Source organism: Pseudomonas yamanorum (assembly GCF_013386765.1).
GTDB lineage: Bacteria > Pseudomonadota > Gammaproteobacteria > Pseudomonadales > Pseudomonadaceae > Aquipseudomonas > Aquipseudomonas yamanorum_A.
The window spans coordinates 22,750-137,499 of record NZ_JACARE010000038.1; the positions used below are offsets into that span (position 1 = coordinate 22,750).

Genomic DNA, 114,750 nt, shown 5'->3' on the forward strand with positions numbered 1-114,750 from the left:
CAAGCTCCCTCGCCACAACGGCCCGCCCCCACAGGGGATCTCCTCATAACAATAAATAATTCGCAGGTTCCCATGGACATCACCCGCCGCGACTTCCTCAACGGCGTCGCCATCACCATTGCCGCCGGCATGACGCCCCTGCAACTCCTCCAGGCCGCTCCCGATGGCCGCTACTACCCGCCCGCCCTCACCGGCTTGCGCGGCAGCCATGTCGGCTCATTCGAAATCGCCCACCAGATGGGCTGGGAAAAGAAGGCCTTCGACACCGATAAACTGCCCATTACCGAAGACTACGACCTGGTGGTGGTCGGCGGAGGCTTGAGCGGTTTGTCGGCGGCGTGGTTCTACCGTGAGAAGCACCCGCAGGCGAAGATCCTGATCCTGGAAAACCACGACGACTTCGGTGGCCACGCCAAGCGCAATGAATTCCAGGCCGGTGGCCGGATGATCATCGGTTACGGCGGCAGCGAAGCGTTTCAGTCGCCGAATCATCTTTACAGCAAAGAAGTAAACGGACTGTTGAAGAAACTCGGGGTAAACATCAAGCGCTTCGAGACCGCGTTCGACCGCCAGTTCTACCCGGGCCTGGGTTTGTCCCGCGGGGTGTTCTTCGACAAGGAAAACTTCGGCGAAGACAAACTGGTCACCGGCGACCCGACACCGATGGTCGCCGACGACATCGCCCCGGACCAACTGCACGCGCGCTCCATCAGCGACTTCATCAATGACTTCCCGTTGCCGCAGGCCGACCGCCAGGCGCTGATCGCCCTGCACGTCGCGCCCAAGGATTACCTGCCGGGCAAATCCGCCGAGGAAAAGGAAGAATATCTCGCCGCCACCAGCTACCGCGATTTCCTGCTCAAGGACGTGGGATTGTCGGAAGGTGCGGTGAAGTACTTCCAGAGTCGCACCAACGACTTCATGGCCTTGAGCATCGATGCCGTGGCGTCGGCCGATGCCTACAGCGTGGGTTTCCCGGGTTTTGGCGGGATGAATCTCGCGCCCATCAGCGAAGAAGCTGCAGCGGAAATGGAAGAGCCTTACATCTACCACTTCCCCGACGGCAACGCGTCGCTGGCACGCTTGCTGGTACGCAGCCTGATTCCGACCGTGGCGCCCGGACACACCATGGACGACATCGTGCTGGCACCGTTTGACTACGCCAAGCTCGATCAACCCAAGACACCGGTGCGGGTACGCCTCAACAGCACGGCGGTGAGTGTGCGTAACGTCGGTGACGGCGTGCACATCGGCTACAGCCGTGGCGGCCAACTCGCACAGGTGCGTGGCAAGCGCTGCATCCTGGCCTGCTACAACATGATGATCCCGTACCTGCTGCGGGACCTGCCGGCGCCACAGGCCCAGGCCCTGAGCCAGAACGTGAAGTACCCGCTGGTTTATACCAAAGTGGTGGTGCGCAACTGGACGTCGTTCCAGAAGCTGGGGGTGCATGAGATCTACGCGGCCACCCAGCCCTACAGCCGGATCAAGCTCGACTACCCGGTGAGCATGGGCGGTTACGAGCACCCGCGTGACCCGACGCAGCCGATCGGTTTGCACATGGTGTACGTGCCCACCAGCCCCAACAGCGGCATGAACGGCCGCGACCAGGCCCGCGCCGGGCGGGGCAAGCTGTACGGGCAGACGTTTGAACAACTGGAAGCGCAGTTGCGGGATCAACTGCAACGCATGCTCGGCCCGGGCGGTTTCAACCACCAGACCGACATTCTGGCAATCACTGTCAACCGTTGGTCACACGGCTATGCGACCTTCTCCAACAGCTTGTTTGACGATGCCGATGAAAGCGAAAAACTGAAGAACCTGGCGCGCAAGCCGGTGGGGCACGTGAGCATCGCCAACTCGGATGCGGCGTGGAGCGCGTATGCCCATGCGGCGATTGATGAGGCATATCGGGCGGTAGGTGAAGTGAGTTAAACCTGTGGGAGCTGGCTTGCCTGCGATGGGGGCACCTCGGTCTGTCAGACAGACCGGGGCGATGCCATCGCAGGCAAGCCAGCTCCCACATTTGATCTTCATTGATAAAGGGATTGCGTTCACTTCAGACCCTGACACGTCTTGTTTCATATGCAACGCCATCAACCCGCCATCAATCATTTTTCCTTCCGCACCGAACCGCTTAAGCTATTTGGCATCTGTTTAATGTCCGTTGCGTTTGGCCGAAGGCATGTCCGAACCGTTTTTCTTGATCCAGCACGTGCCAGGAACGGCGCGGGATTGTTCACGACAGGTTGTATTTATGCACCGTAGGAATTTGCTCAAAGCGTCCATGGCCATCGCGGCTTACACCGGTCTGTCGGCGAGTGGCCTGCTGGCCGCTCAAGCCTGGGCAGGCAATCGCGCTGCCGATGGCGAGGCTCAGGCTTTCGATTTCGAGGCCCTGAAGATCCAGGCCAAGCAACTGGCCAGCAATCGCTACCAGGACACCAAGCAGGTGCTGCCGCCGACCCTGGCGACCATGACCCCGCAGAATTTCAATGCCATCGGCTACGACGGCAAGCATTCGCTGTGGAAAGAGTTGAACGGCCAACTGGACGTGCAATTCTTCCACGTCGGCATGGGTTTCAAGACGCCCGTGCGCATGTACAGCGTCGACCCGAAAACCCGCCAGGCCCGCGAGGTGCACTTTCGCCCTTCGCTGTTCAACTATGAAAAAACCACGGTGGACACCAAGCAGCTGACCGGCGACCTGGGTTTCTCCGGCTTCAAGCTGTTCAAGGCCCCGGAACTGGACCGCCACGACGTGCTGTCCTTCCTCGGCGCCAGCTACTTCCGGGCGGTGGATTCCACCGGCCAGTACGGCCTTTCCGCACGCGGCCTGGCCATCGACACCTACGCGAAAAAGCGCGAGGAGTTCCCGGACTTCACCAAGTTCTGGTTCGAAACCCCGGACAAGGACAGCACCCGCTTCGTGGTCTATGCCCTGCTGGATTCGCCGAGCGCCACAGGTGCCTACCGCTTCGATATCGACTGCCAGGCCAACCAGGTGGTGATGGCCATTGACGCCCATATCAACGCGCGTACCGCTATCGAACAGCTGGGCATCGCCCCGATGACCAGTATGTTCAGTTGCGGCACCGTTGAGCGGCGGATGTGCGACACCATCCACCCGCAAATCCACGACTCGGATCGCCTGGCCATGTGGCGCGGCAATGGCGAGTGGATCTGCCGCCCGCTGAACAACCCGGCCACCCTGCAATTCAACGCCTTTGCCGACACCGACCCGAAAGGCTTCGGCCTGGTGCAGACCGACCATGAGTTCGCCAGCTACCAGGACACCGTGGACTGGTACAGCAAGCGTCCAAGCCTGTGGGTAGAACCGACAACTGCGTGGGGCGAAGGCTCGATCGACCTGCTGGAAATTCCTACAACCGGCGAGACCCTGGACAACATCGTGGCCTTCTGGACCCCGAAAAAGCCCGTGGCGGCCGGCGAGTCCCTGAACTACGGCTACAAGCTCTACTGGAGCGCCCTGCCGCCGGTCAGCACGCCGCTGGCACAGGTCAACGCGACCCGTTCAGGCATGGGCGGCTTTACCGAAGGCTGGGCACCGGGCGAGCATTACCCCGAGGTGTGGGCGCGGCGTTTTGCCGTGGACTTCAACGGCGGCGGGCTGGATCGGTTGCCTGAAGGCACCGGGATCGAACCGGTGGTGACCTGCTCCCATGGTGAGGTCAAAGACTTCAGCGTGTTGGTGCTGGATGCCATCAAGGGCTATCGGATTCTGTTTGACTGGTACCCCACCAGCGACAGTGTCGAGCCGGTTGAACTGCGACTGTTCATCCGCACCCAGGACCGCACCTTGAGTGAAACCTGGCTGTACCAGTACTTCCCACCCGCGCCAGACAAGCGTAAGTACATCTGATAGCGAACGTTCCCACGCTTGCGTGGGAACGCCCCTTCGGCGCGCTCAGAACCGCGAAATACTCTTCATCGCCCCAATCAAGTACCGCATCGCCACCTGATCACTCTCGGTGAGGGCGCGGTACTGCTCCAGCAATTGCTCCTCGTCCGAACTCAAGCGCCTGCCTCGCAACGACAGCCTGCGGGCCAGAAAGGACGATAAAACCCCCGCTACACCATAAGACTTGGCCATGGACTGTCTCCTCGTGTCAGTCAACTGCTCCTGGTTGCCCATAACCTTGTCCCGCGATGTGCGATGCCAGCGACGGCCCCACAGACTGACTTCCTGGGCCAGAAATCAGACTTACTGTAAGCGTAGAAACTATCTTGCCGGGCGTGAGAGTTTTTTAGAGTAATCACTCAAAAAACTGCTTACAGGGCAATGACCTACAGCCCTATCCCACATTATTTTGCGACGCCTCATAGCGAATGACGCTGAACCCCTCTTCTACACGGGGCGCTTCGAAATAGCCGGTGATGAGGTCAAATTGGGCATCACTGGTTTCAAATGCGTGGGTGCCGGCGGCATTGCGCGCACGCAGACGTGCCTTGCAGACCGCGTCCGGCACATCCAGGTAATGCAATTGGTGGTCAACGCCTGCGCCTTCGAACAAGGAGCGCATCCAGCGGCGACTGGCCAAGGTGTTGGCGGGAAAATCCAGCACCACCGAAACACCGGCTTTGAGCAAGGAAATGATATGCGCCGTCAACGCATCACGCAGGAGGCCAGTGCAGCGCACATAGTCGCCAAGGGCCTGGATCTGCCCGGGATAGAGCCGAGCCAGCCACTCATCCTCGCTGATCAATACCGCCTGGGGTCCCTGGGACAATTGCTGGGTCAGGGTCGATTTGCCGGATGCGATTTTGCCGCAGATCAGGTGCAACATAGGTTTCTCCGGTGTGAGGCCAATAAAAAACCCGCCGGATCAACGGCGGGTTTTCATGTTTACCACGATTGCCGTACAGATCAATCCCGCAGATCCGACTCATGAATCGGCTGGTCCCTGTGGGTCGCCCGCTGGTATTGCGCCGGCCAGATCGCCTTGCGCCCACCGAGGTCATCGTCGGCATGCAGTGGCCAGTAAGGATCACGCAACAGTTCACGGGCGAGGAAAATGATATCGGCCTGGCAGGTGCGCAGGATGTGCTCGGCCTGAGCCGGCTCGGTAATCATGCCCACGGTGCCGGTGGCGATCCCTGACTCTTTGCGCACACGCTCGGCGAAGCGGGTCTGGTAACCGGGGCCGGTAGGAATTTCCGCATTGGCGGCGGTGCCACCGGAAGAGACGTCGATGAGGTCCACGCCCAGGTCTTTCAGGCGACGCGCCAGTTCCACGGTTTCATCCGGGTTCCAGCCGTCTTCGACCCAATCGGTGGCCGACACCCGCACAAACAGCGGCAGCTCCTGCGGCCAGGCTTCACGCACCGCCGTGGTCACTTGCAGCACCAGGCGGATACGGTTTTCGAACGAGCCGCCGTACTGGTCTTGGCGTTGGTTGCTCAGGGGCGAGAGAAACTGATGCAACAGGTAGCCATGGGCGGCATGGATTTCCGCCACTTTGAAACCGGCAGTCAGCGCTCGCTTGGCGGCCGCGACAAAGTCAGCGATCACTTGCTGGATCTGCCCTTCGTCCAGTTGTTTGGGTGAGGTGTGCTGCGGGTCGAAGGCAATGGGCGATGGACCCACCGGCACCCAGCCGCCGTCTTCCGGCTTGACGCTGCCGTGCTTGCCGATCCACGGCCGGTGCGTACTGGCCTTGCGCCCGGCGTGGGCCAGTTGAATGCCCGCCACCGCGCCCTGGGCGTTGATAAAACGGGTGATGCGTTGCAGGGGTTCGATCTGTTCGTCGTTCCACAGCCCAAGGTCCTGGGCGGTGATGCGGCCATCGGCGGTCACGGCGGTGGCTTCGGTGAAGATCAGCCCGGCGCCGCCGACGGCACGGCTGCCGAGGTGCACCAGGTGCCAGTCATTGGCCAGGCCATCGACGCTGGAATACTGGCACATCGGCGACACGGCGATGCGGTTGAGCAGGGTCAGTTGGCGCAGGGTATAGGGTTCAAGCAGCAGACTCATGGGGCACCTCTTTTATGCAGTGGGCAGGCTCCAGGGTTCTGTTTGAACGGTCGACGAAAAACCCGTCCCCGGCGGGCTGAAATAAGACAAGGTCACAAGACCGATCACACAGTGCTTAGAGACTAGTCGACAACAGAGGATTGCACAGGGTTCAGCGCGGCTCGATGTGGGCAATCATCAATTGCACGGTTTCCTGGCCACGGAACTCGTTCACGTCGAGCTTGTAGGCCAGTTCCACCCAGCGAATGGTGGGGTTGGGCCAGATTTCACGGTCGATACCAAACGCGATGCCATCCAGTTTCACCGAACCGCATTCACTCTTGAGCACCACTTTCAGGTGACGCTCGCCGACCACCCGCTGCTCCACCAACTGGAACACCCCGTGGAACAACGGCTCGGGGAAATGCTGGCCCCACGGCCCGGCGTTGCGCAGGGCGCGGGCCAGTTCCAGGTGAAATTCTTCAACCGCCAGGGTGCCGTCGGACAGCAGCCGGCCCGTCAGGTCTTCTTCACGCAGTTGCCGGCGCACTTCGGCGTCAAAGGCTTCGGCGAACAGTGGGAAATTGGCCTCGGGCAACGTAAGACCTGCCGCCATGGCGTGACCGCCGTACTTGGCGATCAGTGTCGGATGCTGGCTGGCCACCACGGCCAGCGCGTCACGGATATGGAAGCCCGGCACAGAACGCCCGGAGCCCTTGAGCAGGCCGTCACCGGCATCGGCAAAGGCAATGGTCGGGCGGAAGTAGCGCTCTTTCATCCGCGAGGCGAGGATGCCGATGACGCCCTGGTGCCATTCCGGATCGAACAGGCACAAGCCATACGGCATCGACTCCACCGGCAAGTCCTTGAGCTGGGCCAGGGCCTCGCGCTGCATGCCTTGCTCGATGGATTTACGGTCCTGGTTCATGCCGTCCAGTTGCGCGGCCATTTCCCGGGCAGCGGCGAAATCCGTGGTGAGCAGGCATTCGATGCCCAGGCTCATGTCATCCAGGCGACCCGCGGCGTTCAGGCGTGGGCCGAGGATAAACCCGAGGTCGGTGGAGGTGATGCGGGCGTGATCGCGCTTGGCCACTTCGAGGATCGCCTTGATCCCGGGCCGTGCGCGACCGGCGCGAATGCGTTCCAGGCCCTGGTAGACGAGGATGCGGTTGTTGGCGTCCAGCGGGACCACGTCGGCCACGCTGCCCAGGGCAACCAGATCCAGCAGTTCGCCGATGTTCGGCTGCGGCTTGTTCTCGTACCAGCCCAGGCTGCGCAAACGCGCGCGCAGGGCCATCAGTACGTAGAAGATCACGCCGACACCGGCCAGGGCCTTGCTGGGAAATTCACAGCCCGGCTGGTTCGGGTTGACGATGGCGTCGGCCGCCGGCAATTCATCGCCCGGCAAGTGGTGGTCGGTGACCAGCACCTTGAGCCCCGCCGCTTTCGCCGCCGCCACGCCTTCGACGCTGGAGATGCCGTTGTCCACGGTGATCAGCAGCTGTGGCTGGCGCTGCAGGGCCACGGCGACGATTTCCGGGGTCAGGCCGTAGCCGTATTCGAAGCGGTTGGGCACCAGGTAGTCGACATGCGCGGCACCCAGCAGGCGCAGGCCCAGGGTGCCCACGGTGCTCGCGGTGGCGCCGTCGGCGTCGAAGTCCCCCACGATCAGGATCCGCTGGCGCTGCTCCAGGGCCGTCACCAGCAGGTCCACGGCGGCATCGATACCCTTGAGCTGCTGATACGGGATCAGCCGCGCCAGGCTTTTATCCAGCTCGGCTTCCGATTGCACCCCGCGTGCGGCGTAGAGACGGGTCAACAACGGTGGCAATTCACCGAGGAATGGCAGGACGGCGGGCAACGGGCGAGGATCGATACGCATGGGGTGACGGAAGCTTCTCTTTAATACAGCGTTGAAAATTAATGCTGAAAACAGCGGTGGTCCCTTGTGGGAGCTGTCGAGCCCCGGCGAGGCTGCGATAGGGTCACCTCGGTGTACCTGTCAGACCGCAGCGCCTGCATCGCAGCCTCGCTAAAGCTCGACAGCTCCCACACTCGACCAGCGTCCAATCAGTTATCGACGTTTCAGTCGCGCTCGCCGACCAGCCATTCCAGCTGGACTTCGTGCTGGCCACGGTCGTCGGTCACGAAGATAGTGCCCTCGCTGATCATCACGTCCCACTTGATCACCCGCGGCATGTCCTTGGCCAGGACTTCCAGGATTTCCTGGGGGACAGCGGCGATGCTCACGTTTTTCAGGTTTTTCGCCACCGGCACCACTTTGCCTTCCCAGACGCGCAAGCTGCCATAGGCCAGCAACGTGGTGCGTTCGGTACGGCGCGAACACCAGGTCAGGCGGTCGGCATCCGGCTGGCCGACTTCGATCCAGTGCAGGACGCGATCATCCAGGCTTTTTTCCCACAATGCCGGCTCGTCTACATCTGACAGGCCACGACCAAAAGACAACTGCTCGTTGTAGAAAAGGGCGTAGGCCAGCAAACGCACGGTCATGCGCTCTTCGGTTTCCGAAGGATGGCGGGCAATGGTCTGCTTGACGCTCTCGTACACCGAACGATCGAGGTCGGTGAGGTTGAGTTCAAACTTGTAGGTCGTGGACGGCTGGGCCATGAACGGACTTCTAGAGACAGGGAAAGGCGGCAAGTCTAACCGATGGCGAGGTGATTCAACGAATCCTGCGCTGCATCATCCTTATCACTGCGCCACTCGCCTATGTTAAAAGGCATCACATCCCCGTACCGCGCTTGAAGGATCCTCATGTCGTTTACCGCCAAACCGCTTGCCGGCCTGAAAGTCATCGAACTCGGCACCCTGATTGCCGGCCCGTTCGCGTCCCGCATCTGCGCCGAGTTCGGCGCCGAGGTGATCAAGGTCGAATCCCCCGACGGCGGCGACCCGTTGCGCAAGTGGCGCAAGCTGTATGAAGGCACTTCGTTGTGGTGGTTTGTGCAGGCGCGCAACAAGAAATCCCTAACCCTGAACCTGAAACACCCGGACGGCCTGGCGATCCTCAAGCAGTTGCTGGCGGATGCCGACATCCTGATCGAGAATTTTCGCCCTGGTGTGCTGGAAAAGCTCGGCCTGAGCTGGGAAACCTTGCACGCCCTGAACCCGAAACTGGTGATGGTGCGCCTCTCGGGCTTCGGTCAGACCGGGCCGATGAAGGATCAACCCGGGTTTGGCGCGGTGGGTGAGTCCATGGGCGGCCTGCGCTATATCACTGGTTTCGAGGATCGCCCGCCAGTGCGCACCGGGATCTCCATCGGCGATTCAATCGCGGCGTTGTGGGCGGTGATTGGGGCGCTGATGGCCCTGCGGCATCGCGAGGTCAACGGTGGCCTGGGACAGGTAGTGGATGTGGCGCTTTATGAGGCGATCTTCGCGATGATGGAGAGCATGATCCCGGAGTTCGACGTCTTCGGCTTTATCCGCGAGCGCACCGGCAACATCATGCCGGGCATTACGCCCTCCTCGATCCACACCAGCCAGGACGGCAAGCATGTACAGATCGGCGCCAATGGTGACGCGATCTTCAAGCGGTTCATGTCGGCCATTGGCCGGGAGGACCTGGCCAATGACCCTGCCCTGGCCAGCAACGATGGCCGCGACAGCCGTCGCGATGAGTTGTACGGGGTGATTGATCGCTGGGTCAATTCGCTGCCGCTGGAGCAAGTGGTCGAGCAACTGAACAAGGCCGAAGTACCCGCCAGCCGCATCTACAGTGCTGAAGACATGCTGGGCGACCCGCAGTTTCTCGCCCGCGAGATGTTCCTCAAGGCGCAGCTCCCCGGCGGCAAGGACTTCAAGATGCCGGGCATCGTGCCCAAACTTTCAGACACCCCGGGCAGCTGTGAATGGATCGGCCCCCAGTTGGGCGAGCACAACGCCGTGGTGCTCAACGAATTGGGCTACGACGCTGCGGCCATTACGCGCCTGCGCGAGGATGGCGCAATCTGATGGCCCGGCGCTTCATCATTCGACTCTGCCTCCTGGGCTCGCTGCTCGGGGGGTGGCCGCTGTCGAGCCAGGCCCAGGAAACCCTGATTTGGCTGTTGCGTGACCTGCCGCCAGTGACGATTTTCGAAGGCCCGCAAAAAGGCCAGGGCGTGCTCGACCAACTGCTGCCGATACTCGCCGACCATATGCCGGAATATAAGCACCAGATTCTCCACGTGAACCGTGCGCGGGGCATGCAAATGCTCCGCGACCCCGGCACGCTGACGTGCGACCCGTCCCTGCTGTGGACGGCAGAGCGCGCGAAAACCATCGTTTTTTCCACCCAGGCCTTTGCGTCAGCGAGCAATGGGGTAACGATCCGCCAGAGTCAGCGGGCTCTGCTGGCGCCGTTTGTAGTGGATGGCCTGTTTGACCTGGAGGCGTTTTTGAATGCCCGGGATGCCCGCCTTGGCATCATCGCCGAACGCAGCTATGGCCCCATCATCGATGAAGCGCTGAAGCACGCCAGCACTCACAAGCTGGCACCGCACTACGGCAATGACGCCCTCGGCAGCCTGCTGCAAATGCAACGCAAAGGACGACTGGAAGCGGTACTGGGTTACGGGACAGAAGTTCGCTATCAGGCGCTGCAACAGGGCATTGATCCCCAGGACCTGATCTTCTACCCCATCAAAGGCACCGCGCCCTATCAACTGACCCGCATTGCGTGCACCGACAACGCAGCGGGCCGCAAGGCCATCGAGCGGATCAATCATGTGCTGCACGAGATACCACAGGAGCAACTGCGACAGTCCTACGCCTCCTGGCTCGACCCGGTCATGCGTGAGCAGTACCTGAAAGACAACCCGACGTTTTTCCAGGATGCCCCTCTCCCCTGACAAATCGCGGGCAAAAAGAAACCCCGAGCAGTGGGGAGACAACTCGGGGTTAATAAGGGCCTAAAAAGACCAGTAACAACGAGCCACAAGCACCGGAGCACAATGCTTGATCTCGCTGTTACAAAATCTGACTCGCCTTGCCGTAGGAAGGTTCCCAACAAAAATAAATCTTCATGCGCAGGCAATCGGCCGAGTCAGGGCCGCGTTACGCAGAGCCGCCATGACCGAGGGCTCCAGGCGTCCTTCGGCAATCATCAGGTCGCGGTGCAGACAGTCCACCACATCCACTAACGCACGCTTGTCGGTCAATTGCGCCTGGTCGACTTCACGCTCGACCACGATGGCACCCGCAGGATTCTTTACGGTTACCAGGCATTCGCCCTGCACACCCGAGGTGGTCAGCGTGACCTGGTAAGGGCTCAGTGCTTCACCGAGCAATAGGCTGATACTTTCCATCTCGATCACCACTCAATAGTTCGGGAACAATCGTGTAAACGGGAGCTGCATCTATCCTAAGTGACTATTTGCGTCGTAGGAAAGTTCGCTTTTTCGTCTTTCAAGGGTTGCCGGGGATGACGAGACCAGCATGCGCTTGCAACATGACAACCAGAAAACGGCGGCACATAACTGCTTACTCAATGGGTCGCTGTTTTGGCGCTGCTGCGAGAGGTGAATCCTATACTCGATGAGCGCTGACCACTTTGCCCTGCAGGCAAAAGTGCATGTCGAAGGGCCCTTATTGCGAAGGATAAAGACGATGTTGGAACAGAACGAACAACAGGCAACGATAGAGAAAATGCACGCTGATGTATCACGCATCTATGCTGAAATATCACGGATCTACGCCGAACAACGCAAGCTGAACGCGGAAACCCATAAGATAACCCGTGAAAACTTCTGGTACCCCATGGGCGTCGCAATGGCTGTTGTCGCGACAATTTCCTCGATCACAGCAATGGCAATCAAACTGTTCCTATAACCGCCAGGCCTTCAAGAAACGAAAAACGCCGCTGACCCAAGGATAGGAAAGCGGCGTTTTTGTGTGCGCCGAAGCGCAGCGCGTTCTTTACAACGGCTTGCCACGATTCCCGTGCTGGCTGACAAACGCCTGCACAGCTTTCAGGTCATTGGCCAACACCGTGCAACGCTCTTCACGCTCAAACAGGTCGGTGAGGTGCGGCGGCAATTCCAGCGCCTTGCCAACACCGGCCTTCTCCACCGCTTCCGGGAACTTGACCGGGTGCGCGGTGCCGAGAATCACCATCGGGATGTCCAGGCTGCGACGGCATTCGCGCGCGGCCTTGACGCCAATGGCGGTGTGCGGGTCCAGCAGCTCGCCGGTTTGGGCGTAGACTTCGGCGATGGTCTCGCAGGTTTCTGCGTCGTCCACGGCCAGGGAATCAAACAGCTTGCGGGTTTCGGTCCAGCGCTCTTGCTCGACGCTGAAGCCGCCACCTTGCTTGAAACTGTCCATCAGGCCGGCCAGTGCCGCGCCATTGCGACCGTGCATGTCGAACAGCAGGCGTTCGAAGTTCGACGACACCATGATGTCCATCGACGGCGACAGTGTGGCGTGCAGGGTTTCCTTGACGTACTGGTTGCCGCTCATGAAGCGGTGCAGGATGTCGTTGCGGTTGGTGGCGACGATCAACTGGTTGATCGGCAGGCCCATGTTGCGCGCCAGGTAACCGGCGAAGATGTCGCCGAAGTTGCCGGTTGGTACCGAGAACGACACCGAACGCGCCGGGCCGCCCAGCTGCAGGGCTGCGTGGAAGTAGTAGACGATCTGGGCCATGATCCGCGCCCAGTTGATCGAGTTAACCGCTACCAGGCGCGTGCCCTTGAGGAAGCTCTGGTCGGCGAAGCTGGCCTTGACCATTTCCTGGCAGTCATCGAAGTTGCCTTCGATGGCGATGTTGTGGATGTTCTCGCCGAAGATGGTGGTCATCTGCCGGCGCTGCACTTCCGACACACGCTTGTGCGGGTGCAGGATGAAGATGTCGACGTTTTCGCAGTGCTTGCAACCTTCGATCGCCGCCGAGCCGGTATCACCGGAGGTGGCGCCGATGATCACCACGCGCTCGCCGCGCTTTTCCAGCACGTAATCGAGCAGGCGACCCAGCAGTTGCAAGGCGAAATCCTTGAACGCCAGGGTCGGGCCGTGGAACAGTTCCAGCACCCATTCGTTACCGTTCAGCTGGCGCAACGGCGCGATGGCGCTGTGGGAAAACACCCCGTAGGTTTCTTCCAGGATCTTCTTGAAGTCGGCATCCGGAATGCTGCCGGCAACGAACGGGCGCATGACCCGGAATGCCAGCTCGTGATACGGCAGGCCGGCCCAGGACGCGATTTCTTCCTGGGTGAAGCGTGGCAGGTTTTCCGGCACGTACAGGCCGCCGTCAGTGGCCAGACCGGCCAGCAAAACGTCTTCGAAATTCAGGGCCGGTGCCTGGCCGCGGGTGCTGATATAACGCATGACTGGCTCCTCTAGAGCATGCTTGAACAAGGGCCGCCGAACGTGTGGGGCCCTTGCCGCAAAACGATTAGTTCAGGTGTTCGACGCGAATCCGCACCACCGGCCCAACCACACCCTGCAACGCTTCAAGCGCGGCAATGGCATCGTTGATGTGCTGTTCCAGCACGCGGTGGGTCAGCAGGATCATGGGCACCAGGCCGTCTTGTTCTTCGACTTCCTTCTGCATGATCGATTCAATGTTGATGCCGCGCTCCGACAGGATGCTGGCCACCTGGGCCAACACGCCCGGATGATCCTTGGCCTGGATGCGCAGGTAGTAGGCGCTTTCGCAGGCTTCGATCGGCAGGATCGGGTGGGCCGACAGCGAGTCCGGCTGGAAGGCCAGGTGCGGTACGCGGTTTTCCGGGTCGCTGGTCATGGCGCGAACCACGTCCACCAGGTCGGCGATCACTGACGAAGCCGTAGGCTCCATGCCGGCGCCGGCGCCGTAGAACAGGGTCGAACCGGCAGCATCACCGTTGACCATCACGGCGTTCATCACGCCATTGACGTTGGCGATCAGGCGGTCAGCCGGGATCAGTGTCGGGTGCACACGCAACTCGATGCCGGCCGGGGTGCTGCGCGCCACACCGAGGTGCTTGATGCGGTAGCCCAGGGCTTCAGCGTAGTTCACGTCGGCGGTGGTCAGTTTGGTGATGCCTTCGGTGTAGGCCTTGTCGAACTGCAGCGGGATGCCAAAGGCGATGGACGCCAGGATGGTCAGCTTGTGGGCCGCGTCGATGCCTTCCACGTCGAAGGTCGGATCGGCTTCGGCGTAACCCAGTGCCTGGGCTTCGGCCAGCACGTCTTCGAAGGTACGACCCTTCTCGCGCATTTCGGTGAGGATGAAGTTACCGGTGCCGTTGATGATGCCGGCCACCCAGTTGATACGGTTGGCGGACAGGCCTTCACGGATCGCCTTGATCACCGGGATGCCACCGGCCACGGCCGCTTCGAACGCCACAATCACACCCTTCTCGCGGGCCTTGGCGAAAATTTCGTTACCGTGCACGGCGATCAGCGCCTTGTTGGCGGTGACCACATGCTTGCCGTTTTCGATGGCTTTGAGCACCAGCTCGCGGGCCACGGTGTAGCCGCCAACCAGTTCGATGACGATATCGATTTCAGGGTTGGTGGCGACTTCGAAGACATCGTTGGTAATCGCAATACCGGTCGTTTGGAACTGAGGCTTTGGCGTACGCGTGGCAATTTGTGCCACTTCAATCCCACGCCCTGCACGGCGGGAAATTTCTTCAGCGTTACGCTGAAGTACGTTGAAGGTGCCGCCACCGACGGTCCCTAACCCACAGATGCCTACTTTGACCGGTTTCACTGAAGAACTCCCCATGAAACGGCCGACTCAAGGTCGGCCGTGAAAACAGCCGCACAACTGCGGCTCTCTATTAATGACCCGCCGAATGGTCGGCCAGTCATGATCGTCAAGGCTCGACGATAGTGCTTACTTTGCGTTCAGTGCCAGTTTGGCAACTTGCGGCGCAGGCTGGTAGCCCGGAATCACCTGACCATCAGCCAAAACGATGGCCGGCGTACCGTTCACGCCAATCGACTGGCCGAGGGCGAACTGCTTGGAAACCGGGTTGGCGCACTTGTCCGCCTTGATTTCCTTGCCATCGACCATCTTGTCCATGGCGGCTTTCTTGTCGGCCGAACACCAGACGGCCTGCAACTGCTCGTCACCCGGCGAACCCAGGCCCTGGCGCGGGAACGCTACGTAGCGCACCTCAACACCGAGCTTGTTCAGCTCAGGCACTTCGGCATGCAGCTTGTGGCAGTACGGGCAGGTGGTGTCGGTGAAGACGGTGATGTGGGTCTTGGTTTCGCCGATGGCCGGGTACACCACGGTTTCAGCCACCGGGATGCCGTTGATCAGCTTGGACACGCCCAGGCGCTCGGCTTTCTCGGTGAGGTTCACCGGCTTGCCATCTTTCAACTGGAACAGGTAGCCCTGGACGATGTACTGGCCATCTGCGCTGGCGTACAGCACGCGGCTGCCCTTGAGTTTGACTTCATAAAGGCCGGCCATCGGGCTGGCATTGATGCTTTCTATCGGGGTGTCGAGCTGGAGGGCTTCCAGGCTCTTGCGGATAGTCTTCTCGGCGGCGTCGTCGGCGACGGCAAAGGTTGAGACCAACGCAATGGCTGCGATGGCAAAAATCTGGGTCAAGCGCATGGGAACTCCTGAAGGCAGATGCAGGGACGGGAGCAGGAACACCGATCTTCAAACACGGGTTTGGGCCGTCCCCTTTGCGAACCGGCAAAGCCTACCACAGTTGGGCCGCAGGGCAGCCAGTCGCGGGGAAATTGGGCTTTTTCCGATGGGTTTTTCATCCACGGGGATGGTGCTTGGCGTGCATGTCCTGCAAACGTGCGCGCGCGACGTGGGTGTAGATCTGGGTGGTAGACAAGTCGCTGTGCCCCAGCAGCATTTGAACCACGCGCAAATCCGCACCGTGGTTGAGCAAATGCGTGGCGAAGGCATGGCGCAGGGTGTGGGGCGACAGCGACTTGCCGATGCCGGCAACCTTGGCCTGGTGCTTGATGCGATGCCAGAAGGTCTGGCGGGTCATCTGCTCGCCACGCTGGCTGGGAAACAGCACATCGCTGGGGCGACCGTTGAGCAACTCGCTGCGGGCGTCACGCATGTAGCGCTCGATCCACACAATCGCCTCCTCCCCCATGGGCACCAGGCGCTCCTTGCTGCCCTTGCCCATCACCCGCAACACGCCCTGGCGCAGGTTGACCTGCTCCAGGGTCAGGCTGATCAGCTCGGTGACGCGCAGGCCGCAGGCATACAGCACTTCCAGCATGGCGCGGTCGCGCTGGCCGATGGCTTCGCTCAGGTCGGGTGCTGCCAACAGAGCTTCGACGTCGGCTTCCGACAGGGATTTGGGCAATGGCCGGCCCAGCTGCGGCATGTCGATTTGCAGGGTTGGGTCGATGGCAATCAGCTTTTCCCGCAGCAGGTAGCGATAAAAGCCACGTACACCCGAGAGAAACCGGGCAGTGGAGCGAGGTTTGTAGTTCTGCTCCAGGCGCCAGGACAAATGATCGAGAATCAGCTCACGACCGGCGTTGAGCAGCTCCAGGTTTTTCTCCTGCAGCCAGCCATTGAACAACGCCAGGTCGCTGCGGTAGGCCTGACGGGTGTTGTCCGACAGGCCTTTTTCCAGCCAGAGGGCATCGAGGAAGCGGTCTATCTGGGGGTGATCGATGGCGGGCATGGGGGCTCAAGCTGGGAAGGTGGCGATGTCGGGTAGATCCTATCGCAGCACAGGCATCTACACATCAATGAAGGCGGGCAAATAATCTGTGGCGAGGGAGCTTGCTCCCGCTGGGGCGCGAAGCGGCCCTGATTGACCATTGAAGTCCAACAGAAAGACTTCTATTGCAGGTTTCAGGACTGCTGCGCAGCCCAACGGGAGCAAGCTCCCTCGCCACAAAAGCGACTCGATTCAGGATCAGTCGGCAAACCCTGGATGGCCTTTTCTCGGACAGGTCGGCACGGCGCTGGATTTCTTCGAGGCGGGTGGTCATGAACAGGTACCAGGGAAATAGACAAATTTCAGGCAACAAAAAAGCAGCCCGTAGGCTGCTTTTTTCTGCATCGGGAAGCTGGACTTAAGCCAGTTTTTCCTTGATGCGAGCTGCTTTACCGGACAGGTCACGCAGGTAGTACAGCTTGGCTTTACGTACGTCACCGCGACGTTTAACGGCCATGCTGTCGATTTGCGGGCTGTAGGTCTGGAAAGTACGCTCTACGCCAACACCGTTGGAGATTTTACGAACAGTGAAAGCACTGTTCACACCACGGTTACGCTTGGCAATTACCACGCCTTCGAACGCTTGCAGACGCGAACGGTCGCCTTCCTTCACTTTCACCTGAACGACAATGGTGTCGCCCGGGGCAAAGGTAGGGATCTCTTTGGTCATCTGCTCTGCTTCGAGTGCAAGGATGATTTTGTTAGTCATGCTGTGCTCCTAAGGTAAGTCGTCGGACCTACCATCGATACGTTGTTAACTATCGTCCCGCGCGAGGATGTATTCCTCGAGCAGCTTCTTCTCTTCTCCAGAAAGCGAGCGGCTTTCCAGAAGATCGGCGCGTCGTTCATAGGTCCGCCCGAGGGACTGCTGTAAACGCCAACGCCGGATGTGTGCGTGATTGCCACTTAGCAATACGTCGGGAACACGCTGATCCGCATACACCTCCGGTCGGGTGTAGTGCGGGCAATCCAGCAAACCATCCGTGAAGGAATCTTCCTCCGCGGAGTCCGCATGCCCTAAAGCTCCAGGCAGCAGTCGTGTAACCGCATCTATCAGGACCATCGCCGGCAGCTCGCCGCCAGACAGGACATAGTCCCCAATCGACCACTCTTCATCGACATGAGCATCAATAAAACGCTCGTCAATGCCTTCATAGCGACCGGCAATCAGGATTAATGCTTCCAGATTCGCCAACTCGCGTACCGCCGACTGATTCAGCTGACGGCCTTGAGGGGACAGGTAAATTACCTTCGCCTTCTCCCCGGCTGCTGCCTTGGCCTGAACCAACGCGTCTTCCAGGGGCTTGATCTTCATCACCATGCCCGGGCCACCGCCAAATGGGCGATCGTCCACAGTGTGATGTCGATCCGTCGTGTAGTCTCGCGGGTTCCAACAGGTGAGCTGCAAGAGCCCCTGTTTCACCGCCCGACTGGTGATGCCGTACTCGCTGATGGCGGAAAACATCTCGGGAAACAAACTGATCACTTCAACGCGCAGGTTAGCCACGCTAGAAGTCCGCGTCCCATTCCACCTTCATCTCGCCCGCTGCCAGGTCGACGGCCAACACGCATTGCTCGGTATAGGGCAACAGGCGTTCGCGATCATCCAGGCTGCCAGCGCAAGGCTTGACCACCATTACATCATTGGCGCCGGTTTCCAGAAGATGATCGATTTTCCCGAGCAATTGCCCGAGTTGATCAATAACCTTCAGACCTTCCAGCTGGTACCAGTAGTACTCGCCGTCGGTCAATTCAGGGAACAGGTTGCGCGGCACGCAGATCTCATAACCGGCCAGAAGACGAGCTTCTTCACGATCATCAAGACCCTTGAGCTTTGCGACCAGGAACTTGTCGCTCCCGCGTCCACTGACCAGCTCTACCTGTTTCACACTACCTTCGCGCTTGAGCGTCCAGGTCTTGTACTGCAACAGGTTTTCAGTCGGATCAGTAAAGGAATACACCTTCACTTCGCCGCGAACGCCATGAACAGAGTAAATCTTGCCGATAACGATCAAATCATCAGCAACCGCTGGCGTCGCGTTCATATTGCTCAGGCCGCAGCCTTAGATGCATCCTTCAACAACTGAGCAACGCGCTCAGAAGGTTGTGCACCAACGCTCAGCCAGTAGGCTACGCGCTCTTGGTTCACGGACAGACGGACTTCTTGACCACGAGCGATCGGGTTGAAGAAGCCTACTTGTTCCTTGTGAGAGCCGTCACGTGGGTTGCGGCTGTCAGTTACGGTCAAGTGGTAAAACGGGCGCTTTTTGGAGCCGCCAAGGGCAAGACGGATTGTTAGCATGTGAACATCGTTCCTGTAGTCGGTGCTGCAAATCTAAATGCACAGCGGGCATAGGTGCCCGAAAGGCCGCATATTCTAAGGAATATCCGGACTTTTGCAAATGTCTTTTTCTGGCGCCTATCAGCGTGCCATTCAGATCTGCTATAGAGCCGTCGGTTAAAACGGCAAGTCAGCTCCCGCCAATGGCGGGTTTGCTGGAGATCCCGCATCCCTGCGGGTCGGAGCAGGAGCAAAGCTCCCGCTCGAATTCTTTACATTTTCGGCATGCCGCCGCCGGGCAACATACCGCCCATGCCGCGCATCATCTTGGCCATTCCGCCTTTTGCGGAGAATTTCTTCATCATCTTCTGCATCTGCTTGTGCTGCTTGATCAAGCGACCGATGTCCTGCACCTGGGTGCCGGAACCCATGGCGATCCGACGCTTGCGCGAACCACTGATCAGCTCAGGGTCGCGGCGCTCGGCCGGGGTCATGGAATTGATGATGGCTTCCATCTGCTTGAATTGCTTCTCTGCCGCGCCCTGGGCATTGCCCATTTGCGCCAGGTTCACGCCGCCCATGTTCGGCAGCTTGTCCATCAGGCCGCCAAGGCCGCCCATGTTCTTCATCTGTTGCAGCTGGTCGCGGAAGTCTTCGAGGTCGAAGCCCTTGCCCTTCTTCAGCTTTTTGGCCAGCTTGTCGGCCTTGTCCTTGTCGAGGGTCGCTTCCGCTTGCTCGATCAGGCTGAGCACGTCGCCCATGCCGAGGATACGCGAGGCGATCCGCTCAGGGTGGAACGGCTCGAGCGCTTCGCTCTTCTCGCCCATACCGATGAACTTGATCGGCTTGCCGGTAATCGCACGCACCGACAGCGCGGCACCGCCACGGGCGTCGCCGTCGACCTTGGTCAGGATCACACCGGTCAGCGGCAGCGCATCACCAAAGGCCTTGGCGGTGTTGGCCGCATCCTGGCCGGTCATGGCGTCGACCACGAACAGGGTTTCTACCGGGTTGATCGCGGCATGCAGCGCCTTGATCTCGCCCATCATCTCTTCATCGATGTGCAGGCGACCGGCGGTATCGACGATGACCACGTCGATGAATTTCAGCTTGGCTTCTTTAATAGCGGCCTGGGCAATGTCGACCGGCTTCTGGCTCAGGTCGGACGGAAAGAAGGTCACGCCGACTTCGCCCGCGAGCATTTCCAGCTGCTTGATGGCGGCCGGACGGTAAACGTCCGCAGACACCACCATCACCGACTTCTTCTTGCGCTCTTTAAGGAAGCGCGCCAGTTTGCCAGCGGTGGTGGTTTTACCCGCACCTTGCAGACCGGCCATCAGCACCACGGCCGGCGGCACGGCACTGAGGTTCAGGTCTTCGTTGGCCGCGCCCATCAGGCTTTCGAGTTCGGCCTGGACGATCTTCACAAACGCCTGGCCCGGCGTCAGGCTGCGGGACACTTCGGTGCCCACCGCGCGCTCTTTGACCGAGTTGACGAAGTCCTTCACCACCGGCAAGGCGACGTCGGCTTCCAACAACGCCATGCGCACTTCACGCAGGGTGTCTTTAATATTGTCCTCGGTCAGCTTGGCCTTGCCGGTGACATGGCGCAGCGTCTGCGAGAGACGGTCAGTCAGATTTTCAAACATGCGCGATCCTTTCAGGCCCTATGTTAGACCGAGGTAATGGCGGCCCAGGCTGTGGTAAATCGCTATTAAAAACAGCGCTCGGCGAGCCTGCGGCGTGGGCAGGTCGCGGATTATAGCGAAGACTGTCGCCATGCACACCCGCTGTCTGGCCTGAGAGTCTTTCGTGTTACGCAGGTGTATGCCAAACTCAGCGCCTTTCGGGCCTGCTTAACAGGATTTATGCTCCCTTTGTCACCCAGTTTGCTACCCAGCCTCGCCGCCGCCATCTTGTATGCCGCTGCGACCCTCTATCAGGGCACTCGTCTGGCCCAAGGCGCCAAGGCCGACAAACGCCTGTTGGTAGGCCTTGGCGTTCTCGCCCTGCTGGCTCACGCCGCCAGCCTGTTCACGCATTTGATGACGCCGGTGGGCCTGGGCCTGGATTTCTTCAGCGCCGCCAGCCTGATTGCCGCCGCCGTGATCGCACTGACCCTGATGGCCTGCTACCGGATCCCGGTGGAGAACCTGCTGGTGCTGTTGTTCCCGCTTGGGGTGCTGACAGTGCTGCTGGCGCAATTCACCCCGACCGGCACCGTGCAGGTCATCGATGAAGAGCCGGGCATCCTCGCCCACATCCTGCTGTCGATCCTCGCCTACGGCATGTTCACCATCGCGGTGTTCCAGGCCTTGCTGCTGCTGTTGCAAGACCACCAGCTCAAGCACAAGCACCCGTCCGGGCTGATAAAGAACTTCCCGCCGCTGCAAACCATGGAAAGCCTGCTGTTCGGCTTCCTCTGGGCCGGCTGGACGCTGCTGTCGCTGTCTCTGATCTCCGGCTGGCTATTCGTCGAGAACCTGTTCGCCCAGCACCTGGTGCACAAAACCCTGCTGGCGTGCCTGGCCTGGGTAGTGTTCAGCGTGCTGCTGTGGGGCCGCAACCGCCTCGGCTGGCGCGGGCACAAGGCGATCCGCTGGACCCTGGCCGGTTTCTGCCTGCTGATGCTGGCCTATTTCGGCAGCAAGCTGGTTCGCGAATACATCCTGCATATCTGACGGGCAGCCGACATGGACAACTTGCCCTTGGGGCCGATGCTTGCGGTAGTAGCCTTGCTGGTTTTATGGTCGGCGCTGTTTACCGCCATCGAAGCCGCCCAGCAACATTTGCTGGCCCTGCGCCCCGGCACCCGCCAGGGTGACAAAGCCGCCGCCCGCCTGAATTTCCCGCGCAACAGCCTGATCCTTTGCAACACCCTGTGCCGTGCCGTGGTGGTGATTCTCTGCACGTTGCTGGCGATCTACGCCTGGGCAGAAAACGGCCCGTGGCTCGGCTGGGTGATCTCCAGTGCCGTCCTGCTGGTGCTGGCCGACTATCTGCCGCGTGCCCTGGCCACTCGCCACCCGCAAACCATCCTTGGCTTTGGCAACACCCTGCTGAGCGTGCCGTTGAAAATTCTGTACCCGCTGGCCTGGCTGCTCAACGGCGTCAGCCTGATGCTGTTGCGCCCGTTCGCCCGCAAGGCCGGCGTGGTCAAGAAGAGCGACGAGCCACAGCCGGACCAGGACGACGAACCCGAAGCCGAAATCCCCAACACCCGCGCGCCGGGTATGCCAGGCATCCACGCCCTGGACAACATCACCGTGAATGACATCCTGGTGCCCCGCAGTGAAGTGGACGGCATCAACCTGGATGACCCGATCGAGGAAATCATCGAGCAACTGCGGGTTTCTACCCGCACCCGGTTGCCGGTGTTCCACAGCGATATCAACCAGGTCGAAGCCGTGCTCAATACCCGGCAGATCCGCCACCTGCTGCCCGACGCCAGCCTGACCAAGGAAGCGCTGCTGGCGGCCTGCCACGAGCCCTACTTCGTCCCGGAAAGCACGCCGCTGCAGCTGCAATTGCTGAACTTCCACAAGCAACAGCGCCGCCTGGGCATGGTGGTGGACGAATACGGCGAAGTGCTGGGCATCGTGACCCTGGAAGACATTCTTGAAGAAATCGTCGGTGAGTTCGAAAGCGAGCAGCACCTCGACAACCCCCACATCCAGCCGCAACTGGATGGCCGCTACGTGATCGACGGCGCCGCCTCGATCCGTGATTTGAACAAAACCCTCGGCTGGCACCTGCCCAGCGACGGCCCCAAGACCCTCAACGGCCTGGTGACCGAAGCGCTGGAAACCATCCCGGACTGCGCCGTGTGCCTGAAAATCGGCCGCTATCGCCTGGAAATCCTCGAGACCGAGGACAACCGCGTGGCCAAGGTGCTGATCTGGCACACCAGCACGGTGCCGGTCGCCGCTTAAGCCCCTTGTTGGATCCACAAACCCCTTCCTATAATCGGGGCGGCTTACCCAAGCCCCGCCCGACCGCGTGCTACCCGCACTGAGCGCGTCCAGGCACCGCCTTATCGTGTCTGACCGGTGTTTGCTCCCATCCCGAGCCGCCCCGCGCACAACCCTGATCCATGGGTGTTCGACCAATAATAATCCGCGTCCAAACGCGCAATGACCGCCAGGGATACCTCCATGAGCACCACCTATAACGAGGCAGCGACCGCCGCCCCGACCAACTCGACGGCCCGGGTCGCCACCGCGAGCATCATCGGCACCGCCATCGAGTTCTACGACTTCTATATCTACGCGACCGCCGCAGCACTGGTGATCGGCCCGGTATTCTTCCCGCAAACCTCCGGCACGGCGCAGATGCTTGCCTCGTTCCTGACCTTCGGCATTGCGTTTATCGCCCGGCCGTTGGGTTCGGCGCTGTTCGGGCACTTTGGTGACCGGATCGGCCGTAAATCGACGCTGGTCGCCTCCTTGCTGCTGATGGGCGTGTGCACCACGCTGATCGGCTTGCTCCCCGGCTATGACAGCATCGGGGCCTGGGCGCCGATCCTGCTCTGCGTGCTGCGTTTCGGCCAGGGCCTCGGGCTTGGCGGCGAATGGGGCGGCGCGGCGTTGCTGGCCACCGAGAACGCGCCGAAGGGCAAGCGCGCCTGGTTCGGCATGTTTCCGCAACTGGGGCCATCGATTGGCTTTCTGGCGGCCAACGGGTTGTTCCTGATCCTGGCCATGAACCTGAATGACGAGCAGTTCCGCAGCTGGGGTTGGCGCATTCCATTCATCCTCAGCGCGGCGCTGGTGATGGTGGGCCTGTATGCGCGGCTCAAACTGCATGAAACCCCGGTGTTCGCGAACGCGGTGGCCAAAGAAGCGCCGGTGAAGGTGCCGCTGGTGGAGCTGTTCAGCCAGCATTGGCTGCCGGTGCTGCTGGGCGCGGCGTCGATGGTGGTGTGTTATGCGCTGTTCTATATCACCACGGCGTTTTCCCTGAGCTATGGCGTGTCCACCCTGGGCTACAGCCGTGAAACCTTCCTCGGGTTGCTGTGCTTCGCGGTGCTGTTCATGGGCGCGGCGACCCCGCTGGCGGCGTGGGCAAGCGACCGTTACGGGCGTAAGCCGGTGCTGATTGTGGGGGCGATCCTGACCATCCTTTCCGGCTTCACCATGGAACCGTTGCTGACCCACGGCTCAACCTGGGCTGTGGCACTGTTCCTGGCGCTGGAACTGTTTTTGATGGGCGTGACGTTTGCCCCGATGGGCGCGATGTTGCCGGAACTGTTTCCGACCCGCGTGCGTTATACCGGCGCTTCGGCGGCGTATAACCTGGGTGGGATCGTGGGTGCGTCGGCGGCACCGTTCTTCGCGACCAAGCTGGTGGCGATGGGCGGTTTGAGTTATGTCGGCGGGTATGTGTCGGCTGCAGCGGTGATCAGCTTGATTGCTGTGTTGTGCCTGAAAGAGACGCGCAATAACGATTTGAATCGCGTTAGCTGATAGACCGCCATCGCGGGCAAGCCCGACTCCCACATTTGAATGTATTCACAAATCAAAATGTGGGAGCCGGGCTTGCCCGCGATGGGCGCGACTCGGTTACAGCTCTACAACAACCGCCTTCGAAGCACGAGTGGCCTTAGCCCGGGCAGCCTCAATCGACTCATCCCGCGCCAACGCCACGCCCATGCGGCGCTGACCGTTCACTTCCGGTTTGCCAAACAGGCGCAACGCCGTGTCCGGCTCGCTCAAGGCTGCGCCCAGGTTGGCAAACGCAGTCTGGGTCGACTGCCCTTCCACCAGAATCACCGCCGAAGCCGAAGGCCCGAACTGGCGGATCAGCGGAATCGGCAGTCCAAGAATCGCCCGTGCATGCAGGGCAAACTGCGACAAGTCCTGGGAAATCAGGGTCACCAGACCAGTGTCATGGGGGCGTGGCGAGACTTCGCTGAACCACACTTGATCGCCTTTGATGAACAGCTCGACACCAAACAGGCCACGACCACCCAAGGCCTCGGTTACCGCTTTGGCAACGCGCTCGGATTCGGCCAGGGCAATCGGGCTCATGGCCTGTGGCTGCCAGGATTCCTGGTAGTCGCCCTTCTCCTGACGGTGGCCGACAGGCGCGCAGAAGGTGGTGCCGCCGATGTGGCGCACGGTCAGCAGGGTGATTTCGTAATCGAAGTCGATAAAGCCTTCGATGATCACCCGGCCCTTGCCGGCTCGCCCGCCTTCCTGGGCGTAATCCCAGGCTTTCTGCACGTCATCCGCGCTGCGCAGCAGGCTCTGGCCCTTGCCCGAAGAACTCATTACCGGCTTGACCACACATGGGAAACCCAAATCGGTGACGGCCTTGCTGTAGTCCTCGAAGGTGTCGGCGAAGTGGTACGGCGAGGTCGGCAGGTCCAGCTCTTCAGCGGCCAGGCGACGGATGCCTTCGCGGTTCATGGTCAGCAAGGTTGCGCGGGCGGTCGGGATCACGGTGAAGCCTTCGGCTTCCAGCTCAACCAGGGTCGCGGTGGCGATCGCTTCGATTTCCGGCACGATGAAGTGCGGCTTTTCGGCTTCGATCACGGCACGCAGGGCGGCGCCATCGAGCATGTTGATCACGTGACTGCGGTGCGCGACCTGCATGGCCGGCGCGTTGGCGTAGCGATCCACGGCAATCACTTCAACGCCCAGGCGTTGCAGTTCGATTACCACTTCCTTGCCCAGCTCACCGCAGCCACACAGCATTACGCGGGTCGCGGTTGGCGACAATGGAGTTCCGATTCGGGTCATCTCAGGTCCTCAGGGGAGCGGATCATGGTGGAGAAAGGCCGGCATTTTACATGAACTGTAAAGATTGGCTTCAGTTGGCGACGCGCTGCCGGCGCAAACGCCAGGCCATGGCCAGCCACACCACGGTGACGCCGGCGAATTTCGAGACCAGCGCAGTGCCGGCCACGGCAGGCGTGAGCGCGCCGATCAGGCCGAAAAAGATGAAGGTATCGAGGGGGATGCTCAGCGCCGAACTTATCCACAGGCGATCATGGAGCGGACGCTTGGTGATGCTGAACACCAGCCAGTCGATGCACTCGGACACCGCAAACGCCGTGGCGCTTGCCAGGGCGATGGACGGATCGGAGGTGATATAGGAGAGCACCAACGCCGCCAGCATCGCGATGATCGCGCCATGGCCGAAGCGGGTTTGCACCATGTCCCGCAGGACAAACACCAAACCACCCCAGGCAGACCAGATGACGTCCAGGTGCGGGGCGGTGGAAAAGGCAAAGTTGATCAGCACGACGCTGCTGATGTAGGCAATCAGGAAGAACATGGGGCGAGGGACCTGTGAACAAGGGGCACAGGGTACTGCACAACCCGTCAATGTGGCGAGGGAGCTTGGTGGCGAGGGAGCTTGCTCCCGCTGGGGCGCGAAGCGGCCCTGAAATGGGCGAGCCTGGTGTATCTGAAGGAAGGCAGTCGTCTGATTTGGGGCTGCTTCGCAGCCCAACGGGAGCAAGCTCCCTCGCCACAGAAAAGCAGTCCACCTGCAGATCAGGCGCCGGACTTTCCCGGAATCATCCACATCAACCCGCTCGCCTTCGCCCGCTCATGACACAACCCCAGCACCACCCGGCGCTCGGTGTTGTCCATGCGACTCCAGCGGGTGATTTCATCCACCGTCCGCTGGCAGCCCGTGCAGATATCATCGTCATCCAGCGCACAAATGCTCACGCACGGCGACGCTACCGGCCGTTCAGATAAGGTCATTCTTCCTGCTCAACCAGGTCACGGGCATAACGCTGCGAGTTATGCACATAGTGCGCGGCGCTGGCCTCGAGCATTTTCTTCTGCACATCGGTCAGCTCCCGCACCACTTTGCCCGGCGACCCCATCACCAGCGAGCCATCCGGAATTTCCTTGCCCTCGCCAATCAGCGAATTGGCGCCGATGATGCAGTGCTTGCCGATCTTCGCCCCGTTGAGGATCACCGCATTGATGCCGATCAGGCTGTAATCGTCGACGGTGCAGCCATGCAGCATGGCGTTATGGCCAATGGTCACGCCGGTGCCGAGGGTCAGCGGGTAGCCCATGTCGGTGTGCATCACGCTGCCGTCTTGCACGTTGCTATTCTTGCCGATCAGGATCAGTTCGTTGTCGCCACGCAACACCGCGTTGAACCAGACGTTGGCGCCCTCCTCCAGCTTGACCTTGCCCACCAGCGTGGCATTCGGGGCCACCCAGCTGTCGGGATGGGTTTCGACTCGGGCGTCGCCCAGGCGGTATTTCATAGGTGGATCCTCACGGCGGAAACGATGGCCATCTGGCTCTTAGGTATTGATGAAGCTTTTCGGTGGTCGATGCAGGCTGATGTCGGCATCGTCATAGAGCAGATTGATCAGCTCTACAATCATGATCGCCGTCAGGCCCCAGATCTTGTACTCGCCAAACCGGTAACTGGGCACGTACCAACTGCGGCCCTGGTAATCAATACGGTGGGTATGTTCGCGCGGGTCCTGGCGAAAAAACTCCAGGGGCACGCTGAAAACAGCGGCGATCTCGGCGTCATTCGCCAGGTATTCAACGTAATCGGGGATAACGCCTACATAAGGCGTGACACGGATACCGTGCAGGGAAATCAGCGGGCTCAACGGGCCGATAACTTCCACCAGGCCCGGCGGCAGGCCGATCTCTTCTTGCGCTTCGCGCAGCGCGGTGAATATCAGGTCGGGATCGTCGGGGTCGCGGCGCCCGCCAGGGAACGCCACTTCGCCGCCATGGGTGGATAACCCACTGGCGCGCAAGGTCAGGATCAGCTCGGGTTCGTCACTGCGGGTGATCGGCACCAGTACCGCCGCTTCCGGGAAACGACCGTCGGTCTCCAGCGTGTGGGGCGTATGATTGCTTACCCGGCGAAGTAGCTCGTCCAGCATGAGTCATCTCGGTCTGTTGGCTACCTTGCATCATGCACCAAACCTTGCGCACGCCCAACCCCAAAACCCTGGTCATGTCGCTAAACGACAACTTGCAGCCCATACCCGGTCACGCCAAGATAGGCGCACTCTCCAGGAACCCCAGCATGAACTTCTGCAGCCAGTGCGGTAAACCGGTCACCCAGCGCATTCCCGAAGGCGACGCACGCCTGCGCTATGTCTGCGATCACTGTCAGACCATTCACTACCAGAATCCCAATATCGTCGCGGGCACCGTGCCGGTGTGGGGCGATCAGGTGTTGCTGTGCCGCCGCGCGATCGAGCCGCGCCTGGGTTTCTGGACCCTGCCCGCCGGCTTCATGGAAAACGGCGAGACCGTCGAGCAAGCCGCCATGCGCGAAACCATGGAAGAAGCCTGCGCCCGGGTGCGCAACTTGAGCATCTATACCCTGATCGACGTGCCGCACATCAGCCAGGTGCACATCTTCTACCGCGCCGAGCTGATCGACCTGGACTTTGCCGCAGGCCCCGAAAGCCTCGAAGTGCGCTTATTCGATGAAGCCGACATCCCTTGGTCAGAGCTGGCTTTCCGCACGGTCGGGCGTACCTTAGAATGCTTTTTTGCTGACCGCCGCCAACAGTCGTATCCGGTGCGCAGCGAGTCGGTGCCGCCACTGACCCAACTGGCCAAATAACAACTCCAGGCGGCACGTAGTCTTCTCAGGGGATACCGTTTTAATGCGTTGGTTGCTTGTTCTGATCTGTCTGTCGTTTGCCACGCTGTCGCCAGCCTCCACCCAAGTGATCCTGGGCGGCAAACCCGTCGAGAAAATCCTGGTGCTCAAGTCCGCCCATCAGTTGCAACTGATCAACGACGGCAAGCCGATCAGAACCTATCGCATCTCCCTGGGCAAAAACCCCAAGGGCACCAAGCTGATGGAAGGCGACCGTCGAACCCCGGAAGGCTTCTACTGGATCGACTGGCGCAAGACCAGCGACCGCTTCAACCTGGCCATGCACATCTCCTACCCCAACATCAGCGACTCCGCCCGCGCCCGCCGCGAAGGGGTCAAGCCCGGCAGCATGATCATGATCCACGGCACCCCCGACGCCGAGGACTACCCCGAAGAGCTGTTCCACACCCTGGACTGGACCGATGGCTGCATCGGCATGCGCAATGTCGACATGCGCGAAGTCTGGAACCTGGTCAAAGACGGCACCATGATCGAGATTCGTCCGTAATTTCCCGCCGCCCGTAAAATAATTCGAAAAAAAATCCTGCCCCGCGCAGCGCTTGCCGGTGAATACCAGTTCACCCCGGCAAGCTGCGCGCTTCTGCTCGCGATAAAGACCTCTCTAATACCACTTGATCTGGCGCACTATTAAGGCGCCCGCAAACGCTCGTCTGCACCGTTTTCGCTGCATTGACATGGTATTTAAGTGGTATTAGCTTGCGATCACTACCGGGCGACAACACTCCAATAACCGCATCGGAAACCGACACAATGAACCCCATCCTGGCCCTGCGCCCCGACGACAAACAATCGACGCCGCTGTACCTGCAACTGGCCCGCAACCTGGAAGCCGCGATTCATGCCGGCCAGTGGAAATCCGAGCAGGCATTGCCCTCGGAGCGCGCCCTCAGCGAGCAACTGAGCATTTCCCGGGTGACTGCCCGCAAGGCGCTGGAAGTGCTGTTCGAACAAGGCCTGATCCGTCGCAGCCAAGGCTCCGGAACCTTCATCACGCCGCGCCTGGAACAGCCGTTGTCGCGCCTCTCGGGCTTCAGCGAAATGCTCCGGCTCAAGGGTTTTGTGCCGACGTCCCAATGGCTGGAGCGCGACATCACCCAGCCCACCCATGAAGAATTGATCCGCCTGGGCCTGTCGCCCAGCGACAAGGTCGCGCGCCTCAAGCGTTTACGTAAGGCCGACGACACGGTGATGGCGATTGAAATGACCGCCATGCCCGCCTCTGTACTTCCGCACCCGCAGGCCATCGGCAATTCCCTGTACGAATACCTGGAAAGCATCGGCAAACCCATCGTGCGTGCCCTGCAACACATCCAGGCAATCAACGCCTCGGACGAGTTCGCGGCCCTGGTGGGCATCGCCCCCGGCACCGCCATGCTGCTGATGACCCGGGTGGGCTACACCGCCGACAACACCCCGATTGAAATCACCGACACCTACTGCCGCAACGACTACTACGACTTTGTCGCAGAACTGCGCCGCCACGACTATTCCGCTGAACTGCGAATTTAGAGAACTGCCCATGTCCGAAGACAATATCCTCACGCCCCACGGCTGGATTCGCGGCCGCCTGGTGCACCAGCACGGCAAGGTGACTGCCGTTGAAGGCAGCCCGTGCGACCCGGCTGACAACGACCTGCCCTACCTGCTGCCAGGCTTTATCGACCTGCACGTACACGGCGGTGGCGGCAAAGACATCATGGAAGGCAGCGACGCCTTTCAGACCATCACCCGCACCCACGTACGATTCGGTACCACCTCGCTGCTGGCCACCACCATGACCGCGCCGGTGGACGAAATTTCCCGCGTGCTCGGCGAGATCGGCACCTATTGCGAAAGCCGCCCGACCGGCACCGCCCGAGTGCTCGGCGTGCACCTGGAAGGCCCCTACATCAATCCGGGAAAACTCGGCGCACAACCGAACTTCGCCCACACCGCCTTGATGGCTGAAGTCGAAGAATACCTGCGCCTGGCGCCGATCCGGGTGATCACCATTGCCCCGGAAATCGCCGGCCACGACGGCCTGATCCGCGCCCTCAGCGAACGCGGCGTGCGCATGCAGATCGGCCACACCCTGGGCAGCTATGAAGAAGGCGTCGCCGCCCTCGCCGCCGGTGCCACCAGCTTTACCCACTTGTACAACGCCATGAGCCCGCTGCATCACCGCGAGCCCGGCATCGTCGGCGCGGCCCTGGCCCATGCCAAATACGCCGAACTGATTCCCGACCTGCTGCACGTGCACCCCGGCGCCATGCGCGTGGCGCTGCGCTCGATCCCGTGCCTGTACTGCGTCACCGATTCCACCGCCGCCGCCGGCATGCCCGACGGAGAATACAAGCTGGGCAGCCACACCGTGACCAAATGCCTGGGTGGCGTGCGCCTGGCCGATGGAACCCTGGCCGGCAGCACCCTGACCATGGACCAGGCGCTGCGCAACCTGGTGAAGATCGGCCTGCCCATCAACGAAGCCTCACAACGTTTGTCGCAATTTCCTGCGGACTACCTGGGCCTGGAAGAACGCGGCCGCCTGCAACCCGGCAGCTTTGCCGACTGCGTGCGCCTGGACCGCTCCCTGCACCTCACCGACGTAATGGTCGAAGGAGAAAGCATTGACTTCAAAAATGCTTGAAGAGGCCCTGGCCTCCTGTGAGGCCGTCGAGGCTCAACTGCAACGCCTGGACCCGCTGCTGGTGGAAGTCGCCGGCCGCCTGCGCCGCCAGCCGCCACAGGTAGCGATGACCATCGCCCGTGGCAGTTCGGACCACGCCGCCAGCTACTTCGCCTACCTGACCATGCAGCACCTGGGGATTCCGGTGGCGTCGTTGCCGATGTCGGTGGTGACCATGCTGCAATCGCCACTCAAGGTCAGCGGGCAAGTGGCGTTCGGTTTCTCCCAGTCGGGGCAAAGCCCGGACCTGGTCAACAGCCTGCGCCTGTTGCGCAAACGCGGCGCCTTGAGCATCTCGATGGTCAATGCCGAAGACTCACCGCTGGAAGCCGCCTGCGAATTCCACGTGCCATTGTGCGCCGGGCCGGAACGCAGCGTCGCCGCCACCAAAAGCTTTATCGCCACCCTGAGCGCCAGCGCTCAATTGATTGGCCACTGGAATCAGGAAGACGAGTTGCTGCAAGCCTGTAAGGCATTGCCCGACGGTTTGCGGGAAGCCGCCAAGCAAGACTGGAGCGTGGCCATTGACGCCCTGCGCGATTGCCAACAACTCATGGTGATCGGCCGTGGCGCCGGTTTTGCCATCGCCCAGGAAGCCGCGCTCAAGCTCAAGGAAACCTCGGCGATCCAGGCCGAAGCCTTCAGCAGTGCCGAAGTGCGCCACGGCCCGATGGCCCTGATCGACGACAACTACCCGCTGCTGGTCTTCGCCCCCCGTGGCGCCGAACAAGCCGGCCTGCTGAGCCTGGCCGCCGACATGCGCCAGCGTGGCGCCCGCGTGCTGCTGGCCGCTCCCGACGACATCGCCGAACGCGACCTGAGCCTGAGCCGCGCCGAACACCCGGCCCTGGACCCGATCCTGGCGATCCAGAGCTTCTACGTGATGGCCGCAGGTTTGGCCGAGGCCCGGGGCATGGACCCCGACCAGCCACGTCACTTGAGCAAAGTGACCCGCACCCACTGAGTCGATTGCAGCGTTTTCCTGATGAGTACCGTGCCCATGTCCAACAACAATAAAGACCTCACCCTCAGCGCTCCCCTCAGCGGGCCGGTGCTGACCCTGGGCAACGTTCCCGACGAAGTGTTCGCCAGTGGCGCCATGGGCGACGGCATTGCCATCGACCCGCTCAATGATTGCCTGCACGCGCCGTGCGATGGTGTGATCATCCATGTCGCCCGCACCGGGCATGCGCTGACCATTCGCGCCGACAACGGTGCCGAATTGCTGATGCACCTGGGCATCGACACGGTGGAATTGAATGGCGAAGGTTTTGCGCTGCTGGTCAAGCAAGGCGCGCGGGTCAGCAAGGGCCAGGCGCTGGTGCAGTTTGACCTGGACCTGATCGCGCGCCGGTGCAAAAGCCTGGTCAGCCTGATCATCCTGACCAACAGCGAGTTATTTGAGTTACGGCCGATCACCCTCAAGTCGGTGAGGGTGGGCGAGCCGCTGCTGCATGTGGTTGCGCGGCTGGCCGGGGCCGCGAAAGTGCTTGATGAATCTGTCACTGAAGCCAGCGCGACCCTGCGCATCACCCATCGCGGCGGCCTGCATGCACGCCCTGCAGCTTTGGTGCGCAAGACGGCGCAGGCATTCAGCAGCCAGTCACAGGTGCATTTCGCCGGCAAGACAGCGTCGTGCGACAGCTTGATCGGCTTGATGGGCCTCGGGATTGGCGAGCAGGACGAGGTGCAGGTCACCTGTCGCGGCAAGGATTGTGAAGCGGCGCTGCAAGCCCTGATTGCCGCGCTGTCGGTGGCAGTTGGCGAAGAACATCACGCGCCAGTGGTCATTGCCCCGCGCCTTGCAAATACCGAAGCCGGTGTACTGCAAGGCGTGTGCGCCGCGCCCGGCCTGGTCTGTGGCCCGCTGTTCCGCCTGAACGGAATCGAGCTGCCGGCAGATCCGGGCAGCAACGTCCCGGATGAACAACTGCAGCACCTGGACAGTGCCCTGGAACAGGTGCGCGGCGAAATCCGCCACACCCTGGACCAGGCCCGCCAGCGCAAGGATGTGGAGGAAGAAGAGATCTTCGCCGCCCACCTCGCCCTGCTGGAAGACCCGACACTGCTGGAGGCCGCCACCGCCGCCATCGAACACGGCAGCGCTGCCACTCACGCCTGGCGCGACGCGATCCAGGCCCAATGCGCGGTGCTGCTGGCCCTGGGCAAACCGCTGTTCGCCGAACGTGCCAATGACCTGCGGGATTTGCAGCAACGTGTGCTGCGGGCACTGTTGGGCGAGGCCTGGAATTTTGATTTGCCGGCCGGCGCGATCGTGTCCGCCCATGAGTTGACCCCGTCGGATCTGCTGCAACTGAGCAAACAACACGCCGTCGGCATCTGTATGGCCGAGGGCGGCGCGACCTCCCATGTGGCGATTCTGGCGCGGGGTAAAGGCTTGCCGTGTGTGGTTGCGCTGGGCACTGAATTGCTCGACGTGCCCCAAGGCCAGCGGGTGGTGCTGGATGCCGCCAACGGTCGGCTGGAGCTGACGCCGGATGATGCGCGCCACACTCAGGTTCACCAATTGCGCGACGCACAAAAACTGCGGCGCCAGCAGCAACACACCGCGGCTCAAGGCTCAGCCAGTACTCAAGATGGCGTGCGTATAGAAGTGGCGGCGAATGTCGCCTCCAGCGCCGAAGCCCAGTTGGCCTTTGAGAACGGCGCCGACGGCGTCGGCCTGCTGCGCACCGAGTTTCTCTTCGTCGACCGCCGCACCGCGCCCGATGAACAGGAGCAGCGCCAGGCCTATCAAGCCGTACTGGATGCGATGGGCGACAAGTCCGTGATCATCCGCACCATCGACGTCGGCGGCGACAAGCAACTGGACTACCTGCCGCTGCCGTTCGAGACCAATCCGGTGCTGGGCCTGCGGGGCATTCGCATGGCCCAGGTGCGCCCGGAACTGCTGGACCAGCAACTGCGCGCCCTGCTGCAAGTCTCGCCGCTGGAACGCTGCCGAATCCTGCTGCCGATGGTCAGCGAAGTCGACGAACTGCTGCACATCCGCCAACGCCTCGATGAACTGTGCGCCGAACTTGAACTGACCCAACGCCCCGAGCTGGGCGTGATGATCGAAGTGCCCGCCGCCGCGCTGATGGCCGAACAACTGGCCGAGCACGCGGACTTCTTGTCCATCGGCACCAATGACCTGTCCCAGTACACCCTGGCCATGGACCGCGACCACGCCGGCCTCGCCGCCCGGGTCGACGCCCTGCACCCGGCGCTGCTGCGGCTGATCGCACAGACCTGCACAGGCGCCGCCAAGCATGGCCGCTGGGTGGGTGTGTGCGGTGCGCTGGCGTCCGACCCGCTGGCCACGCCGGTGCTGATCGGCCTGGGCATCAGCGAGCTGTCCGTGAGCCCGCCGCAAATCGGAGAAATCAAGGACCGTGTCCGCCACCTGGACGCAGCCCAATGCCGGCAACTGAGCCAAAGCCTGCTTAACCTGAGCAGCGCCAAAGCCGTTCGCCAAGCCTGTCAACACCACTGGCCGCTGAGCTGAAAACAACAAGAATAGGGAGACACGCCGTGTACCAATATTTTATCGAAGGGCTGCAACGCCTGGGCCGTGCGCTGATGCTGCCGATCGCGATTTTGCCGATCGCCGGCCTGCTGCTGCGACTGGGCGACACCGACTTGCTGAACATCGCGGTGATGCACGACGCCGGGCAGGCGATCTTCGCCAACCTGGCGCTGATCTTCGCCATCGGGATTGCCGTGGGTTTTGCCCGCGACAACAACGGCACGGCGGGCCTGGCGGGTGCCATTGGTTACCTGGTGATGGTCTCCACCCTCAAGGTGATGGACGCCAGCATCAACATGGGCATGCTCGCGGGCATCGCCAGCGGCTTGATGGCGGGTGCGCTGTATAACCGCTTCAAGGACATCAAGCTGCCGGAGTACCTCGCATTCTTTGGCGGGCGACGGTTTGTGCCGATCGTCACCGGGTTTTCGGCGGTGGCGCTGGGGGTGATCTTTGGTTTGATCTGGCCACCCGTGCAGCAAGGCATCAACAGCTTCGGTGTGTTGCTGATGGAAAGTGGCAGCTTTGGTGCGTTCGTGTTTGGGGTGTTCAACCGCCTGCTGATCGTCACTGGCTTGCACCATATCCTCAACAACATGGCGTGGTTTGTGTTCGGCACCTTTACCGACCCGACCACGGGCGCGGTAGTGACCGGCGACCTGACCCGCTACTTTGCCGGCGACCCGAAAGGCGGCCAGTTCATGACCGGCATGTTCCCGGTGATGCTGTTCGGCCTGCCGGCGGCGTGCCTGGCGATGTACCGCAATGCCCTGCCGGAACGGCGCAAGATCATGGGCGGGATTTTCCTGTCGATGGCGCTGACCTCGTTCCTGACCGGGGTGACCGAGCCGATCGAATTCGCCTTCATGTTCCTCGCGCCGTTCCTGTACCTGGTGCATGCGCTGCTCACCGGGTTGTCGATGGCGATCACCAACATGCTCAACATCCACCTGGGCTTTACCTTCTCCGGCGGGTTTATCGACATGGTGCTGGGTTGGGGCAAGTCCACCAACGGCTGGCTGGTATTCCCGGTTGGGCTGGCGTATGCGGTGATCTACTACAGCGTGTTCAATTACTGCATTCGCCGGTTCAACTTGAAGACGCCGGGGCGTGAGGATATTCAGGTGGTGCAGGCTGAGGCCATGACTGATAACCAACGGGCCGGGGCTTACATTCGGGCGCTGGGTGGTGCGGAGAATTTGCTGAGTGTGGGGGCTTGCACGACGCGCCTGCGGTTGGACATGGTGGACCGCAACAAGGCGGTGGATGCCGAGCTGAAAGCGCTGGGTGCCATGGCGGTGGTTCGGCCGGGGAATGGCGGGAGTTTGCAGGTGGTGGTCGGGCCGATGGCGGACAGCATTGCCGATGAGATTCGGTTGGCCATGCCTTCGTACGTTGGGGTAACGCCGATCGTTGCTGCGCCGGTTGACAAGAGCACGCCGGTGAATGTGCATGAGGCCGAGAAATGGCTGAGTGCGCTGGGCGGTCGGGGCAATGTGCTGCAACTGGACGCGGTGGCGATGACGCGGCTGCGGGTGGAGTTGGGGGATGGTTCGGTGTTGTCCGAGTCCCAACTGACGGCGCTGGGTTGCCAGGGTGTGAGCCAACTTGAGAGCGGTGTTTGGCACTTGCTGATTGGTGACAAGGCGTCAGGCTTGGGTGAGGCGCTGGAGCGGTTGGTCAGTGGCCGCGAAGCCGTAACCGGCGCCTGACAACATTGTGGCGAGGGAGCTTGCTCCCGTTGGGCTGCGCAGCAGCCCCAATAAGAGCGCCGCATTTTTTCAGGTAGAACTCTGTGGCAGGTTTTGGGGCCGCTTCGCGCCCCAGCGGGAGCAAGCTCCCTCGCCACAGGGTTAATGTCCATGTCGGGGCCGCCTGTTCAGGCACCTTCCATAAATTCAGCGTTGGCCTGCAGGAATCCGGGGCGCCCGAGGGGGCGCTATCGCAGGCAAGCCAGCTCCCACATTTGATCGCCACCAGACATGGCAACTCGGTCAAATGTGGGGCCCGGGTTTGGCCGCGAAGCCGTAACCGGCGCCTGACAACATTGTGGCGAGGGAGCTTGCTCCCGTTGGGCTGCGCAGCAGCCCCAATAAGAGCGCCGCATTTTTTCAGGTAGAACTCTGTGGCAGGTTTTGGGGCCGCTTCGCGCCCCAGCGGGAGCAAGCTCCCTCGCCACAGGGTTACGGCCTTTAGCAAAGAAATATGTCCATGCCGGGGCCGCCTGTTCAGGCACCTTACATAAATTCAGCGTTGGCCTGCAGGAACCCGAGTCGCCCGAGGGGCGTTATCGCAGACATGGCAACTCGGTCAAATGTGGGAGCCGGGCTTGCCCGCGATGAGGCCCTCACAGCCAACAAAAAACCCGCTGACCAAACTGGCCCAGCGGGTTTCTCGTTTTCACAACCGACGAATCAAAAATCCGCCAACTGCCACACCTCATAAGCCGGTGTCTCATATGGATGGCTAAGCTTCAACGCAGCCACCACAGCCACAATCAACTCATCCGCCACCACCAACTCAACCTTCCATTCCTCAACCACTTCAACCTGCCCCACCTGCCCGATAAACGGCTGGCTGCCGTCCATCGAGCGGAATTGGCCCTGGCCCAGTACCTGCCAGGCGCAGCTGTCGTAGTGGCCGATGCGCCCGCCACCCGCGGCGAAGACGGCGGTTTTCACCGTCTCCACATGGCTGTCGGGCACAAAGAAGGCGAGCTTGTACACCGTCTTAGTTCACCCACACACGAGCGTTACGGAACATGCGCATCCACGCGCCGTCTTCGTTCCACTCTTCCGGGCGCCACGAGTTCTGCACGGCGCGGAATACGCGCTCCGGGTGCGGCATCATGATGGTCACGCGACCGTCGCGGCTGGTCAGCCCGGTGATCCCGCGCGGCGAGCCGTTCGGGTTGGCCGGGTAGCCTTCGGTGACCTTGCCGTGGTTGTCGACGAAACGCAGGGCCACGGTACCGGACAGGTCGGCTTCCAGCAGTGCTTCTTCGCTGGAGAACTCGGCATGACCTTCACCGTGGGCGATGGCGATCGGCATGCGCGAACCGGCCATGCCCTGCAGGAAGATCGAGTTGGATTCCTGCACCTGCACCATCGCAACACGGGCTTCGAACTGCTCGGAACGGTTACGCACGAAGTGCGGCCAGAACTCGCTGCCCGGGATCAGTTCGCTGAGGTTGGACATCATCTGGCAACCGTTGCACACACCCAGGGTGAAGCTGTCGTTGCGCTCGAAGAAGCCCTGGAACGCGTCGCGGGCACGGCTGTTGAACAGCGCCGACTTGGCCCAGCCCTCACCGGCACCCAGCACGTCGCCGTAGGAGAAACCGCCGCAGGCTACGAGGCCCTTGAACTCGTTGAGGTCGACACGACCGGCGAGGATGTCGCTCATGTGCACGTCGATCGCATTGAAGCCGGCACGGTCGAACGCGGCCGCCATTTCCACCTGGCCGTTGACGCCCTGCTCACGCAGTACGGCAACTTGTGGGCGGATGCCTTTCTTGATGTAAGGCGCAGCGATGTCCTGGTTGACGTCGAAGCTGAGCTTGGTGCTCAGGCCCGGGTTGTCTTCTTCCAGGATGACGTCGAATTCCTGCTCGGCGCAGTCGGCGTTGTCACGCAGGCGCTGGATCTGGTAGCTGGTCTCGGCCCACTGGCGTTGCAGCAGGCGGCGCTGGCCTTCAAACACGGTTTCGCCGTTGAAGACGATGTTGATTTCACCGTTGTTGATCGGCTGGCCAACCACGGCCACGCAGTCGCCCAGGCCAGCGGCGCTGAACTGTGCGAGTACGTCTGGCGTTGCGTCCTGGCGAACCTGGATCACGGCGCCCAACTCTTCGTTGAACAGGATTGCGGCGATGTCGGCGGAAGTTTCCGCCAGGCCGTCGAGGTTCAGGCTCAGGCCGCAGTGACCGGCGAAGGCCATTTCCACGGCGCTGGTCAGCAAACCACCGTCGGAACGGTCGTGGTAAGCCAGCAGGTGACCGTCGGCGTTCAGGCCCTGGATCACTGCGAAGAAAGCTTTCAGGTCTTCGGCGTCGTCGACGTCCGGAGCCTGCTTGCCGAGCTTGCCATGCACCTGGGCGAGGATCGAGGCGCCCATGCGGTTCTGGCCGCGACCGAGGTCGATCAGGATCAGGTCGGTGGTGCCCTTGTCCATGCGCAGTTGCGGGGTCAGGGTCTGGCGAATGTCGGTCACTGGCGCGAAACCGGTGACGATCAGCGACAGCGGCGAAGTAACGCTCTTGTCCACGCCTTCATCGTTCCAGCGGGTGGCCATGGACATGGAGTCCTTGCCCACCGGAATGGTGATGCCCAGCTCAGGGCACAGCTCCATGCCGACCGCTTTCACGGTGTCGTACAGGCGCGCATCTTCACCCGGGTGACCGGCAGCAGACATCCAGTTGGCCGACAGCTTGATGTCGGAGATCTTGGCGATGCGCGATGCGGCGATGTTGGTCAGGGTTTCGCCGATGGCCATGCGGCCCGACGCCGGAGCGTCCAGCAGCGCCAGCGGAGTACGCTCGCCCATGGCCATGGCTTCACCGGTGTACACGTCGAAGCTGGTGGCGGTGACGGCAACGTCAGCCACCGGAACCTGCCACGGGCCGACCATTTGATCACGGGCAACCAGGCCGGTGATGGTACGGTCGCCGATGGTGATCAGGAAGCTTTTGCTGGCAACGGCCGGGTGGTGCAGGACGCGCTCCACGCAGTCGGCAATGGCCAGGGTGGACGGATCGAAATCGTCGCCCAGTTCGTTTTCGCGCACGGCCGAACGGTGCATGCGCGGGGCTTTGCCCAGCAGCACTTCCAGCGGCATGTCCACCGGGCTGTTGCCGAAGTGGCTGTCGGTGACCGTCAGTTGCGGCTCGGCAGTGGCTTCGCCGACTACGGCAAACGGGCAACGCTCGCGCTCGCAGATCGCCTGGAAGCGTTCGAAGTCCGCAGGACCTACCGCCAGAACGTAACGCTCCTGGGATTCGTTGCTCCAGATTTCGTGCGGGGCCATGCCCGGCTCGTCGTTTGGAATGTTGCGCAGTTCGAAGCGGCCGCCACGGTCGCCATCGTTGACCAGCTCGGGGAAGGCGTTGGACAAGCCGCCCGCGCCCACGTCGTGGATGAAGCTGATCGGGTTCTTGTCACCCAGCTGCCAGCAACGGTCGATGACTTCCTGGCAACGGCGTTCCATCTCAGGGTTTTCACGCTGTACGGACGCGAAGTCCAGGTCTGCCGAGCTGGTGCCGGTGGCCATGGAGGAAGCGGCGCCGCCGCCCAGGCCGATCAACATGGCCGGGCCGCCGAGGACGATCAGCTTGGAGCCGACCAGAATCTCGCCTTTCTGTACGTGTTCGGCGCGGATGTTGCCCATGCCGCCGGCCAACATGATCGGCTTGTGGTAACCGCGCACTTCATCGCCACGGGGGGTGGTGATGGACTGTTCGAAGGTACGGAAGTAGCCGGTCAGGGCCGGACGCCCGAATTCGTTGTTGAATGCAGCGCCGCCCAGCGGGCCTTCGATCATGATGTCCAGCGCGGTGACGATGCGCTCAGGCTTGCCGTACGGCACTTCCCACGGCTGTTCGAAGCCCGGGATCTGCAGGTTGGATACGGTGAAGCCAGTGAGGCCGGCCTTTGGCTTGGCGCCACGACCGGTTGCACCTTCGTCGCGAATCTCGCCGCCGGAACCGGTGGCTGCACCCGGGAACGGGGCAATCGCGGTCGGGTGGTTGTGGGTCTCGACTTTCATCAGGATGTGCACCGGCTCCTGCACCGCACCGTACTGGCGGGTTTCAGGGTCCGGGAAGAAGCGGCCGGCGACGCTGCCGACGATCACCGAGGCGTTGTCTTTATAAGCCGACAGAACGCCTTCGCTGTGCATCACGTAGGTGTTCTTGATCATGCCGAACAGGCTTTTTTCCTGGCTCTGGCCGTCGATGTCCCAACTGGCGTTGAAGATCTTGTGACGGCAGTGCTCGGAGTTCGCCTGGGCGAACATCATCAGTTCGATGTCGTGGGGGTTGCGCTTCAGACCGATGAAGGCGTTGACCAGGTAGTCAATTTCGTCTTCGGCGAGGGCCAGGCCCAGTTCGGTGTTGGCGGTTTCCAACGCGGCGCGACCGCCACCGAGCACGTCAATCGCGGTCAGCGGCTTGGGCTCGGCGTGGCTGAACAGACCGGCGGCCTGTTCCAGCTGGCTGACGATGATCTGGGTCATGCGGTCGTGCAGGCTGCTGGCGATCAGCTCGGCCTCGGCGTCGCTGAACTGGCCGGCTACATAGAAGGCAATCCCGCGTTCCAGGCGCTGGATTTTTTCCAGGCCGCAGTTGCGGGCGATGTCGCTGGCCTTGCTCGACCAGGGCGAGATGGTGCCGAACCGTGGCAAAACCAGGAACAAGCGGCCGTGAGGCTCTTGAACTGGAACGCTGGGACCGTACTTCAGAAGGCGCGCCAGCACTTGCTGTTCGTCGGCGGTCAAAACGCCGTTAACGTCGGCGAAGTGAGCAAATTCAGCATACAAGCCACTGACAGAAGGTACCTTCTGCCTCAGTTGCTCAAGGAGTTTGCTGTGGCGAAAGGCAGAAAGGGCAGGAGCGCCGCGCAGGATCAACATCTTCGGGACAGCCTCGGGAAGGGGGTGTGCTTTGAGGCCGTGCATTCTAGCGTAAACCGTCGCCAACGGCACCCGAAACGGCACCAGTGGCCGCAGCCGGACGTCAGTTGGCATAAATCGCACGATATCAGATGGCCATACCCGCTGTTTTGGGCAGTTATTTTAACCGTCACAATCGGCTGCCAGGCCCCGTTTCTGCGGGCTGCAGCCAAGGTTTACGGGCGCTAGCAGACAAGTGCCCCGCTGTCGAGATATGGCGCCGAGGGTCCTTTGCGTATACTGCGCAGATGTTCTCCCCTACTGCTTTACGCCCGCGAGGCGCCAAATGGCTCTTCGTCACCGGACTCTTCCTGCTGCTCAGCGCCTGTGTGGATAAACCCAACACGCTCGAGCGAATCAAGGAGGATGGCGTATTGCGGGTGGTTACCCGAAACAGCCCGGCCACTTATTTCCAGGACCGAAACGGTGAAACCGGTTTCGAATACGAACTGGTCAAGCGCTTCGCCGACGACCTGGGTGTAAAGCTGGAGATCCAGACCGCCGACAATCTGGATGACCTGTTCTCCCAGATCGGCAAGCCCAACGGCCCGGTGCTGGCCGCCGCCGGCCTGGTGAGCAGCGAGCAGCGCCGCCAAGAGGTGCGCTTCTCCCATCCGTACCTGGAAGTCACCCCGCAGATCATCTACCGCAACGGCCAGTCCCGCCCGACCACCGCGGCAGATTTGGTGGGCAAGAAGATCATGGTGCTCAAGGGCAGCACCCACGCCGAGCAACTCGCAGCGCTGAAAAAGCAGTTTCCCGGGATTGAATACGAAGAGTCCGACGCCGTTGAGGTGGTCGACCTGCTGCGTATGGTGGACGAAGGCCAGATCGACCTGACCCTCGTCGACTCCAACGAAGTGGCGATGAACCAGGTGTACTTCCCCAACGTGCGGGTGGCCTTCGACTTGGGCGACGCCAGCAATCAGGCCTGGGCGGTGGCGGCGGGCGATGACAACAGCCTGCTCAACGAGGTCAACAACTACCTCGACAAGGTTGAAAAGAACGGCACCCTGCAACGCCTGAAAGACCGATATTACGGACACGTCGATGTACTCGGTTATGTCGGCGCCTACACCTTCGCCCAGCATTTGCAGCAGCGCCTGCCCAAATATGAGAAACACTTCCGGGCCTACGCCAAGGAAGAAAAGGTCGACTGGCGCCTGTTGGCCGCTATCGGTTATCAGGAATCACTCTGGCAGCCGGCGGTCACCTCCAAGACCGGCGTGCGCGGCCTGATGATGCTGACCCAGAACACCGCGCAAGCCATGGGCGTGTCCAACCGCCTGGACGCCAAGCAAAGCATCATGGGCGGCGCCAAGTACCTGGCCAAGATCAAGGATGAGCTGGACGACAAGATTGCCGAGCCGGACCGCACCTGGTTTGCCCTGGCGGCGTACAACGTCGGCACCGGCCATTTGGATGACGCGCGCATTCTGGCGAAGAAAGAAGGCCTGAACCCGAACAAGTGGCTGGATGTGAAGAAGATGCTACCGCGCCTGGCGCAGAAGCAGTGGTACAGCAAGACGCGTTATGGGTATGCGCGAGGCGGTGAGCCAGTGCATTTTGTGGCGAACATCCGGCGCTACTACGACATCCTGACGTGGGTGACGCAGCCGCAGCTGGAAGGCAACCAGGTGGTGGAAGGCAACCTGCATGTGCCGGGTGTGGACAAGACCAAGCCGACTGAAGAAACCCCGCAGCTGTAATCCACGATTATCCAAACACCCAAAAACCCTGTGGGAGCCGGGCTTGCCCGCGATGGCGGAGTGTCAGCCAGCCTATGTATCGCTGACACTCCGCCATCGCGGGCAAGCCCGGCTCCCACATTTGATCTTCATTGATTTATAGAGCTGTGTTCAGGCCGGTGATCAGGTGCACCACCCCGCCCGCCAACACCATCACCCCCGGCACACCCGCCACTTTCAACGCCTGCGCATCCAGCCGCCCCGCATCCTTCAACTGCACCCGCACCCGCGTCAGTGCCACCCGCTGCTGCGACTTGAGGTTCTGCGCGCCGCCCAGCGCATCCAACACCGCCGGTGCCAATAGTGATTCGCTCACCGGAGCCGCCTGCGGCGTCTCAAGAATCAAATCCGGCGTCAGGGCCTTCCAGAACGCCCGCTGAAATTTCTCGAACATGTCAGTTCTCCACAACCAATGAGGTTTCAACGGTAGCCGCGTGATACAGGCGCAACGCCTCGCGCACCTGCGACGCTTCTTCCAGGCCCAGCACCTGGCGGGCGATGGATTGGCAGTCCGCCAACTCCAGCTCGCGCACGGTGGCCTTGATAGTCGGGATCAACGGCACGCTGACCGACAACTCATCCACCCCCAACCCGATCAGCACCGGCACCGCCAGCGCTTCAGACGCCAACGCGCCGCACACACCCACCCACTTGCCATGGGCATGGGCCGCCTTGACGGTGGTGGCGATCAGGCGCAGTACCGCCGGGTGGAAGCTGTCGGCCTGGCTGGCGAGGCGCGGGTGATCACGGTCCATGGCCAGGGTGTATTGGGTCAGATCGTTGGTGCCGATGGAGAAAAAATCCACCTCCGGCGCAAACACATCCGCCATCAGCGCCGCCGACGGGACTTCGATCATGATTCCCAGTTTCGGCAATTCCGTCAGCCCCAGGGCCAGCGCTTCCTCTTCAAGAATCTGCCGCGCGAGGCGCAGCTCGGAGAGCAGGCTGACCATCGGCAACATGATATGCAAACGGGCATAACCGGCACTGGCGAGAATCGCGCGGAATTGTTCACGCAGCAGTTCCGGGCGTTCCAGGCACAGGCGAATCCCGCGCAGGCCGAGGAACGGATTGCTCTCCGGGTCCATCGGCACATAGGCCAACGGCTTGTCGCCACCGACGTCCAGGGTGCGCACCACCAGATTGCGCTCGGGGCCCAACGCACGGGCAATCGCGCTGTAGGTGCCCGCCTGTTCTTCAGGGCTCGGCGCACGGTTGCGATCCAGGTAGAGGAATTCGGAGCGCAGCAAACCGACGCCTTCGCCGCCCAGTGACAACGCTTGTTCCACCTCTTGCAGGGACGCGACGTTAGCCGTCACCTCGACGTGATGACCGTCGCGGGTAGTGGCGGGCAATGACGCCTGTTCCACTTCACGCTGGCGGCGCAGCACTTGCTGTTGGCGGGTGGCTTGCAGTTGCTCGATCTCGTCCAGGTTCGGCTCCAGGTGCAGCTCGCCCTTGTCGGCATCCAGCAGCACTTGTTTGCCGTTCACCAATTCCAGCACCTGCACCGGCACGCCGCAGATCGCCGGCAGGCCCAGGGCACGGGCGAGGATCGCGACGTGGCTGGTAGCCCCGCCGCCCACGGTGACGAAGCCCAATACCTTGCGCGTATCGAGGCTGGCGGTTTGCGAGGGCGTGAGTTGTTCGGCAATCAGGATCGCCTGCTCCGGCAAGTCCCAGGCGCTGTCCTTGATCCCAAGGATCAGCTTCAGCACCCGTTGGCCAACGTCGGCCAGGTCCGCGGCGCGCTCGGCGAGCAAGGTGTTGCCCAAGCCCTGGAACAGCGTGGCGGTGGCGACTGTCGCACTGTTCCAGGCAAACGCTGCACTCTTGCCCTGGGCCAGTGATTCATGGGCCTGTTCCAGCAGCGTCGGGTCTTCCAGCAGCTCTTGATGAGCGCGGAAAATTTCCGCCTGGGCACTGCCAACCGCCTTGGCCTGCAAAGCTTGCAGGGCCTCGGTCGCTTCGTGCAGGCCACGTTCCAGCGCGGCGCGCTCGACCGCTTCGCCGGCACCGGCCTCAGTGATATTCAGATCAGGCTCGGCCACCTGAACCACTTGGCCAAACGCCGAACCCGGCGAAGCACACACACCCCGCAGCAAGGTCGCCGATGACTCAGGCAACACCGGCTCGCCTTCGACCTGCGCCGCCACCGTCTCCCCGCAACCGTCTGCCAGCAAGGCAACCAGAGCCGTGATCGCCGCATCGGCATCGTCGCCGGCCGCACTCACCTGCAAGGTATCGCCCTGCACCGTCTGCAACGCCATGATCGCCACCAGGGACTTGGCATTGGCGCTCTGGGTTTGCTTGTGCAGGTAAATGCTCGCGTTGAAACCCTTGGCTGCCTGGGCAAACACCGCCGCCGGGCGGGCATGCAGGCCGTTGGCATTGGGCAACGTCAGCGGCTTGGAGAACAGGGCGTCGCCCAGCTCTTCCTCGACCTCTGCCGTGCTCGCCGGCGGCGTTACCCGCAACAGCGGTTGCCCCACGTCCACCAGGCCCTGCTCCGGGGTCAAGAGCTTGAACGGCTCGCCACTGACCACCAGCATCAGGGTCAGCAAACTGCGGGCGTTGAGCGCCACGTAGTCGGCATCGAATTCAATCAGCGGTTGCCCGGCCTCCACCCGCTGGCCTTCCTCGACCAGCCGGGTGAAGCCCTTGCCCGCCAGATTCACGGTGTCCAGGCCGATGTGCATCAGCACCTGGACGCCATTGTCGTCGGTGATGCTCACCGCATGACCACTGTCCTGGATATTGCTGATCACCCCGGCCAGCGGCGCACAGAGGGTCTGCGAGGTCGGATCGATGCACAGGCCATCGCCGATCAGGCGACTGGAGAACACCGGGTCAGGCACCTGGTCCAGGGCGAGCAGCACCCCGGACAATGGCGCCAGCAATTCCAGGGAATGGGTTGTGGTCATGACTTCACCTGCTGTTTTGTTCTGTAAAAAACACCTTTAGGAACCGGCTTGCCGGCGATGAGGTCGGTCGATAGTGCGATGATTTCAAGGACGCCATCGCCGGCAAGCCGGGCTCCTACAGGGATTGTGTTATTTCCACCAATATTCGACTTGCACACCAAAGTTGGAACCATGCAACGCACTGCCGTAGCTGCCGGTGTCGGACAACGCCGAACCTGCCGCCAGTTCATTGGCCGCACGCTTGGCCGCTTCGTTCCAGGTCGCGTAGGTGTAATACAAGCGCACCTCCGGCCGCGCCCAGAAATCCGGGCCTTTGGGCGACCAGGTCGGGGCGAAGGTAAATTTGCTCAGCTTGCGCGTGCCACCGGTGGCCTCGACCTGATCATGACCGAGTTCGGTGACCAGTTTGAACTGTTCGGAGATCGCATAGGCCGGGCGTACACCCACCGACATCCAGGTCTGATCCTGGCTGCCCGGGCGAATATCTTTCTGGTACACGGCCTCGATCTGCCCGCCAAAACGCGGGGTCACTTGCCAGTCGAAGAACTCCACCGCGCGGTAGCTCTTGCTGCTTTTGTCGAGGAACGTATCGCCGGTGTAGCCGAGGCCGGTGCCGGGGCCTTCACCGTACTGCAACGCGAACTTGTTGCGCCCGCCGAGGAAGGGTTTCTGCACGTGCTGGGCGGTAATGGCCCAGCCGCTGTTGGTGTCGCGGCCACCGGCTTTTTCGATGTAGCTCAAGCCCAGCTCCACCTCGCCACCGGGGTTGGTCTTGAAGCCGGCCACGTTGAAGTCGTGACGGGTGGCGTATTCCTTCTGGTACAGGTTGTCCTTGCGGGAAAGCGCGTAGCTGTATTTCAGATCGCCGATTTTCACGTCCTCGATACCGCCGCCCGTGGCGCTCTGGTTCCAGTAGTAGAAGTCGGAGATATGGATGTCGTTTCGTTTGTAGTAACGCCGGCCGGCCCACAGCGAACCGCCGTTGAGGCTGGGCAGGTTCGACCACTGCGCATACATCTGTGGCATGCGCGCCGAGCCGTTGTCTTCGCCCTGGAACTTCAGCGCCCGGTCGTACTTGTTGTACAGCGAGGCCATGGCATCGACGCTGAATACCGAACCGTCGTCGAGGGTCAGCAGGTCCTGGCGCAATTCGAGTTCGGCGTACTGCTCGCATTCGTTGCCCAGGCGGTACTTCGATTGTGCCCCCGGCAACTGGAAGCACTGCTGCTTGCCGCTGCCGGTTGAAGTGCCCGCGCCGCTGCGCAAATAGCCGGCGAATTCCAAGGCCTGGGCGGCCATCGGCAAGGTCAGACAGGATGCAACGAGGCCCAGCTTTATTGTTGTTTTCATGAAGCACTCCGATATTTTTATTATGTTTTTCAAAGCGCCCTGCGCTCCCACGCAGGGTTTAACTCGTCGTATCCCGTAGCAGCTGTCGAGCACCAGCGAGGCTGCGTTGGCTGCAGCGCCTCAATCACGTCAGGCGCAGGCATCGAGTCGCGCCTGACGCAGCCTCGCTGGTGCTCGACAGCTGCTACGGCAGTTCCGGGTCTCAGTCCTTGAGGTGCAGCACAAACGATTCATACGGGCGCAGCGAGACCTGGCTCGAACGCTGTGGGCAGTCGTGGTAGTTGCTGATCAGCAGGCGTTGCGCGCTGGCCGCCGTCAGCAGGCCATCGGGCAGTTCGATCTGGCATGGCGTGCCGTAAAAGTTGTTCAGCACCAGCAGACGCTCGCCCTGCCCTTCCCGCAGGTACGCCCACACCTGGGTGTGCTGTGGCAGCAGTTGGCGATAAACACCTTCCTGGATCAGCGGCTCGTGACGACGCAATTCGATCAGGGCGCGGTAGTGATGCAGCACCGATTGCGGGTCATCCAGCTGGCTTTGCACGTTGATCTGCGCCGCGTTGGCCGGGATGCCGATCCACGGTTCACCGCTGCTGAAGCCGGCATTTTTATCGGCATTCCATTGCATCGGCGTGCGCCCGTTATCCCGGGATTTCTGCATGATCGCGGCCATGCTCGACGCCTCGGACTCACCGGCCTCGCGCTTGAGCCGATAGATGTTCAGGGTCTCGACATCCCGGTATTGGTCGATGGTGTCGAAGCCCGGATTGGTCATGCCCAGCTCTTCGCCCTGGTACACAAACGGCGTGCCCTGGAGGAAGTGCAACGCGGTGGCGAGCATCTTCGCCGAGACCACGCGGTGCTCGCCGTCATCCCCAAAACGCGAGACAACCCGCGGCTGGTCGTGGTTACACCAGAACAACGCATTCCAGCCGCCACCGGCCTGCATGCCGAGTTGCCAGTCAGACAAAATCTGCTTGAGTTGCAAGAAGTCGAAGTCGGCCGCGACCCACTTTTGCAGGTTCGGGTAATCGACTTTCAGGTGATGAAAGTTGAAGGTCATCGACAGCTCTTTCGACTCTGGATTCGAATAGCGAATGCAGTGCTCAAGGCTGGTGGACGACATCTCGCCGACGTTGATCAGGTCATGCCCCTCGAACACTTCGCGGTGCATTTCCTGCAGGTACTCATGCACGTTCGGGCCGTCGGTGTAGAAGCGCCGACCGTCGGTGTTGTCTTCGGGGAAATCCGCCGGCTTGGAGATCAGGTTGATCACGTCCAGGCGGAAACCGCCCACGCCCTTGTCGCGCCAGAAGCGCATCAGCTTGAACACTTCGGCGCGCACCTTGGGATTGTCCCAATTCAAGTCAGCCTGGGTGTGGTCGAACAGGTGCAGGAAGTACTGGCCGGTTTGCGCCTCGTATTCCCAGGCCGAACCGCCGAACTTGGATTCCCAGTTGTTCGGCTGGTCGCGCCAGATGTAGAAGTCGCGGTACGGGTTGTCGAGGCTGCTGCGGGCCTGCTGGAACCACTCGTGCTCGATGGACGTGTGGTTGACCACGATGTCGAGCATCAGCGTGATGCCGCGCTTGGCCGCTTCGCTGATCAGCAGGTCGCAATCGGCCATGGTCCCGTAGCTGGGGTCGATGGCGTAGTAGTCGCTGATGTCGTAGCCGTTGTCGCGCTGGGGCGAACGCAGGAACGGAGTGATCCACAGGCAGTCGACGCCCAGCCACTTCAGGTAATCGAGCTTGTCCACGATGCCCAGCAGGTCACCGGTGGCGTTACCCGCGTGGCTGTGGAAGCTTTTGGGGTAGATCTGGTAGATCACCGAGTGTTGCCAGTCTTGCATGGTGGGTTCCTTCAAATAAGGTGTGTGTTGGCCTTGAGGGCCCCATCGCGAGCAGCCCGGCTCCTACAGGGGAACGCATTTCAACTGTGGGAGCTGGCTTGCCTGCGATGGCGATAGATCAGGCAACCCGGTATCCAGGCCGCACGATCTTCATGCTCAATGCACAGGTCAAAACAAACGGCACGACAATCGCGATCACCATGCCGATGACAAAGCTTGGGATGTACTGCGGGATGATCGAGATGAATCCGGGCAAGCCACCGACACCGATGGCCGAGGCCTGGACCTTGTTCAGCGACAGGAAAATGCTGCCCAGGGCCGAGCCGGTCAGGGCCGCATAGAACGGAAACTTGAAGCGCAGGTTGACCCCGAACATCGCCGGTTCAGTGATGCCGAAGTAGGCGGAAATCGCCGAAGTCGAGGCCATGCTTTTATCCCGCGCATTGCGGCTCATGTAGAACACTCCGAGCGCCGCACTGCCCTGGGCCAGGTTGGACATGACGATCATCGGCCAGATAAAGGTGCCGCCCTGGGTGGAGATCAGTTGCAGGTCCACCGCGAGGAACATGTGGTGCATGCCGGTGATCACCAGCGGTGCGTACAGCAGGCCGAAAATCGCGCCGCCGACCATGGGCGCCAGGTCGAACAGGGTGACCACGCCTTCGGTGATCAGGATGCCGAGGTGACGAGTCACCGGGCCGATGATCGCCAGCGCCAGCACACCGGTGACGACGATGGTGGTGATCGGCACCACCAGCAATTGAATGGCATTCGGCACCCGTGCCCGCAGCCATTTTTCAATCACGCTCATCACGTAGGCCGCCAGCAGGATCGGCAGGATCTGGCCCTGGTAGCCGACCTTCTCGATCTTGAACCAGCCGAAAATATCGAAGTACGGCAGGCTCTGGCCATCGAGGCCGGCGACGGCCTTGCCGTAGTTCCAGGCGTTGAGCAAATCGGGGTGCACCAGCATCAGGCCGAGGACGATGCCGAGGATTTCACTGCCGCCAAAACGTTTGGCGGCCGACCAGCCCACCAATGCCGGCAGGAACACGAACGAGGTGTTGGCCATCAGGTTGATCAGGCTCCACAACCCATCCAGGTTCGGATAGGCGTCGAGCAGGGTCTTGCCCTCGATGAACATGCCCTTGGCGCCCATCAGGTTGTTCACCCCCATGAGCAAGCCGGCAATGATCAGCGCCGGCAGGATCGGCATGAACACGTCGGAGAACACCCGCACCAGGCGCTGCATGGGGTTGATTTTGTCGGCGCTTTTTTGCTTCACGTCCGCGATGGTCGACGCGGCGAGGCCCGTTTGCTCACGCAGGGCGGCGTAGACCTTTTCCACTTCGCCGGGGCCGATCACGATCTGGAACAGGCCGCCGGTGAAGAACGAGCCCTTGACCAGATCGACCTGATTCAACGCGCCGCTGTTGGCCAGGCTCGGGTCCTTGAGGGCCAGGCGCAGGCGGGTCACGCAGTGGGCAGCTTGCTCAAGGTTGTCGCTGCCACCGAGGTTCTCGAGAATCTCGCGGGCAATATTCGGATAGTCGTGGCTCATGCTTGGTATCCACTTGGTTTTTTTTATTGGGGGCGGTCATTGGCAGCACGCCGAGGGCAAAAGTACTCGTCTGTACGAGTTAAAGCAACAACTCGTCTGTACGAGTTGCAAATTGTTTGCTCCCTGTAGGAGCGAGCTTGCTCGCGAAGAACCTGAGGGCGATGTTGGGTACCAGGCTTTTCGCGTCATCGTTAACGACCTTCGCGAGCAAGCTCGCTCCTACAGAAGGCACGAATATCCAAGGGTCGAATGGACAAACCTTACCTCTGCCACTAAGGTTCGTGCCTTGAATGCAATCGCGGCACAGAGCCCTCCTCCATGAGCAAATACAACCAGATCTATACCGATCTGCTTGCCAGCATCACCACCGAACGCCTGCAACGCGGCACGCGCCTGCCCTCCGAAACCGAACTGATGGACGCCTACCAGGCCAGCCGTGGCACGGTGCGCCGGGCAATCGAGCAATTGCAGGAGCGCGGCTTCGCGCAAAAGATTCATGGCAAGGGCACCTTCGTGCTCTCACCCAACCCCATCGAATTCCAGCTGGGCGGGATTGTCAGCTTTCGCGAAACCCATGCCGCACTGGGGGACGACGTCAGCACCGAAGTGGTGGAGTTCAGCCAATTCCCGCTGGAAGGCGCACTGCTGCAACATATCGAGGCCGAAGCCGGCAGCCTGATCACCCGGGTGAAACGGGTGCGGCGCATCGATGGCAAGCGGGTGATCCTCGACATCAACCACTTCGTCGCCGACCTGATTCCGGGGCTTGATCGCTCGATTGCCGAGCAGTCGATCTATGCGTTTATCGAGCAGACGCTGCAGCTGCAGATCAGCTATGCCCAGCGCACCATCGAGGCGTTGCCGCGAGGCAAGGATGATCAACTGCACCTCGACCTGGATGGGCAAAGCCATGTGATCGTGGTGAGCAACCAGACGTTTTTGCAGGATGGGCGGCAGTTCGAGTACACCGAGTCGCGGCATACGCTGGATAAGTTTTACTTTTCGGACATTGCGCGGCGGTAAACAAACGCCGGAAACACAAAACCCCGGCACCAGGCCGGGGTTTTGTTATTCAGCGTTCACCTGCTACCGCAGGATCACTCCCACTCAATCGTCGCCGGCGGCTTGCTCGACACGTCGTAAGTCACGCGCGAAATACCTTCGATCTCATTGATGATACGACCGCTGACGGTTTCCAGCAGTTCGTACGGCAGGTGTGCCCAACGGGCGGTCATGAAGTCGATGGTTTCCACCGCACGCAGGGCCACAACCCAGGCGTAACGACGGCCATCGCCGACCACGCCAACCGACTTGACTGGCTGGAACACCACGAACGCCTGGCTGACCTTGTGGTACCAGTCGGCCTTACGCAGTTCTTCGATGAAGATGTGGTCGGCGCGACGCAGCAGGTCGGCGTATTCCTTCTTCACTTCACCGAGAATCCGCACGCCCAGGCCCGGGCCCGGGAATGGGTGGCGGTAGACCATGTCGTACGGCAGGCCGAGTTCCAGGCCCAGGCGACGGACTTCGTCCTTGAACAGTTCGCGCAGCGGTTCTACCAGCTTGAGGTTCATTTCCTCAGGCAGGCCACCCACGTTGTGGTGGGACTTGATCACGTGGGCCTTGCCGCTCTTGGCGCCAGCCGACTCGATCACGTCCGGGTAGATGGTGCCCTGGGCGAGGTACTTGATGTTGTCCAGTTTGTTGGACTGTGCATCGAATACGTCGATGAAGGTGCGGCCGATGATCTTGCGCTTCTTCTCCGGGTCGGACTCGCCGGCCAGGTTGTTCAGGAACTGGTCTTCAGCGTTGGCGCGGATCACCTTGACGCCCATGTTCTCGGCGAACATGGCCATCACTTGCTCGCCTTCGTGCAGGCGCAGCAGGCCGTTGTCGACGAAGACGCAGGTCAGTTGGTCGCCGATGGCCTTGTGCAGCAAGGCCGCGACCACGGAGGAGTCAACACCACCGGACAGGCCCAGCAGGACGTTGTCGGTGCCGACCTGGGCACGGATGTTGGCGATGGCGTCTTCAGCGATTTTCGACGGGGTCCACAGCGCTTCGCACTGGCAGATGTCGAGGATGAAGCGCGACAGGATGCGACCGCCTTGCTTGGTGTGGGTCACTTCCGGGTGGAACTGCACGCCGTAGTAGCCGCGCTCGTCGTTGAACATGCCGGCGATCGGGCAGCTCGGGGTGCTGGCCAGGATGTGGAAGTCTTCCGGCATCCTGGTGACCTTGTCACCGTGGCTCATCCACACGTCGAGGCCGAACAGGCCGTCGGCGTCGATGTGGTCTTCGATACCGTCCAGCAGGCGGCTCTTGCCGACCACGTCGACACGAGCGTAACCGAATTCACGCAGCTCGGAACCTTCAACCTTGCCGCCCAGTTGCTCGGCCATGGTCTGCATGCCGTAGCAGATACCGAAGACCGGCACGCCCAGGTCAAACACTGCCTGCGGGCAACGCGGGCTGTTGGCTTCGTGCACGGACTCGGGGCCGCCGGCGAGAATGACGCCTTTTGGAGCGAATTCGCGAATCGCTTCGTCGTCCATGTCGAACGGATGCAGTTCGCAGTACACGCCGATTTCACGCACGCGGCGGGCGATCAGCTGGGTGTACTGGGAACCGAAATCGAGGATCAGGATGCGGTGGGCGTGAATGTCGAGGGCCATGGAGTCAGTCTCGTCTATGTAATTCAGAAACAACTCGGGGCTGAAGAACAGCCCCGGTTACTTAACGTTTTGCTGGAAGCATCAACCTACGCGGTAGTTTGGCGCTTCCTTGGTGATCTGTACGTCGTGGACGTGGGACTCGGCCATGCCGGCACCGGTGATCCGCACGAACTCAGGCTTGGTGCGCATTTCTTCGATGTCGGCGCTGCCGGTGTAGCCCATCGAGGAACGCAGGCCGCCCATCAGTTGATGGATGATGGCGCTCAGGGTGCCCTTGTACGGAACACGCCCTTCAATGCCTTCCGGTACCAGCTTCTCGGCGCCCGCTGAGGAGTCCTGGAAGTAACGGTCGGAAGAACCTTGAGCCTGGGACATGGCGCCCAGGGAACCCATGCCGCGGTAAGCCTTGTACGAACGACCCTGGAACAGTTCGATCTCGCCCGGCGCTTCTTCGGTACCGGCGAACATCGAGCCCATCATCACGCAGGAAGCACCGGCAACGATGGCCTTGGACAGGTCACCGGAGAAACGGATGCCGCCGTCGGCGATCAACGGTACGCCGGTGCCTTCAAGGGCAGCGGCGACGTTGGCGATGGCGCTGATTTGCGGCACGCCTACACCGGCAACGATACGGGTGGTGCAGATCGAGCCAGGGCCGATACCGACCTTGACCGCGTCTGCGCCCGCAGCAACCAGTGCCTTGGCGGCAGCGCCGGTGGCAATGTTGCCGCCGATCACTTGTACTTCAGGGAAATTCTCTTTGACCCAACGCACGCGGTCGATCACACCTTTGGAGTGACCGTGGGCGGTGTCGACCACCACCACGTCAACGCCGGCAGCCACCAGGGCCGAGACGCGCTCGCCGGTGTCCTTGCCGGTGCCGACCGCAGCGCCAACGCGCAGGCGACCTTGGTCGTCCTTGCTGGCCAGCGGGTAAGCCTTGGCTTTTTCGATGTCGTTGACGGTCATCATGCCCTTGAGGGCAAATTTGTCGTCGACGATCAGTACGCGTTCGATGCGGTGCTTGTGCAACAGCTCACGAACGTCGTTCTTGTCAGCGCCTTCCTTGACAGTAACGAGGCGCTCTTTAGGCGTCATCACTTCGCGGACGGTGACTTCAAGACGGTTCTCGAAACGCACGTCACGGGAAGTGACGATGCCGACCAGGTCGCCATCGTGCAGTACCGGAACGCCGGAGATGTTGTGCAGGCGGGTCAGGTCGAACAGGTCACGAACGGTGGCATCGGCCTCGATGGTGATCGGGTCCTTGACCACACCGGCTTCGTAACGCTTGACCTTGCGCACTTCGGCAGCTTGCTGCTCGATGGTCATGTTCTTGTGGATGATGCCGATGCCGCCTTCCTGAGCCATGGCGATTGCCAAACGGGCTTCAGTGACGGTATCCATGGCAGCGGAAACCAGAGGAATATTCAGCTCGATGCCACGGGTTAGGCGGGTCTTGAGACTGACTTCGTTAGGAAGCACCTCGGAATAACCGGGCACTAGGAGAATGTCGTCGAATGTCAGAGCTTCTTGGCTGATACGCAGCATCGCGGGGGCTCCCGAGCGGGAAAATGGAAGCGCGCCATTATAGTCAGACACCCCCTCGGGTTCAATGTAAAACTCTGACAAACTTGGTAATACTGATAGATGGATTAAAGTTCGACTTTGACCCAACTCATCTTCTGGTCCAGCCAGTCGGCAAATTCGTCGATAAAACTCTGCTTGAACCCCGCCTCCGCCCAGTTATTGAAGATGAATCCCAGGTTGGAGAAGCCGCATTCCTGCAGGAACAGGAAGCCGTTGATGTCGTCTTCATGCCCACACAGCGGGCAGGTGAAGTTGTCGGTGTGGCCGGGCATCCAGTCTTCCAGGCTTTCGAACAGGGCTTCGCCGACTTCCTTGAGGCACTCGGGGCAACCGGCTTCTTCCAGGAAGCCTTTGGCCGGGGTGTAGATGCAGCGCTTGTAGATGATCTCCAGGCCGTTGATCGGCTCGTTGAACGGCAGCGCGTCGGGGTGCAGCACCACGGCGCGGGCACCGTCGGCCAGGGCGTAGCCCATGCGATTGCCGGTGCGCCCGCAGGTGGTGAGTTCTTCCTTGACGATGTTCTTGCGCACCAGCCAGCGCACGATCGCCCGGGCGCGGGGTTCGTGGACGGGCAAGGTGGAGATCTTGGGGACAAGGATGCTTTGGGAATTCATGGTGCCTGGGTGTCCTGCGGTGTGGCTTCTGGCCTCATCGCGGGCAAGCCCGGCTCCCACATTGGAATGCGATCAACTGTGGGAGCCGGGCTTGCCCGCGATGGGGCCCTAGAGCACGGCAGCTTAATCCCTGACACCCACAGGTCAAGTACTCAAGTAACGGGCAATCAAGGCAATGCCGCTGGCCAGCACCAGCCAGGTCACCAGCCGCACGAACGCCTCGCGGGACATGCGCAGGGTCAGCCGCCGCCCCGCCCACAGCCCGAGCGCCATGGCCGGCAACAGGCACACCGCCAACATCAACAAGGGTAGCTCGGCGTACACGCCGGCGATCAGGAACAGGCTCAGGCGCACCACCGTGCTGCAGCTGATCAACGCACTCTGGGTCGCCCGCGCACCGTCCTTGGGCAAGCGGCTGTTGAGGTAGATCGCATATAAAAAGCCACCACTGCCGAACAACGCCCCGAACAATCCGCCGACCACACCCATGGGAATCGCCCAGCCGGCCGCCATCTGCGTCGGCTTGACCTTCACCGCCAGGCTGTAGATCGCGTAGGCGCTGATGAAAAGCCCCATCAGCAGCAGCAATAAATCCGAATGCAGGTTGAGCAGGAAGATTACCCCCAGGGTGCAGCCAATCGCCATGCACGGCAGCAACCTGAGCAATTCCGGCTTCACCACATCCCGCCGCGATTGCAGGAGGTTGCCGAAAGCCGCGACAAAATCCAGCAACACCAGCAACGGGATGATCTTCGACAGCGGCATGAACAGAATCAGGATCGGCCCCGCTACCAGCGCGGTGCCAAAACCGGCGATGCCGAACACGATATAGGCCAGGGCAATCGCCACGCCGATCACCAGCCAGTCCACACCACCCAATGACCAGTGACTCAACAGTTCGACCGGGCTCATGAAGTCTTCCTTATTCAAGATGACCATCACTTTAGCCATCGGCGAGGGTTGCGACTAATATCTTCAAAGCCCATCACTCATCTCGAAAAGGCATGACTTGTGATTTCCACCCGGCAATTGCGTTACTTCGTCGAAATCGCCGAGAGCGGCAGCTTCAGCGCGGCAGCCGAGCGGCTGTTTGTGGCGCAATCGGCGCTGAGCCGGCAGATCAAGGAGCTGGAAAACCTGCTGCAAACGCCGCTGTTTGAGCGCACAGCGCGCCAACCGAGGCTGACGGCTGCGGGCGAAGCGTTTTATCCGCGGGCACGTAACCTGCTGGGCGAGCTGCTGAAGGCCAGTGAGATGGCGACACAGGTGGGCAACGGCCAGCTCGGGACACTGCGGCTGAGTCATTCGAGCACAGTGCCGATGAGTGGCCGCTTGCTGCGCGGCATCGGCGCCTGGCTGGAGCAATGCCCGGGCGTTTCAATGGACATCGCCAAACTGTCCTCCGAAGCGCAGTTGGAAGAAATCGCCGATGGGCGGCTGGAGGTCGGGCTGTTGCGCTTGCCGGTGTTGCGCCAGCGCGAAGGCGTGCGCATCGTGCCTTTATACAGCGAGCGGTTGCTATTGGCGGTGCCGCCGAACCATCGGTTGGCTGGGCACACATCCGGTATAGATTTGGCGCAGTTAAAAAACGAAGCGTTTATCTCTATCCCTCATCCCCAACGCGGAGGGCTGAGTTACCTGTCAGCCGAGTTGTGCATGCGTGCCGGATTTTTCCCCAAGGCAGCCCGGGTGATGTCGCGCAAGACCACGCAGTTGCAGCTGATCCAGGCCGGATTCGGGATTGCCCTGCTGCCGGAATCGATGCAGGACATCGCGCCGGCCAACATTCACTTTTTGCCCCTGGCCGATCCCGATTGCCAAAGCACCGTCGCCCTCGCCTGCCAGCAAACGCCGAGCGCGCTGGTGGAGCAGTTCTGTCAAACCCTGCACGAATGCCTATAAACTGCCGCCCATGATTAAAGATCCCTTTGCCCGTCTGGGCCTGGACCGCGAAGTCCTGACTGTCAGCCAGCTCAACGGCCGCGCGCGGGTGTTGCTGGAAGACGTGTTCACCAATATCTGGGTTGAAGGCGAGATCTCCAACCTCGCCCGCCCGGCCTCCGGCCACGTGTATTTCACCCTCAAGGACAGCGGCGCCCAGGTGCGTTGTGCGCTGTTCCGGCAGAACGCCGCACGGGTGCGCCAGGCGTTGAAAGACGGTTTGGCGGTGAAGGTACGGGGTAAGGTCTCGCTGTTTGAAGGCCGTGGCGACTATCAGCTGATTCTCGACACGGTGGAGCCGGCCGGTGATGGCGCGTTGCGCCTGGCCTTTGATGCGCTGAAGGAAAAACTCAGCGCCGAAGGTTTGTTCAGTGCCGAGCGCAAGGTGCCGCTGCCCGCACACCCTCGGCGCATCGGGATTATCAGCTCGCCCACCGGCGCGGTGATTCGCGACATCATCAGCGTATTCCGCCGCCGGGCGCCCAACGTCGAACTGACGTTGATCCCGACGGCCGTGCAAGGCCGTGAGGCCGTGGCGCAAATTGTCCGCGCCCTGAAGCTGGCCGATGCCCGCGGCTTTGACGCATTGATCCTGGCTCGTGGCGGCGGCTCGCTGGAAGACCTCTGGTGTTTCAACGAAGAAGCCGTGGCGCGTGCGGTGGACGCCTGCGTGACGCCCATCGTCAGTGCGGTCGGCCACGAGACCGATGTGTCCATCAGTGACTTTGTCGCCGACGTGCGTGCGCCTACCCCTTCCGCCGCTGCCGAGCTGTTAGCGCCGGACTCCAGTCACCTGACTCGCCAGGTAGAGAATCTGCACCGCCGCCTGGTGATGCTGATGCGCAACCGCCTGATGCACGACCGCCTGCGCCTGGAAGGCATGGCCCGTCGCCTGCGTCATCCGGGCGAGCGCCTGCGCCAGCAAGCCCAACGCCTCGACGACCTGGACATGCGCCTGCGCCGGGCCTTTGAGCGCAGCCTGAATACTCGACGCGAACGCCTGATCCGCCTCGAAACCCGTCTCGCCGGCCAACACCCCGGCCGCCAACTGGCCCTGCTGCGCCAGCGCCTGGACAGCCTCGCCGAGCGCCTGCCCCGCGCCATGCGCGAAGGCCTCAAGGCCCGTCGCCTGCAACTGCAAAGCCAGGTGCAGACGCTGCACGTGGTCAGCCCGCTGGCGACCCTCGGCCGTGGCTACAGCATCCTGCTGGACGAACGCGGCCAGGCGATTCGCAATGCCGCGCAAACCCACACCGGCCAGCGCCTCACCGCGCGCCTCGGTGAAGGCCAATTGCAGGTGCGGGTGGAAGACAACCACCTGACGCCCGTCACCCTCTCGTTACTGGATTGATTGATGCCACGCTTTTTAAGTTTGTTGATGCTGTTGTGCCTGACTTTCAATGCCCACGCCGACAGCTACATCACCCGGCTGCTGAACAAGCCGGTGCCCGGCGGCGTCGCGGTGATCGACCTCGGCCCTTCAGCGACGGCGCCCAAGGCCACTTACCTGAACCGGCCAGTGCTGGTGGTGAAGGAGCAGAACAACTGGCTGGCGATTGTCGGTATTCCGCTGACGGTAAAACCCGGCACCCAGCGCATCACCAGCGGCAGCCAGACCCTGCCCTTTATCGTGGGTTTCAAGAAGTACCCCGAGCAGCACATCACCTTGAAGAACAAAAGCCAGGTGAACCCGGACCCGGCGCAGCTCAAACGCATCGAAGGCGAGCTGGCGGTCCAGCTCAAGGCGTATCGCAGTTTCAGCCCGAATACACCGAGCAACCTGTTGCTGGACAAGCCGGTGAACGGGCCGCTGTCGAGCAAGTTCGGCGTACGACGTTTCTTCAATGGCGAGGAGCGTAATCCGCATTCGGGGCTGGACTTTGCCGTGGGCGCAGGAACGCCGATCAAGACGCCGGCGGCGGGCAAGGTGATTCTTACCGGCAACTACTTCTTCAACGGTAACACCGTGTTTGTCGACCATGGCCAAGGCTTTATCAGCATGTTCTGCCATATGTCGAAAATAGATGTGAGCGTGGGCCAGCAACTGGCACGCGGTGCAGTGGTGGGCAAGGTCGGCTCCACCGGCCGGGCGACCGGACCGCATATGCATTGGAACATCAGCCTGAACGACGCACGGGTTGATCCGGCGATCTTTATCGGGGCGTTTCAGCCTTGACGGCTGCGCTGCACCCGAATCGGTGCAGCGCACTTTGCTTACAGTTTCAGCAGGAACCGACTCACCGTGAACCCTCACCCATCTGACTTACAAGGAGCGTAACGACGACATTCAAATACTGTGAGGTTTCGTTTATGGTTAGTCCCACCGTGATGCCGATACATCCCCCTTCGATCCAGCCGCCCGCCTTCGCACTGACGTCCGCCGCCAATATCACCCAGCCTGCCCCGTTGCCCGGTTCGACAGGCATACCACCGGAGCAACGCTCAACGCTCGCGGGACACTTCAACGTCGGCGATCAACAAGCCTTCCTCACTCAACACAACTCCCTCGCGCTCGCCATGCAAAAGCTGCATGGCCAGCAACCGAACTTCAAGGATGTCCAACTGCAACAAGTGGCCGCGATGCTTGCCGACCAGCCTCATCTCAATCCAGCAACGTTGACCTTCAAACGCTGGATCAGCCAGAGCGATGGCAGTATCAAAACACTCTCCGAGCAACCCCTTCTGGAGGCTCTGGATAAAAAGATTGCAGAACTGTCGAACCAGCCCGGCAAGCACGCTGACGAAGACGCCGACGTGCAGTCGGGCATATTCAGCCAACGCACAGCCAGTCAACCGCCGGAACTCATCGACACAACCCACTCGTTAAGCACCATCGCCCAGCGCATCACCACGCAATATCCCGAGGCGGCACTCGCCTTCTGGACGACACCACGCCCGTCAAAAACAAACCCGCAGGTATTGGAGTCGCCGCAGGACGAGCTGTTGACCCTGCACAAGCGCCAACTGTCGACACTGGCAGCCTTGCGCGCAAGTGATGGCACCCTGAGCCCGGCAGGCAAACAACTGATCGACGCTGCACTGCAATACCCCACGCTCGCCGAACGGGAGAAAGCCTTTGCCGACGGCGCCCGTCCGGGTGTGTATCCACTCACCCTGGATGACGGCACCGAGCGTGGTGCTTTACTCGCCGGCACTTTTCTCATCACCCAGACTGACGGGGCCTTCTCCACCCCGCCGACCTGGCCCAAAGGCAGATCCCTGGCGCTCGACGAGGCCAATGGCCCGGTCGTGCTGTATACACCCGGCGAAGGCTTCGAAGAATTCGCAACCCCCGCCCAGGCACGCGAAACGTTGGCGCTACGCCTGGATCAAGGCGCAACAGACGCCAACCTGCTGTTGCAGACGCTACCGCTATCGTTGCAAAACCGGGCGAACCCACCCACCGGGGACGACCTGATGCTCAGCGCCGAACCTCTGGCCGGGGATGTGCTGGCCGAAAGCTTGCCCGGCATGCTCAAGCGCCAGCAGGCCGAAATCAACATGGGCCTTGCCACTGCATCCGCTCAATCCACCACGCCATTACATCAGGCCATTGATAAGGCTGCCGACTGGTCATACCTGCTGGATGGCAGCAATGCCATGCAGGCACGCAACCAGAAACTGGCCGACAAACTGCAACCCGAGTGGCTGAAAAACCTCACCCCGGACCAGGAAATACGCTTTGAGCAACTGGAGCAGGCCGAAGAGAAAAGCGCGAACGCACTGACCCCGCAGATTGAGACAATACCCTCCCTGGCCACTTTCGCCCGGGACCGGATGAATGCATCGATAAAGCAGCAGTACCCGACGGCAGAGGTGGATGCCGATCAATTGATGGTCCTGGCACACACCAAGACCCGTATCCATACGGGCCGCCCTGGTCTCCCTCAAGCGCCTTTCGTAAAAAACATACACCTGTCGCTGACCGACCTGGCCCTGAAAAACCCCACCGCGTTCGCTGCCGGCGAAACATCCACATTTACACAGACCACCCTGACGCTGCCGCTGAAGGATAAGCAGGGCAAGCCCATACTGGACGCCAGCGGCAACCCCATCGTCCTCGACACCGAGCAGCTCAAGGCGCTGGTCAACAGGGCCGATGTGGGCGGTGAGTACCCCCGCCTGCTGAAGAGTGAACTGGCGCCGGACGCCGAGTCGGGGCCGGCAGGTGACAGGCGCGAAGCCTGGAAGGCCAGCCAGGCCGACCAAATGCGTAAAGAAGCTTTTCTCGCAGAGCTGAATCCTTCTGCCTACGCCGCTGAAGCGAAAGAAGACACAACCAGCAAACGTGGGGCGCAATGGGTCGCGGCTGTGCTGGACTACCCCGACCCGGCCAACCGTCCGACAGTCGATGGCCAAGCCATCGTTACCCATGCACTCCATCAACGCGGCTTGCCCGTGCAGGGCGTGATGGTTATCGGTAATGGCAAGGACCCGGAGCGGGTGCTGTATACGCCCAATGCCCCCGACGGAGTGACCTTTCGCGAAGTGGCGGATCAGCAAGCACTCGACACCCTGCTGGAAAAAAACGAATGGCGGCTATACACCGCGAACCGAAAGTCGCCCGTCAGTAAAGATGACGTTGATAAAGCCAAGACCGCGCTCACGAATCAAGCCACCAACCTGAGCCGGAATCCGATCACTGCCATCGATGCATTCGTCAAGACGCTCAAGCTCACGGGCGACACCAATACCCTTTCGCCCATCACGGGTGATGCCCAGGACGCGTTGTACAAACAACAGGTACAACTGCTGGTGGATAATGCCGACTACCAGTCAGTCAGCAGCGCTGAAGTGGCGGCAGAATCGACCGCCAACAAGATCCAGTTCGGGGTTGAAGTCGCCACAATATTCCTGGACCTGCTGCCGGTGCTCGGTAAGGTCGCTTCCACAGCCGTCCGGTTAGGAAAAGCCGGGTTAACGGCGCTACGCGCCAACGCCAGGGTCATACCCAAACTGATCAAGCATCCAACACTGGTGCGTGGGATCTATGCCGATTTTGCGACGTCGGCGACGGGCATCCCGCTGGTTCGCACCTCGCCACTGCGGCCAGTACTCAAGCCCTCGATTGCCATAGCCCCACTGTCCCAGGGAAGCCCGCTACCGACGCCAGGTGCGAGCATCCCGAATACTGTTCCCCCAAGCTCAGCCCCCTTCCCGAGTCCAGGCCGTGATCTGAGCCGCTACGCCGTGCCGGATACGCTGATCCAGGGGCGCCCGCTAAGACCGGACGGCACCTACAACGTCGGCGAGCATTGGTATGTGCGCTTTACCGATAACACTGGGGAGAACAAGGTCTATCAGATCGATTCAGCCTTTCACGCACGCAGCGGGCGGGTCAATATCGTGGACCCCAATGCCTCGCCGACGGCACCCAGGAGCAGCAAAATAGTGGCTTCTGTGCAATCTGCAGGAAATGGCGAATGGCGACTGAATGAACTGCCGGGAGGTGGGAAACAACTACCCGAAACCGAATATGTCAGCCGCAGCAACGGTCGGCTGATCGAGGCCGATTTCACCCCGGCAGCGCTGCCGGTGGCCAGGCATTGGTTCAGACGGGATGCCCAGCGTTTCTACCAGTCTATGGTCGCAGGCGGTCAAATGCCGCCGCGCCCACCTCGGCTGACGCTCGCACCCAATACATCGCCTGCAGATCTGTTTCGTGATGCCTACAAAACCAGTGACATTGTCGTACTTGGCGAGCTTCACAACGAAATCGCCAGTTTTCAGCTGATCAAAGAGAATATGCAGGCCCTCAAAGAGGCCGGTGTCACCACCATCGCGCTTGAAAATGTGGAAACCGATGCCGCAGGCCGAGTCGTCGATGTGGGTATGGGCAGTGGACGGCCGGACGGCTCATCGCCCACGCTTTCGGAACTGACTCAGCTTGCTCATGAACATGGCATAACAATTAAAGCCCTCGACCATCGCTACCTGACCCGACGATCGGATATGCCCGGTTTCTACAAGGACGTCGCAGACAACGACAAGGGCATTACCCGCCTGCAGGAGTTCAACTACTACGCCACACGCATCCTGCAAAACCGCAAGCCAGGCGAAAAAATACTGGCCTTGGTTGGCAGGTCCCATATGAACACGGCTCGAAACATTCCGGGCCTCGCCGAACTGACCGGTGGCGTCGGGATCGGCGTTTACCCGACGACGACATCGAACGGGAGCATTGCCATCAGTGGTCCGTCAATACCGAAGGATCCCGGGAGAAGCGTAGCGAGTGGTCATACGGCCGGGGACTATCAGATTTTCCAGAAAATCAGTTGAGTGCGTTTGGTGCGCGATGGGATCCCCTCACCATCGCGCATCCCGACGGGGATATCGTGCCGACAGCACCCCGCCCTTTTAAATTGCACAGCTTGGGACGCCGCCGCAACAAAACCAACAAACTCTGATTAAAACGACAATAAATAGCCATAAATACCAATTTATGGAGAATTCCTATCAATTTTTTCAGACTACTTGCCATCTCTCCTGCCCACGATTAGGGTTGGACCTATGAAAACCTCTCACACCCTCATTCAGCTTCGCCAGCACCGCAGCCTGTGCCTAGTCAGCGCACGACTGCCAGGCTGAATCGAACCGCCTCGTCCCAGCTTTATCCCCAAACAGTAGTTCCATGGCAGGCCGCCTTTTCTCGGCCCTACAACAAGGATTCTCCAGATGAGCATGCTCAAAGACCCGTCTTCGAAGTACCGCGCGTTTCCGACCATTGATATCCCGGACCGCACCTGGCCGTCGAAGACCATCACCGCCGCGCCGATCTGGTGCAGTTCCGACTTGCGCGACGGCAACCAGTCGCTGATCGAACCGATGGACGCGGTGAAAAAGCTGCGCTTCTGGAAGACCCTGGTCGCCGTCGGCGTGAAGGAAATCGAAGCTTCCTTCCCGGCTGCCTCGCAAACCGATTTCGACTTCGTGCGCACCCTGATCGAAGACAACCACATCCCCGCGGACACCACCATCCAGGTGCTGACCCAGGGCCGTGAAGACTTGATCGCCCGCACCTTCGAATCCCTGCGCGGCGCGAAGAAAGCCATCGTTCACTTGTACAACGCCACCTCACCGTCGTTCCGCCGCATCGTGTTCAACCAGGACAAGGACGGCATCAAGGCCATCGCGGTCAACGCGGCCAAGCTGTTCGTCAAATACGCTGCCCAGCAGCCGGAAACCCAGTGGACCTTCGAGTACTCGCCAGAGACTTTCAGCGCCACTGAGCTTGAGTTCGCCAAGGAAGTCTGTGACGCGGTGATCGAAGTCTGGAACCCGACGCCCGAGCACAAGGTGATCCTCAACCTGCCGGCCACCGTTGAATGCGCCACCCCGAACATCTATGCCGACCAGATCGAGTGGTTCGGTCGCCATATCAACCGTCGTGACAGCGTGATCATCAGCCTGCACACCCACAACGACCGTGGCACTGGCGTCGCCGCCACCGAGCTGGGCCTGATGGCCGGCGCTGATCGCGTCGAAGGCTGCCTGTTCGGCAACGGCGAGCGTACCGGCAACGTCGACCTGGTGACCGTGGCGTTGAACATGTACACCCAGGGCCTCGACCCGCAGCTGGACTTCTCCGACATCGACGGCATCCGCAAAGTCGTCGAAGAGTGCAACCAGATACCGGTGCACCCGCGTCACCCGTACGTTGGCGATCTGGTTCACACCGCCTTCTCCGGCTCCCACCAGGACGCGATCCGCAAGGGCTTCACCCAGCAGAAAGACGACGCCCTGTGGGAAGTGCCGTACTTGCCGATCGACCCGGCCGACATTGGCCGCAGCTACGAGGCGGTGATTCGAGTCAACAGCCAGTCGGGCAAAGGCGGCATCGCCTACCTGCTGGAGCAGGAATACGGCATCAGCTTGCCGCGCCGCATGCAGATCGAGTTCAGCCAGGTAGTACAGGCCGAAACCGACCGTGTGGGCCTGGAGATGACCGCAGCGCAGATCTACAGCCTGTTGCAACGTGAATACCTGCAAGCCAACACCCCGTACGCGCTGGTCAGCCATCGCTTGCAGGAAGAGAACGGCAACAGCTCGGTGGAAGTTGAAGTCTCCGGCAAGGGCCAGGGCGAAACCAACCTGCGCTGGCACGGCAAAGGCAACGGCGCCCTGGAAGCGCTGGTGGCCGGGCTGCCGATTGGCGTGGAGATCATGGACTACAACGAGCACGCGATTGGCGCGGGCACCAATGCCAAGGCCGCAGCCTACATTGAGCTGCGGGTGAACGGTGAGCGTCCGGTGCACGGCGTGGGCATTGATGAAAACATCACCACGGCGAGCTTCAAGGCCGTGTTCAGCGCGCTGAACCGTTCGTTGAGCCAGTTGGAAGCGAAAGCGGCGTAAGCACTGCCGCGCAAATGCAAAAGGCCCCTGGATGAGCGTCCAGGGGCCTTTTTTGGGCTCGGAACTTGTGGTGGCTGTCAGGGCCCCATCGCGGGCAAGCCCGGCTCCCACAGGGGAATGCATTCCTCCAGACAACTCAGATCAAATGTGGGAGCCGGGCTTGCCCGCGATAGCAATCTATCAGGCGACGAAAACCGTTCAGGTGAACTCGAAGCTATCCGCATCCAGGTTCGCCGGAAAGCGTGTGCGATACGCCGCCAATTCCGATGCATCCAGGCACACCTGGAACACTCCGTCCGCCTCCCCTGCGCTCAGCAGGCTTTCTCCCTGGAAGTCCAGGACCTGGCTGTCACCGGTATAGGCAAAACCCTTGCCGTCCGTGCCCACCCGGTTCACCGCCGCCACGTAGCACAGGTTTTCGATGGCCCGTGCCGGCAGCAGGCGGTTCCAATGCTGTCGCCGTGCGCCCGGCCAGTTGGCGGTGTACAGCAGCAAGTCAGTGTCCTGGGCGTCACGGCTCCACACCGGGAAGCGCAGGTCGTAGCAGATCAACGGACGAATCCGCCAGCCCTTGAGTTCGAACTGCACCTGACGCTCGCCGGGGGTGTAGTGATCGTGCTCACCGGCCATGCGGAACAAGTGGCGCTTGTCGTAGTGCAACACCTCGCCATCCGGGCGCGCCCAGAGCAAGCGGTTGCGATGACTGCGGTCGGCGGCCTGGATGATCACACTGCCGGTGATCACCGCGTTGTACTTCTTCGCCTGGGCCTGGAGCCATTGATGGGTGGGGCCGTTTTCGGGCTCGGCGAGCGTTTCCGATTCCATCGAAAAACCGGTGGTGAACATCTCCGGCAGCACGATCAGGTCGGCCCCCCTCGCCTGCTCCAGCAGCAGATCGAAATGCTCGAGGTTGGCCTGGCGGTCATGCCAGGCCAGGGTCGTTTGCACCAGGGCAATGTTCAGGTTGGGTAACGTACTCAGATCACGCATAGTTTCTCGGCTGCTTGGCGCAGCGTCTCCTCGCGTTTGGCGAAGCACAGGCGCACCAGGCGCTGGCCTTGCGGTGGGTTCTGGTAGAACACCGAGACCGGGATGGTGGCCACGCCATGTTCGCGGGTCATCCACAGCGACATGGCGACGTCATCCAGGTCCGGGCGAATCTGTGAGTAATCCACCAGTTGGAAGTAGGTACCGGCCACCCGGGTAAAGCTGAAACGCGAAGGTTCCAGCAGGTCGCAGAACAGGTCGCGCTTGGCTTGATAGAAAGCCGGCAGCTCCTCGACATGCTCCGGGTGTTCGGCCATGAAGTCTGCCAAAGCGTACTGCAACGGGGTCACGCCGCAAAAGTTGACATATTGATGCACCTTGCGCAGCTCGGCGCTGAGGGCCGGCGGCGCGACAACGTAGCCGGTTTTCCAGCCCGTGACGTGGTAGGTCTTGCCGAACGAGCTGACCACGAACGCACGCTGGTACAGCTCTTCGTGGGCCAGCACGCTGACGTGGGGCACACCGTCGAATACCAGGTGCTCGTAGACCTCGTCGCTGACCAGGTAGATATCGCGGTCGCGGATCAACTCGGCCAACTGGTCCAGCTCGGCGCGGCTGATCAGGGCGCCTGTGGGGTTGTGCGGGCTGTTGAGGATGATCATGCGGGTGCGCGGTGACAGCGCAGCACGCAGCCGCTCAAAGTCCAGGGCGAAGTCATGCAGGCCCAGTTGCACATGCACGCAGCGACCGCCCGCCAGCTCTACCGAGGGCTCGTAGCTGTCGTAGGCAGGATCGAACACAATGACCTCATCACCACTGCGGATCACCGCCTGGATCGCGCAGAAGATCGCTTCGGTGGCGCCTGGGGTGATGGTCACTTCGCTGTCGGCATTCACCGTTGCGCCATAGCTGCGGGCGATCTTGGCCGCCACTTGCTGGCGCAGCACCGGCAGGCCGGTCATGGGTGCGTATTGGTTATGGCCTAGGGCGATATGCTTGCCCACGCCATCAAGCAAACCCTGAGGCCCGTTGAAGTCGGGAAAACCCTGGGACAGGTTGAGCGCACCGGTTTCGGCAGCGAGTTGTGACATGGTGGTGAAGATGGTGGTGCCGACATTCGGCAGCTTGCTGGTGATCATCGGGGCGCCCCTTGCGGTGAGCTCCCAGTTTTAAGCTGCATGCCGCGAAGGGTCAACCGCCAGGCACAAAAAAGGGCTCTGAAAGAGCCCTTTTTCAACCGATCAGGATCAGCGCTTGTCGCGGCGCTTTTTGTCGGCTTTCTTGTGGTGCGTCATCATCCGGCGCTTTTTGTTTACCTGGCGGTCGGTGAGGCTGTTCTTGTTGCCTTCGTACGGGTTCTCACCGCCCTTGAACTCGATACGGATCGGCGTGCCGACCAGCTTCAAGACACGGCGATAGGTGTTTTCCAGGTAACGCACGTAAGACTTCGGCACTTTCTCCAGCTGGTTACCGTGGATCACGATAATCGGCGGGTTGGCACCACCCAAGTGAGCGTAACGCAGCTTGATCCGACGGTTGTTGACCATCGGTGGCGCGTGCTCGCTGACCGCATCTTCAAGAATCTGGGTCAGGCGGTTGGTTGGCCAGCGGGTGACCGCGGACTTGAACGAGTTCTGCACCGAAGCGTAGAGGTTGCCCACGCCGGTACCGTGCAGTGCCGAGATAAAGTGAATATCGGCGAACTCGACGAAGAACAGGCGACGCTGCAGCTCGATCTTGACGAAATCGCGCTCGCTCGGCGTCATGCCGTCCCACTTGTTGATCGCGATCACCAGGGCGCGACCGGCTTCCAGGGCAAAGCCCAGCAAGTTCAGGTCGTGGTCTACCACGCCTTCGCGGGCGTCCATGACGAAGATCACCACGTTGGCGTCTTTGATCGCCTGCAGGGTTTTCACCACCGAGAACTTTTCAACTTCCTCGTGGATCTTGCCACGCTTGCGCACACCGGCTGTGTCGATCAGCGTGTACTTCTCGTCGTTACGCTCGAACGGGATGTAGATACTGTCGCGGGTGGTACCAGGCTCGTCATAGACGATAACCCGATCTTCACCGAGCATCCGGTTGACCAGGGTCGACTTGCCGACGTTCGGGCGGCCGATGATCGCGATCTTGATACCGTCTTTTTCGCTTGGGCCAGGAATGCGCTTGGCTTCCTCGCCTTCGGCAACGATCTCTTCTTCGCCTTCGACTTCATCCACGTCATCACGCGGGAAGTCGCGCAGGGCGATTTCCAGCATCTGGGTGATGCCACGACCGTGGGCACCGGCGATCGGAATCGCGTCGCCCAGGCCCATCGGGCTGAATTCGGCACGGGCCATCTCAGGATCGATGTTGTCGATCTTGTTGGCCACCACGTAGGAACGCTTGTTGCGCTTGCGCAGGTGCTCGCCAATCATCTGGTCGGCAGCGGTGTAGCCCGCGCGGGCGTCCACCAGGAACAACACGACATCGGCTTCTTCAATGGCCAGCAGCGACTGCTCGGCCATCTTTTCGTCCATGCCATGCTCGTCACCGGAGATACCACCGGTGTCGACAATAATGTAGGAGCGCCCTTGCCACTTTGCCTCACCGTATTGGCGATCACGGGTCAGACCGGACAAGTCGCCGACGATGGCGTCGCGAGTCCTGGTCAGGCGGTTGAACAAGGTGGACTTGCCGACGTTCGGTCGGCCCACCAGGGCGATTACGGGAACCATGCGGCTCTCCACTTCGTTATTTCAGAAAATACAAAAGCCGCTGCAAGGCAGCGGCTGGTGCTCGACTGTAGGAGCGAGCTTGCTCCTACAGGTGAAGCTGCCTGAGGGGTAGCCCCCCAAGCATAGTTCTTACTTGATGGTCAGCGCTTCCAGTTTGCCGCTGTTGCCATACACGTAAAGCATGTTGCCTACCACCAGCGGACGGGCACGCAGGCCGTCGCTGTCGATGCGTTCGCGACCCACGAAGCGACCGTCCACCTGGCTCAGCAGGTGCAGGTAACCTTCAAAGTCGCCTACCGCTACATAGCTGGAGAACACTTCCGGTGCCGACAGTTGACGGCGGGCCAGAGAGTCGTTGCTCCACAATGCAGTGGTGGAACGCTCGTCGACACTTTCAACGGTGCCGGACGCCAGGCTTACGTAGACGCTGCCAAACCCTTGGGCGACACCGGCGTAGCTGGAAGCATCACGCTGCCAGTTGATCCGGCCGCTCTGTACGTCCAGCGCCGCGACACGGCCCTGATAAGTGGCGACATAAAGGGTATCACCCGACAGCAGCAAGCCACCGTCGATGTCCACTACGCGGTCCAGCTCCGAACGGCCCTGAGGAATAGCGACCCGGGTTTCCCAGGCCGGCACGCCGTTCTGGGTGTCCAGGGCGACCACTTTACCGGTCGACAGGCCTGCCAGTGCCAAGTTACTGGTCACAACCGGACCGCTGGTACCGCGCAAGGTCAGGACCGCCGGCGTGCTGTCGTACAACCAGCGCTGGTTACCAGTGGCGGCGTCGAGGCCGATCACACGGTCATCCTGGGTCTGAACCACAACCACGTCACCGTTGGTAGCCGGTGGCGAGAGCACTTCACTGGTCACGCGAGCGCGCCATTTCTCTTCACCGGTGCTCGAATCCAGTGCCACGACATCGCCTTTCAGCGTGCCGAGCAGCACCAGGCCGGAACCCACGCCAACGGCGCCGGACACAGGCAGTTCGAGGTCTTTCTTCCATTTGACGTCGCCGTTCATGCGATCCATGGAGACCACAACGCCGGTGGAGTCTGCGGCGAAGATGGTGTCACCGTCGATCGCCGGGACCATCAGGTTGTACAGGTCGCCCTGACCGTCACCAATGGAGCGGCTCCACTGCTTTTGCAGGACCACTTCTTCCTTGAAGCTGGTCAGCTCGGCCGGAGGCAGTTCTTTTTTGCTGTTGCTGCTGCAACCCGCGGCCAAAACGGCCAGAGCCAGCAATGCTGCATGTTTCCAACGGATCACGTCACGCATCCCCTTTGGCCAAGTCGTCGAGCTTGATTTGTAAGCCACCGACCGCCGCTTCATCAGACAGCGCCGCCTTGGCTTTTTGGTACGCAGCATTGGCTTCGTCGGTACGACCCAATTGGACCAGCAGGTCGCCCTTGAGCTCTTCACGAGTAGCCAGGAATGCCTTGTCAGCATCGCCGTCGAGCAATTTCAGTGCGTCGTCGGCCTTGTTCTGTGCCGCCAGTACCTGAGCCAGACGCTGACGTGCGATTTCACCCAGTGTCGGGTTGGCCGGCTTGTCGGTGATGGCTTTCAGCTCGGAGGCTGCGTCATCCAGCTTGCCGTTGTCCACCGCAACTTTTGCGACGAACAGGCTGCCGTACTGCGCGTAGGTGCTACCACCGAATTCGCTCTTCAGCTTGCCGGCCAGGTCTGCCACTTGGGCGAGGTCCGGCTTGCCGCTTGGCGTCAGCGTGGTTTCCAGCAATTGCTGATAGATAATCGAGGCGCCTTGCGACTGGTTAGCCTGATACTTGTGCCAGGCTTGCCAGCCGAACACCACTACTAAAGCCAGCAAGCCGCCAGTGACCAGGGGCTTGCCGTTGCGCTGCCACCAGTCTTTGAACTCGGCCAGCTGGTCATCATCAGTACTCGACACCCCAATACTCCTTAATCGCTAAATCGGCTGTTTGACAGCTTCAACCCTGCACGATGCAGGTGGCCAGGTGCGCTGCAAGCGCATCAAAGGCAATGCTTTGTTGTTCACCCTGACCACGCAGGGGTTTGAAACTTACCACTTGCTGGGCCAACTCATCATCACCCAGGATCAGTGCATACAGCGCACCGCTCTTGTCGGCTTTCTTGAACTGGCTTTTGAAGCTGCCGGCGCCGGCATTGACTTGCAGGCGCAGGTTCGGCAGTTGGTCGCGCAGCTTCTCGCTCAGGGCCAGGGCAGCCAGTTCGGCCGCCTCGCCAAAGGCACAGAAGTACACGTCCACCTGACGGGAGATTTCTTCGGGGACCTGCTCCAGGGTTTCCAGCAGCAGGATCAGCCGCTCGATACCCATGGCAAAACCAACACCGGTGGTCGGCTTGCCGCCCATCTGCTCGACCAGGCCGTCGTAACGGCCACCGGCACACACGGTGCCCTGGGCGCCGAGCTTGTCGGTGACCCACTCGAACACGGTCTTGCTGTAGTAATCGAGGCCACGCACCAGTTTCGGGTTGATGACGTAAGGAATACCGGCCGCATCCAGGCGAGCCTTGAGGCCCTCGAAGTGGATACGGGACTCGTCGTCCAGGTAGTCGGCCATTTTCGGCGCGTCCACGAGTACGGCCTGGGTCTCGGCGTTCTTGGTGTCCAGTACCCGCAGCGGGTTGGTTTTCAGGCGGCGCTGGCTGTCTTCGTCCAGCTTGTCCAGGTGGCCCGACAGGAATTCAACCAGGGCTTCGCGGTAGCGGCCCCGGGATTCGCTGGTGCCCAGGCTGTTGAGTTCAAGCTTGACCGCATCACGGATGCCCAGCATGCCCCACAGGCGCCAGGTCAGCACGATCAGCTCGGCGTCGATGTCCGGACCGTCGAGGTTGAACACTTCCAGGCCGATCTGGTGGAACTGGCGATAACGGCCTTTTTGCGGACGCTCGTGGCGGAACATCGGGCCGATGTACCAGAGCTTCTGCGGCTGGCCACCGCCGGTTAGGCCATGTTCGAGCACCGCACGCACACAGGCGGCAGTACCTTCGGGACGCAGGGTCAGGGAATCGCCGTTGCGGTCTTCGAAGGTGTACATCTCTTTTTCGACGATATCGGTCACTTCACCGATGGAGCGCTTGAACAGCTCGGTGAACTCGACGATCGGCATGCGGATCTGCTTGTAACCGTAGTTATCCAACAGACGCGCGACAGTGCCCTCGAAGTAGCGCCACAGGGGCGTCTGCTCAGGCAGGATGTCATTCATGCCACGAATGGCTTGCAGAGACTTGCTCACATCAAATCCTTAAATTCGTTCGATCAGCCGCGCGCGATAACCGCTGCGTCAGCTTCGACCTTTTCGGCCGCTTTCTGGCGGATCAGCCGTTCCAGCTCATCCACCAGATTGTCATTCGTCAATTTCTGCGACGGCTTGCCGTCGATGTAGATCAGGTTTGGCGTACCACCGGTCAGGCCCACATGGGCCTCTTTGGCCTCACCCGGCCCGTTGACCACACAGCCAATCACCGCAACATCCAGCGGCACCAGCAGGTCTTCGAGGCGTACTTCCAGTTCGTTCATGGTTTTCACCACGTCGAAGTTCTGCCGCGAGCAGCTCGGGCAGGCAATGAAGTTGATGCCACGGGAACGCAAATGCAGGGATTTGAGAATGTCGTAGCCGACTTTCACTTCCTCTACCGGGTCTGCCGCGAGGGAGATGCGAATGGTATCGCCAATCCCGTCGGCCAGCAGCATACCGAGACCCACCGCAGATTTCACTGTGCCTGAGCGTAAACCGCCGGCTTCGGTAATCCCTAAGTGCAATGGCTGGACGATTTCCTTGGCCAGCAGGCGGTACGCTTCTACCGCCATGAACACGTCGGAAGCCTTTACGCTGACCTTGAAGTCCTGGAAATTCAGGCGTTCAAGGTGTTCAACGTGGCGCAACGCGGACTCGACCAATGCAGCCGGAGTCGGCTCGCCGTATTTCTTTTGCAGGTCTTTTTCCAGGGAACCGGCGTTGACGCCGATGCGGATTGGAATCCCGCGATCACGGGCGGCATCCACCACGGCGCGAACCCGGTCTTCGCGACCGATGTTGCCCGGGTTGATACGCAGGCAATCGACGCCCAGTTCGGCCACGCGCAACGCGATTTTGTAGTCGAAGTGGATATCGGCGACCAGCGGCACCTTGACCAACTGCTTGATGCGGCCAAAGGCTTCGGCAGCATCCATGTCCGGCACAGAAACCCGCACGATGTCGACGCCAGCCGCTTCCAGACGATTGATCTGGGCGACAGTGGCTGCCACATCATTGGTGTCGCTGTTGGTCATGCTCTGTACAGCAATGGGGGCATCGCCGCCCACCGGCACCGAGCCGACCCAGATCTTGCGCGATACGCGACGTTTGATTGGAGATTCGCCGTGCATGACTTTATTGTCCCAACTTGAGGCGAGCAGTCTCGCCACTGGTGAACGGCGCCACGTCCACAGGCTGGCCGTTGTAGGCCACTTGCGCGCCACGGGCGAAGCCCAGACGCAGCGTCAAAGGAGGCTTGCCGCCCTGGTCAAGTGTATCTCCCTTACGCTTCAGACCACTGAACAGCACCTTGCCGTTGCCATCGGAGACTTGCGTCCAGCAGTCAGCGACGTAGGTAATTTGTACTCGGCCATCACCGGCGATCAGTACCGGGGTGGTTGGCGCGGAAATCGCCGGGGCTGCCGGGGTGACTGGAGTTGTTGTCACAGGAGCCTGCGCCGGTACGGCCGGGGTATGGGCCGGAGCGGCTGGCGTGTGAGCCGGAGTCGCAGGCGTCGCGGCAACTACTGGAGCAGGTGCCACAGGGGCCACTGCGGTGGCTGTACCGGCTTCCGAAGCAGGCTGCTCGGCGCCTGGCTCTGCCTCAGGCGCCGCCTGGCCCTGGGCCACGGCCTGGTCTTCCGGCTCGTCCAATGGATGAATCTGGGTGGTGCCGTCGGCGCTTTCGACTTCGACGTGCTCCATGGCGTTGCTGGACAAGTCCTTGCCGCGCTGGGCGGTCTGGTCCTGCCACCATACAAAACCACCGCCGATCACGGCGATCAGCAGCAGCAGGCTGACAATTCGCAAAATAGTGTGGGAAACCCGCACAGGCTCTTCTATGCGGCCCAGACCATGGACATTGCTGCCTTGGGAATCGGTACCGGTGATCTGGTCGAATTCCTGGACCAATGCGGCCTGGTCGATACCGAGCAACTTGGCGTAGGCGCGGATATAGCCGCGGGCGAAGGTATGCCCTGGCAGCTTGTCGAACGCGCCAGCTTCAAGGTTGCCCAATGAAGTCGTGGTCAAATTGAGCTTGAGGGCCACTTCTGCCAGCGACCAACCATTGCTTTCGCGGGCCTGACGCAAGGTCTCGCCTGGGTTTCCACGATTAGCTGCTACAACTTCCGGGTGCGCCGCTTTCATCATTGCTCCGACAGGTATTGCTGATATTCCGGCGTACCGGGATAGAGTCGTTCGAGTTGCTGGCCAAAACGTGCAGCCTTGTCGCGTTCTTCATGAACCGCAGCCAGGCGCACACCGAGCAATAGACTACGTGCATTTTGCCCGCTCAGCAGGCTAAAACGCTCGTAATAGTCACGTGCCGGCACATAATGCCTGTCTTCGAAGGACAACTCAGCCATTTCGAGCAACGCTCGTGGCTGGCGCTGGTTCAAGTGCAGGGCTTTTTCCAGTTGCTGGCGGGCGGTGTCGCGCTGGCCGAGACGCATCGAGGTAACCCCGAGGTTCTCGAAAACCCGCGAGCGCTCAGGATAGAGGGTATCGGCCGCAGCCTGCTGGAAATATTCGGACGCCAGGTCATAACGTTTCTGCGCAAACAAAAAACTGCCGTAATTGTTCAGCAGTCTTGGATCGCCAGGACGTGTGGCCAGGGCCTTGTGGAAATATTGATCAGCCAGTTCGGGCTCGGCCTGGGCCTGGAACACCAGGGCCAATGCAGCATTGGCGTCAGCATCGCTGCCATCCAGTTCAAGGGCCTTCTTCAGCGGCACCTTGGCCTGTTCGGCCATCCCTTGCTGCAAGTACCCCAAGCCCAACTGCACGTAGGCAGCCCGCGCTTCGTCACGGCCCTTGCCGGTTTGCAACGGACTGTCATGGCCCGATGAAACACAGCCAGCCGAGAGGCTGGCAACAAGCAAAAGCAGCGCAAGGCGCAAGGGCATAGAGATCCTCTCTCAGGTTCGAGTCGCGGCGCTTTGCGGCATATCGTCGGCGGCACTCAGTTCACGCACGGCGATATAACGTTCGCTGCGACGGGTGCGATCCAGCACCTGTCCTACCAATTGGCCACATGCCGCATCGATGTCTTCGCCGCGGGTGGTGCGCACGGTGACATTGAAGCCTGCATGGTGCAGTTGATCCTGGAAACGGCGGATGGCGTTGTTGCTCGGCCGCTCGTAGCCAGAATGGGGAAACGGGTTAAACGGAATCAGGTTGATCTTGCACGGTACATTCTTGAGCAACTCGATCATCTCGACCGCGTGCTCGACCTTGTCGTTGATGTCCTTGAGCATGGTGTACTCAATGGTCAACACACGTTTTTCGCCCAAGGTCGCCATGTAGCGCTGGCAAGATTCGAGCAGCATCTTAAGCGGATACTTCTTGTTGATCGGCACCAATTGGTTACGCAATGCGTCATTCGGTGCGTGCAGCGACAACGCCAGGGAGACGTCGATGTGCTTGGCCAGCTCATCGATCATCGGTACCACGCCGGAGGTCGACAGGGTCACACGGCGCTTGGAGATGCCGTAGCCCAGGTCGTCCATCATCAGGTGCATGGCCGCAACCACGTTGTCGAAGTTCAGCAGCGGCTCGCCCATGCCCATCATCACCACGTTGGTGATGGCACGGTCGGCGGTCGCCGGGATGCTGCCGAACGATTTATTGGCAATCCACACCTGGCCGATCACTTCGGCGGCGGTGAGGTTGCTGTTGAAACCTTGCTTGCCGGTGGAGCAGAAACTGCAATCCAGGGCACAGCCTGCCTGGGACGAAACGCACAAAGTGCCGCGTTTGCCCTGGGGAATGTACACGGTCTCGACGCAGCTGCCGGACGCCACGCGCACTACCCACTTACGGGTACCGTCGGTGGAAATGTCCTCGCTGACCACTTCGGGGCCGCGAACTTCGGCAATGACCTTGAGCTTGTCGCGCAGGGCCTTGCTGACGTTCGTCATGGCGTCGAAATCATCGACGCCAAGATGGTGAATCCACTTCATTACCTGAGCGGCACGAAAACGCTTCTCCCCGATTGAGTCGAAGAATTTTTCCATTTCCTGTTGAGTCAGACCCAGCAGGTTGGTTTTTGCAGTCAATGTAGTCATGGATTCACCTTCGCTCTTTTAAGCCAATGCTTAGCGAGCGGTTACTTCAGTAGCAGCGAAAAAGTACGAGATTTCGCGGGCAGCAGCGGCTTCGGAGTCCGAACCGTGAACGGCGTTGGCGTCGATCGATTCAGCGAAGTCAGCACGGATGGTGCCGGCAGCAGCTTCTTTAGGGTTGGTAGCGCCCATCAGCTCACGGTTCAGAGCGATAGCGTTTTCGCCTTCCAGAACCTGAACAACAACAGGACCGGAGATCATGAAGGCAACCAGGTCGCCGAAGAAACCACGAGCGCTGTGCTCAGCGTAGAAGCCTTCAGCTTCAGCCTTGGACAGTTGCTTGAGTTTCGAAGCTACAACCTTCAGGCCGGCTTTTTCGAAACGAGTGGTGATCTCGCCGATGACGTTTTTTGCAACAGCGTCAGGCTTGATGATGGAGAAAGTACGTTGAACAGCCATGGTGTAACTCCAGAAACGGTAATTTGCGAAAAATTAAACCCGCGAATTATACGCGGGTTCTTGGGTATTGCCTAACTGCGTAAGGGAGGCTTCAGTCCTGCTCTTCTTTCCAGGCAGTCTGAATAGCTTCAAGAACCTTTTCACCGCCGCGTTCCCGATCATCTTCAAACCCTGGCAAGGCCATGACCATGTCACGCAAAGCTACAAAGTTCAGTGAATAAGGGTTCACGTCCGGGTGACCGTCGGCCAGCAGGATAGCGATATCTTGTACATCAACCCATTTAAGACTCATGACACTTCCTTGAATCAGTGCGGCGCTTCAGCGGCATGGTTGAGCGAATATTTCGGAATTTCGACAGTGAGGTCTTCTGTTCCCACTTTAGCCTGACAGCTCAAGCGCGATGTCGGCTCCAGACCCCACGCCCTATCAAGATAGTCCTCTTCCAGCTCATCAGCCTCTTCAAGGCTGTTGAAACCTTCACGGACGATGCAGTGGCAAGTGGTACAGGCGTTGACGCCGCCGCAGGCGCTTTCGATCTCGATGTGGTTGTCGTGAGCGACTTCGAGAATGGACTTGCCGGTCTCAGCCTCCACAACCATACCGTCCGGGCAATGCTCGGCGTGTGGCAGAAAAATGATCTGCGGCATCAGTTAATCCTCAAGTTCGTTCAAGTTGCGGCCCGCCAGGGCGGCTTTCACCGTCTGGTCCATACGACGGGCGGCAAAGGCATCGGTCACTTGCGACAGGCGCTTGGTCTGTTGCTCGATGGCATAACCATCGGTGCCTTTCATCAATTCAGCCAGTTCCTGCATCTGCAGGTCGATGACCATGCGCTCTTCGGCATCCAGCAAACGCTCGCCGTCAGCCTCAAGGGCGCCCTGCACCGCTTCAAGCAGGCGCTGGGCATCGACTTGCTGCTCACGCAACACGCGGGCGACCTTGTCGTCACCGGCGTACTGGAACGAATCCTTGAGCATCTTGGCGATTTCGCCGTCGGTCAGGCCGTAGGACGGCTTGACCTGGATGCTGGCTTCGACGCCAGAGGCCAATTCGCGCGCGGCAACGCTGAGCAAGCCGTCGGCGTCGACCTGGAAGGTCACGCGAATCTTCGCCGCACCGGCCACCATCGCCGGAATACCGCGCAATTCGAAGCGTGCCAGGGAGCGACAATCGCTGATCAGCTCACGCTCGCCTTGCAGCACATGAATCATCATGGCCGTCTGGCCATCTTTGTAAGTGGTGAAGTCCTGGGCGCGGGCAACGGGGATGGTGGTGTTGCGTGGAATCACCTTCTCCATCAGGCCGCCCATGGTTTCCAGCCCCAGGGACAACGGAATCACGTCGAGAAGAAGCAGTTCGCCACCATCGCGCTTGTTACCGGCAAGGGTATCGGCCTGGATCGCAGCACCAATGGCCACCACTTGATCCGGATCGATTTCGGTCAGCGGCTGGCGGCCAAAGGCTTCAGCTACCGCTTCACGAACACGCGGCACGCGGGTCGAACCGCCCACCATGACCACGGCGGCCACATCTTCCAGCTCGATACCTGAGTCGCGCACCGCGCGGCGGCAGGCTTTCAGGCTGCGAGCAACCATCGGCTCGATCAGCGCATCAAAGGCTTCACGGGTCAGTTGGGCCGACCAGCTACCGTAGGAAACTTCAACCGAGGCTGCATCAGTCAGCGCTTCTTTAGCGGCGCAGGCAGTTTGCAGCAGGTTACGTTGCGCGCCCGGGTCCAGGTCGGCAGACAAGCCGGCACTGGTGATGATCCAGCCAGCAATGGCGTGATCGAAGTCGTCGCCGCCCAGGGCAGTGTCGCCACCGGTAGCCAGCACTTCGAAGACACCGCCGGTCAGGCGCAGAATCGAAATATCAAAGGTGCCGCCGCCCAGGTCGTAAATAGCCACCAGGCCTTCGGCGTGCTGATCCAGGCCGTAAGCCACTGCGGCCGCGGTCGGCTCGTTGAGCAGGCGCAGCACGTTCAGGCCGGCCAGTTTCGCCGCATCCTTGGTGGCCTGGCGCTGAGCGTCATCGAAATACGCAGGAACAGTAATCACCGCGCCCACCAGTTCGCCGCCCAAGGTGGTTTCTGCACGCTGGCGCAACACCTTGAGGATATCGGCCGACACTTCCACCGGGCTTTTCGGACCCTGGATGGTGTCGATGAACGGCATATGGGATTCGCCACCGACAAAGCGGTACGGCAGCTGGTCGCCCAGTTGCTTGACGTCGGACAGACCACGACCCATCAAGCGCTTGACCGACAGCACGGTGTTCAAAGGATCGGAAGACGCCGCCAGCTTGGCCGACTCACCGACTTCGGTGCGGTCAGCGTGATAGCGCACGGCAGACGGCAGGATAACCTGGCCATCAGCGTCGGGCAGCGGCTCGGAAAGACCGCTGCGCAACGCAGCGACCAGAGAATTGGTAGTGCCCAAGTCAATCCCGACCGCCAGACGACGCTGGTGCGGTTGAGGACTTTGGCCGGGTTCGGCGATCTGCAGTAGGGCCATGGTAATCAGGACTTATCTGTATATCAGGCGTGCAACCTGGGCGGCACTGGGTTAATCGTCGAGGCGCTCTTCTAACTGGCGCACTTCGTAGGTGAGCTTGTCGAGGAACTGCATGCGCCGCATCAGGCGCTCGGCCTGCTCACGTTGCGCTGCATCATCCCAACAGGCTGCGAAGCTTTCGTTGAGTTCATCCTGGGCCACTTTCAGACGACGCTTGAAGACTGCGACACCGGCCAGATCGGCCTCGTCCTGCAGCTCTTCGAGTTCTTCGCGCCATTGCATCTGCTGCATCAGGAAATCAGGGTCCTGGACCGTGACTTCAAGCGGCAGCTCGCGACCGCCCATGGCGAGCAGGTAACGCGCGCGCTTGGGAGGGTTCTTGAGCGTCTGATAGGCTTCGTTGAGGCTGGCTGATTGCTCCAGCGCCAGGCGCTGCTCACGCTCGGAAGCGTCAGCGAAGCGGTCCGGATGCACCCCACGCGCCAGTTCACGGTAGCGCGTGGCAAGCTGTTCAAGGTCCAGCCGAAAACTCGGCTGCAGCTCGAACAAAGCGAAATGACAAGGAGTACCCACAATCAGCCTCAGATGTTGAAGCTTTCGCCGCAGCCACATTCACCGCGTACGTTGGGGTTGTTGAACTTGAAGCCTTCGTTCAACCCTTCCTTGACGAAATCGAGTTCGGTGCCGTCCAGGTAGGTCAGGCTTTTCGGGTCGATGATCACTTTCTCGCCGTGACTTTCGAACACCTGATCTTCCTCAACCACCTCGTCGACGAACTCCAGCACGTAGGCAAGGCCGGAACAGCCCGTGGTGCGAACACCCAGACGAATCCCCTCACCTTTGCCGCGCCCATTCAGGGAACGGCGAATGTGCTGCGCAGCCGCTTCTGTCATGCTGATAGCCATCGTGACTCCTTACTCGTCGCCAAATGCTTAGATCAAGCCTTTCTTCTGCTTGTAGTCGCGAACAGCCGCCTTGATGGCGTCTTCTGCGAGTACCGAGCAGTGGATTTTCACTGGCGGCAGGGCCAGTTCTTCGGCCAGCTGGGTGTTGCTGATAGTCACAGCCTCATCCAGAGTCTTGCCTTTCATCCATTCGGTCGCCAGGGAGCTGGAGGCGATGGCCGAACCGCAACCGTAAGTCTTGAACTTGGCGTCTTCGATAACGCCAGCTTCGTTGACCTTGATCTGCAGACGCATAACGTCGCCGCACGCCGGAGCGCCGACCATGCCGGTGCCGACATCAGGGTCTTCCGCGTTCATCTTGCCGACGTTGCGCGGGTTTTCGTAGTGGTCGATGACCTTTTCGCTGTAAGCCATGGTACTGAATCCTCACTCATCAGGGCCGCTCTGGAACCCTGTAAACACGCCTGCGTTTTCCGCCACGTCTTTACAGAGCCTTTTGGGTGGCGGCTTCTATAGTTAGTGTGCCGCCCACTCGATCTTGGAAATGTCGACACCGTCCTTGTACATGTCCCACAGCGGGGACAAGGTACGCAGCTTGGTGACGGCCTCGCAGACTTTCTGCGCGGCGTAGTCGACTTCTTCTTCGGTGGTGAAACGGCCGAACGTAAAGCGGATCGAGCTGTGAGCCAGTTCGTCGTTGCGGCCCAGGGCGCGCAGGACGTAGGACGGCTCAAGGGAAGCCGAGGTGCAGGCCGAACCGGACGAAACCGCCAGATCCTTGAGCGCCATGATCAGCGACTCGCCTTCGACGTAGTTGAAGCTCAAATTCAGGTTGTGCGGTACACGGGCGGTCATGCTGCCGTTGATGTACAGCTCTTCAAGGTGCTCGACCTGCTTGTAGAAGCGATCGCTCAGGGCCTTGATGCGCACGTTTTCGGCAGCCATGTCTTCCTTGGCTACACGGAATGCTTCGCCGATGCCGACGATCTGGTGGGTCGCCAGGGTGCCGGAACGCATGCCGCGCTCGTGACCGCCGCCGTGCATGGTGGCTTCGATACGCACGCGTGGCTTGCGGCTCACGTAGAGCGCGCCAATGCCTTTAGGGCCGTAGGTCTTGTGGGCAGAGAACGACATCAGGTCGACCTTCAGTTTCGACAGGTCGATGTCGACCTTGCCGGTGGACTGAGCGGCGTCGACGTGCAGCAACACGCCCTTGGAGCGGGTCAACTCGCCGATGGCGGCGATGTCGTTGATGGTGCCGATTTCGTTGTTCACGTGGATCACGGAAACCAGGATGGTGTCTTCACGCATCGCTGCTTCGATCATCGCCGGGGTCACGATACCGTCGGTGGTTGGCTCGAGGTAGGTGACCTCAAAACCTTCACGTTCCAGTTGGCGCATGGTGTCGAGGACAGCCTTGTGCTCAATCTTGGTGGTGATCAGGTGTTTGCCTTTGGTCGCGTAGAAATGCGCCGCACCCTTGATTGCCAGGTTGTCGGACTCGGTGGCACCGGAGGTCCAGACGATTTCACGTGGGTCGGCATTCACCAGGTCAGCGACCTGGCGACGAGCGTTTTCCACGGCCTCTTCAGCTTTCCAGCCGAACACGTGGGAACGGGACGCCGGGTTGCCGAAGTTTCCGTCAACCAGCAGGCATTCGCTCATCTTTTGCGCGACACGCGGATCAACCGGGGTGGTCGCTGAGTAATCAAGGTAAATCGGCAATTTCATGGACTTTCTCCTAAATCAGGCTGGCTGGCGTGCCGTTAGCTCTTCGGCTGTCACTCGACGGCGGACGCTTCAATCTTGTCCAGACGCGGCGCCTTTGTATTGCAACGGCGCTGGTCCTGACGCTGGGCTACTTCTTGTACCTCACGGCGAGTCACAAGATCAGCCAAGCTGATACCACTCAAAAACTCATGGATCTGCAGGCTCAGGTCACACCACAAGTGGTGCGTCAGGCAGGTGTCGCCGGCGTGGCAATCACCCAGGCCCTGGCATTTGGTGGCATCGACGGATTCGTTCACCGCGTCGATCACCTGGGCTACCTGGATGCCCTGCATGTCGCGGGACAGTTGATAGCCGCCGCCTGGACCACGAACACTGGAAACCAGATTGCTGCGGCGCAACTTGGCGAACAACTGCTCGAGGTAGGACAGGGAAATGCCTTGGCGCTCGGAGATATCGGCCAGGGACACCGGCCCATTTTGCGCGTGCAAGGCCAGGTCAAGCATGGCGGTCACCGCGTATCGGCCTTTTGTAGTCAGTCTCATGGACAAGTACCAAGGTGTTTCAGAATGGGAGCAAGTATGCGATTCCCGAGTATTTAAGTCAACTATAAGACCTAGTACTTTAGTCAGGAATACCCGCAAAAAGGGCGCGCGAATAATAGCAGGGCGCAGGCGAATGGAACAGCGGGAACAGGGTCAAGCCCCCAACCTCAAGACCAATGGAGCTCAAATGTGGGAGCTGACTTGCCTGCGATAGCGGTGTGCCAGCCAGCCTATCCGGTACTGACTTGCCGCCATCGCAGGCAAGCCAGCTCCCACAGGGATCGCGACCGGCTCAAGAGTCAGCCGGCTTTGGTAGCGCTTTCGCTCTTGATCTCGGCGAAGTCTTCGGTGCGCAGCTCAGGCAGGTCCTTGGCGCAGTAGTTGCTGCCGAGGTCTTTCAGGGCGCCGCACATGCCATCCAGCTTGCCATCCACCGCTTGCAGGTGGTCGAGCAACTGGCCGATGGCACGCGCCACCGGGTCGGGCATGTCTTCGCTGACACCGTAAGCATCGAAACCAATCTTCTCGGCCATGGCCTTGCGCTTGGCTTCCTGCTCATCACCGACTTGCGGCTTGACGATGATCCGCCCCGGAATACCGACAACCGTTGCGCCAGGCGGCACGGCCTTGGTCACCACAGCGTTGGAACCGACCTTGGCACCCGCACCGACGGTAAACGGACCGAGCACCTTGGCGCCCGCCCCTACCACCACGCCATCTTCCAGTGTCGGGTGGCGCTTGCCCTTGTTCCAGGTGGTACCGCCCAGGGTGACACCCTGATACAGAGTCACGTCATCGCCAATCTCGGCAGTTTCACCAATAACGATGCCCATGCCGTGGTCGATAAAGAAGCGACGACCGACCTTGGCGCCCGGATGAATCTCGATCCCGGTCAACCAGCGACCAAAGTTCGACACCAGCCGAGCCAGCCATTTCCAGCCCATATTCCACAAGGCGCCGGACAGGCGATGGATCCAGATCGCGTGCATGCCCGGGTAGCAGGTCAGCACTTCAAAGGCGTTGCGCGCCGCCGGGTCACGGTGGAAAACACTCTGGATATCTTCTCGCAAACGCTCGAACATTTTTAATCCTTCCGCTTAAGAAGCTCGCCACGGGCCGCTTTCTGGGTTTCCGTGAGGATGCCACGCAATATATTCATTTCCGCCCGGCTGACCGAGCTGCGCCCGTATAGCCGGCGCAGGCGCGCCATCAAGTGCCGCGGCTTTTCCGGATCGAGAAACTCGATGGCCACCAGGGTTTGCTCCAGGTGCTCATAGAAGCGCTCCAACTCGTCCATGGTGGCCAGTTCGCCACTCTTGGTCGATGCAACCTCGTCCTTCTCTACCTTGCTCGGCTGGCCTTCTGCAGCCAGCCAGGCCATGCGTACTTCATAACTCAACACCTGCACCGCTGCCCCGAGGTTCAGCGAACTGAATTCCGGGTCTGATGGAATGTGCACGTGATAATGACATCGCTGCAGCTCTTCATTGGTCAGGCCGGAGTCTTCACGACCGAATACCAAGGCGATTTCAGCGCCGCCGGCAGCCTCTTCCACGACCTTGGTCCCGCATTCGCGAGGATCCAGAAGTGGCCAGGGGATGCGACGGTCGCGAGCGCTGGTGCCGAGCACCAGATTGCAGCCAACCAGGGCGTCCTCCAGAGTGGCGACGACCTGGGCTTTTTCGAGGATGTCATTGGCGCCAGACGCGCGGGCATCGGCCTCGTGGTGCGGAAACACACGCGGCTCGACCAGCACCAGGCGCGTCAGCCCCATGTTCTTCATGGCTCGCGCCACCCCGCCGATATTGCCGGGATGACTGGTATTGACGAGGACGACACGGATGTTTTGCAGCAAGGGAGGCGCTCTCGGACACGGGAAAGGGGAGCAAATCTTACAGAACAGCCTAAGGTTATGCCATGAAAGGTAACGTCGTCCTTCACCTGAAGAAAGTTTCTGCTAGAATGCTCGGCTTTCTTTAACAACCTTAGGTGACACATCCATGCAGCCCATGCTGAATATCGCGCTGCGCGCCGCCCGCAGCGCCAGTGAATTGATCTTCCGCTCCATCGAGCGCCTGGATACCATCAAGGTCGACGAAAAAGACGCCAAGGATTACGTATCCGAGGTGGATCGCGCCGCCGAGCAGAAAATCATCGACGCGCTGCGCAAGGCCTACCCTACCCACGGCATCCTCGGTGAAGAAACCGGCCTGCACAAAGGTAGCGGCGAAGGCGAAGACTACCTGTGGATCATCGACCCACTGGATGGCACCACCAACTTCCTGCGCGGCATCCCGCACTTTGCCGTGAGCATTGCCTGCAAATACCGTGGCCGCCTGGAACACGCCGTTGTGCTGGACCCGGTTCGCCAGGAAGAATTCACTGCAAGCCGTGGCCGTGGCGCCCAACTGAACGGTCGCCGCCTGCGTGTCAGCGGTCGCACCAGCCTCGACGGCGCCCTGCTGGGTACCGGCTTCCCGTTCCGTGATGACCAGATGGACAACCTGGAAAACTACCTGGGCATGTTCCGCGCCCTGGTTGGCCAGACCGCCGGCATCCGCCGCGCCGGTGCAGCCAGCCTGGACCTGGCCTATGTGGCTGCCGGTCGTTTTGATGCGTTCTGGGAGTCGGGCCTGTCCGAGTGGGACATGGCGGCAGGCGCACTGCTGATTCAAGAAGCCGGCGGCCTGGTGAGCGACTTCACCGGTGGTCACGACTTCCTTGAGAAAGGCCACGTGGTTGCTGGCAACACCAAATGCTTCAAGGCAGTACTGACGGCGATCCAGCCGCACCTGCCGGCTTCGCTGAAGCGCTAAGCGAGCGAGCACAAAAAAGCACCCCTAGGGGTGCTTTTTTTATACCTGAAATTACTGCTGCGGCTGGTTCTGACCAATAACCAGACGCCCTTCCTTGTCGACCGGGATCTGGTTACCAGGATCGCGATCCATGCGCACAGAGCCTTCCTTGCCGTCCAGGGTGTAACGCACGTCGTACCCGACAACCTTGTCGCTGATGTCGTTAACGGTGTTACAACGGGTTTGCGTGGTGGTGTAGGTATCGCGGTTCTGCATGCCTTCCTGAACCTTGTTACCGGCATAACCGCCACCGACCGCACCGGCCACCGTGGCCAGCTTCTTGCCATTACCGCCGCCGACCTGGTTACCCAATAGGCCGCCCGCCAGCGCACCGACCACCGTACCGACGATCTGATGCTGATCCTGCACAGGCTTCTGCCGGGTTACCGCAACGTCCTTGCAGACCTCACGCGGGGTTTTAATCTGGGTTTTCACCGGCTGCACCGCCAGCACTTGCGCATACTCAGGGCCGCTTTTTACCAGGCTGTAGGTGGCAACAGCACCCCCGGCAGTCACACCGACAGCACCCAATACCGCACCAACCAGTAACGACTTGTTCACGTGAACCTCCTGACCATCACAAACGGACCGAACGATCCGCGCTATACCCAGCCTTGGAGCAAAAAAAAAGGCGCGAGTTCAATACTCGCGCCTTATTTGTAACAGCAGATCAACAATCGCCCATCAAGGGCGGTCGTCGACCTCCTTGCCGGTGCTGGCAGGAGGGATCAGGTCTTCGCTGTTGAGGTTCAGCCAGATCAGTACCACGTTGGCGATGTAGATCGAGGAGTAGGTACCCGCCAGTACGCCGATGAACAGCGACAGCGAGAAGCCCCACAGGTTGTCGCCACCGAACACCATCAGTGCGGCAATCGCCAGCAAGGTGGAGATCGAGGTCGCCATGGTGCGCAGCAGGGTCTGGGTGGTGGAGATGTTGATGTTCTCGATCAACGTCGCCTTGCGCAGTACCCGGAAGTTCTCACGAACCCGGTCGAATACCACGATAGTGTCGTTGAGGGAGTAACCAATGATCGCCAGCACCGCCGCCAATACCGTCAGGTCGAAGGTGATCTGGAAGTAGGCCAGGATGCCCACGGTCACGATCACGTCGTGGATCAGCGACACAATGGCGCCGACACCGAACTTCCACTGAAAGCGGAAAGCCAGGTAGATCATGATGCCGACCAGCGCCATCAGCATGCCGAGGCCGCCCTGGTCGCGCAGCTCTTCACCCACTTGCGGGCCCACGAACTCGACGCGCTTGACCGACGCAGGGTTGTCACCGCCGACCTTCTGCAAGGCCTCGGCTACCTGGTGACCCAGTTGCGGGTCTTCGCCGGGCATCCGCACCAGCAGGTCGGTGGTTGCACCAAAGCTCTGCACGATGGCTTCGTGATAGCCGGCCTTGACCAGCTCGTTGCGCACCAGGCTAACGTCGGCCGGCTTCTCGTAGGTCAGCTCGATGAGCGTACCGCCGGTGAAGTCCAGACCGTAGTTCAGGCCCTTATGGAACCAGCTGAACAACGCCAGAACGGTAAGGAGCATGGTGAAGCCGAACGCAACGTTGCGAACGCCCATGAAGTTGATTGTACGTAACATGGCAGCCCCTTAAATCCACAACTTCTTGAAGTCACGTCCGCCAAAGATCAGGTTGACCATTGCGCGGGTCACCATGATGGCCGTGAACATCGAGGTAAAGATACCGAGGGACATGGTCACCGCAAAACCTTTGACCGGGCCGGTGCCCATGGCAAAGAGAATCCCGCCGACCAACAGAGTGGTCAGGTTGGAGTCGAGAATCGCGGTAAATGCCCGGCCGAAGCCTTCGTTGATTGCCCGCTGCACGGTCATGCCCGCCGCGATCTCTTCACGAATCCGCGAGAAGATCAGTACGTTGGCGTCCACCGCCATACCCATGGTGAGTACGATACCGGCGATACCCGGCAGGGTCAGCGTTGCACCCAGCAGCGACATCAGGGCCAGCAGCATCACCATGTTGCCCGCCAGCGCGACGGTGGCGATGATGCCGAAGAAGCGGTAGATGGCGATGATGAACAGGGAAACGAACAGCATGCCCCACAGCGCAGCGTCGATACCCTTGGTGATGTTGTCAGCACCCAGGCTCGGGCCGATGGTACGTTCTTCAGCGAAGTACATCGGGGCCGCCAGGCCACCGGCACGCAGCAGCAGCGCCAGTTCGGACGACTCACCCTGGCCGTTCAGGCCAGTGATGCGGAATTGAGCACCCAGCGGCGACTGGATGGTCGCGAGGCTGATGATCTTCTTCTCTTCTTTGAAGGTTTGTACCGGTACGTCTTTCTCGACGCCGTCGACCACTTGCTTGGTGTAGGTGGTGACAGGACGCTGTTCGATGAAGATCACCGCCATGCTGCGACCGACGTTGCTGCGGGTTGCGCGGCTCATCAGTTCGCCGCCGTGGCCATCCAGGCGGATGTTCACTTCAGGCGTGCCGTGCTCGCCGAAACCGGCCTTGGCGTCGGTCACCTGGTCACCGGTGATGATCAAGCCACGCTCGATCAGTGCAGGTGGACGGTTGCCTTCACGGAACTCGAATTCTTCGGCAGTGGCGCGGGTAGCACCCGGCTCAGCTGCCAGACGGAATTCCAGGTTGGCTGTTTTACCCAGGATACGCTTGGCTTCAGCAGTGTCCTGCACGCCCGGCAGTTCAACCACGATGCGGTTGGCACCCTGGCGCTGAACGATCGGCTCGGCCACACCCAGCTCGTTGACGCGGTTACGTACCGTGGTCAAGTTCTGCTTGATGGAGTATTCACGGATTTCCGCCAGCTTGGCCGGGGTCATCGCCAGACGCAGTACCGCCTGACCATTGAGGTCGGCCGGAACAATGTCGAAATCGTTGAAGTTCTTGCGGATCAGTGCACGGGCCTGTTCGCGGGTTGCTTCGTCAGCAAAGCCCAGCTGGATAGCGCCGTTGAGCTGCGGCAGGCTGCGATAACGCAGGCGCTCTTTACGCAGCAGGCTCTTCACATCGCCTTCGTAGACTTTCAGGCGAGCGTCGAGGGCCTTGTCCATGTCCACTTCCAGCAGGAAGTGCACACCACCGGACAAGTCCAGACCCAGCTTCATCGGGTGTGCGCCAATCGCGCGCAGCCATTTTGGCGTGGTCTGTGCCAGGTTCAGCGCGACGACATAGTCATCACCCATGACCTTGCGCACAACATCTTTGGCCGGCAATTGGTCTTCTTGCTTGGTCAGGCGCAACAAGCCGCCCTTCGCATCAGCAGCCAAACTTGCCGCTTTAACCTGGATACCCGCGTCGGTGAGCGCTTTGCTCGCACGGTCCAGATCAGCCTGATTGACCTGCAGCGCAGTGCTGGCGCCAGTGATCTGGATCGCCGGGTCATCAGGATAGAGATTGGGAGCGGAATAAATAAAACCGATCGCCAGCACCGCCAGGATCAGTACGTATTTCCACAGAGGGTATTTGTTCAGCATCACGCCGCCCGCTTATAACGCGGGGCGCCTTGCGCGCCCCGTCGATTGGTAAAGGTTGTTACTCAGATCGCTTTGAGCGTGCCTTTTGGCAGCGTGGCGGCGATGGCGCCCTTCTGGAACTTCATTTCTACGGTGTCGGAGACTTCCAGAACCACGAAAGCGTCGGACACTTTGGTGATTTTGCCGGCGATGCCGCCGGTGGTCACGACTTCGTCACCTTTCTGCAAGCTGCCCAGCAGGTTCTTCTGCTCTTTGGCGCGCTTGGCCTGTGGACGCCAGATCATCAGGTAGAAGATGACCAGGAAGCCGACCAGGAAAATCCACTCAAAACCACCGCCCAACGGGCCGGCAGCGGCCGGTGCAGCGGCATCAGCCATGGCATTAGAGATAAAAAAGCTCATTTAGCACTCCAGTTGCAAATAGTGAATCTTAGGGTCGGAAAACTCAGTCCAAGGGCGGCACAGGCAGCCCGCGCTTGGCATAGAAGGCATCGACGAAGGCGGCCAATGTACCCTGTTGAATAGCCTCGCGCAAACCAGCCATCAGGACTTGGTAGTGACGCAAATTGTGGATGGTATTCAACATGCTACCCAGCATTTCCCCGCACTTGTCCAGATGATGCAGATAAGCGCGCGAGAAGTTCTGGCAGGTGTAGCAATCACAGGTGGGATCCAGCGGCGATTCATCATGGCGATGGAACGCGTTACGGATCTTCAGCACGCCTGTATCGATGAACAGATGCCCATTGCGGGCATTACGGGTTGGCATCACGCAATCGAACATGTCCACACCGCGGCGCACACCCTCTACGAGATCTTCCGGTTTGCCAACGCCCATAAGGTAACGAGGTTTGTCAGCCGGCATCAGGCCCGGCAGGTAGTCCAGCACCTTGATCATCTCGTGCTTGGGCTCGCCCACCGACAGACCGCCGATGGCCAGGCCGTCGAAGCCGATCTTGTCGAGGCCTTCCAGGGAGCGCTTGCGCAAGCTTTCATGCATGCCGCCCTGCACGATACCGAACAGTGCAGCGGTGTTATCGCCATGGGCATTCTTCGAACGCTGGGCCCAACGCAACGACAGCTCCATCGAGACCCGTGCCACATCTTCATCGGCCGGGTACGGCGTGCATTCGTCGAAAATCATCACGATGTCGGAGCCCAGGTCGCGCTGGACCTGCATCGACTCTTCCGGCCCCATGAACACCTTGGCGCCGTCCACCGGGGAGGCGAAGGTCACACCCTCCTCCTTGATCTTGCGCATGGCGCCCAGGCTGAACACCTGGAAACCACCGGAGTCGGTCAGGATCGGGCCTTTCCACTGCATGAAGTCGTGCAGGTCACCGTGCTTCTTGATCACTTCGGTGCCAGGGCGCAGCCACAGGTGGAAGGTGTTGCCCAGGATGATCTCGGCGCCGGTGGCAACGATATCCCGTGGCAGCATGCCCTTTACGGTGCCGTAGGTACCGACCGGCATAAAGGCCGGGGTCTCGACGGTACCGCGAGGGAACGTCAAACGGCCGCGGCGAGCTTTACCATCCGTGGCCAGCAATTCAAACGACATACGACTCATGATTGTTCCTCTGGGCCGCGCGGCGCCGGATTACGGGTGATAAACATCGCATCACCGTAGCTGAAAAAACGGTATCCATGCTCGATGGCGGCTTTATAGGCGGCCATGGCTTCGGGATAACCCGCGAAGGCCGACACCAGCATCAAGAGCGTGGATTCCGGCAAATGGAAATTGGTGACCAGGCAATCGACCACATGGAACGGCCGGCCCGGGTAGATAAAGATATCGGTGTCGCCACTGAACGGCTTGAGCACGCCATCGCGCGCCGCGCTTTCCAGCGAACGCACGCTGGTGGTACCGACCGCCACCACACGCCCGCCGCGCGCCTTGCACGCATTGACCGCATCCACCACTTCCTGGCTGACTTCCAGCCATTCGCTGTGCATGTGATGGTCTTCGATGTTATCCACACGCACCGGCTGAAACGTGCCGGCCCCCACGTGCAGGGTCACAAAGGCCGACTCGATGCCCTTGGCGGCAATCGCATCCAGCAGCGGCTGATCGAAATGCAGCCCCGCCGTCGGTGCAGCCACCGCGCCCAGGCGCTCGGAATACACCGTCTGATAGCGCTCGCGGTCCGAGTCTTCGTCCGGGCGGTCTATATAAGGAGGCAACGGCATGTGGCCGACACGCTCAAGAAGTGGCAACACTTCCTCGGCAAACCCAAGCTCGAACAACGCATCGTGACGGGCGAGCATCTCAGCTTCGCCACCGCCATCGATAAGGATCTTCGAACCCGGTTTCGGCGACTTGCTGGAGCGCACATGGGCCAGCACGCGATGGCTGTCCAGCACCCGCTCCACCAGAATTTCCAGCTTGCCGCCGGACGCTTTCTGGCCGAAAAGGCGAGCCGGAATCACCCGGGTATTGTTGAAAACCATCAAGTCGCCCGGGCGTAAATGCTCAAGCAAATCAGTGAATTGACGGTGTGCGAGGGCACCACTGACCCCGTCCAGGGTCAGCAGTCGACTGGCGCGACGCTCGGCCAAAGGATGGCGAGCGATCAGCGAATCAGGGAGCTCAAAAGTAAAGTCAGCAACGCGCATGATGGGGTTCGTCTAGCAGGGCCGGGAAGTCTAGCGGAAATAGTGAAAATTGACCATGAAACGTGATTGACCAACGGTAATCTCATCTCTATACTTCGCCGCCATTGAGCCCTGATGGCGGAATTGGTAGACGCGGCGGATTCAAAATCCGTTTTCGAAAGGAGTGGGAGTTCGAGTCTCCCTCGGGGCACCATCTTAAAAAAAGACCTTGAAATTCAAGGTCTTTTTTTTCGCCTGCAGGAAAGTGATGATCAGCGGGCGAACTCGAGAAAAGAGGAACCTTGGCCATGGAACTGACGCTGGAAGCTGTAGCGCTTTTTGCTCTCAAGCTGGTGCATGAGACCGAAGGCGCGAGCCCGATTCTGCGGGACGACCTGGTCATGGACGGCTATGAGCGGGAAGTGTTTGGCTTGCTGGTGCGCAATGGCGATATCAATGCCATCCAACAGAAGATCGACGAATGCCTGGCGTTGGCCCTCGAAGCCCTGGGCGGTGCGAACACCGTGATGGGCCGCGAGCTGCAACGGCTTGCGGCGGATGTGCGCCAAGCGACGACACTGGAAGCACTCAATGCCCCGCTCAACGCGCTCAAGGATTACCTGAAAGCGATCCTGTAAAGCGGTCGACTTTTTGTGCACATCAAAAATACTGCCCTTGCCTTTTCAGATACCAGAGACCGGCCAGCGTAAGTTATCTTGGGTTCCGTCCAAACGCCTGAGCACTTTCAATGAACGCCCCCACGCTTATCCTCTACACCTCAAGCTGCTTGATTGGCGCGCTGATTCCTGGCCCGACGTCCCTCTTGGCGATGTCCAACGGGGCAACTCGAAATATTCGCAAGGTTGCCGTCGGCATGGCGGGCACCGCCCTGTCGGATATTTTGGTGATTGCCGCCGTAGGCCTCGGCCTTGGCGCGATGCTAATGGCATCGCATGAACTGTTTGTGGTGCTGAAATGGATAGGCGTTTGTTATTTGGCATGGCTGGGCGTGCAGCTTTGGCGCAGCAACCCGCCGGCCCTCAACGAGTCAAGAATCGATACCCGTGTAGCCACCGGCGAAGTGTTCTGGCGCAGTTTTTCTGTGGCCATGACAAACCCCAAGGTGTTGTTGTTCTTCACGGCGTTTCTGCCTCAGTTTATTGATCCGAGCGAGCCGACTCTTCCTCAATACGCTGCGCTGGCGGTCATCTCCGCCGGAGTGGATGTAGCCGTGATGGCGCTTTACGCCACCGGCGGCGGGCAAGCAGCAAAAATTCTTACCCGAACCGGGATGAAGCGCTTGAATCGATGCTGCGGGGCCGCCATGTTGTCACTGGCAGGATTTCTGGCGCTGTACCGCAAGGCCTGACTGACGCCGGTCCCTGAGCGCCCCCAGGGATCGGACCAGGACTTACCGCCGCCCTTCCACCGCCATGCGCACGGCCAGCCCCATCAGCACCGACCCCATCAACCAGCGCTGTACGGTTTGCCAGACCGGTTTGCGGATGAAAAATCCGGCGATCGAGCCCGCCATAAGAGCGATCAGCCCGTTGACGCTCACACTGATCATGATCTGCGTAAAACCCAGCATCAGGGATTGCGAGAGCACGCTGGCGTGCCCGTTGGGGTCGATAAACTGAGGCAGCAACGACAGATACATCACCGCCACTTTGGGATTCAGCAGGTTGGTGACAAAACCCATCATGAACAGCTTGCGCGGGCTGTCCTTGGGCAAATCCCGCACCTGGAACGGCGAGCGACCACCCGGCTTGACCGCCTGCCAGGCGAGGTACACCAGGTACAACGCCCCGCCGAGCCGCAGCGCGTCATAAGCGTAAGGAACCGCCATCACCAACGCCGTGATGCCCAATGCCGCGCAGAACATATAGACGACAAAACCCATCGCAACGCCGCCCAGGGAAATCAATCCGGCCACTCGGCCCTGGCAGATCGACCGCGAAATGAGGTAAATCATGTTCGGGCCGGGCGTCAGCACCATACCAAGAGAGATCAGGCCGTAGGCAAGCAGGCTGGACAGTTCGGGCATGGTGTGGCTCCTTGACGAGGTAAAACTTTGTAATGGCCGGCGGGTTGTTGGCGCCATGGTAGGGCGATAAAAGGAACGCCGTTAGATACAGATCTGCGAGCAAAACGTCATACACAGGCACCGGCGTTTACCGCACCACTCACCCAAGGAAAGGCACATGATCGACTTCAACAACAAAGGCTTCTTCAAGCTCAAGCAAAACAACGAGTACGCCGAACGCGTATCGTCGTTGCTGCTGGATGATGAGCAGGTCATCGACTCCTACAAGGCCATGCGCGACGGCGTGGTGTTCACCACCAAGCGCATCATTGCCGTGAACGTGCAAGGGATTACCGGCAGCAAGAAAGACTTCACGTCCCTGCCATACAAAAACATCGTCGCGTATTCGGTGGAAACGTCCGGGACGTTTGATCTGGATTCGGAGTTGGAGATTTACTTTTCGGCGGTGGGGAAAGTGAAGTTCGAGTTCACGGGGAAGACGTCGATTGTGGAGATATCGAGGGTGATTTCCAGGCATGTACTCTGAACCAATGCCCCGCTCAGGACTACCTAAAAAAAATTAATGAAGGAGCCAGCCTTAATCTTGATTGGGCGTAAACAATAACGCCCACTCAGGCCGCCCCCTGGATGTCACAACAGTTTGCAGATCACGTCCAGTTCATCAAAAACAAAGCGTGTATTAGCCCTGCAATAGACATCATAGTGCTCGGTCATCTGCGTTCCACTCTGCGACTGGTTGAAGTAAGCATCTACCATCTCCTGAGGCCGATGCATCCGTGGCTTGCTCAACACTCGTTCTTCGGTAATGTGTTGATCTTTTCGAACCTGCACCCGCCCGTCACGTAGAATGTTCCGAAGCAGATTCCACTCATAAAAGAAGATACCATCCAGCTCATAAAAATTCAGGAACGGGATATTGTGCAACAACACGAAGTGACTATTACCCGCATGAGCACCGGCCAGGCCATGCTGGCTCAGTTTCTGGCGAATACTCTCATCGCAGATATTATCCCTGAGCACGGCCAGCTGCCTTACAAAGCCGGTACGAAAATTAGCATTTAGAAATAGCTGGCACTGCTCCGAAAGATAGGTTGGAATTTCCGACAACTGATATTTAACTTGAATAAAGTAATAAATATCCTCCTCGACATCCCGAACTATCAAATCAATATCATAACCCTTGATTTTCGCATTATTGCCGGGCTTGAACTCCCCAAATACTTCCAGGCGCGGATCGTTGAGTTTTTTTATGTAATTTAAAACGTAGTCTTTTTCGAAGCCGGCTCCGAGCAACTGACCAAAGTCCGCCTCTTTGCCGTTGACGGTTGCCGTACCCAGCAAATACCTGACGAACTTTCTCAACCCGTACTTAAAGTTTAGTGCTCCCCGCACATACATGCCGCCCTTGTATTCTATGAAACTGCTGGCGGAGTCCAACGTTGGTGCGCGTCCGGCCAAGGCACTATTGATCATATCCACCGTGGCAGGACTGACAATAGTCCTAAGGTAAGCTTCCTCGGTTGTACGTTCACCCAACATTACACGCAGCTCCAGGTGAACAGCAAAATCGACTATTTCTCGCAAGTAATTATACTTGGGATGCCGGATCATGGCCGCGGACAAGTATTCCGAATGTATAGAGAGGCATTTATCGAGAGTCTGACGTATCAAAAGCCCACGCAAATCCGGATTCAAGCGGCCATGTTTCTGCAACAGTTCCGCCATATCATATAGTGTGCGTGTATCACTTATTTTAGAATTAGCCTCAGTGACCTCTGCCAACCAATACCCCTTGATCCGTCGCTGCAGTTTCGCGGTAGGCACAATGTGAAGAGTGCTCCCAACCAACCTGGCTGTCAGAAGTCCATGACCAATAAGAAAATAGATTTCACTGAGGTAATAACACAACCACAAGTTGGCATTTTTCAAGATGGATAAGTTATGGACGGCCCGCAGCTGCAGGTTTTCGGCAATCCTGTTGCACGTATATTCAAGCGCCGCCCATGTGTAAGCTTTACTAAAGTCAGCGTACGTATCACTTCCCGGCGCTGATGACACACCATGACCTGCAGGCGCTACCTCAATCCTGAAATAGCGGCTCAGTTGATCTGTGAACCGGTGCACCGTATTAGGGTTGAGCGGTGTGTTGTCTTCGAATAGATACTGCGGCAGCGATTGTCGGGCCTGTTCCAGGTTTGCCTGAAGTTTCTCCCAGAGTATTGACTGAACCTGTTCGGGGCAAATCAACCGACGCAGTGCGGGTATTTTGTAGAGCATTCGGCTGCGCCAATTGAGGCGTTTGCCAGCTGGAGGGAGGGCAGTCGTGTTCGCCATAGGGTTATGCAAAAAGGCGAGTAGTTGCGGGTCTACATCTTCATAAATCATCAACTGACGTCCTGTCTAATTTCCACGGAGGGCCGGCACTCGCCTCATCCCTAATCGTTTATGGGGCACGACCGTAGCATATCGACACACCGGTTTTTCGACGCCTGAACGCGAACTGGAAGCTTCCTACACTTGATTAGGAGGTGAGCACCCATTCAGAAAGTGAGTTTTCCTACGCACACCATCGAACAACGAGAATTTCAGGTTCTTCTTAGCTCTCATAGGCTCGCTTCCTTGCACAGGGAAGTGAGTCGTCATGACAGAGCGCGCGTATCCGATTACCGAAGAAGAACAGTTGAAGCGGCGAATTCTGACGCCGCAGCCTAAGCAGATTCCGTATTCACCGTTCATTGATTTGTATAAAGCGCCTCCTGCGCCATCGCCTGAACCTACAAGGATTCCAGGCCATGTGTTCGCCAAGTCCTGCCAACTACCCGACGGGATCATCAGCTACAACAACCCCACCGGTTATGTGCCGCTTGAGCAGATCAAGGACTACGGCCACTTCACGCTGCTAGGCGGGCGCGAGGTGGATAGCCACGGCGGTGTGGCCCTAAGGAAAATCAGTGGTAGTGCCCTACCCTTGGGGCTTGGCCAGCTTGTGCTGCGTACAGCGGTATTGGAGTCCGCGGCTACAGCAGTCGGTGCCGCAGCCGGGAGTTTGCTTGCAGGGCTGGTGGCGCTGGCCTGGCCGTCGGAGCTTGGCGACAGTGCGCTCTATAGCGAAGAGCAGCTTCGTCACCTGCAAAAAGCCCGCTCTCGGATGCGTTTGCATATCGAGCAACGCGCCGATGGGACGCTCAAGGGGTATGGGTTTTATACCGGCAAAAATGCCGACTGGCAGATGATCGATGTAGTGCAGTTTCAGAGTCGTGACAGTCAGTTCGTGGCGGATCTCGGCGAGGGAGTTGAGCTGATTTGGACGCCGGCCATTGATCCTGGCGACACCCTTGGCATTCCCGCATTGGAGGCTGCACCGCAAGCACCGGTGATGTGGATCTATCCGCCGACTGAGGCGGCCGAGCAGATTCTGGTGAATCCGATTTACCCGCCAGAGTACCGGGATTTTATTCTGGTGTTTCCGGTGGAGTCGGGGGTTAGGCCACTGTATGTGGTGGTCAGCGTTAGGGCGGGGGATCACAAATACCATTCCGCTCCCGACACAGACGAAATCACCGGTTTCCTAAACCTGAGCAAAGCAAAACCCAAGACCCCAAAGCAAGGTGGGGCAGGGCTTAGAGAGCGTTGGATTGATGACAAAGGACGGATAATTTACGAGTGGGACTCGCAGCACGGCGAGCTAGAGGCGTATAGAGCAAGCGATGGGAGTCATTTGGGGGCGTTCAACCACATAACTGGTGAACGGCTGAAAAAGCCTAAGAAAAAACGAAATATCAAAAAATTTTTGTGAGGCCATATGGGACTGAAATTAAGACTGGAATGGTTCGATAAGTCGACAGAGCTTGGTATAGGAACAGAACGCTCAGCAGACTTGGGCGAGGACTATGCCGTTGTCGACTCACTCGGGCTGTCCGTTGAAGACGACATTAACAACGGAATGTTCCAGCTGCGTGAAGAATGGCTCTTAACTATACAGCCGCTCTTCAGCCATAAAATTATCTCCTCGGAAAGCGACTACTTTCTTGCACTCGATTATAGAAAGTCCTGGTGATCAAAAATAAGCCCGGGCCTCACAAACAGAAGCAAACCCAGAGTACTCATATCCTATGCGTCGTCTTGCACTTTCAAACAAAAAACTCCGCAACATCCCCAGGCGCCTGCGCGCAATCAGCCGATGGGCAGACAGTTTCGAAGGCTGGTTTTTAGCAGACTTCCCGGTGAGGCGAGGATTTGAAAACTTCAAAATCCCCGTCATTGAAACCCTCGTAGAAGGCAAGCAAACCACCCCGGCGATCCAGGCACACTGCGCGCAGCAATTGATCAACGCCGCCGCTCACCTGATTCAAGCCCGGCCCGATGAAACACCTGAATGCTGGGTCGTAGCAGCCATTCTGGTGCCCGACATGTTCTCAAGCGAAGTCTGCGTTTACATCGACAAAAGCCGCTACCTCGGCTCTACCCTGCCCTTCGAATACGACTATTTTCGCCAAACCCGTATTACCGGCAGAAGCCTTGCTAATGAATGGGGTCTGATCGTCCCACCAGGCCTCCATGAGGTGGGTTTTCACTTCATCCACGAAGATGAGGACGGAGAACAGTTTGAATCAGAGCATTGGTATTTCGGCGAGGTTAGTTCATCGGATGAAGATCCGGGCGGCGATCGCTGGAAGTACAAGACGTTCAAAGCATTCCAGGCAGAGCATCCGCATTTATTCAGCACAGCAACATAGTCTTGCGGTAACCGCCGTGCTTCCAACGACGGCCTTTTTCAAACCGCTCCTTCGGTAAAACTCAACCGCGCACACAACCCACCCACCTCCCGGTTATACAACTCCAACCGCCCCCCAATCTTCCCCACGATCATCTGCACAATCGCCAACCCCAACCCTGCCCCATTCGCATTCCCTTGACTATAAAACCGCTCAAACAACCGCCCAATCTCCCCTTCATCAATCCCCGGCCCCTCGTCCTCCACACACAACTGCACCACTCCCGAATCTGCCACCCGCACCATCACCCTCACCTCACTCCCCGCCGGTGAGAAGTTCAGCGCATTGGTCACCAGGTTCTGCAGCGCAATCGCCAACGCTATCGGGTCTGTTTCAATCCAGCATTCCTCATCCCCTTCCAACACCAACTCAACGCCTTTCTCCATCGCCAGGGGCGTCAGTTCCGCAAGCTCTTCGCGTACCAACTCCGTCAGCGGCACGCGTACGCGAACGGTGTTGTTCAACTGCGGCTCGATGCGCGCCATGGTCAGCAGTTGGCTGCCAATGCGCGTCGCGCGGTCCACGCCGTTGACCAGAAAATCCAGCGCCTCTCGCCGCTGCTCCTCAGTCCCGGCGCTCTGGGCGTTCTGTGCATGAATGCGCAATATCGCCAACGGCGTGCGCAGTTCATGGGCCGCGTCCGCGATAAACCGTCGCTCGCGCTCCAGCAGGTCGTCTACCTGCACCAGCAAGCGGTTCAGCGCGGTTTGCATCGGTTCCAGGTCCGTGGGCAATGGCTCAAGTTGCAACGGCCGCAATGTCTCGCTGTCCCGCCCGCGTATCGCCTGGGCCATGGCGCGCAAGGGTTTGAGGCCCCAGCCGATGGTCAGCCAGATCAACAGCGCCAGCATTGGCACGCCAATCAGGATCGGCCAGAGGGTGTGGCGGATGATGCGCTGGATCACGTCCTGGCGAATGTCGTCACGCTCGCCCACCCAGATCAGCAGGCCTTGTTGCATATCGGCGAGCATGAACGCGCACCAGTCGTTGCCGTTATCCATCAGGTCATGCGCCCCGAGGGTGTCAGGCGGGGCGCTGAGGATCGGTGCGTCGGTGGAGCGCACCAGCAATTGGCCGTCGGTGCGCCATACCTGGAAGGTCAGGCGCGTTTCGTAGGGGTGCGCGGCGCCGTCTTCGCCGACGCGGCTCATGGCCTGGTCGAAGGCTTGGTAGAGGCGGTCCAAGTCAGCGTCGCCGGGGTCGCGCTGGCGCAGTACGCCTTGCAGCAAGCGGGCACTTTGGGCGAGTTGGGCGTCGTAGACTTCTTCGATTTCGTGATGACTGTCGCGCAGCACGAGCCAGCTGATCAGCCCATCCCCCAGCAGGATCAGTACCAGTACCGGGATGAGGATGCGTGCGCGGACCGAGTTCATGGCTTGAGTTCCACCACGTAGCCCACGCCGCGCACGGTGCGGATCAGTTCGGTGGAGAGCTTTTTGCGCAGGTTGTGGATAAGGACTTCGAGGGTGTTGCTTTCGACGCGGTCCTGCCAGCCGTAAAGCGCGCGGGACAGGCGTTCACGGGTGACGACTTTGCCGGGGCGCGCCATCAGCTGATGCAGCAGTTGATATTCCATCGGCGTGACCACGATGTCCTGGCCCTGGTAGCTGACCTGTTGGGTCGCTGGGTCCAGGCTCACTCCCGCATGTTCCAGCAACGGCTGCGCGCGGCCCTGGCTACGGCGCAGCAAGGCGCGCACGCGGGCCTTGAACTCTTCGACGTCAAAGGGTTTGACCAGGTAGTCGTCGGCGCCCGCATCCAGGCCGGCGATGCGTTCGGCGGTGTCGTCGCGGGCGGTGAGGATCATCACCGGCAGGTCGTATTGCTCGGCACGCAGGGTTTGCAGGAGTGTCAGGCCGTCGAGGCGCGGCAGGCCGAGGTCGAGCAGCAGCAGGTCGAAGCTTTCGCTGCGCAACGCATGCAGGGCACTGACGCCGTCTTGCAGCCAGTCCAAGGTGTAGCCTTCGGCGCTGAGGGCCACGCGAATCCCTTGGCCGAGGGCACGGTCATCTTCGACAAGGAGCAGGCGCATAGCTGATTCTCTGGAGTAACGGCGGCATGATGCCGTGTAACCGCCGAAGCTATTTCGAGAAAGATGTTACGGGCCGTTGCCAACTAAGCTTTCGCTAAGGTTGGTTTTGCACAGTGAAATCTCCCACATCTGCTGAGAGCATTTCCATGCGTAAAATTCTCCTGCTGTCGCTGATTATCGCCAGCCCCATGGCCATTGCCGGCCCGCAATGCACCACTGCCGAGCGCTCGCAATGGCAGGACCAGAAGGCTTTTCAGGAACAACTCAAAGCCCAGGGTTATGAGATCAGCAAGTTCAAGGTCACCGACGGCAACTGCTACGAGATCTACGGCTTTGACAAGGACAAGCGCAAGGTCGAGATCTACCACGACCCGGTCACCGGCAAAGCCGTGAAGACCGAGATCAAGGGCTGATGCCAGCAACCTCCCGGCGCCTCTGGGACCCGGTGGTGAGGGTGTTTCACCTCTCCATCGCCGGCGTCTTTGTGGCCAATTACTTCTTCAACGAAGCAGGCGACGACTGGCATGTGTGGCTGGGCTATTACGCCATGGCCTGGTTACTGGTGCGGTTGGTGTGGGGATTTGTCGGACCGCGCAGTGCACGCTGGGCGGATTTCTGGCCGACCGTCGAACGGCTCAAGGGCCATGTGCGCTCACTGCTCGAGCGCCGGCCGCAACACCGCCTGGGCCATTCGCCCATTGGCGCGCTGGTGATGATCCTGATGTTGCTGGCGCTGCTGACCATCGGTGTCAGCGGCTTTTTAATGCAGGAAGTCGACGCCTTGTGGGGCGCCGATTGGCCGCTGCTGTTGCACGAAACCGCCGCCAATGTACTGGCAGCCCTGGTTGGCGTGCATGTGCTGGCGGCGCTGTTTGAAAGCATCCAGGTTCGGGACAACCTGCCGTTATCCATGCTCACCGGCCGCAGGAGGCGCCTGCCGGATGACCGTGCGCAGTAATCTTTTTTCCTACAGGTTCTCTATGCGCCCGCTTTTATCGATCGTTAGTCTGTTACTGGTGTTTGCCGCCGCCTGGCAAAGTCATCCGCCTCACCTGCTCGCGCCGTTTGCCCAAGCCGCCAAGGCCACATCGCCAACAGCGGCCGCCCCGCAATACAGCAGCCGCTTTGTCTCCTCGCAGCTCAATGACTTTGTGCATTCCTCCTCGGTCACCGCCCTGCCCGGCGGCGACCTGATGGCCGTGTGGTTCGCCGGTTCCCGCGAAGGCGCCGCCGATGTGCAGGTGCGCACCGCGCGCTTTGACGCCAAAAGCGCTGAATGGGGCCCGGAGCAAGTACTCGCCACCCGCGAAAGCACCCGCGACGGCACGCACCGCTACATCCGCAAGCTGGGCAACCCGGTGATCGCCCTGGCGCCGGACAATCGCCTGTGGATGTTCTACGTCTCGGTGTCGGTGGGCGGCTGGGCCACCAGCGCGATCAATGTGATGGTCTCGGACGACCTCGGCACCCACTGGTCGGCACCTCGGCAACTGATCACTTCACCGTTTTTCAACATCAGCACGCTGGTACGTGCCGCGCCGGTGTTCCACGCCGACGGTTCCATCGGCTTGCCGGTGTACCACGAGTTCATGGGCAAATTCGCCGAGTACCTATACCTGAGCCCCGACGGTGCGGTGGTCGACAAATTCCGTATCAGCCGTGGGAAGAATTCGCTGCAGCCGACCATCGTCCCGCAGGACGGCCAACGCGCCATCGCCATGCTGCGTTATGCCGGCGAAACCCATCACCGGGTCCTGGCCAGCCGCACCGAAGACGCAGGGCAAACCTGGAGCGAGCCCTATCCGCTGGAGCCGTCCAACCCCAATTCCTCGCTGGCGGCGGTCAGCACTGAAGGCGACGGCTTGCTGGTGGCCCTCAACGACCTGCAGGACGGGCGCTTCAAACTCAGCCTGTACGGCACCGATGCCAACCTGAACCAGTGGCGCACCGTGGTGGAACTGGACCAGTCCCCCGACCCGCTGGGCCAACCGTTCTCACCCGAGGCCTACAAGGAAATCATCGGCGAAGGCTTCCGTGCGTCCAGCGGCGCCCGGCGCCTGCCCCTGGAGCAACGCTTCCTCAGCAACCTGGATTACCGGGTGTGCAAGCCCCGTGGCTGCGATTTCGAATACGAGTACCCGTACTTCAGCCGCAGCCCGGACGGCATGTACCACCTGGTGTACTCATGGAATAACACCTTTATCAAACACGTCAGCTTCAACGAAGCCTGGCTGTCGGAGCGCCTGTGATGGTTTCTGTATGGCAAGCGCATTTGAGTTTTGTGCTGTTGGGTTTTGTGCTGCTCAGCCTGTTGCGCATCACCACGCCCTGGCGCCCATGGCTGCTGCCGGTGTTGGTGGTGGTGAGTTTTATCCCGGTCAACGAGCTGCCGTTGGCGGCGTATGTGCGCAGCTTCACCGATGACCTGGCCATCAGCACCCTGGTGTTGCTGGCGTGGGTCAGCCTGTGTCGGTTGGGTGTGGTGCAGCCGCTCCAGCGCCCGCACAAGGTCCAGGTATTGCTGTTGTTTGGCGCCCTGAGCCTGGTGCTGTACCCCGCGACGATGGGCCTGACGTATTTCGACCCTTACCGCTGGGGCTTCAACCCTCGGCCGATGATTGTGCTGATAGGCCTGGCGGCGCTGTTGATGCTCTGGCTGCGTAATACCTTGGCTGTATGGATGCTCGCCGCGGGCACCCTGGCGTTCGCGCTGCGGCTCAAGGCCTCGGAAAACTACTGGGACTATCTGATCGACCCACTGCTGACGGGCTACTGCCTGGTGGCCGGGTTGTGGATGCTGGCGATGGCTGCCTGGCGCCCTCTTTTAAAACTGCACAGAGGTCAATGATGGGATGGTTGCACTCGCGCCGCCTGCGCTACGGCGTGGGCGCAATCGGTTTGGTATTTGCGTTGCTGGCGGCATTGCGGCTGGTGTTTTTACTGGGGTTTTCCGGGGTTGATCTCAGGGAAGCCGCACTGCTGGAAACCTTCGGGATCGGCCTGCGTTTTGACTTGCGCCTGGCGGTGCTGATCCTGCTGCCCCTGGCCCTGCTCGCCTGGCTGCCGCGCTGGAACCTGCTGACCGTCCCCGCCTTGCGCTGGCTGGCCCGGGGTTATCTGCTGGTGGCGCTGGGCATCGTCGGGCTGGTGTACATCATCGACTTCGGCCACTACGCCTACCTCGGTGTGCGCATCAACGCCACGGTGCTGCGTTATCTGGAAGACGCGCAGATTTCCCAGCAGATGGTGTGGGAAACCTACCCGGTGCTGTGGATAACCTTGAGTTGGCTTACTGCCGTCGGCCTGTGGACCTACGCACTGGTTCGCCTTGAACGCATCACCCTGGATGGCGAACGCAAACCCATCGGCAAGCTGGCACTGGCCTCGGTGGCCACCGTCGGTGTAATCGCCGTATTACTGGCCCTGCTCGGCCGTGTCGCCAACCTCAATCTCGAAAACCCGGTGCCGCTGCGCTGGAGCGATGCGTTCTTTTCCGGCAACAACCAGATCGCCGCCGTGGGCCTCAACCCGGTGCTGTTTTTGTACGACACCCTCAAGGTCGGCCAGTCGCAGTTCGATGAAGGCAAGGTGCGCGAGCACTACCCGCAAGTCGCGAATTACCTGGGCGTCAGCCAACCCGATCCCGAGCAACTGAACTTCGCCCGCGAACAAACCGTGCAGCCTTACCGGCTTAAAGGCGATCGCCCGCCCAACGTGATTTTCGTGATGCTCGAATCCCTCGGCACCAGCGCCGTGGGCGCCTACGGCAACCCGCTTAACCCCACGCCGAACCTCGACAAGCTGGCGCAGGAAAGCTGGTTCTTCAAACACTTCTACGTGCCCGTCACCGGCACCGCCAAGACCGTGTGGGCGAGCATCACCGGCGTGCCCGACGTCACCCGCCGGGAGACCGCCACCCGCAACCCGCTGATCACCCGGCAACACACGTTGATCAACTCCTTCGAGGATTACCAGAAGCTCTACATGATCGGCGGCAATGCCGGCTGGGCGAACATCAACGCGCTGATCCGCCAGAGCATCGACGGCGTGAAACTCTACGACGAAAGCCACTGGCGCTCGCCACGGGTGGACGTGTGGGGCGTGTCCGACCTGGACCTGTTCAAGGAAGGCGACGAACTGCTGCGCGCCATTCCCAAGGACCAGCCGTTCTTCGCCTACCTGCAAACCTCCGGCAACCACCGCCCGTTCACCATCCCCAAAGACAACGATGGTTTCGTGGTGCACGACCTCACCGTGGAGCAAGTCCAGGCCGCAGGCAGTCGCAGCGTCGAGCAATACAACGCGGTGCGCCTGCTGGACTTCAACATCGGCCGCCTGATGGAAATCGCCAAGGCTGGCGGTTACTACGACAACACCATCTTCGTGTTCTTCGGCGACCACAACACCCGCATCAGCCAGATCCCGCACATGGCACCGGCATTCGAGCAGCTTGGCTTGGAAAGCAACAACGTACCGATGATGATCCATGCACCTGGCCTGGAACCCCGGGTGATCGAAGAAGCCGTCGGCCTCGCCGACCTGCTGCCGACCGTGGCCGGCATGGCGGGCATTCCGTTCCGCAATGGCGCGATGGGCCGCGATATCCAGCAACCTGCGCCGGAAGGCGAGCGGGTGGTGCCGCTGGTATTGCGCGAGGGCACGTTCCCGCTGATCGGCGGAGTGACCAAGGACTTCCTGCTGCAAATGGAACACGACGGCAGTTCGCCCACCCTGCACGACCTGGCGTCGCAAACGCCGAGGGACGATGTAGCCCAGCAGTATCCCGAGGAGTTTCAGCGGTTGCAGGGGCTGACTCGGGGGCTGCATGAAAGTGCGCGGTTGATGCTGTTCAGAAACGTTCGTTGAAGCACCTCATCGGCTGGGCCTTGCTATCGGCCCAGCCAATGCATCCCCCCAATCTATCGATTTGAGGTCTATCCCACCCTCCCCGACTATGGCGGCACTTCCAATAACAAAAACCAGGAACCCGCCATGACTGCCCGATTCCACAACCCGGTAGACACCCGCTTCGGCTGGGGCTGCCTGCAAGAACTCGCCGCCCTCACCGAAGGCCAGAGCGTCGCCCTCGTGACCTTCCCCGAAGCCCGCGGGCTCGGTCTGGTGGATCGCATCCAGCACCTGCTGGGTGACCGCCTGGTGTACGTGATCGAAGACGTGCAGCCCAACCCCGACGTGGCCCAACTGCGCGACACCTACGAGCGTTTCTGGCAGCAGGCCGGTGACTGCCAGGTGGTAGTCGCCGTCGGCGGTGGCAGCGCGATCGATACGGCCAAGGCGTTGATCGTCGGCACCGAATCGGGGGATTTCGACGAGTTGCTGGCACTGCTGGCCACCGGCAAACCGTTCGTGCCGGCCCGCCACAAGCAATTGATTGCCGCCCCGACCACCGCCGGCACCGGCAGCGAAGTCACGCCATGGGCGACGATCTGGGACTCCGCCAGCCTCAAGAAGTATTCGCTGCACCTGGACTGCACCTGGCCGAAAGTGGCGATCATCGACCCGCAGTTGATGCTGACGGTACCGGGTGGCGTCACCGTCTCTACCGGCCTGGATGCCTTGTCCCACGCACTGGAGTCGATCTGGAACATCAACGCCAACCCGGTCTCGGACACCTTTGCCATCTCCGCTATCGAAGACATCCTGGAATGCCTTCCGCGCTTGCGGCGTGATCTCGGCAATCAGGAATTACGCTCACGGATGGCCCTGGCGGCACTTAAAGCAGGCCTGGCTTTTTCCAACACCAAGACCGCCCTCGCCCATTCCATCTCCTATGAGATGACCCTGCACCACGGCCTGCCCCACGGCATCGCCTGTTCCTTCACCTTGCCGCTGGTGCTGGGCCTGGCGTGGGGGCATGACGCCGCGCGAGACCGTACCCTGCAACGGGTATTCGGCACCGACCTGCACCAGGCCCAGACGCAGTTGCGCGACTTCCTCCACAGCCTGGACGTGAAGACCGAATTTGCCGACTACGGCGTGAATGCCACCGAGGCCGAAGCGATGATCCGCTTCGCCCTGCAAGGCGCACGCGGCAAGAACTTCATCGGCTCGCAAGCGGCCTAGACTCACCGTAATTCGGTCGTTTCCTGTTGCACCTATCAAGAGTGCCCCCCTGCGGCTGCGGTCGCCGGGGCGAATAACAATAAGGAAAACATCATGAATCGTGCACACGTGCTGCCTGTTTCTGCCGTCCGTACCTCATCGTTTCGCGTAGCCCAGTGGCGCATGCTGCTGGCGGCGATGTTTTGCTATCTGTTTTTCTACACCGGTCGCCAGACCTTTGGTTTTGCCATTCCCGGGATCCAGGCGGAGTTCGGCCTGACCAAGGAGACCCTCGGCTGGGCCTCCGCCGCCATGCTCTGGGCCTATGCGATTGGCCAGGCCATCAACGGCAACCTCGCCGACAAGTTCGGCGGGCGCCGCATCATGACCCTGGGCGCGGTGCTGTCCTGCGGGGCCAACTGGGTCACCAGTTTCGCCAGCGGGTTTGCCGGGCTGATCTTGCCATGGGGCATCAACGGTTATTTCCAGGCCCTCGGCTGGGCCCCCGGCAGCCGGCTGATTTCCAATTGGTGGAGCGCCGGTGAACGCGGCAAGGTGTATGGCTTTTATGTGTTCGCCGCCGGCTGCGCCTCGGTGCTGTCGTACGTGACCTCGATCGTGGTGCTGGAAGTATTCCAACTGGAGTGGCGCTGGATCTTCCGCCTGCCCGTGCTGTTGATGCTGGCGGGCGGCATCATCTTCTATCTGGTGGCTCGGGAACGGCCTCAGGACCTGGGCTTCGAACCCCTGGCCGACACCGGCGTGGCCAATGCCGAAGACAAGAATCATGAAGTGGCCCACGGCGAAGTCGAAACCTCAGGGCAGCGCTACAAGGCCGTCCTGAAAAACCCGCGCCTGATCATCGCCGCCATCTCCCTGGGCTTCCAGAACGCTGCCCGCTACGGCCTGATCGTCTGGGTACCGGTGCACTTCCTGGGCGCCAACTGGAAAAGCGGCGACAGCATGATCGATCCGAAGTGGATCACCGTGGCCCTGCCAGTAGGCATGGCCATCGGCGCCCTGAGCAACGGCTGGGTCTCGGACAAACTGTTCGGCTCCAAACGTTACCTGGCAATCATGCTCTACATGTTCCTCGGCGCCGCCACCAGCCTGTGGATGTGGAGCCTGCCGCCCCACAGCGCAATCGGCCTGGTGGCGTTGTTCCTGTGCGGGTTCTTTGTGTACGGGCCGGCGTCGAGTTTCTGGGCGCTGTGCCCGGACCTGGTCGGCGCCAAGCGTGCGGGTACAGCCACGGGCGTGATGAATTTCTCATCCTATCTGTTCGCCGGCCTGGCGGAACCGCTGATCGGCAGTATGCTCGACAGTACCGGCAATACCTCGCTGATCTTCATCGTCGTGACCTCGGCCTGCCTGTGCAGCGCGGCGGTGGCGTTGTTTATCCGACGTTGATGACCGGCCCGGCGGACCTCAGGAACAGGACTCGTTATGTACCAGTACCACAAGTGGCTGCGCTCCTTTCACGCAGTGGCGAAGACCGGCAGTTTCACCCTCGCCGCCGAGTACCTGAGCGTCGGCCAGCCGACGGTCAGCGAGCAGGTCAACGGTTTGGAGAAGCAGTTTTCGGTGGAGCTGTTCCACCGTCGCGGGCGGTTTATCGAGATGAGTGCAGCCGGGCACGCCCTTTACGGAATCACCCAGGGGCTGTTCGGCCAGGAGGATGAAGCCATGCAACTGCTGCAGAGTTTCAAGCAGCGCAAGACCGGGCTGCTGCGCCTGGGCGCAGTGTCGCCGCCGATCGCGATGAACCTGACCTACGAATTGATGCAGCGCCACCCGGACATCGAACTGGAAACCTCGTTTTCCCCGGAGAAGGAAACCCTGGACCGGCTCTTCAACTTCGATATCGACGTGGCGATCCTGGCCCTTTCGGAATTCGACCAGCGCTTTGATACCCAGCTGTACAGGCGCTATCCGATCATTGCAGTGGTGCGCGATGACCACCCGTGGGCGCAGCAGAAAGAGGTGCACGTGGAACAGATCAGCCGCGAAAAGTGGGTGATGCGCGAGAAGAGCTCACGCACCCGGCAACTGGTGGAAGAAAGCTGCAAGCGCCAGGGCATCGCCGTGAACTGCGTGATGCAGTTGAACAGTCGCGAAGCCATCGTGCACGCGATCACCAAAGGCATCGGCATCGGCTTTGTGTCTGCCGTTGAATACGCCGAAACCCCGGGCACCACGCCCATCACTTTCGTCGACCATCCGTTTTTCATCGACTACCACCTGTGTTGCCTGGGCATCCGGCGCAACCGACCGATGATCGCCGAGCTGTTCGAGGCCAGCCCGATCCCGGCCACCTGATCGCCTTACCCGTTTAAACCCGCACCAGGCGCTTACCTCTTCTTCGGCAGAGGGACGGCCTGCTCACACCTGAAAATGGAGACTTGCCATGCACTACCAACAACCTTCCAAGCTGCAAGCCGTGGTCCTGGATTGGGCCGGCACCGTTGTCGATTTCGGCTCCTTTGCGCCTACGCAGATTTTTGTCGAGGCGTTCGGCGAGTTCGGCGTCGCCGTTTCCCTGGAAGAAGCCCGCGGCCCGATGGGCATGGGCAAGTGGGACCACATCCGCACCTTGTGCAACCTGCCGCAGATTGCCGAGCGTTATCGGGCGGTGTTTGACCGCCTGCCCACCGACGAAGACGTCACCGCACTCTACGAGCGCTTCATGCCGTTGCAGATCGAGAAAATCGCCCTGCATTCGGCGGTTATTCCCGGCGCCCTTGAGGCGATCAACACCCTGCGCGGCCAGGGCTTGAAGATCGGCTCCTGCTCCGGGTACCCGGCGGTGGTGATGGCCAAGGTGGTCGAACTGGCGCGGCACAACGGCTACGTCGCCGACCATGTGGTGGCGACCGACGAGGTGCCGAACGGGCGCCCGCATCCGGCGCAGGCGTTGGCCAACGTGATTGCACTGGGCATCAGTGACGTGGCCGCGTGCGTCAAGGTCGACGACACCTGGCCGGGAATTTTGGAGGGCCGCAGCGCTGGCATGTGGACGGTGGCGTTGACCTGTTCGGGCAACGCACTGGGTTTGACCTACGAGCAATACAAGGCGCTGCCCGCTGCTGAGCTGGCGCTGGAGCGTGCGCGTATCACCCAGATGTTCGAGGGTTCGCGGCCGCATTACCTGATCGACACCATCGTCGAACTGCCGGCCGTGATCGAAGATATCAATGCGCGTCTGGCGCGCGGGGAGACGCCGCAGGGTTCTTGACGGGCCGATGGGGTCAGCACGCTGACCCCACACCGCGCTCTAGCGTGCTCCGACCAGCTCTTCGCTCAATGCCCACAGCCGCTGCGCCAAACCGGCATCCACCGCCCACGGCCTGACGCCCAGCGGTTCTTCCGAGTCGGCACTCATCGCAACCGCCACATCACAGTTCTCGCAATACACCCCGCCCATTCCCGCCAACTGCCCGCTTACCGCGCACCACACACTGGTGGCTGCGCCTTGCTCCGGGTTTTTCATGTTCCGCTCGGGGTCGATCACCGGCTGCCCGTGCTCGTCTACATAACCTGATGCCTGCAAGACGTCCGCCTGCATGTGCCGCACCAGGTCGGTGATGATCCCACCGGGATGCACCGCAAAAGCCCTCACTCCACTGGCTGCGCCCAGTGTGTCCAGGTGCACGGCAAACAACGCATTGGCGGTCTTGGACTGACCGTAGGCTTTCCATGGATCGTACGGCTGGCGCTCGAAATTCCAGTCGTCAAAATCGACGGCACCGTGCACATGCCCCCGTGAAGACAACGCCACCACCCGCGCGCCTTCGGCACGTTGCAGCGCCGGCCACAGGCGCTGGGTAAGCTGGAAATGCCCGAGATGATTGGTGGCGAACTGGGATTCGTAGCCCTGGGCGTTGCGACCCAGCGGCGGCGCCATGACCCCGGCGTTGTTGATCAGCAAATGCAGCGGGCGACCGGTCGCCAGAAAGCCCTCGGCAAACTGCTCGATGGAATGGGCGTCCATCAAATCGAGGGATTCAAGTTGCAGCTGTGGATAAGGTTTGAGTGCGGCGCGGGCCTTGGCCGGGTCACGGGCCGGGACGATCACATGGGCGCCGGCGGCGGCCAGGGTCCGGGCGGTGACAAGGCCAATGCCGGAGTAACCACCCGTGACAATCGCCACCTTGCCGGACAGATCGACACCTCGGATCACCTCAGCGGCGGTGGTCGCGGCGCCGTAGCCGCTATGGATCGGGTTTTGTGCTGTGGGCATGACAAAGTCTCCGTTAGACGTGTGGTAACACGCTACGCCGGGAAAGCCGTACTCTGAATACTCGAACATCCCGTTTACCTGCGCGAAAGTACGAATATGCCCAGAGACCCGTTTTCCGAGATTCTCACTTTTGTGAATGCCCAATCCGTGATGACCGGCGGCTTCAGTGCAGGCGGCGACTGGGCCCTGCGTTTTCCCGCGCCGGACAAGATCAAGTTTTTCGGGTTGGTGAAGGGCCAGTGCTGGCTGTGGCTGGACGGCGAGCCGGCGCCGGTCTTGATTGAAGCGGGCGATGTGTTCCTGCTGTGTGCACAACGTTCGTTTGTGCTGGCGGGCGATGTGTCGGTCCCGCCGTTGGAGGCGCGGCAGTTGTTCGCGGATGCCGGCCGCTTCCCACAAATTGGCGACGGCCAGGGCTGTGTGCAAATCGGCGGCTATGTGCAACTGGACCCGGAAAGTGGCGGGCTGCTGGCCAACGCGCTGCCGCCGCTGATCCACGTACGGGCCACGGCGCCCCAGGCAGCCATCGTGCAATGGCTGCTCGGCCAGTTGTCGCATGAGGCGCAAGCCAATTTGCTGGGAGCGAGCCTGGCCTCGGCGCAGCTGGCGCAATTGATGTTTATCCAGATCCTGCGTGCCTATGTCGAAACCTCGGGCGCATTACCCGAAGGCTGGCTGCGCACGGTCAGCGACAAGCGCCTGGCACCCGCGCTGCGCTTGATGCACAGCGAGCCTGGGAATGCCTGGTCACTGGAGGCGTTGGCGGCAGCGGCCGCGATGTCGCGTACGACCTTTTCGCAGTACTTCAAAAGTGTCGCCGGGGTGCCGCCGCTGGCGTACCTGACCGAGTGGCGCATGCGCCTTGCGCAACGCGCGCTGCGCGAGGGCAATCTGTCGGTTGGCGTGTTGGCACAGTCGCTGGGGTATGGGTCTGAAAGTGCGTTCAGCAATGCTTTCAAGCGAGTGATTGGGAAAGCGCCGAGGCATTATCGGGACGCTTCCCGTCAATCAACCTGAGTTACTGCGCCTGGAACGTCGCAAGATACGCCAACAAGTTGTCGATCTTCTCCTGGTCACTGATCCCCCAGAAAATCATCCGGGTGCCGCTCACGACCTTTTTCGGCGCCTCGATATAGGCGGCCAGCTTGTCCCGCGTCCAGACCACGCCTGAGTTCTTCATCGCGTCTGAATACTGATAGTCAGTGGTGGTACCCGCAGGGCGGCCAATGATGCCGTTGAGCTGCGGCCCAAAACCGCCCCGGGCGTTTTCGCCGACGCTATGGCAACCGCCGCAGGTTTTGCTGAACAACTTGCCACCGGCTTCGGCATCGCCGGCCGCTGTTGCCTGGAGACTGAACGCCCCGCAGATCAGTGTGATGGTCAGTAAAGCGGCGCATTTCATGAATGACTCCCCACTGGTCGTTCGCCCAACCGTTGCACCAGACGCACCAGATAGCCGTCCGGGTCTTGCACGATGAACTGCCGTTGCCCCGCTTCCACCTCACCCGCCCGATACCAGGCATCCTCAACGTCGCGGAACAGCGGCCAGCCGATGGCTGCCAGACGCAGCAAAACAGGCGCTACGGCAGGTACATCGATTTGCAGGTTGATGCCTCGCCCCAGGGGCTTTTCCAACGGCGCGGTCAACCACTGGCCGGCACCCGGATCGTATTGCTCCAGCATGATTTGCGCGCCGTGCAGGTCGAGATAAGCAAAGCCTTCCTCGGAGCGCTGATAGGCAATCTCGAAGCCTAACTGGGTGACCCAGAAGTCGAGGCTCGCCGTGAGCCCCATCACGATGAGTTCGGGAACAATAGGGTTGCGGATGAACATAAGGATCCTTGAAGGCTTGGACGGCGCTGTAGAGATTAACATCTGGAAACAGCCACTCAATTGATATCACCCCGCCACTCTGCTTGCATGCCCGCTCCCATCAGCACAGCGGTTCAGGAGACAAGCGATGAAAACCATGGTGGTCGGTGCAAGCAAAGGGTTGGGCAAAGCCTTGATGGAAGGACTGGGCGGGGTTGGCGATACGCTGATCGGGGTTTCCCGCAGCCGCCCTGAACATCTGATATCCAGCACCGGTGCCGAGGTGCAGTGGGTGGAAGCGGACCTTGGCCTGCCGGCACACGCAGCGCACGTCATTGAACAGGCGGTGGCGGCAGAGGGGCTGGACACGCTGATCTATAACCTGGGCATCTGGGAAGAGCGCGCATTTGACTCAGCCTATAGCTTCCTCACCGACGAGGACACGCAACTGGAGGCCATCGTCAGTTGCAACATCACCGCACCGCTGCTGCTGATCAAACGGCTACTGCCGGTGTTGCTGAAAAGTCCCCAACCCCGAATCATCCTCACGGGCTCGACCTCGGGATTGCCCCAGAGCGGCCGGCCGGAAGTGGCGTTCGGTGCGTCGAAATTCGCCTTGCGCGGTATCGCCGATGCGTTGCGTGAAGGCTATCGCCAGCAGCGACTGGGCGTCACCTGCCTGAACCTGGGTTACCTGAATACCGAAGACTCCTTGAGCACCTCACGCATCCAGGCCGAACAGCGCGGTGACGGCCAATTGATTCCGGTGCATGACGTGGTGCAAGTGGTGCGTATGGTCTTGAGCCTGTCCGGCGCCAGCTTCGTCAAGGAGCTGACGTTGCCGGCGCTGATGGATGAACGCTTCTAGCACGGAACCTGCCCATCAAATGACCACCCATCGCAAAAAAAACATCCAATCGAACCTATTCAGCCGCCCCTCACTCCACCTTACTTAACCCTGATGGTGGAGTAAGGATCATGGCTCAGCCATCGATATTGGTGCTGGAAGACGACGAAATCATTCGCTCGTTGATGGTGGATGTACTGGAGGATTTCGGTGCGGTGGTGACCTCATTCCCTTCCGCCGATGAAGGGATGATTTTTCTTGAACGGACCAGCGATCCGGTTGACCTGATTGTCAGTGATATTCAGATGCCTGGCCTGATCAATGGCTACGACTTGAGCAAGGTGGTTGCCCATCGCTGGCCGTCGCTGCCGGTGGTGCTGACCTCGGGCAATACGGCGATGGCGTCGCAACTGGGCAGCACCGTGCGCTTCTTGCCCAAGCCGTGGAGCACCGAGCGCCTGCTCGATTGCGTACAATCTGCACTGATGCAGGGCCCCCCCATGCATTGATAGCATCGCGATATCAGCTGCGGCGAACTTCGCGACAGCTCCTGCGGTCAGTTATTACGCAACCCTACATGGCCAGCAGGCCCTCCAGCTCGAGTTTACTGAATGCATTCACAGGCCCATGACGTTGGTGCGCCCCCTGTACTTGAAGCCTTGCGCTCAGGTACCGCTTTACTGCACGTCGCCCTGGAAAAACGCTTGCCGTTTTTCTCCCCGCAGCTGGATCACGACGGGTATCGACGCCTGCTCCAGGCCTATTACGGGTTCTACAGCCCGATGGAAGCCACGCTGAACGACAGCGGCCTGATCCCTTTGGGATTTGACCAGG

107 protein-coding genes and 1 tRNA gene (1 of these 108 only partly in view) are annotated in these 114,750 nt (G+C 60.5%); 43 read left to right on the forward strand and 65 right to left on the reverse strand.

Annotated features, from left to right (window positions below):
* Positions 1-72: 72 nt before the first annotated feature.
* Positions 73-1,935 carry an NAD(P)-binding protein gene (locus HX875_RS25865; protein ID WP_177046936.1) on the forward strand — a complete coding sequence of 621 codons (1,863 nt, stop codon included), beginning with the start codon at positions 73-75 and terminating at the stop codon, positions 1,933-1,935.
* Positions 1,936-2,257: 322 nt separating this feature from the next.
* Complete coding sequence (locus tag HX875_RS25870; RefSeq protein ID WP_177046938.1) at positions 2,258-3,883, forward strand: glucan biosynthesis protein D; 1,626 nt, start codon at positions 2,258-2,260, stop codon at positions 3,881-3,883.
* A 45-nt stretch (positions 3,884-3,928) separates the two neighbouring features.
* Here the strand turns inward: HX875_RS25870 and HX875_RS25875 are convergent, their stop codons facing one another.
* The 5 genes from HX875_RS25875 to HX875_RS25895 form a co-directional block, all read right to left on the reverse strand.
* A complete protein-coding gene (locus tag HX875_RS25875; protein ID WP_177046940.1) occupies positions 3,929-4,114 on the reverse strand; it encodes a hypothetical protein in 186 nt (61 codons plus the stop codon).
* Between the two features lie 202 nt (positions 4,115-4,316).
* Entirely contained in the window at positions 4,317-4,808 is a 492-nt protein-coding gene (locus HX875_RS25880) for an AAA family ATPase (protein ID WP_177046942.1), read from the reverse strand.
* Positions 4,809-4,888: 80 nt separating this feature from the next.
* The gene (locus tag HX875_RS25885) at positions 4,889-5,995 is read right to left on the reverse strand and encodes an NADH:flavin oxidoreductase/NADH oxidase (RefSeq protein WP_177046944.1); all 1,107 of its coding nucleotides are present in this window, start codon (positions 5,993-5,995) and stop codon (positions 4,889-4,891) included.
* 151 nt (positions 5,996-6,146) lie between these two features.
* Complete coding sequence (recJ, locus tag HX875_RS25890; RefSeq protein WP_177046946.1) at positions 6,147-7,856, reverse strand: single-stranded-DNA-specific exonuclease RecJ; 1,710 nt, start codon at positions 7,854-7,856, stop codon at positions 6,147-6,149.
* Between the two features lie 203 nt (positions 7,857-8,059).
* Positions 8,060-8,602 (reverse strand): YaeQ family protein, encoded by a 543-nt coding sequence (locus HX875_RS25895; protein ID WP_177046948.1) that lies wholly within the window; start codon positions 8,600-8,602, stop codon positions 8,060-8,062.
* Positions 8,603-8,749: 147 nt separating this feature from the next.
* On the opposite strand from HX875_RS25895, the gene HX875_RS25900 reads away from it, so the two are divergent.
* The gene (locus HX875_RS25900; protein WP_177046950.1) at positions 8,750-9,949 is read left to right on the forward strand and encodes a CaiB/BaiF CoA transferase family protein; all 1,200 of its coding nucleotides are present in this window, start codon (positions 8,750-8,752) and stop codon (positions 9,947-9,949) included.
* Entirely contained in the window at positions 9,949-10,827 is an 879-nt protein-coding gene (locus HX875_RS25905; RefSeq protein WP_177046952.1) for a TIGR02285 family protein, read from the forward strand. Before HX875_RS25900 ends, HX875_RS25905 begins: the two co-directional genes overlap by 1 nt.
* A 171-nt stretch (positions 10,828-10,998) precedes the next feature.
* On the opposite strand, the gene HX875_RS25910 is transcribed toward HX875_RS25905, so the two are convergent.
* Positions 10,999-11,283: a DUF3509 domain-containing protein gene (locus HX875_RS25910; protein ID WP_003209570.1), complete on the reverse strand. Its 285-nt coding sequence runs from the start codon at positions 11,281-11,283 to the stop codon at positions 10,999-11,001.
* A 301-nt stretch (positions 11,284-11,584) separates the two neighbouring features.
* Between HX875_RS25910 and HX875_RS25915 the strand changes: the two genes are divergently transcribed.
* A complete protein-coding gene (locus tag HX875_RS25915; protein WP_177046954.1) occupies positions 11,585-11,806 on the forward strand; it encodes a hypothetical protein in 222 nt (73 codons plus the stop codon).
* A gap of 87 nt (positions 11,807-11,893) precedes the next feature.
* Here the strand turns inward: HX875_RS25915 and thrC are convergent, their stop codons facing one another.
* The 9 genes from thrC to ffh form a co-directional block, all read right to left on the reverse strand.
* Entirely contained in the window at positions 11,894-13,303 is a 1,410-nt protein-coding gene (gene thrC / locus HX875_RS25920) for a threonine synthase (protein ID WP_177046962.1), read from the reverse strand.
* 67 nt (positions 13,304-13,370) lie between these two features.
* Positions 13,371-14,675, reverse strand: coding sequence for a homoserine dehydrogenase (locus HX875_RS25925; protein ID WP_003209580.1), 1,305 nt, complete (start codon positions 14,673-14,675; stop codon positions 13,371-13,373).
* Between the two features lie 126 nt (positions 14,676-14,801).
* Entirely contained in the window at positions 14,802-15,533 is a 732-nt protein-coding gene (locus tag HX875_RS25930) for a thioredoxin fold domain-containing protein (RefSeq protein WP_177046970.1), read from the reverse strand.
* A 154-nt stretch (positions 15,534-15,687) separates the two neighbouring features.
* The gene (xerD, locus tag HX875_RS25935) at positions 15,688-16,584 is read right to left on the reverse strand and encodes a site-specific tyrosine recombinase XerD (protein WP_010176826.1); all 897 of its coding nucleotides are present in this window, start codon (positions 16,582-16,584) and stop codon (positions 15,688-15,690) included.
* Positions 16,585-16,981: 397 nt separating this feature from the next.
* Complete coding sequence (gene rplS / locus HX875_RS25940; protein WP_003175895.1) at positions 16,982-17,332, reverse strand: 50S ribosomal protein L19; 351 nt, start codon at positions 17,330-17,332, stop codon at positions 16,982-16,984.
* A 45-nt stretch (positions 17,333-17,377) separates the two neighbouring features.
* Positions 17,378-18,088, reverse strand: coding sequence for a tRNA (guanosine(37)-N1)-methyltransferase TrmD (gene trmD, locus HX875_RS25945; protein WP_237151084.1), 711 nt, complete (start codon positions 18,086-18,088; stop codon positions 17,378-17,380).
* Positions 18,089-18,131: 43 nt separating this feature from the next.
* Positions 18,132-18,668: a ribosome maturation factor RimM gene (gene rimM, locus HX875_RS25950; RefSeq protein ID WP_003175898.1), complete on the reverse strand. Its 537-nt coding sequence runs from the start codon at positions 18,666-18,668 to the stop codon at positions 18,132-18,134.
* A gap of 5 nt (positions 18,669-18,673) precedes the next feature.
* Positions 18,674-18,925, reverse strand: a complete 252-nt coding sequence (gene rpsP / locus HX875_RS25955; RefSeq protein ID WP_003209587.1) for a 30S ribosomal protein S16 — start codon at positions 18,923-18,925, stop codon at positions 18,674-18,676.
* A 251-nt stretch (positions 18,926-19,176) separates the two neighbouring features.
* Positions 19,177-20,553 carry a signal recognition particle protein gene (gene ffh / locus HX875_RS25960; protein WP_177046972.1) on the reverse strand — a complete coding sequence of 459 codons (1,377 nt, stop codon included), beginning with the start codon at positions 20,551-20,553 and terminating at the stop codon, positions 19,177-19,179.
* 219 nt (positions 20,554-20,772) lie between these two features.
* Here ffh and HX875_RS25965 point away from each other — a divergent pair, with 219 nt between their 5' ends.
* From HX875_RS25965 to HX875_RS25975, 3 genes are all read left to right on the forward strand, one after another.
* The gene (locus HX875_RS25965) at positions 20,773-21,585 is read left to right on the forward strand and encodes a cytochrome C assembly family protein (protein ID WP_026078135.1); all 813 of its coding nucleotides are present in this window, start codon (positions 20,773-20,775) and stop codon (positions 21,583-21,585) included.
* A 12-nt stretch (positions 21,586-21,597) separates the two neighbouring features.
* Positions 21,598-22,836 carry a transporter associated domain-containing protein gene (locus HX875_RS25970; RefSeq protein ID WP_177046980.1) on the forward strand — a complete coding sequence of 413 codons (1,239 nt, stop codon included), beginning with the start codon at positions 21,598-21,600 and terminating at the stop codon, positions 22,834-22,836.
* Between the two features lie 222 nt (positions 22,837-23,058).
* The gene (locus HX875_RS25975; RefSeq protein ID WP_177046983.1) at positions 23,059-24,369 is read left to right on the forward strand and encodes an MFS transporter; all 1,311 of its coding nucleotides are present in this window, start codon (positions 23,059-23,061) and stop codon (positions 24,367-24,369) included.
* Positions 24,370-24,465: 96 nt separating this feature from the next.
* Here HX875_RS25975 and purT read toward each other — a convergent pair whose 3' ends face one another.
* The 5 genes from purT to HX875_RS26000 form a co-directional block, all read right to left on the reverse strand.
* Positions 24,466-25,647: a formate-dependent phosphoribosylglycinamide formyltransferase gene (purT, locus tag HX875_RS25980; protein ID WP_169387190.1), complete on the reverse strand. Its 1,182-nt coding sequence runs from the start codon at positions 25,645-25,647 to the stop codon at positions 24,466-24,468.
* 70 nt (positions 25,648-25,717) lie between these two features.
* Positions 25,718-26,185, reverse strand: a complete 468-nt coding sequence (locus HX875_RS25985) for a hypothetical protein (protein ID WP_003209599.1) — start codon at positions 26,183-26,185, stop codon at positions 25,718-25,720.
* Between the two features lie 221 nt (positions 26,186-26,406).
* Entirely contained in the window at positions 26,407-26,622 is a 216-nt protein-coding gene (locus HX875_RS25990) for a DUF1289 domain-containing protein (protein WP_177046985.1), read from the reverse strand.
* Positions 26,619-27,143, reverse strand: coding sequence for a gamma carbonic anhydrase family protein (locus HX875_RS25995; RefSeq protein ID WP_177046987.1), 525 nt, complete (start codon positions 27,141-27,143; stop codon positions 26,619-26,621). Before HX875_RS25995 ends, HX875_RS25990 begins: the two co-directional genes overlap by 4 nt.
* A 39-nt stretch (positions 27,144-27,182) precedes the next feature.
* A complete protein-coding gene (locus HX875_RS26000) occupies positions 27,183-27,785 on the reverse strand; it encodes a CoA pyrophosphatase (protein ID WP_177046989.1) in 603 nt (200 codons plus the stop codon).
* A gap of 146 nt (positions 27,786-27,931) precedes the next feature.
* Between HX875_RS26000 and HX875_RS26005 the strand changes: the two genes are divergently transcribed.
* The 7 genes from HX875_RS26005 (at position 27,932) to nagE (ending at position 36,446) form a co-directional block, all read left to right on the forward strand.
* Positions 27,932-28,480 carry an NUDIX hydrolase gene (locus HX875_RS26005; protein ID WP_017478693.1) on the forward strand — a complete coding sequence of 183 codons (549 nt, stop codon included), beginning with the start codon at positions 27,932-27,934 and terminating at the stop codon, positions 28,478-28,480.
* A 43-nt stretch (positions 28,481-28,523) separates the two neighbouring features.
* Positions 28,524-29,027, forward strand: a complete 504-nt coding sequence (locus HX875_RS26010) for a L,D-transpeptidase family protein (protein WP_177046991.1) — start codon at positions 28,524-28,526, stop codon at positions 29,025-29,027.
* Between the two features lie 263 nt (positions 29,028-29,290).
* Positions 29,291-30,049, forward strand: coding sequence for a GntR family transcriptional regulator (locus tag HX875_RS26015; protein WP_076017517.1), 759 nt, complete (start codon positions 29,291-29,293; stop codon positions 30,047-30,049).
* Positions 30,050-30,059: 10 nt separating this feature from the next.
* On the forward strand, positions 30,060-31,166 hold the full coding sequence (nagA, locus tag HX875_RS26020; RefSeq protein ID WP_177047001.1) for an N-acetylglucosamine-6-phosphate deacetylase: 1,107 nt from the start codon (positions 30,060-30,062) through the stop codon (positions 31,164-31,166).
* Positions 31,147-32,169 carry an SIS domain-containing protein gene (locus HX875_RS26025; RefSeq protein ID WP_177047003.1) on the forward strand — a complete coding sequence of 341 codons (1,023 nt, stop codon included), beginning with the start codon at positions 31,147-31,149 and terminating at the stop codon, positions 32,167-32,169. Before nagA ends, HX875_RS26025 begins: the two co-directional genes overlap by 20 nt.
* Positions 32,170-32,205: 36 nt before the next feature.
* Positions 32,206-34,713 (forward strand): phosphoenolpyruvate--protein phosphotransferase, encoded by a 2,508-nt coding sequence (gene ptsP, locus HX875_RS26030; protein WP_177047005.1) that lies wholly within the window; start codon positions 32,206-32,208, stop codon positions 34,711-34,713.
* A gap of 74 nt (positions 34,714-34,787) precedes the next feature.
* Positions 34,788-36,446, forward strand: coding sequence for an N-acetylglucosamine-specific PTS transporter subunit IIBC (gene nagE / locus HX875_RS26035; RefSeq protein WP_218170956.1), 1,659 nt, complete (start codon positions 34,788-34,790; stop codon positions 36,444-36,446).
* A gap of 702 nt (positions 36,447-37,148) precedes the next feature.
* Here nagE and HX875_RS26040 read toward each other — a convergent pair.
* Complete coding sequence (locus HX875_RS26040; RefSeq protein WP_177047008.1) at positions 37,149-37,460, reverse strand: NGG1p interacting factor NIF3; 312 nt, start codon at positions 37,458-37,460, stop codon at positions 37,149-37,151.
* Positions 37,461-37,464: 4 nt separating this feature from the next.
* Complete coding sequence (gene purL / locus HX875_RS26045) at positions 37,465-41,361, reverse strand: phosphoribosylformylglycinamidine synthase (RefSeq protein WP_177047272.1); 3,897 nt, start codon at positions 41,359-41,361, stop codon at positions 37,465-37,467.
* Between the two features lie 287 nt (positions 41,362-41,648).
* On the opposite strand from purL, the gene mltF reads away from it, so the two are divergent.
* On the forward strand, positions 41,649-43,109 hold the full coding sequence (mltF, locus tag HX875_RS26050; protein WP_177047009.1) for a membrane-bound lytic murein transglycosylase MltF: 1,461 nt from the start codon (positions 41,649-41,651) through the stop codon (positions 43,107-43,109).
* 136 nt (positions 43,110-43,245) lie between these two features.
* On the opposite strand, the gene HX875_RS26055 is transcribed toward mltF, so the two are convergent.
* The 5 genes from HX875_RS26055 to treP all read right to left on the reverse strand — a co-directional run bounded on the left by HX875_RS26055 (position 43,246) and on the right by treP (position 50,832).
* Entirely contained in the window at positions 43,246-43,542 is a 297-nt protein-coding gene (locus HX875_RS26055) for a PTS transporter subunit EIIB (protein ID WP_177047011.1), read from the reverse strand.
* Between the two features lies 1 nt (position 43,543).
* Entirely contained in the window at positions 43,544-46,072 is a 2,529-nt protein-coding gene (gene ptsP, locus HX875_RS26060; protein WP_177047013.1) for a phosphoenolpyruvate--protein phosphotransferase, read from the reverse strand.
* A 129-nt stretch (positions 46,073-46,201) separates the two neighbouring features.
* Positions 46,202-47,422, reverse strand: a complete 1,221-nt coding sequence (locus tag HX875_RS26065; RefSeq protein WP_177047015.1) for a maltoporin — start codon at positions 47,420-47,422, stop codon at positions 46,202-46,204.
* Positions 47,423-47,624: 202 nt separating this feature from the next.
* A complete protein-coding gene (gene treC / locus HX875_RS26070; protein WP_177047017.1) occupies positions 47,625-49,271 on the reverse strand; it encodes an alpha,alpha-phosphotrehalase in 1,647 nt (548 codons plus the stop codon).
* A 118-nt stretch (positions 49,272-49,389) separates the two neighbouring features.
* Positions 49,390-50,832: a PTS system trehalose-specific EIIBC component gene (gene treP, locus HX875_RS26075; protein WP_177047024.1), complete on the reverse strand. Its 1,443-nt coding sequence runs from the start codon at positions 50,830-50,832 to the stop codon at positions 49,390-49,392.
* Between the two features lie 318 nt (positions 50,833-51,150).
* On the opposite strand from treP, the gene treR reads away from it, so the two are divergent.
* The gene (gene treR, locus HX875_RS26080; RefSeq protein ID WP_177047026.1) at positions 51,151-51,855 is read left to right on the forward strand and encodes a trehalose operon repressor; all 705 of its coding nucleotides are present in this window, start codon (positions 51,151-51,153) and stop codon (positions 51,853-51,855) included.
* A 74-nt stretch (positions 51,856-51,929) separates the two neighbouring features.
* On the opposite strand, the gene guaA is transcribed toward treR, so the two are convergent.
* The 4 genes from guaA to HX875_RS26100 all read right to left on the reverse strand — a co-directional run bounded on the left by guaA (position 51,930) and on the right by HX875_RS26100 (position 56,623).
* Complete coding sequence (guaA, locus tag HX875_RS26085) at positions 51,930-53,507, reverse strand: glutamine-hydrolyzing GMP synthase (protein ID WP_155581705.1); 1,578 nt, start codon at positions 53,505-53,507, stop codon at positions 51,930-51,932.
* Positions 53,508-53,588: 81 nt separating this feature from the next.
* Positions 53,589-55,058 (reverse strand): IMP dehydrogenase, encoded by a 1,470-nt coding sequence (guaB, locus tag HX875_RS26090; RefSeq protein WP_010176852.1) that lies wholly within the window; start codon positions 55,056-55,058, stop codon positions 53,589-53,591.
* 104 nt (positions 55,059-55,162) lie between these two features.
* Positions 55,163-55,711 carry a hypothetical protein gene (locus tag HX875_RS26095; RefSeq protein ID WP_003209647.1) on the reverse strand — a complete coding sequence of 183 codons (549 nt, stop codon included), beginning with the start codon at positions 55,709-55,711 and terminating at the stop codon, positions 55,163-55,165.
* Positions 55,712-55,855: 144 nt separating this feature from the next.
* Complete coding sequence (locus tag HX875_RS26100) at positions 55,856-56,623, reverse strand: sulfite exporter TauE/SafE family protein (protein ID WP_177047028.1); 768 nt, start codon at positions 56,621-56,623, stop codon at positions 55,856-55,858.
* 99 nt (positions 56,624-56,722) lie between these two features.
* Between HX875_RS26100 and HX875_RS26105 the strand changes: the two genes are divergently transcribed.
* From HX875_RS26105 to leuA, 5 genes are all read left to right on the forward strand, one after another.
* Positions 56,723-57,613 carry a LysR family transcriptional regulator gene (locus tag HX875_RS26105; RefSeq protein WP_177047030.1) on the forward strand — a complete coding sequence of 297 codons (891 nt, stop codon included), beginning with the start codon at positions 56,723-56,725 and terminating at the stop codon, positions 57,611-57,613.
* Positions 57,614-57,623: 10 nt separating this feature from the next.
* Positions 57,624-59,003, forward strand: coding sequence for an exodeoxyribonuclease VII large subunit (gene xseA / locus HX875_RS26110; protein ID WP_177047032.1), 1,380 nt, complete (start codon positions 57,624-57,626; stop codon positions 59,001-59,003).
* Positions 59,004-59,006: 3 nt separating this feature from the next.
* Complete coding sequence (locus HX875_RS26115) at positions 59,007-59,828, forward strand: peptidoglycan DD-metalloendopeptidase family protein (RefSeq protein ID WP_177047034.1); 822 nt, start codon at positions 59,007-59,009, stop codon at positions 59,826-59,828.
* A 134-nt stretch (positions 59,829-59,962) separates the two neighbouring features.
* A complete protein-coding gene (locus HX875_RS26120) occupies positions 59,963-63,931 on the forward strand; it encodes a membrane-targeted effector domain-containing toxin (RefSeq protein ID WP_177047036.1) in 3,969 nt (1,322 codons plus the stop codon).
* A gap of 396 nt (positions 63,932-64,327) precedes the next feature.
* Positions 64,328-66,007 (forward strand): 2-isopropylmalate synthase, encoded by a 1,680-nt coding sequence (leuA, locus tag HX875_RS26125; protein WP_177047038.1) that lies wholly within the window; start codon positions 64,328-64,330, stop codon positions 66,005-66,007.
* Positions 66,008-66,205: 198 nt separating this feature from the next.
* On the opposite strand, the gene HX875_RS26130 is transcribed toward leuA, so the two are convergent.
* The 21 genes from HX875_RS26130 to trmJ form a co-directional block, all read right to left on the reverse strand.
* On the reverse strand, positions 66,206-66,997 hold the full coding sequence (locus tag HX875_RS26130) for an amidohydrolase (RefSeq protein WP_177047040.1): 792 nt from the start codon (positions 66,995-66,997) through the stop codon (positions 66,206-66,208).
* Positions 66,985-68,133, reverse strand: a complete 1,149-nt coding sequence (locus HX875_RS26135; protein WP_177047042.1) for a pyridoxal phosphate-dependent aminotransferase — start codon at positions 68,131-68,133, stop codon at positions 66,985-66,987. The genes HX875_RS26130 and HX875_RS26135 overlap by 13 nt, the downstream gene beginning before the upstream one ends.
* Before the next feature lie 108 nt (positions 68,134-68,241).
* The gene (gene der / locus HX875_RS26140; RefSeq protein ID WP_088423691.1) at positions 68,242-69,711 is read right to left on the reverse strand and encodes a ribosome biogenesis GTPase Der; all 1,470 of its coding nucleotides are present in this window, start codon (positions 69,709-69,711) and stop codon (positions 68,242-68,244) included.
* 129 nt (positions 69,712-69,840) lie between these two features.
* On the reverse strand, positions 69,841-70,992 hold the full coding sequence (bamB, locus tag HX875_RS26145; protein ID WP_177047044.1) for an outer membrane protein assembly factor BamB: 1,152 nt from the start codon (positions 70,990-70,992) through the stop codon (positions 69,841-69,843).
* Complete coding sequence (locus HX875_RS26150; protein WP_177047046.1) at positions 70,985-71,626, reverse strand: YfgM family protein; 642 nt, start codon at positions 71,624-71,626, stop codon at positions 70,985-70,987. The genes bamB and HX875_RS26150 overlap by 8 nt, the downstream gene beginning before the upstream one ends.
* Before the next feature lie 40 nt (positions 71,627-71,666).
* Positions 71,667-72,956: a histidine--tRNA ligase gene (gene hisS, locus HX875_RS26155; protein ID WP_076017543.1), complete on the reverse strand. Its 1,290-nt coding sequence runs from the start codon at positions 72,954-72,956 to the stop codon at positions 71,667-71,669.
* 23 nt (positions 72,957-72,979) lie between these two features.
* The gene (gene ispG / locus HX875_RS26160) at positions 72,980-74,089 is read right to left on the reverse strand and encodes a flavodoxin-dependent (E)-4-hydroxy-3-methylbut-2-enyl-diphosphate synthase (protein WP_003209666.1); all 1,110 of its coding nucleotides are present in this window, start codon (positions 74,087-74,089) and stop codon (positions 72,980-72,982) included.
* A 4-nt stretch (positions 74,090-74,093) separates the two neighbouring features.
* Positions 74,094-75,107 carry a RodZ domain-containing protein gene (locus HX875_RS26165; RefSeq protein ID WP_177047048.1) on the reverse strand — a complete coding sequence of 338 codons (1,014 nt, stop codon included), beginning with the start codon at positions 75,105-75,107 and terminating at the stop codon, positions 74,094-74,096.
* The gene (pilW, locus tag HX875_RS26170; RefSeq protein ID WP_177047050.1) at positions 75,107-75,865 is read right to left on the reverse strand and encodes a type IV pilus biogenesis/stability protein PilW; all 759 of its coding nucleotides are present in this window, start codon (positions 75,863-75,865) and stop codon (positions 75,107-75,109) included. Before pilW ends, HX875_RS26165 begins: the two co-directional genes overlap by 1 nt.
* Positions 75,866-75,877: 12 nt before the next feature.
* Positions 75,878-77,026, reverse strand: a complete 1,149-nt coding sequence (rlmN, locus tag HX875_RS26175; RefSeq protein WP_177047058.1) for a 23S rRNA (adenine(2503)-C(2))-methyltransferase RlmN — start codon at positions 77,024-77,026, stop codon at positions 75,878-75,880.
* A 30-nt stretch (positions 77,027-77,056) separates the two neighbouring features.
* A complete protein-coding gene (ndk, locus tag HX875_RS26180; RefSeq protein WP_003175956.1) occupies positions 77,057-77,482 on the reverse strand; it encodes a nucleoside-diphosphate kinase in 426 nt (141 codons plus the stop codon).
* Between the two features lie 91 nt (positions 77,483-77,573).
* Positions 77,574-77,774 (reverse strand): Fe-S cluster assembly protein IscX, encoded by a 201-nt coding sequence (gene iscX / locus HX875_RS26185; protein WP_177047060.1) that lies wholly within the window; start codon positions 77,772-77,774, stop codon positions 77,574-77,576.
* 14 nt (positions 77,775-77,788) lie between these two features.
* A complete protein-coding gene (fdx, locus tag HX875_RS26190; RefSeq protein ID WP_010176867.1) occupies positions 77,789-78,130 on the reverse strand; it encodes an ISC system 2Fe-2S type ferredoxin in 342 nt (113 codons plus the stop codon).
* Positions 78,131-78,133: 3 nt separating this feature from the next.
* The gene (gene hscA, locus HX875_RS26195) at positions 78,134-79,996 is read right to left on the reverse strand and encodes a Fe-S protein assembly chaperone HscA (protein WP_177047062.1); all 1,863 of its coding nucleotides are present in this window, start codon (positions 79,994-79,996) and stop codon (positions 78,134-78,136) included.
* Between the two features lie 51 nt (positions 79,997-80,047).
* Positions 80,048-80,569 (reverse strand): co-chaperone HscB, encoded by a 522-nt coding sequence (gene hscB, locus HX875_RS26200; RefSeq protein WP_008438289.1) that lies wholly within the window; start codon positions 80,567-80,569, stop codon positions 80,048-80,050.
* Positions 80,570-80,577: 8 nt separating this feature from the next.
* On the reverse strand, positions 80,578-80,901 hold the full coding sequence (gene iscA, locus HX875_RS26205) for an iron-sulfur cluster assembly protein IscA (RefSeq protein WP_003209680.1): 324 nt from the start codon (positions 80,899-80,901) through the stop codon (positions 80,578-80,580).
* Between the two features lie 27 nt (positions 80,902-80,928).
* A complete protein-coding gene (gene iscU, locus HX875_RS26210; RefSeq protein WP_003209682.1) occupies positions 80,929-81,315 on the reverse strand; it encodes a Fe-S cluster assembly scaffold IscU in 387 nt (128 codons plus the stop codon).
* Between the two features lie 102 nt (positions 81,316-81,417).
* Positions 81,418-82,632, reverse strand: coding sequence for an IscS subfamily cysteine desulfurase (locus tag HX875_RS26215; protein ID WP_008438290.1), 1,215 nt, complete (start codon positions 82,630-82,632; stop codon positions 81,418-81,420).
* A gap of 50 nt (positions 82,633-82,682) precedes the next feature.
* Positions 82,683-83,174, reverse strand: a complete 492-nt coding sequence (gene iscR / locus HX875_RS26220) for a Fe-S cluster assembly transcriptional regulator IscR (protein ID WP_003210305.1) — start codon at positions 83,172-83,174, stop codon at positions 82,683-82,685.
* A 299-nt stretch (positions 83,175-83,473) separates the two neighbouring features.
* Positions 83,474-84,256, reverse strand: a complete 783-nt coding sequence (cysE, locus tag HX875_RS26225; RefSeq protein ID WP_177047064.1) for a serine O-acetyltransferase — start codon at positions 84,254-84,256, stop codon at positions 83,474-83,476.
* A gap of 2 nt (positions 84,257-84,258) precedes the next feature.
* A complete protein-coding gene (gene trmJ / locus HX875_RS26230; RefSeq protein ID WP_003210307.1) occupies positions 84,259-85,029 on the reverse strand; it encodes a tRNA (cytosine(32)/uridine(32)-2'-O)-methyltransferase TrmJ in 771 nt (256 codons plus the stop codon).
* A gap of 145 nt (positions 85,030-85,174) precedes the next feature.
* On the opposite strand from trmJ, the gene suhB reads away from it, so the two are divergent.
* Entirely contained in the window at positions 85,175-85,990 is an 816-nt protein-coding gene (gene suhB / locus HX875_RS26235) for a type III secretion system regulator SuhB (protein WP_003175971.1), read from the forward strand.
* A 51-nt stretch (positions 85,991-86,041) separates the two neighbouring features.
* Here the strand turns inward: suhB and HX875_RS26240 are convergent, their stop codons facing one another.
* The 6 genes from HX875_RS26240 to queA all read right to left on the reverse strand — a co-directional run bounded on the left by HX875_RS26240 (position 86,042) and on the right by queA (position 92,121).
* Positions 86,042-86,590 (reverse strand): glycine zipper 2TM domain-containing protein, encoded by a 549-nt coding sequence (locus HX875_RS26240; protein ID WP_003210309.1) that lies wholly within the window; start codon positions 86,588-86,590, stop codon positions 86,042-86,044.
* Positions 86,591-86,713: 123 nt separating this feature from the next.
* Entirely contained in the window at positions 86,714-87,628 is a 915-nt protein-coding gene (secF, locus tag HX875_RS26245; protein ID WP_003210311.1) for a protein translocase subunit SecF, read from the reverse strand.
* Between the two features lie 9 nt (positions 87,629-87,637).
* Positions 87,638-89,506: a protein translocase subunit SecD gene (gene secD / locus HX875_RS26250; RefSeq protein WP_010176872.1), complete on the reverse strand. Its 1,869-nt coding sequence runs from the start codon at positions 89,504-89,506 to the stop codon at positions 87,638-87,640.
* A 62-nt stretch (positions 89,507-89,568) separates the two neighbouring features.
* Positions 89,569-89,907 (reverse strand): preprotein translocase subunit YajC, encoded by a 339-nt coding sequence (yajC, locus tag HX875_RS26255; protein WP_076017553.1) that lies wholly within the window; start codon positions 89,905-89,907, stop codon positions 89,569-89,571.
* Positions 89,908-89,950: 43 nt separating this feature from the next.
* A complete protein-coding gene (tgt, locus tag HX875_RS26260; protein ID WP_010176873.1) occupies positions 89,951-91,066 on the reverse strand; it encodes a tRNA guanosine(34) transglycosylase Tgt in 1,116 nt (371 codons plus the stop codon).
* A 5-nt stretch (positions 91,067-91,071) separates the two neighbouring features.
* Positions 91,072-92,121, reverse strand: a complete 1,050-nt coding sequence (queA, locus tag HX875_RS26265; protein ID WP_177047065.1) for a tRNA preQ1(34) S-adenosylmethionine ribosyltransferase-isomerase QueA — start codon at positions 92,119-92,121, stop codon at positions 91,072-91,074.
* A gap of 108 nt (positions 92,122-92,229) precedes the next feature.
* Here queA and HX875_RS26270 point away from each other — a divergent pair.
* The 3 genes from HX875_RS26270 (at position 92,230) to HX875_RS26280 (ending at position 93,469) form a co-directional block, all read left to right on the forward strand.
* Positions 92,230-92,314: transfer RNA gene (locus tag HX875_RS26270), tRNA-Leu, on the forward strand.
* A gap of 94 nt (positions 92,315-92,408) precedes the next feature.
* Complete coding sequence (locus HX875_RS26275) at positions 92,409-92,738, forward strand: hypothetical protein (RefSeq protein WP_177047067.1); 330 nt, start codon at positions 92,409-92,411, stop codon at positions 92,736-92,738.
* A 110-nt stretch (positions 92,739-92,848) separates the two neighbouring features.
* The gene (locus HX875_RS26280) at positions 92,849-93,469 is read left to right on the forward strand and encodes a LysE family translocator (protein WP_177047069.1); all 621 of its coding nucleotides are present in this window, start codon (positions 92,849-92,851) and stop codon (positions 93,467-93,469) included.
* A gap of 42 nt (positions 93,470-93,511) precedes the next feature.
* On the opposite strand, the gene HX875_RS26285 is transcribed toward HX875_RS26280, so the two are convergent.
* Positions 93,512-94,147: a LysE family translocator gene (locus tag HX875_RS26285; protein WP_177047071.1), complete on the reverse strand. Its 636-nt coding sequence runs from the start codon at positions 94,145-94,147 to the stop codon at positions 93,512-93,514.
* Between the two features lie 157 nt (positions 94,148-94,304).
* Here HX875_RS26285 and HX875_RS26290 point away from each other — a divergent pair, with 157 nt between their 5' ends.
* The gene (locus tag HX875_RS26290) at positions 94,305-94,673 is read left to right on the forward strand and encodes a PH domain-containing protein (RefSeq protein WP_003210321.1); all 369 of its coding nucleotides are present in this window, start codon (positions 94,305-94,307) and stop codon (positions 94,671-94,673) included.
* 104 nt (positions 94,674-94,777) lie between these two features.
* Here the strand turns inward: HX875_RS26290 and HX875_RS26295 are convergent, their stop codons facing one another.
* On the reverse strand, positions 94,778-96,532 hold the full coding sequence (locus HX875_RS26295) for a hypothetical protein (RefSeq protein ID WP_177047073.1): 1,755 nt from the start codon (positions 96,530-96,532) through the stop codon (positions 94,778-94,780).
* Between the two features lie 256 nt (positions 96,533-96,788).
* Between HX875_RS26295 and HX875_RS26300 the strand changes: the two genes are divergently transcribed.
* From HX875_RS26300 to HX875_RS26310, 3 genes are read left to right on the forward strand one after another with little or no spacing between them, the layout of a single operon-like run.
* On the forward strand, positions 96,789-97,943 hold the full coding sequence (locus tag HX875_RS26300) for an S-type pyocin domain-containing protein (RefSeq protein ID WP_177047075.1): 1,155 nt from the start codon (positions 96,789-96,791) through the stop codon (positions 97,941-97,943).
* 6 nt (positions 97,944-97,949) lie between these two features.
* Positions 97,950-98,204, forward strand: a complete 255-nt coding sequence (locus HX875_RS26305) for a colicin E3-like toxin immunity protein (RefSeq protein WP_177047077.1) — start codon at positions 97,950-97,952, stop codon at positions 98,202-98,204.
* Positions 98,205-98,259: 55 nt separating this feature from the next.
* A complete protein-coding gene (locus HX875_RS26310) occupies positions 98,260-98,883 on the forward strand; it encodes a DUF3916 domain-containing protein (protein ID WP_177047079.1) in 624 nt (207 codons plus the stop codon).
* A gap of 38 nt (positions 98,884-98,921) precedes the next feature.
* On the opposite strand, the gene HX875_RS26315 is transcribed toward HX875_RS26310, so the two are convergent.
* Positions 98,922-100,295, reverse strand: a complete 1,374-nt coding sequence (locus HX875_RS26315; protein ID WP_177047081.1) for a sensor histidine kinase — start codon at positions 100,293-100,295, stop codon at positions 98,922-98,924.
* Complete coding sequence (locus HX875_RS26320) at positions 100,292-100,954, reverse strand: response regulator (RefSeq protein ID WP_177047083.1); 663 nt, start codon at positions 100,952-100,954, stop codon at positions 100,292-100,294. Before HX875_RS26320 ends, HX875_RS26315 begins: the two co-directional genes overlap by 4 nt.
* A gap of 146 nt (positions 100,955-101,100) precedes the next feature.
* Between HX875_RS26320 and HX875_RS26325 the strand changes: the two genes are divergently transcribed.
* The 9 genes from HX875_RS26325 to phnX all read left to right on the forward strand — a co-directional run bounded on the left by HX875_RS26325 (position 101,101) and on the right by phnX (position 110,252).
* Positions 101,101-101,367, forward strand: a complete 267-nt coding sequence (locus HX875_RS26325; RefSeq protein WP_177047084.1) for a PepSY domain-containing protein — start codon at positions 101,101-101,103, stop codon at positions 101,365-101,367.
* Positions 101,367-101,912 (forward strand): cytochrome b/b6 domain-containing protein, encoded by a 546-nt coding sequence (locus tag HX875_RS26330; protein ID WP_177047086.1) that lies wholly within the window; start codon positions 101,367-101,369, stop codon positions 101,910-101,912. The genes HX875_RS26325 and HX875_RS26330 overlap by 1 nt, the downstream gene beginning before the upstream one ends.
* A gap of 22 nt (positions 101,913-101,934) precedes the next feature.
* Positions 101,935-103,203 carry a sialidase family protein gene (locus tag HX875_RS26335; protein WP_177047088.1) on the forward strand — a complete coding sequence of 423 codons (1,269 nt, stop codon included), beginning with the start codon at positions 101,935-101,937 and terminating at the stop codon, positions 103,201-103,203.
* Positions 103,203-103,802, forward strand: a complete 600-nt coding sequence (locus HX875_RS26340) for a hypothetical protein (protein WP_177047090.1) — start codon at positions 103,203-103,205, stop codon at positions 103,800-103,802. The genes HX875_RS26335 and HX875_RS26340 overlap by 1 nt, the downstream gene beginning before the upstream one ends.
* Positions 103,802-105,820, forward strand: coding sequence for an LTA synthase family protein (locus tag HX875_RS26345; RefSeq protein WP_177047092.1), 2,019 nt, complete (start codon positions 103,802-103,804; stop codon positions 105,818-105,820). Before HX875_RS26340 ends, HX875_RS26345 begins: the two co-directional genes overlap by 1 nt.
* A 126-nt stretch (positions 105,821-105,946) precedes the next feature.
* Complete coding sequence (psrA, locus tag HX875_RS26350; protein ID WP_177047094.1) at positions 105,947-107,038, forward strand: iron-containing alcohol dehydrogenase PsrA; 1,092 nt, start codon at positions 105,947-105,949, stop codon at positions 107,036-107,038.
* A gap of 93 nt (positions 107,039-107,131) precedes the next feature.
* On the forward strand, positions 107,132-108,427 hold the full coding sequence (locus tag HX875_RS26355) for an MFS transporter (protein WP_177047096.1): 1,296 nt from the start codon (positions 107,132-107,134) through the stop codon (positions 108,425-108,427).
* Between the two features lie 36 nt (positions 108,428-108,463).
* A complete protein-coding gene (locus tag HX875_RS26360; RefSeq protein ID WP_010176889.1) occupies positions 108,464-109,336 on the forward strand; it encodes a LysR substrate-binding domain-containing protein in 873 nt (290 codons plus the stop codon).
* Positions 109,337-109,424: 88 nt separating this feature from the next.
* Complete coding sequence (phnX, locus tag HX875_RS26365; RefSeq protein ID WP_177047098.1) at positions 109,425-110,252, forward strand: phosphonoacetaldehyde hydrolase; 828 nt, start codon at positions 109,425-109,427, stop codon at positions 110,250-110,252.
* A 39-nt stretch (positions 110,253-110,291) separates the two neighbouring features.
* On the opposite strand, the gene HX875_RS26370 is transcribed toward phnX, so the two are convergent.
* Positions 110,292-111,257 (reverse strand): oxidoreductase, encoded by a 966-nt coding sequence (locus HX875_RS26370; protein ID WP_177047100.1) that lies wholly within the window; start codon positions 111,255-111,257, stop codon positions 110,292-110,294.
* A gap of 96 nt (positions 111,258-111,353) precedes the next feature.
* Here HX875_RS26370 and HX875_RS26375 point away from each other — a divergent pair, with 96 nt between their 5' ends.
* The gene (locus tag HX875_RS26375) at positions 111,354-112,274 is read left to right on the forward strand and encodes an AraC family transcriptional regulator (protein ID WP_177047102.1); all 921 of its coding nucleotides are present in this window, start codon (positions 111,354-111,356) and stop codon (positions 112,272-112,274) included.
* 1 nt (position 112,275) lies between these two features.
* On the opposite strand, the gene HX875_RS26380 is transcribed toward HX875_RS26375, so the two are convergent.
* Positions 112,276-112,659, reverse strand: coding sequence for a c-type cytochrome (locus HX875_RS26380; protein ID WP_177047105.1), 384 nt, complete (start codon positions 112,657-112,659; stop codon positions 112,276-112,278).
* Positions 112,656-113,090: a bleomycin resistance protein gene (locus HX875_RS26385; RefSeq protein WP_177047107.1), complete on the reverse strand. Its 435-nt coding sequence runs from the start codon at positions 113,088-113,090 to the stop codon at positions 112,656-112,658. The genes HX875_RS26380 and HX875_RS26385 overlap by 4 nt, the downstream gene beginning before the upstream one ends.
* 127 nt (positions 113,091-113,217) lie before the next feature.
* Between HX875_RS26385 and HX875_RS26390 the strand changes: the two genes are divergently transcribed.
* The 3 genes from HX875_RS26390 to HX875_RS26400 all read left to right on the forward strand — a co-directional run.
* The gene (locus HX875_RS26390) at positions 113,218-113,937 is read left to right on the forward strand and encodes an SDR family NAD(P)-dependent oxidoreductase (RefSeq protein WP_177047108.1); all 720 of its coding nucleotides are present in this window, start codon (positions 113,218-113,220) and stop codon (positions 113,935-113,937) included.
* Between the two features lie 110 nt (positions 113,938-114,047).
* On the forward strand, positions 114,048-114,425 hold the full coding sequence (locus HX875_RS26395) for a response regulator (RefSeq protein WP_177047110.1): 378 nt from the start codon (positions 114,048-114,050) through the stop codon (positions 114,423-114,425).
* Between the two features lie 102 nt (positions 114,426-114,527).
* Positions 114,528-114,750 carry the 5' portion of a biliverdin-producing heme oxygenase gene (locus tag HX875_RS26400; protein ID WP_177047112.1) on the forward strand. It continues 392 nt past the right edge of the window, so the window shows 223 of its 615 coding nt (coding positions 1-223); it begins with the start codon at positions 114,528-114,530; its stop codon lies off the right edge, out of view.

Bases quoted from the DNA above. Each gene is read 5' to 3' on its own strand.
- HX875_RS25865 (WP_177046936.1), top strand. From the start codon at position 73: ATGGACATCACCCGCCGCGACTTCCTCAACGGCGTCGCCATCACCATT.
- HX875_RS25870 (WP_177046938.1), top strand. From the start codon at position 2,258: ATGCACCGTAGGAATTTGCTCAAAGCGTCCATGGCCATCGCGGCTTAC.
- HX875_RS25875 (WP_177046940.1), bottom strand. From the start codon at position 4,114: ATGGCCAAGTCTTATGGTGTAGCGGGGGTTTTATCGTCCTTTCTGGCC.
- HX875_RS25880 (WP_177046942.1), bottom strand. From the start codon at position 4,808: ATGTTGCACCTGATCTGCGGCAAAATCGCATCCGGCAAATCGACCCTG.
- HX875_RS25885 (WP_177046944.1), bottom strand. From the start codon at position 5,995: ATGAGTCTGCTGCTTGAACCCTATACCCTGCGCCAACTGACCCTGCTC.
- recJ (WP_177046946.1), bottom strand. From the start codon at position 7,856: ATGCGTATCGATCCTCGCCCGTTGCCCGCCGTCCTGCCATTCCTCGGT.
- HX875_RS25895 (WP_177046948.1), bottom strand. From the start codon at position 8,602: ATGGCCCAGCCGTCCACGACCTACAAGTTTGAACTCAACCTCACCGAC.
- HX875_RS25900 (WP_177046950.1), top strand. From the start codon at position 8,750: ATGTCGTTTACCGCCAAACCGCTTGCCGGCCTGAAAGTCATCGAACTC.
- HX875_RS25905 (WP_177046952.1), top strand. From the start codon at position 9,949: ATGGCCCGGCGCTTCATCATTCGACTCTGCCTCCTGGGCTCGCTGCTC.
- HX875_RS25910 (WP_003209570.1), bottom strand. From the start codon at position 11,283: ATGGAAAGTATCAGCCTATTGCTCGGTGAAGCACTGAGCCCTTACCAG.
- HX875_RS25915 (WP_177046954.1), top strand. From the start codon at position 11,585: ATGTTGGAACAGAACGAACAACAGGCAACGATAGAGAAAATGCACGCT.
- thrC (WP_177046962.1), bottom strand. From the start codon at position 13,303: ATGCGTTATATCAGCACCCGCGGCCAGGCACCGGCCCTGAATTTCGAA.
- HX875_RS25930 (WP_177046970.1), bottom strand. From the start codon at position 15,533: ATGCGCTTGACCCAGATTTTTGCCATCGCAGCCATTGCGTTGGTCTCA.
- xerD (WP_010176826.1), bottom strand. From the start codon at position 16,584: ATGCCCGCCATCGATCACCCCCAGATAGACCGCTTCCTCGATGCCCTC.
- rplS (WP_003175895.1), bottom strand. From the start codon at position 17,332: ATGACTAACAAAATCATCCTTGCACTCGAAGCAGAGCAGATGACCAAA.
- trmD (WP_237151084.1), bottom strand. From the start codon at position 18,088: ATGTTTTCCGCCATCAGCGAGTACGGCATCACCAGTCGGGCGGTGAAA.
- rimM (WP_003175898.1), bottom strand. From the start codon at position 18,668: ATGAACGCGACGCCAGCGGTTGCTGATGATTTGATCGTTATCGGCAAG.
- rpsP (WP_003209587.1), bottom strand. From the start codon at position 18,925: ATGCTAACAATCCGTCTTGCCCTTGGCGGCTCCAAAAAGCGCCCGTTT.
- ffh (WP_177046972.1), bottom strand. From the start codon at position 20,553: ATGTTTGAAAATCTGACTGACCGTCTCTCGCAGACGCTGCGCCATGTC.
- HX875_RS25965 (WP_026078135.1), top strand. From the start codon at position 20,773: ATGCTCCCTTTGTCACCCAGTTTGCTACCCAGCCTCGCCGCCGCCATC.
- HX875_RS25970 (WP_177046980.1), top strand. From the start codon at position 21,598: ATGGACAACTTGCCCTTGGGGCCGATGCTTGCGGTAGTAGCCTTGCTG.
- HX875_RS25975 (WP_177046983.1), top strand. From the start codon at position 23,059: ATGAGCACCACCTATAACGAGGCAGCGACCGCCGCCCCGACCAACTCG.
- purT (WP_169387190.1), bottom strand. From the start codon at position 25,647: ATGACCCGAATCGGAACTCCATTGTCGCCAACCGCGACCCGCGTAATG.
- HX875_RS25985 (WP_003209599.1), bottom strand. From the start codon at position 26,185: ATGTTCTTCCTGATTGCCTACATCAGCAGCGTCGTGCTGATCAACTTT.
- HX875_RS25990 (WP_177046985.1), bottom strand. From the start codon at position 26,622: ATGACCTTATCTGAACGGCCGGTAGCGTCGCCGTGCGTGAGCATTTGT.
- HX875_RS25995 (WP_177046987.1), bottom strand. From the start codon at position 27,143: ATGAAATACCGCCTGGGCGACGCCCGAGTCGAAACCCATCCCGACAGC.
- HX875_RS26000 (WP_177046989.1), bottom strand. From the start codon at position 27,785: ATGCTGGACGAGCTACTTCGCCGGGTAAGCAATCATACGCCCCACACG.
- HX875_RS26005 (WP_017478693.1), top strand. From the start codon at position 27,932: ATGAACTTCTGCAGCCAGTGCGGTAAACCGGTCACCCAGCGCATTCCC.
- HX875_RS26010 (WP_177046991.1), top strand. From the start codon at position 28,524: ATGCGTTGGTTGCTTGTTCTGATCTGTCTGTCGTTTGCCACGCTGTCG.
- HX875_RS26015 (WP_076017517.1), top strand. From the start codon at position 29,291: ATGAACCCCATCCTGGCCCTGCGCCCCGACGACAAACAATCGACGCCG.
- nagA (WP_177047001.1), top strand. From the start codon at position 30,060: ATGTCCGAAGACAATATCCTCACGCCCCACGGCTGGATTCGCGGCCGC.
- ptsP (WP_177047005.1), top strand. From the start codon at position 32,206: ATGTCCAACAACAATAAAGACCTCACCCTCAGCGCTCCCCTCAGCGGG.
- nagE (WP_218170956.1), top strand. From the start codon at position 34,788: ATGCTGCCGATCGCGATTTTGCCGATCGCCGGCCTGCTGCTGCGACTG.
- purL (WP_177047272.1), bottom strand. From the start codon at position 41,361: ATGTTGATCCTGCGCGGCGCTCCTGCCCTTTCTGCCTTTCGCCACAGC.
- mltF (WP_177047009.1), top strand. From the start codon at position 41,649: ATGTTCTCCCCTACTGCTTTACGCCCGCGAGGCGCCAAATGGCTCTTC.
- HX875_RS26055 (WP_177047011.1), bottom strand. From the start codon at position 43,542: ATGTTCGAGAAATTTCAGCGGGCGTTCTGGAAGGCCCTGACGCCGGAT.
- ptsP (WP_177047013.1), bottom strand. From the start codon at position 46,072: ATGACCACAACCCATTCCCTGGAATTGCTGGCGCCATTGTCCGGGGTG.
- HX875_RS26065 (WP_177047015.1), bottom strand. From the start codon at position 47,422: ATGAAAACAACAATAAAGCTGGGCCTCGTTGCATCCTGTCTGACCTTG.
- treC (WP_177047017.1), bottom strand. From the start codon at position 49,271: ATGCAAGACTGGCAACACTCGGTGATCTACCAGATCTACCCCAAAAGC.
- treP (WP_177047024.1), bottom strand. From the start codon at position 50,832: ATGAGCCACGACTATCCGAATATTGCCCGCGAGATTCTCGAGAACCTC.
- treR (WP_177047026.1), top strand. From the start codon at position 51,151: ATGAGCAAATACAACCAGATCTATACCGATCTGCTTGCCAGCATCACC.
- guaA (WP_155581705.1), bottom strand. From the start codon at position 53,507: ATGGCCCTCGACATTCACGCCCACCGCATCCTGATCCTCGATTTCGGT.
- guaB (WP_010176852.1), bottom strand. From the start codon at position 55,058: ATGCTGCGTATCAGCCAAGAAGCTCTGACATTCGACGACATTCTCCTA.
- HX875_RS26095 (WP_003209647.1), bottom strand. From the start codon at position 55,711: ATGAATTCCCAAAGCATCCTTGTCCCCAAGATCTCCACCTTGCCCGTC.
- HX875_RS26100 (WP_177047028.1), bottom strand. From the start codon at position 56,623: ATGAGCCCGGTCGAACTGTTGAGTCACTGGTCATTGGGTGGTGTGGAC.
- xseA (WP_177047032.1), top strand. From the start codon at position 57,624: ATGATTAAAGATCCCTTTGCCCGTCTGGGCCTGGACCGCGAAGTCCTG.
- HX875_RS26115 (WP_177047034.1), top strand. From the start codon at position 59,007: ATGCCACGCTTTTTAAGTTTGTTGATGCTGTTGTGCCTGACTTTCAAT.
- HX875_RS26120 (WP_177047036.1), top strand. From the start codon at position 59,963: ATGGTTAGTCCCACCGTGATGCCGATACATCCCCCTTCGATCCAGCCG.
- leuA (WP_177047038.1), top strand. From the start codon at position 64,328: ATGAGCATGCTCAAAGACCCGTCTTCGAAGTACCGCGCGTTTCCGACC.
- HX875_RS26130 (WP_177047040.1), bottom strand. From the start codon at position 66,997: ATGCGTGATCTGAGTACGTTACCCAACCTGAACATTGCCCTGGTGCAA.
- HX875_RS26135 (WP_177047042.1), bottom strand. From the start codon at position 68,133: ATGATCACCAGCAAGCTGCCGAATGTCGGCACCACCATCTTCACCACC.
- der (WP_088423691.1), bottom strand. From the start codon at position 69,711: ATGGTTCCCGTAATCGCCCTGGTGGGCCGACCGAACGTCGGCAAGTCC.
- bamB (WP_177047044.1), bottom strand. From the start codon at position 70,992: ATGCGTGACGTGATCCGTTGGAAACATGCAGCATTGCTGGCTCTGGCC.
- ispG (WP_003209666.1), bottom strand. From the start codon at position 74,089: ATGCACGGCGAATCTCCAATCAAACGTCGCGTATCGCGCAAGATCTGG.
- HX875_RS26165 (WP_177047048.1), bottom strand. From the start codon at position 75,107: ATGAAAGCGGCGCACCCGGAAGTTGTAGCAGCTAATCGTGGAAACCCA.
- pilW (WP_177047050.1), bottom strand. From the start codon at position 75,865: ATGCCCTTGCGCCTTGCGCTGCTTTTGCTTGTTGCCAGCCTCTCGGCT.
- rlmN (WP_177047058.1), bottom strand. From the start codon at position 77,026: ATGACTACATTGACTGCAAAAACCAACCTGCTGGGTCTGACTCAACAG.
- ndk (WP_003175956.1), bottom strand. From the start codon at position 77,482: ATGGCTGTTCAACGTACTTTCTCCATCATCAAGCCTGACGCTGTTGCA.
- iscX (WP_177047060.1), bottom strand. From the start codon at position 77,774: ATGAGTCTTAAATGGGTTGATGTACAAGATATCGCTATCCTGCTGGCC.
- fdx (WP_010176867.1), bottom strand. From the start codon at position 78,130: ATGCCGCAGATCATTTTTCTGCCACACGCCGAGCATTGCCCGGACGGT.
- hscA (WP_177047062.1), bottom strand. From the start codon at position 79,996: ATGGCCCTACTGCAGATCGCCGAACCCGGCCAAAGTCCTCAACCGCAC.
- iscA (WP_003209680.1), bottom strand. From the start codon at position 80,901: ATGGCTATCAGCATGACAGAAGCGGCTGCGCAGCACATTCGCCGTTCC.
- iscU (WP_003209682.1), bottom strand. From the start codon at position 81,315: ATGGCTTACAGCGAAAAGGTCATCGACCACTACGAAAACCCGCGCAAC.
- HX875_RS26215 (WP_008438290.1), bottom strand. From the start codon at position 82,632: ATGAAATTGCCGATTTACCTTGATTACTCAGCGACCACCCCGGTTGAT.
- iscR (WP_003210305.1), bottom strand. From the start codon at position 83,174: ATGAGACTGACTACAAAAGGCCGATACGCGGTGACCGCCATGCTTGAC.
- cysE (WP_177047064.1), bottom strand. From the start codon at position 84,256: ATGTTCGAGCGTTTGCGAGAAGATATCCAGAGTGTTTTCCACCGTGAC.
- suhB (WP_003175971.1), top strand. From the start codon at position 85,175: ATGCAGCCCATGCTGAATATCGCGCTGCGCGCCGCCCGCAGCGCCAGT.
- secF (WP_003210311.1), bottom strand. From the start codon at position 87,628: ATGTTACGTACAATCAACTTCATGGGCGTTCGCAACGTTGCGTTCGGC.
- secD (WP_010176872.1), bottom strand. From the start codon at position 89,506: ATGCTGAACAAATACCCTCTGTGGAAATACGTACTGATCCTGGCGGTG.
- yajC (WP_076017553.1), bottom strand. From the start codon at position 89,907: ATGAGCTTTTTTATCTCTAATGCCATGGCTGATGCCGCTGCACCGGCC.
- tgt (WP_010176873.1), bottom strand. From the start codon at position 91,066: ATGTCGTTTGAATTGCTGGCCACGGATGGTAAAGCTCGCCGCGGCCGT.
- queA (WP_177047065.1), bottom strand. From the start codon at position 92,121: ATGCGCGTTGCTGACTTTACTTTTGAGCTCCCTGATTCGCTGATCGCT.
- HX875_RS26275 (WP_177047067.1), top strand. From the start codon at position 92,409: ATGGAACTGACGCTGGAAGCTGTAGCGCTTTTTGCTCTCAAGCTGGTG.
- HX875_RS26280 (WP_177047069.1), top strand. From the start codon at position 92,849: ATGAACGCCCCCACGCTTATCCTCTACACCTCAAGCTGCTTGATTGGC.
- HX875_RS26285 (WP_177047071.1), bottom strand. From the start codon at position 94,147: ATGCCCGAACTGTCCAGCCTGCTTGCCTACGGCCTGATCTCTCTTGGT.
- HX875_RS26290 (WP_003210321.1), top strand. From the start codon at position 94,305: ATGATCGACTTCAACAACAAAGGCTTCTTCAAGCTCAAGCAAAACAAC.
- HX875_RS26295 (WP_177047073.1), bottom strand. From the start codon at position 96,532: ATGATTTATGAAGATGTAGACCCGCAACTACTCGCCTTTTTGCATAAC.
- HX875_RS26300 (WP_177047075.1), top strand. From the start codon at position 96,789: ATGACAGAGCGCGCGTATCCGATTACCGAAGAAGAACAGTTGAAGCGG.
- HX875_RS26305 (WP_177047077.1), top strand. From the start codon at position 97,950: ATGGGACTGAAATTAAGACTGGAATGGTTCGATAAGTCGACAGAGCTT.
- HX875_RS26310 (WP_177047079.1), top strand. From the start codon at position 98,260: ATGCGTCGTCTTGCACTTTCAAACAAAAAACTCCGCAACATCCCCAGG.
- HX875_RS26315 (WP_177047081.1), bottom strand. From the start codon at position 100,295: ATGAACTCGGTCCGCGCACGCATCCTCATCCCGGTACTGGTACTGATC.
- HX875_RS26320 (WP_177047083.1), bottom strand. From the start codon at position 100,954: ATGCGCCTGCTCCTTGTCGAAGATGACCGTGCCCTCGGCCAAGGGATT.
- HX875_RS26325 (WP_177047084.1), top strand. From the start codon at position 101,101: ATGCGTAAAATTCTCCTGCTGTCGCTGATTATCGCCAGCCCCATGGCC.
- HX875_RS26330 (WP_177047086.1), top strand. From the start codon at position 101,367: ATGCCAGCAACCTCCCGGCGCCTCTGGGACCCGGTGGTGAGGGTGTTT.
- HX875_RS26335 (WP_177047088.1), top strand. From the start codon at position 101,935: ATGCGCCCGCTTTTATCGATCGTTAGTCTGTTACTGGTGTTTGCCGCC.
- HX875_RS26340 (WP_177047090.1), top strand. From the start codon at position 103,203: ATGGTTTCTGTATGGCAAGCGCATTTGAGTTTTGTGCTGTTGGGTTTT.
- HX875_RS26345 (WP_177047092.1), top strand. From the start codon at position 103,802: ATGGGATGGTTGCACTCGCGCCGCCTGCGCTACGGCGTGGGCGCAATC.
- psrA (WP_177047094.1), top strand. From the start codon at position 105,947: ATGACTGCCCGATTCCACAACCCGGTAGACACCCGCTTCGGCTGGGGC.
- HX875_RS26355 (WP_177047096.1), top strand. From the start codon at position 107,132: ATGAATCGTGCACACGTGCTGCCTGTTTCTGCCGTCCGTACCTCATCG.
- HX875_RS26360 (WP_010176889.1), top strand. From the start codon at position 108,464: ATGTACCAGTACCACAAGTGGCTGCGCTCCTTTCACGCAGTGGCGAAG.
- phnX (WP_177047098.1), top strand. From the start codon at position 109,425: ATGCACTACCAACAACCTTCCAAGCTGCAAGCCGTGGTCCTGGATTGG.
- HX875_RS26370 (WP_177047100.1), bottom strand. From the start codon at position 111,257: ATGCCCACAGCACAAAACCCGATCCATAGCGGCTACGGCGCCGCGACC.
- HX875_RS26375 (WP_177047102.1), top strand. From the start codon at position 111,354: ATGCCCAGAGACCCGTTTTCCGAGATTCTCACTTTTGTGAATGCCCAA.
- HX875_RS26380 (WP_177047105.1), bottom strand. From the start codon at position 112,659: ATGAAATGCGCCGCTTTACTGACCATCACACTGATCTGCGGGGCGTTC.
- HX875_RS26385 (WP_177047107.1), bottom strand. From the start codon at position 113,090: ATGTTCATCCGCAACCCTATTGTTCCCGAACTCATCGTGATGGGGCTC.
- HX875_RS26390 (WP_177047108.1), top strand. From the start codon at position 113,218: ATGAAAACCATGGTGGTCGGTGCAAGCAAAGGGTTGGGCAAAGCCTTG.
- HX875_RS26395 (WP_177047110.1), top strand. From the start codon at position 114,048: ATGGCTCAGCCATCGATATTGGTGCTGGAAGACGACGAAATCATTCGC.